The following is a 93,947-nucleotide window of genomic DNA, read 5'->3' on the forward strand; positions in this document are numbered from 1 at the left end:
AGAATATCTCTTTTAGGGGGCTAATTATGCGATTTGTTACTTTTTTTCTCGGTCTTGTTTTTGTTTTCTTTCTTGCCTACATTGCAAGTAATAATAAAAAGCATATTAAATTCAAACCCATTCTCATCATGCTTATTATACAGATAATTTTAACCTATTTACTATTAAATACCGCAATTGGTCTTGTGCTTGTAACTATGATTTCAAATTTATTTACAAAATTATTGGATTATGCTGCGTCTGGGGTAAATTTCGTATTTGGTGGTATTGCCAATAAAGGGGAAATGCCATTCTTCTTAAATGTACTCTTGCCAATTGTCTTCATTTCTGTCTTAATTGGTATTTTACAACATTTCAAGATATTACCATTTTGTATTCGTTGGATTGGGTTTTTCCTCAGTAAAATCAATGGACTTGGAAAACTGGAATCTTATAATGCTGTTGCTTCTGCCATTGTAGGCCAATCAGAAGTATTCATTACCGTAAAAAAACAGCTTGCGCAAATTCCAAAACATCGTCTCTATACACTATGCGCCTCCGCCATGTCGACCGTATCGATGTCAATCGTCGGTGCTTATATGACAATGATTGAGCCAAAATATGTAGTAACCGCTCTTGTCTTAAATTTATTCAGTGGTTTTATTATTGTACTTATTATTAATCCATATGAAGTGAAAGAAGAAGAAGACATTTTAGAAATTAAAGGCGAAAAACAGACCTTTTTTGAGATGCTTGGAGAATACATTCTAGATGGATTTCGCGTTGCTATTGTGGTCGGTGCCATGTTAATTGGATTTGTTGCCTTAATTAGCTGTATTAATGATTTATTCCATCTTATTTTTGGAATTACATTTCAACAGTTACTTGGTTATGTTTTCTCTCCTATCGCTTTCCTTATCGGTGTGCCAAGTAAAGAAATTGTCACAGCAGGAAGCATTATGGCTACAAAGCTTGTAACGAATGAATTCGTTGCCATGATGGATCTCAGCAAACTTGCAAATACCCTCTCTCCTCGTACAGTGGGCATTATTTCCGTTTTTCTTGTATCCTTTGCTAACTTCTCTTCTATCGGAATTATTTCCGGTGCCGTTAAAGGGTTAAATGAAGAACAAGGTAATGTCGTTGCTCGCTTCGGTTTAAAACTGTTATACGGTGCAACACTCGTCAGCATTTTATCTGCAATTATTGTAAGCATTATGCTATAAAGAGGTAACATTTAATCCTTTTCTTATTCAATCTTTTTGTATACAATACGAATAGATGTCTCATAAATAATCGAGACATCTATTTTTTATACATGTACAACAATATCTATTTAGCGTACAATATCTTTTATGTGTCTCATTTACACATTATAAAAGAATATACAAATTGAATGATTTAAAGGAGAACTAAATAATGAACTCAGATTTAGAAAATACTGATAGAACCTCCAAGAGGCGATTTAAGAAAAGACGCCTACTATGGTTTGTTCTCATTCCGCTACTCATTGTAACGATTGGTGGTGGAAGCTATTCTTTCCACATATACAGTAAAGCAAAATCAATTATAAATAATGCCTATTCTAAACTAGATAGAGGCGATAAATCCGATAAACGAGAAAAAGCCGTTAAGCCAATGACCGATAATGTTTCTGTCCTTATTATGGGGGTTGATGAAAGTGATCTTCGTGAAAAATCTTATGGTAAAGCAACGCGTACAGATGCATTGTTGCTTGCTACAATCAATAAAAATGATAAATCAGTAAAGCTTGTTAGCATACCACGTGACTCACGTGTGTATATTAAATCACGCGATAAACAAGATAAAATCACGCACGCTCACGTATTTGGAGGCGTAGATAGTACAATTGATACAGTTGAGAACTTTTTAAATGTTCCTGTTGACTACTATGTGAAATTTAACTTTAAATCCTTTATAAAAATTGTCGATTCTCTTGGTGGCATCACTGTAGACGTTCCTGTTGAATTTACAGAGCAAAATAGTAAAGATGAAGCAGGCGCAGTCCATCTTAAAAAGGGGCGTCAGCATCTAAATGGTGAAGAAGCACTTGCTTTAGCAAGGACTCGTCATATCGATAGCGATTATATGCGCGGTCAGCGTCAACAGCTTGTTTTAGAAGCAATTGCTCAAAAAGCACTATCTATAAATTCCATTAATAAAATTGGTGGTTTATTAGATGCTGTTGAACATGATTTAAAAACAAACTTAACATTTGATGACATGATGACAATTACTAAGAACACAATGGGATCCGATTTAAAGATGGATAAACTCCAAGTAAAAGGTAGCGATAAATATATCGGTGGCATCTACTACTACATTCCTGATGAAAAGAGTGTACAGGACATATCCAAAACATTAAAAGAACATCTCGGTGTTACGAATAAAACTGAACATAAAAAATTATAATAAAAAGGCTGCTAGGAATTTTCCAGCAGCCTTTTTATTATAATTTCCAACAAAATACTTCCATTTTCTTACGCAAATAATGACAAAAAGAGACAAATGTTACAGGATTGTAACGTTTTTTATAAAAACATTACACCCATAAGGAAAATAATAGTATACTAGTACATACATAATACTATTTTTATCATTCATACATAAAAAACGAATACATATAACCTTATATATTAACTTTTTGGGGGGAAGTAAATGAAGCTACGTAAATTACTTATTAGTTCTGCTGTCACTGGTGGAATATTACTATGTGCAGGTGGGATTGTTGGTTATCAATACGTTTCTAAATTAAATAAACAGCTCGATACAAATGTATTGCCACATACTACATTTGAAGGCACTTCTCTTGATGGTAAAAGTAAAAAAGATGTCCAAGAAATTATTCAAAAAAAAATTGATGAATCCAATAAAAAATCTCTTAACTATGCATTCCAGGGTAATACACAAACTTATACGTGGAAAGACCTAGGGATTGAATATAAAGAAAAAGACATTGTCGAAAAAATCTTTAAAGAGCAAAAAGGAAACATTATGGATCGCTATAAAATACGAAAACAAGCTGAAAACGGCGAGCTTAAACGTGAATATAAATTAACGCCATACCTGAATACAACAGCTTATGAAGCTTTTATGAAAGAAAAATACAACGAAACTTTAAAGGAACCTGTAAATGCTGAATTAAGTGTTACTGGAACAACAGTAAATATTAGTTCAAGTCAAAATGGCGAAAAAGTTGATAAAGAAAAATTAAAAGAACTAACAACACAAGCAATTACTACTGGTACACAAGACATTCAGCTCCCAATTGCCTCCATAAAGCCAGAACGCTCTACAGAAGATATTCAAAACATGGGAATTACAGAGGTTATTGCTGAATATTCTACTCCTATGACTGGTCGAAACGGCAGTCAATCCTTTAATGTAAACAAATCTGCGAATACTTTAAGTGGCGCAATTGTAGCGCCTGACGAAACATTTAGTTTTAACGGACGCGTTGGTATTACAGATGCAGCCCATGGTTATAAATCCGCTGCTGTTTTTTTACAAGGAAAAGTTGTACAAAGTGCTGGAGGTGGCGTTTGCCAAGTTAGTAGTACTCTATATGGGGCAGCATTACGCGCTGATTTAGGAGTTGTTGCTCGTAGTAACCATTCTATGCCTGTTCACTACTTACCACTTGGTCAAGATGCTGCTGTAGCAGATTATGGACCAGATTTAAAATTCAAAAATAATACCGGCAAGCATATTTATATTCAAGCATTTTCTAATGGCAGTAGCATAACTACACGTATTTTCGGTACACCTACTGGCAAGAACGTAGAAGTTTCATCAAAAGTAATTAGTAATACTGGAAATAAAATTACGGCTGTCACATATAAAAAAGTAACACAAAACGGTCAGGTCATCTCAAATGGCCAAATTTCAAAAAGTGTATACAAAAAGGCGTGATGCTTCACGCCTTTTTGTTTTGCAATAAATGTAAAAATGTCTCTATATGTTCTCTCGTCTCTTCTAATGACCATATACGATTTCCTTGTTTGGCTGCTAATAAACAACCATCTTCCCATGCTTCTGTCTGCTTTATATATAATAACTCGCTTTTTAACTTTTCAATTGTTTCCTGTTCCTCTTGCTCTAAAAAATCCGTCATTACATCTACTATTTCTTCTTCATACACACTTAACGTACAGTATGATTTTAGAAAATATTGGAGCGTTGGATACATGCTATTCCTCTCCTTTCCTATTTATCCCGCTATTTGCAGGTAACAATCCCCCTACTGATTAAAGTTTTACTTATCTGATGGATAAGAAGTAATAATCTTAAATCCTAATGATCCTGATTTATCTCTCGCTAAAACTGTAACTGTATTCATCAGCTTATCTTTTACACTCATATCTTTCTTTAATACTGTTTTCCCAACAGGAAATGAATGCTTCGTATTTAACACGAGACGATTTTCTTTGGAATTCTTTAACCACTTCTCAATTTCCTGCTCATGTTGCTTTAAACTATCTTTAACAGCTTTTGTTGCTGTTTCTTTATCGTAGTATGTACTTGCAGCCGATACTTTATCTGTACGTAATCGTTCCTTTAGCTGATCTTCTGTCTTCCCGACATGACGTTCTATCGTATGACCATTTTTCGGTGGTCCTTCCATTTCATCTAAAATATTATCATTAATTTTCTCTACTGATGCTGAATTATTCTCTTTCGGATCCGCTTTTTTCTGTTCTTTTCCTGCACAGCCACTTAAAATTAGAATCATTGCAAGTAACATGCTAAGGAAAATACTACTTAATTGTTTCATCATATCACCTCTTTCATGATTATTATCGGAACTTCATTAAAAGTCAATTTTGGATAGAAAAAAGCGTGTAGAATACTAAAATTCTACACGCTTCGTCTTATTTCTTTAATATAGAAGCCGTAAATCCTTACGACTAAAAGTTATATCCTATACAATATCGTAACCTTGCTCCTCAATAACATCTTTTAATTGTTCTACATTTACTTTCGCTTCATCATATTCAACTGCTACTGTACCCGCTTGTAATTCAACCTCTACATTCTTTACACCCGCTAATTCTTGTAGTGCATTTGTCACCGCCATTTTACAATGATTACATGTCATTCCTTGTACATTTAATGTTACAGTCATTTCTAATTCCTCCCAAATTATAATTATTTGACGGGAGTACAACTTATCATAAGCTGTACCCCTCATAAAAACCTATCCTCAACTTATATTTTAACACGCTTCAAACGAAGAGCATTTGTTACAACAGACACAGAACTAAATGCCATCGCTGCTCCAGCGACCCACGGCTCTAATAAACCAATTGCTGCGATCGGTATACCAATCGCATTATAGAATAATGCCCAAAATAAATTTTGACGAATGTTTTTCATTGTTTTTTGACTTAAATCAATTGCTTGTGGAATATGACCTAAATCCCCACCAACTAGGGTAACATCTGCTGCTTCAATTGCTACATCTGCACCTGTTCCAATCGCCATCCCTATATCCGCTTTCGCTAATGCTGGAGCATCATTAATACCATCACCAACCATTGCTACTCGCTTGCCTTTTTGCTTTAATTGTTCTACAATATTTGCTTTTTGCTCCGGCAATACTTCTGCATATACATGGCTGATGCCAACCTGTTTTGCAATTGCTTCAGCAGTTCGTTTATTGTCTCCTGTTACCATATAAACATCAATTCCAGCAGATTGCATCGTATGGATGGCTTCTTTTGAACTTTCTTTTATCGTATCTGCAACAGAAATCATTCCTGCAAATTGATTTGAAATTGCTACAAGCATAACAGTCTTTCCATCAGCTTCTTGCTTAGTCATCACTTCTTCATACTCAGCTATATTAACACCATGTTCACTCATTAATTTTCGTGTTCCAATAATAACTGATTTACCTTCTATCATGGCCCCAATCCCATGTCCAGGTACTGCACGAAATTCTTCTACAGGTAATAATGTAATTTCTTTTTGTTTTCCATATTCTACAATAGCGGATGCTAGTGGGTGTTCCGAAACATTTTCTGCAGAAGCAGCAAGTGTTAACATCTCATCTTGCAAGCTCATTACATCTGTCACTTCTGGTTTTCCTTTTGTAACAGTGCCTGTTTTATCTAATAAAACAGCGTTAATTTTATGCGTTGCTTCTAAATACTCTCCGCCTTTAAAAAGAATTCCTTTCTCTGCCCCTTTTCCAGTTCCAACCATAATAGAAGTTGGCGTTGCAAGACCAAGTGCACAAGGACAAGCGATTACTAATACCGCTATAGCAACTTCAAGAGATTGCGGTAAATTTTGCGGAGTAATTGCAAAATACCAAACGAAAAACGCGATTGCAGCAACTGCTACAACAATCGGAACAAATATTCCAGAAATTATATCTGCCATACGCTGAATTGGCGCTTTTGATCCTTGAGCTTCTTCTACAATTTTAATAATACTAGCCAGCGCTGTATCTTTTCCAATTTTTTCAGCACGCATTGTTAATGTACCATTTTTATTAATCGTTGCTCCAATTAAAGCATCTCCAGATTGCTTTTCAACTGGGATAGATTCACCTGTAATCATCGCCTCATCAACTGACGAAGTACCCGATAAAACAATACCATCTACAGGTATCTTTCCACCTGGTTTTACAACAATAGTATCACCAATAGCAACACTTTCGATTGGAATTAACATTTCACGTCCATCGCGAATGACTAATGCCTCTTTTGCTTGTAGACTCAGTAATTTTGAAATCGCTTCCGTTGTTCTTCCTTTCGCAACCGCTTCAAAATATTTCCCAACAAGAATTAGTGTGATGAGCACTGCACTCGTTTCAAAATAAAGCTGCGGTGAATATGATGGATTTTGTAGTGTTTTCAAACCTTCATATAAGCTATAAAAATACGCTGCTGATGTACCAAGTACAACAAGCACATCCATATTTGCGCTCTTGTTTCGTAATGAACGATATGCCCCAACATAAAACTGAGAACCTATATAGAATTGCACCGGTGTTGCAAATAGTAATTGTACCCATGGATTCATTAAAAAGTGCGGCATCGGTATTCCTGTCTCAAAGGGCATATGCGCCACCATTGTATAAAGAAGTGGCAATGATAACAACATAGAAAGGAACAGCTGTCTTCGTTTTCCTTTTAATTGTTCTTCTTTTTTATTAGGGCCAGATTCTTCTTGCAGTTTACCTTTATAGCCTAATTTCGTTATTTTTTCTAAAATGACTTCTATTGTAATAAGCCCATCTTTATATACGATTGTCGCAGTATTCATCGCCAGATTAACAGTAATACTTTCTATTCCTTCTATTTTACCTATTACTTTTTCAATCCGATTTGAACATGCAGCGCATGTCATTCCTTCAATATCTAAATTTATTTTTTTTGTTCGAACTTCATATCCTAATTTCTCAATACGATTTGTGATCGTCTCTATAGTTTGTTCATCTTCATCATATTGAACAGTCGCTTGTTCCATCGCTAAATTCACATTTGCTTCCACACCATCTAGTTTATTTAACACCTTTTCTATCCGCGCAGAACAAGCTGAACATGTCATTCCATCAATACCAACTGTTATTTGTTTTGTTTTACTCATACAGTTCATCTCCCTTCTATTTTGAGAACTGCTTGATGACTTGCATCAATTCTTGAATAGATGTATCTCCATTCCCTTCTTGAATCGCTTTCGCTACACAATGATTTGTATGACGCTCCAACAATGAAAAACCAACTTTATTTAATGCTGCTTGCACCGCAGAAATTTGAATAAGCACATCAACACAATAGCGATTCTCTTCAATCATCTTTTGTATACCACGGACCTGTCCTTCGATTCTTTTCAAACGTTTTACAACTTTCTCAATTTCTTCATCCGTTCGCGGAACCATTTTTTCTTGATTTGAGCAATGATCCATAAATATACCCCCTTCTATGTATACATTATACCTGTAAGGGGTATAAAATTACAAGTTTTTACTGCCAAAAATTTATATTTTTTATATAAATCCACTCTTGCCTATATTCCCTAAATATGGTGTAATGCTAAAAAAAGCTAAAGGACATAACTGCATGCAAGAAATGATTCGCGATTTACTTACAGAGCATTACACAACTGCAATTCCGCTGAGCATTCTATTTAATATCATCATTAGCTTAGCTGGTTTTATTCCAAGCATATTTTTAACCGCGATCAATATACAGCTTTTCGGCTTAACAGACGGAACGATCATATCGATTACAGGTGAAGCATTAGGTGCAATTGTTTCATTTTATTTCTATCGACTAGGTTTCCAAAAATTTGCTCACAATAAAATAAACAACTATCCAAAAGTAGAACGTCTTCTTTATGTACAAGGTAAAGAGGCATTTTTACTCGTTCTATCATTTCGACTTGTTCCATTTATTCCATCAAGCATCATTACCTTATTTGCGGCTTTAGGCAAAATGTCGTTATTCTCTTTCAGTATTGCAAGTACAATAGGAAAAATACCGGCAATGCTTATCGAAGTGTATTCTGCATATCATGTTATGAATGGAACAAGTGAAGCAAAGTGGATTATAACAATTGCTGGTTGTATTGGGGTATTGTATATATGGAAGAAGTGGAAGAAGAAATAAAAAAGGAGCAAATTGCTCCTTTTTTATTTCTTCTAAAGGGGATTGAAATCCTATTTCACACCAACTGCATCATAAGATTGCTTCACTGCTGTAACTTCAGCAGAGTTTGCGCCATATAAATCTGCCGCAGCTTGTACTAAGCCAGCACGAGCTTGACTAAATGTAGTAGATTCAGTGAAGTATTGTGTATTTGCACGATAATAGATTGCACCTACTTTATCCTTACCAATACCATTCACTGTTACGCCATAATGCGTGCCACCATTTGCTAATAAGTATGCTGCTTTGTTAATAATACCGCTGTTCGTATGAACACCACCATTATCACCTGAACCTGTGTAACGCTTAGAATAATGATCTGGGTCACCATATTTCGTTGGATCACTCATAGAGCGAAGAGCATCTCCCGATTGACCAGGTGTATAAATATCCTCTCCAACTTCCCAATCCGGATTACGATTATCATAGTACTCTACTAAAGTACCAAAAACATCAGAAATCGCTTCATTTAATGCACCTGACTCATTTTGATAAATAAGATTTGAACTATATTCTGTAACCGCATGTGTTAATTCATGCCCAATTACATCAATTCCACCTGATAATGAAGTAAATGTATAACCATCTCCATCTCCATATACCATTTGCGAGCCATTCCAAAATGCGTTGTTATAATTACTTCCATAGTGGACTGTAGATTTTAACGGCGCTCCTGCATCATTAATAGAATTCCGGTTAAACGTGTTTTTATAATAATCATATGTTTTACCTGCATAATAATGAGCATCTACTGCTGCTGCATCATAAGATGCGTTGAAAACATTATCTGTATCTACCCATAAAGTTCCTGGTAATGTAGAACGATTTTTCGCATCATATGTGAAAATTGTTGCTCCTCGCGTATTGTCTTGTAAGTAATAAGATGATCCAGATAACGTTGTATTAATAGATTTCGTATCTCCTAGTACACCCTTACCTGTTCCAACTTTATTTGTTCCTGTAACAGGTTTTACAACTGCTTTCGCATCTTGTTTTGCAACATCTTGCTTAACTGGTGATTTTTCCTCACCTGTTACATGATCAATTGTATTGTATTTATTTAACACTTTACCGCTATCTGCCTCAATGAAATAATAATAGTTACCTGGCTTCGGATCTAAGAAATTTAATTTCACAACATATGCATATGTTGTATCCTCACCATTTTGGTATACATATAAATCCGCTGATGGCTCTACCTCATATTTTGGCGTTACTCCTAAATCTTGCTGCGCAATTTCAATTGCTTTTTTACCTTCAATCTTATTTTTATTTTTTAATTTTTCCTTTTTATCTAAATCAGGTACAACTGTTCCAGATAAAACTTTCAATGAACCATCTTTACTAACATGGGCTAGTTGAGTAGACCCCCATACTGGTGTACCTTCGTACATTTGTTGCATACGTACCACTGTTGCATCAGTTACAGAATCTTTTTTCACTTGTTTCACTTTGAAAGAATCCTCTGCACTCTTTTCCCCTAACTTATACTCTCCTTTTGCTGCATTTAAATAATCAAATACAACAGATTCTGCTTTCTTTCCAGTTGCTCCAGTCAAATCTCCAGAGATAAACTCAGGTGACTGCACTGCCTCGTTATACTTTTTCGTAGAGAGTACATTCTTTGAATCTGCAAATGCAGAGCTTGTCCCTCCAAATGTTGTAACTGCCATTCCTGCCGCTAACACAAATGCTAAACTCTTCTTTTTCATATAACCTTCCCCCTAATAAAAAATTTTTTTGAAAAAGAGTAGTTTTATATTAGCATTAGGTTTCCACTATTGATATACTAAAAATTCAAAAAATTCATTTCTCAAGTTTTGTAGAATTTTGGAGAACAATTATTGAGAAAGGCCCTTTCCATTTTGGAAAGGGCCTTTCTTAATATTATTATATGTTTAAAATACACTCTTACATATTAACCGTAAATATCAGGATTAGAATAGTTGATTACCTCGTCTTGTATCGATCCTAACCCATAAATATCAGGATTAGAATAATTGACTCCCCATGCGACAACTGTTACTATACCAGCTGCTAATACACCATATACGAATTTCCTCAATTTAACTCCTCCTTCTTTTCTAAAACTTTTATGGCTTCCTTATAATATTTATTACTTTCTTCGTATTCATTTTGCTCTTCAAAATACATAGCTAATTCTAAATATGCATTTTTTAATTCTTTTACATTTCCTGCATTTTTAAAGAAAGGAATTGCTTCCGTTTCTAAAAACCTTTTAAATTCTACCGGCTTTTCAAAGTATTTATATTTAAACGCGCAAAATAAAAGTATCATTTTATGATATTTTTCATCACTTTGTGAACAAGATATGCCCTTTTCAATCCATTCTTTCGCTTCTTCATATTGTTTAAGATAAATACACTGTTTAGCAATCCCATACATTGTTTCAATATAATTCATATCTATTACATTCTGTAACTCAAAACTTTGTAGAAAATATAGTTTCGCTTTATTGTACTCTTTTTTATATTGATATAATTCTCCCATATTATTTAAAGTCATTGCTTTAATCATGTCTTTTTCTGCAAAGGAATCAACTTCTCGCAATATGCTTCCATAAATTTTTAAGGCTTCTTCATATTGTCCCTTTTCCGCATAACTTAACGCAATAATCGTTTGGCAATTTATCACATATCTAAATTTATATTCATTGCGAAATCCCTCCATAGCAATATTAGCAAAGTGCATAGCTAAATGTGGAATATCCAAATGACTATAGGCCAGCCCCAGATTATAATATATTCCCGTTTCATAATATCCTTGTTCTTTTGCCATAGATTCTGTTTCTAACAAGTACTCCAGTGCCTGTTTATATTTATACTGCAAAGAATATAACAAACCTTTACTATACGCATATAACATTTTTTGAAACGGAGAATACTTCTTATACATCTTTTTTAATTTCTCTAGTTCTTCTTCAAGCGCAGGAAGATCTCTTTTCATAATTAAATAACGCGTATAAAGAAGCTTATAGTAGTTTATGATTTCAAAGTCTAAAACATGCTTCATTTCAGCTTGCAGCTCATTATATATACGTTCTACCTGTTGCTTATCCAAATGAACCAATGCATTTAACCACTCATCTAATTTCTCTTTCACTTCCGCTTCCACATCTCGTAAATCCGACACAGCAATCTCTAACCTCGCGCAGAGCAGCTGCAAAATTTCCTCTGATGCTTCTATCTTTCCATTTTCGATCTTACTTAAATATGAGACGGAACAAATGCCCTGACATAATTCTTCTTGTGTCATTTTTTGCTGTAGTCGTTTATAAAAAACTTGTTTTCCAATTTTCTCTAATGTTTGTTGCATTGTCCTCCTCCATTCTCATTTACCCTCACTACTCTAATAATACATAAAAATCAGAAAAATATAAATTAATAAATGCAATTTTTCTAAAGAATTTCACAAAAAATGGTTTTATTTCCATTTTAATAATTAATTTTTATGTTAGAAAAGGCTTCTGAACTAGTTTTTCTCAATCAATAGCTATCAACTATCGGTATTGATCTTTCTAATATAGTAAACCAAAGAAAATCCTCTTCTTACTAAGATAATCTTCTTTGGCATAAACTAGTAAAAATTGTTATACTATAACAAAATTACGGAGGTGTTTTCGCAATGAATCATTATAAAGACGATAGTTACGCCTTACATACAGATTTATATCAAATTAACATGGCTTATACGTATTGGAAAGACGGGATTCATAATCGCCGCTCTGTTTTTGATTTATATTTCCGAAAGCTTCCATTTGAAAATGGTTATGCCATTTTTGCTGGTCTTGAAAAAATTATTGAATACATAGAGAATTTTCGTTTTACCGAAAGTGATATCACTTATTTAAAAGAACTACAATTTGAAGAAGAGTTTCTGCATTATTTACAAAATATGAAGTTTACTGGAACAATTCGCAGTATGCAAGAAGGAGAAGTCGTTTTTAATAACGAACCACTATTACGCGTTGACGCACCGCTTGGTGAAGCTCAAATTATTGAAACCGCCTTATTAAACATTGTGAATTACCAAACATTAATCGCTACAAAAGCAGCTCGCATGAAACATGCAGCGAACAATGATGAACTATTAGAATTTGGTACACGCCGCGCTCATGAATTTGATGCTGCCCTTTGGGGTACACGCGCAGCCTTTATCGGTGGATTTTCTTCTACTAGCAACGTCCGTGCTGGAAAACGCTTTGGTATTCCTGTCGCTGGCACACATGCTCATTCCTTTGTCCAAGCGTACCGTGATGAGTATGTTGCATTTAAAAAGTACGCTGAAACGCATCAAAAATGCGTTTTTCTCGTTGATACATATGATACGTTAAAATCCGGTGTACCAAATGCGATTCGCGTTGCTAAAGAATTCGGCGACCGTATTGATTTTTATGGTATTCGTCTTGATAGCGGCGATATGGCTTATTTATCAAAAGAAGCACGAAAACTACTTGATGCAGCTGGATTTACAAATACAAAAATTATCGCTTCTAGCGATTTGGATGAATATACAATTATGCACTTAAAATCCCAAGGAGCAAAAATTGATGTATGGGGCGTTGGCACAAAACTCATCACTTCCTTTGAACAACCTGCATTAGGGGCTGTTTATAAGTTAGTTGCGATTGAAGATGAAAATGGGACGCTAAACGATACAATCAAAATTTCTTCTAATCCTGAAAAGATTACAACACCAGGATTAAAACGTGTATATCGCATTATTAATCGCGTCAACGGACACTCCGAAGGGGATTATATTGCGCTAGAAGCTGAAGTACCACAGCAGGAAGAACGTTTAAAAATGTTTCATCCTGTCCATACGTACATCAGTAAATTTGTGACAAATTTCGAAGCAAAAGAACTACACCATAATATTTTTGTAAAAGGTAAACGCACATATAAACTGCCTGAAATACAAAATATCCAGCAGTATGCACATGATAGTTTAAATGTATTTTGGGAAGAATATAAACGGACTCTTAATCCTGAAGAATACCCAGTTGATTTAAGCCAAGAGTGCTGGGATCATAAAATGAATTATATTCAAACTGTACGAGAGCAAATTGCAAATCGTATTCAAAAATAAAAAGAGAAGCCTTCGCTTCTCTTTTTATCTTATAAGTCTTTCACTCTAAGCACACGCATCGCATTCAATACAGCAAGTAGTGTAACACCAACATCTGAGAAAACCGCTTCCCACATTGTTGCAATCCCAAATGCACCAAGTAATAGGACAAGTCCTTTTACACCAAGTGCAAAGATAATATTTTGCCATACAATATTGCGTGTACGTTTGGCAATTTTAACAGCTGTTGCGATTTTAGAAGGTTCGTCTGTCATGATTACAATATCCGCCGCTTCGATCGCTGCATCAGACCCTAAGCCACCCATTGCAATCCCAACATCAGCTCTTGCTAATACTGGTGTATCATTAATTCCATCACCAACGAATGCAATTTTTTCTTTCGCTTGTTTTGCCCCATCAATTTTTTCAATTTCTTCTACTTTTTGCTGTGGCAATAATTCAGCATGAACTTCATCTAAACCAAGTTCTTTACCAACCGCTTCTCCAACTAATTTTGCATCACCTGTTAACATGACTGTTTTCTTAATACCAAGTTCTTTTAATTTTTGAATCGCTTGTTTTGAATCCTCTTTCACTTCATCAGAAATAACGATATAACCTGCATATGCACCATCTACAGCAACGTGAACAAGAGTGCCTACTGTTTGAGGCTGTTCGAATGCAATATTTTCTTTTCTCATTAATTTTGCATTACCTGCAAAAATTTCTTTACCTTGCACTTTTACAACTGTACCGTGACCAGAAATTTCACTGTAGTCCTCAATTATATTTTCATCAATTGATTTTCCATATGAACTTCGAATAGATTGTGCGATTGGATGATTTGAATAAACTTCTGCAAACGCAGCATATTCAAGAAGTTCTTCTTTTGTAGTTGTGCCGTTTGGCTCCATCTTCGTTACCTTGAATACACCTTTTGTTAATGTTCCTGTTTTATCAAATACGATATGTTTCACATCATTCAGCGCTTCTAAATAGTTACTTCCTTTGATTAAAATACCGCTTTTAGATGCTCCACCAATACCACCAAAGAATCCAAGTGGAATAGATACCACTAATGCACATGGACAAGAAATAACAAGGAACACTAATGCACGATAAATCCAATCTGAGAATGTAGCACCTTCTAAAATAAGAGGAGGAATAAACGCTAATACTGCTGCTGTAATAACGACGACTGGAGTGTAGTAGCGCGCAAATTTTGTAATAAAGTTTTCTGTTGGCGCTTTTCGGCTACTTGCATTTTGTACTAAATCTAAGATTTTCGATACAGTTGATTCACCAAATTCTTTTGTTACCTCAATTGTTAACACACCATTTTGGTTCACAAAACCACTTAATACATCATTCCCAACTTCTACTTCACGAGGTACAGATTCACCTGTTAATGCTGAAGTATCTACCATTGATGTTCCTTCCACTACTTTCCCATCTAACGGTACTTTCTCACCTGGTTTAACAATGATATAGTCTCCAATTTTCACATCTTCCGGTGAAATTTGTTTTGTTTCGTTGCCAACTTTAACGTTTGCATAATCAGGACGAATATCCATTAATGAAGTAATTGATTTTCGAGAACGATTTACAGCAATGCTTTGGAATAATTCACCTACTTGGTAAAAGAGCATAACCGCAACAGCTTCTGGATACTCTTGAATCGCAAATGCTCCAAGTGTGGCAATCGCCATTAAAAAGTTTTCATCAAATACTTGGCCGCGTGTTATATTTCTCACAGCTCGCCAAACAATATCTCCACCAATTAGTAAATATGCGATAACGAAAAGTGGAATTGTCATCATTTGCGGTAATCCTGCAAGTACAGCAATTCCTGTTAAAACTCCACCAATCGCTAAGCGCCACAGCATTTTCTTCACATTTCCTTCGCCATGGTCGTGGCTATGCCCATGATCATGACCTATTTTTTCTTCACGAACAACTTTTACATCTGGCTCTAACTTATGAACAATATTTTTCATATCTTGTACTGTCGTTTCAAGCTCTTTTTTATTTGCAACTTCTATTTTTAATTTCTTCGATACAAAATCAACAGTCGCATTTGAAATTGTGGGCATCTCTTTTACCTTTGTTTCAATCTTCATTGCACAATTTGCACAATCTAGCCCTTCTAATACAAATACTTCTTTTGCAACTTTTGTTTTTTGTTCATCCTTTACTTGAATGTGCGGTTCTAATTTCGTAACAAGTTGTTTCGCTTCAGTAACAACGTTATTCTCTCGATTTTTCTCTGTTTCTAAAGTCATTGTCTTTGTTGCGAAGTTCACAGAACAAGAGGAGACACCCTCTAATCCCCCAACGCCTTTTTCAATTTTCATCGCACAGTTCGCACAATCTAATCCTTCTAACACAAGTTTCCGTTTCACTAGTGCTTCTGCCATCGTTCTCCCTCCTTGCGCTTTTCTTTTCTATTCTTCCTCATTTACATGTTCAAATGCTTGCTCAAAGATATGAATTACGTGATGGTCAGCTAATGAATAATAAACAACCTTTCCCTCTTTACGGTTTTTCACAAGTTTTGCTTGTTTTAATACACGAAGCTGATGTGAAATAGAGGATTGTGTCATACCGAGTAAATAAGCTAAGTCACATACACACATTTCCGCTTCAAATAGTGCGTGTAAAATACGTGTACGCGTACGATCACCTAATACTTTAAATAACTCTGCTACTTTGCTTAAACTTTCGTCATCTGGAATTGTTTGTTTTACTTGATCAACAACTTCTTCATGGATAATTGTTTGAGAACATGCTTCTTGGCATGCTTCTACTTTATTTTCAGCCATTATAGCTCACCTCTTTATTTGAACATATGAACAATCATTCATATATCTTATACTTTTATTATATGAGCGCCCATTCATATGTGTCAATACAATCCGCACTAAATTTTCCGAACATTTTATTCACATTTAAAAAACATATGACTTATTCTCCACATCCGTTATATTATTCATACAAAAAAGAGATATACGAAGGTTTTCACCCTTTCATATACCCCTTTTTAATTTATTCAGTTTTCACTGCATCAACAACGATTTTTAATTCATCTTTTACAACCATCGTATTCTCCTTCTCTGTACACAAAGAAAAAGCCTTGCGCGCTCCCTAGGCGCACAAGGCTTACAATTCATTATATCCCTTAATTAGCTTCTTCCAAGCTATCTTGCGAACTTCCATCTTCTTTTAGATGACTGTGTTTTTTCGAATAAACAAAGTATACAACTACTCCAATTGCTAACCAAGCACCGAAGTACATCCATGTTGTTAACGGTAAGTTTACCATTAAGAATAGACAACATACGATTGAAATGATCGGTAAAATCGGTACAAGTGGCACCATAAATCCGCGCTGTAATTTCGGATGTGTTTTACGAAGGATGATAACCGATACACCAACCATCGCAAATGTTAGTAACGCTCCAATATTCGCTAAATTTGACAATTCTTTTAAATCGATAAATCCAGCAATTAAAGCACTACCAATTCCTGTTAACCAAGTTGAAAACGTTGGTGCTTCTGTCTTCTTGTTAATTTTCGCAAAAGATTCTGGCAATAAACCGTCACGACTCATTGCAAAGAATACACGTGTTGTTGCGTAAATATAAGCAAAAATTACAGCCATAATACCAATTACGGCTCCGACAGCAATTACACCAGCCACTTTATCTTGTCCAACAACTTCTAATACATAAGCCATTGCTTCAGGTACATCTAATTCCTTATAGGAAACCATACCCGTCATCACAAGACAAACTGCAACATAAATGATTGTACAAATGATTAATGAGGCAATAATACCAATTGGTAAATCACGCTGTGGATTTTTCACTTCTTCTGCTGAAGTTGCTAATGCATCGAAACCTAAGAAAGCAAAGAATACAGCTGCTCCTCCAGCAAAGACTCCACTTAAGCCATATGGTGCAAATGGAATCCAGTTTTCTGGCTTCACATAGAATACACCGACCGCAAGGAATAGGACAACAATACCAATTTTGATTAATACCATTGCATTATTCACACGTTTACTCTCTTTCGTACCACGCGATAATAGCAATGTTAACACTAGTGTAATAATCACTGCTGGCAAGTTCACAATACCACCTTGTGATGGAATCGTTAACAGTGCCTTTGGAATTTCTAACCCAAATCCACTCACCAAGTTATGGAAATAACCTGTCCATCCACCAGCTACTGCTGCCGTTGTTACAACGTATACCGATAGTAACGTCCATCCCATTAAATGGGCTACAAACTCACCAATTGTTGCATAAGAATATGTGTATACACTACCTGAGACGGGAAGTGTCGAAGCAACTTCTGCGTAACATAATGCCGCAAATCCACAAACAATTGCTGCAATCATAAATGAGAAAATAACTGCTGGACCAGCATCTCTTGCTGCTACTAACCCAGTTAATACAAGAACTCCTGTACCGATTATCGCACCAATCCCTAGCATTGTTAGGTCGAATGCCCCTAAAGTTTTGGATAAAGTCTTACTTTTACTTTCCCCCAACAATTGCGTAACGGATTTCTTCTTAAATAGGTTGGCCACGATGTATGCCCCCTTTGACTAATAAGAGCTAAGAGGTCTTCTCTCTTAGCTCTTATCATGTTGTATAAAATATTGTTCGATTGTTTTTTGTATTATGCTTCAATTAGCAAGATACTGTTTCTGCTTCTAATAATTCTTTTGCACCTTTGTATTCTACACCATGAGCTTCTGCAACTGCTTCAAATGTTACATAGCCATCTAATGTGTTAATACCTTTTAATAATGCAGAATTGCCTAGGCAAGCTTGTTTGTAGCCTTTGTTTGCAATTTGAACTGCATATGGTACTGTTACGTTTGTTAATGCAAGAGTTGATGTACGTGGAACCGCACCAGGCATGTTTGCAACTGCATAATGAACAACGCCGTGTTTTTCATAAGTTGGGTTATCATGAGTTGTAATGCGGTCAGTTGTTTCGAAAATACCACCTTGGTCAATCGCGATATCTACTACAACAGAACCTGGTTCCATTGATTTAATCATTTCTTCTGTTACAAGTTTTGGCGCTTTTGCACCTGGAATTAATACTGCACCGATAACAAGATCAGATTCTTTTACAGCTTGTGCAATATTATAAGGATTAGACATTAAAGTTTTCACTTGGTTACCGAAAATGTCATCTAATTGACGAAGACGTTCTGCACTTAAGTCGATGATTGTTACATCCGCACCTAGTCCAACTGCAATTTTAGCAGCATTTGTACCAGCTTGTCCACCGCCGATAATTGTTACTTTACCACGTTTTACCCCTGGAACGCCTGCAAGTAAGATACCTTTTCCACCTTTGTTTTTCTCAAGGAATTGTGCACCAATTTGTGCAGACATACGACCAGCTACTTCACTCATAGGTGCAAGTAATGGTAAAGAACGATTGTCTAATTGTACTGTTTCATAAGCGATTGAAACAACTTTCTTTTCAATTAAAGCTTTTGTTAATTCTGGTTCTGGAGCTAAGTGTAAATATGTGAATAAGATTAAACCTTCACTAAAGTGTTTGTATTCGCTTTCAATTGGTTCCTTAACTTTCATTACCATGTCCATGTTCCAAGCTTCTTCAGCTGTATCAACAATTTTTGCTCCTGCTTCAACATACTCAGCATCTGTAAAGCCAGATCCTAAACCTGCACCCTTTTGAATAAATACTTCGTGGTTGTTACGAACTAAATGTACAACACCAGCTGGTGTCATTGCCACACGGTTTTCGTTGTTTTTAATTTCTGTTGGTACCCCAATACGCATAATGAAATGCCCCCTTATAATTAACAGAAAAAAGGAATTCTTTTTTCTTTTTATAATAATTAATAACTTATGTCCTTATTCTAGCATAACTTCAAAGTTATGAAAACGCTAACATACCAAATTAAAAAAGTTTATATATTTGGAATAGTGTAAATATAAAGAACTTTATTTTATAAGGGGTGGTTGTGTTTTTTTATTATCTATCATTCTATTTTTATTATAACCATGAAAACTACATATTAATCATTTATTATTTGACAATAATATAACAATGTGAAAAATTCACCCAAAACGCATACATATACACTTTCTATTCCCTATAATATTTTAGAACTATATTCTTTTTATATAAATCCATTTTGATTTGTAGGCATATAAATCGCTGCTATAAAGAACAAAAGGGAGCCTGCACTCGTTTTCTCTCTTTGTTTTAACTTGGCATAGGGCAGGAAAAGGATCTGACCTATGCATGGCCAGATGCTCTCACCCACCTAAAGATTAGATTTTATATCAGTTTTTTCAATTTGTACTTATATAGTTAAAAAACAGCCACCGATATTTAACCGGCAGCTGGATAACTTATAAATAACTTTGAAAATAAATCTTCCGTTGTCTCTGTAATCTTATCAAACATATCCGTTTCGCTTTCTTCTTGCTCTTTCATCATCTTAATCGTTTCTTGTGCATCCTCAGGATAGTCTGTAATAATCCCATCGACATTGAGCTTATAATATTTCTTTAAGCTTTCCATATCATTTACAGTCCATACATAAATTGGTTTGTCTAACTTTCGTGCTGCTTTTACTAAGCGTTTATTTAACATATATTCTTCTGCCACATAGAAATCGGCTTGAACATATTTTAAATTTGCCCTGCTTGCATATAATATATATCCTACCTTTATGTCTGGATTCGCACGCTTAAATTCTTTAATGAGCGGATAGTGTAATGTTTGAATTACACATTGCTTTTCAAAGTCATTGTCCTTAATCGTTTTTAATACTTTCTTTACAAACCCCTTTTCATTTCCGTGCAGTTTCACTTCTATATTAAGTTTTATCTTATTTTTCGCAAGCTTAATAATTTCATCAAGGGTACTAATTTTTCCCGTGAATCCATCTTGACTAAGAGTCAGTTTTTGAAGCTCATCCATCGTCAAATCTGATACTTGTACATTCGCATCAGCAAGACGCTTTAATTTTAAATCATGTATTACTGCCAATTCACCATCTTTTGTTTGCAACACATCAATTTCAGCATAATCTGCTTTTGCATCAATCGCACCTTGTACAGCCTCTTTCGTATTCTCTACTCCTTTGGAAACATATCCACGATGCGCCATAATAACTGGCTCTTTATATGAATTCGAAATAAACGTTACAATGAACGCAACCACCATACCAACTGTGAACACACCAACAATGTAAACACCTATAAATTTCAAACGATGCTTTTTAAAGAAACATTTATCTGCTTTTGTTTTGGAATAATCTAAGCCTTCTTCTAATAAAACATCTTCGACTGAAACCTTTTGTAAATAAAGTCTTGTCAATGCCATAATATAAAACGGAGTCACAATAAAACTAAATAAATATAATGTACTCGTCAAAAATACAGATAGAGTAGATTCTGCTAATAGGGCAAATGTCCCTTTTGGATTCGTAAATTCATACACACCCCATAAAAACAATAAGTACACACCCATAAATAAAATAAACACGATTCCTATTGATATAAAAAAGCCGACTAAAAAAAGCAACACTTTAAAGAAATTTTCTTTTACCAAATTTGCACTTTTACGTGCAGCCGTACGAAATGGTTTTTCTTCTAAAACAATAATAGGTAAAGTGAAAATCCACCGAAGATTCAAATATGCAACTACAGCGAAGAAAGTATAGTAACCTACTTGTCCCATTGTCGTTTTAAACAATTCCCCTGTAATAAAATTTGGAATTTGAATTTCTGGGATTAATGCAGATCTATACCCCATGCTTAAAAGCGGTAACAATACAACCGCATACAAAACAAATCCAGGTAAGCAATATGTAAACAGAGAAGGTAAGTACGTTACTGTTTTATACAAAATCGGACGCAATCTCACCTTTTGCCTTTTATGTGCAAAATACGAAATAATAATAAGCACCGCGAACTCCGTAAAAATAAGAAAAAGTGCCAATATCGATAAAATTAAAATAGCTGCGATACCATACGGTGTTTTCAAAAAAGCTAGCAATTCATCATTTGTCGCATTTGCATAGCCACCCCAGTATAATAATTTATTAAAAATCATACCGAATAGCGGTATAAATACAATAGCCGCTATTAACTTATAAACGAGCTGAAACACCAGTACATTCCAAAAAGCAAATTGTACTGTTTGAAAGGAATGTCTCATGACTCCTGCTATAGATAGTCTTTTACGGTGTAGCATAAATTCCTCCAACTTCTAAAACTATATTTGAAATGGATTCTATACTTCCAGTTCACATCCATCTTTTTTATAATAATATATTCTACTTAACATGAACACTCTTATACATCCCAAAAAGAGTGACGGGTACCTCCCCATCACTCTTTCTCATTTTTACCACGCTATTTACGGGCAGTAAAACCCCCACTGATTAAAATCCCATTATTTTTTCTCTAATCCTTGTCCAAATGCTTTTAAAAAGCTAAAGCCAAAGGTAATTGCCCTATTGATATCCGGGTCTTTTAATACTTTAAAGAAGTCCATAACCTTTGTTTTCTTGCCTTTTTTTAATTCGTCTGTCGCAAATTGTAATCCTGTAACTAAACTTGATGTCACCTGTTTTGTTACTTCTGGGTCGACAGAAGATAAAGCTTCTCCTGCCCCCATCATATTATTTAATGCATTTTTTACCGGCTCACGATTTAATTGTTCGACAGCAATTTTAGAAACATCTTCTTTTGCAGCAAGCAAACTGATTGCTGCATCTAATACGCCCGCTTGATGCAACTGTGCTAACAATTGCATCGTCTCTTCTACCGCTTCACGGTTTTCAGTTAATTGCATGAACAGCTCATCTGATAACTGTTGTTTCTTTTCTTCTTCTGTTATAACTTTCTTTTGAATCAATGTAATTTCTTTTGCCACATTCTTCGCCCCCTAGTTCTGATCCACAAGTGATACGTATTGTTTTCGCTGCCATTTCTGCTGAATTTCAACACCATTTTGCGGATGACGTTTTTTATCTCTTGGGTTCGAAGCAGGAAGCGGACGATTTCCTTTTTCACGTAATACGCGCATTTTCACCATCGTTTGTTTATACGCAGGTGTACAAGTATACAGGTCTGTCGCTGTTCCTGTTAAAATATTAATCGCTTCTTCATTTACTGTCGCATGCATCGGTAAATATAGTTCATTTCCAGTCACACGGTCTGTAATAAGTGCCTGCACTTTGATTTTCCCAAACGGTGATGCTAGCTCTACAAGGCCACCATCTTTCACATTCCGCTGGGCAGCAAGCTCTGGTGAAATCTCAACAAACACGTCAGACATTTTAGATAAAATTCCTACTGATTTATTTGTCATATTCCCTTCATGGAAATGTTCGAGCAAACGACCATTATTTAATAATAAATCGTAGTCTTCTGGCGCTTCAACTGGCGGAATCCATTCATCCAATGATAAACGTGCTTTTTTATCTGGGAAATTAAAGCCATCTACATATAATAGTGGTGTGTCGCTACCATCATGACTACCCCAACATAAACTATTCCATCCTTCTAAGCGGTCGTATGTAGCTTGGGAATAATACGGCGCGAGTGACGCAATTTCATCCATAATTTCACTTGGGCTTTCATAATTCCAATCGCCACCGAGGGCACGAGCTACTTTTTGTAAAATCCACCAGTCCGGTTTAGAATCACCAAGTGGTTTCATAGCTTCATATAAACGCTGAATACGACGCTCTGTATTCGTAAATGTTCCTTCTTTTTCTAGACTTGGTGCCGCTGGTAAAATAACATCAGCAAAACGAGCTGTTTTTGATAAGAACATGTCTTGAACTACAAGGAAATCAAGATTACTTAAAATGTGTTGCACATGATTCGCATTGGAATCGACTAACGCCATTTCTTCTCCCATTACATACATACCGCGTAGTTTTCCTTCTTCTGCTGCAGCAAGCATCGCAATGTTATTCAGTCCTGGCTCTTTCGGAATTGTAGTACCATATGCTTTTTCAAATTTCGCACGAAGTGTATCATCCGACACTGCTTGATAACCTGGAAGCCAGTTTGGTAATGTTGCCATATCACAAGCACCTTGTACATTATTATGCCCACGGAGTGGATATGCACCTGCACCAGAGCGACGATAGTTACCTGTTACAAGAAGTAAGTTTGAAATCGCTGCGGATGTTGTACTCCCTCCTGTATTTTGCGTAACACCCATACCCCAAAGTATACAAGTACCATCTGCTTCATATACCATACGAGCCATTTCTTTTAACGTATCTTTAGAAATACCTGTAATATTTTCTGTATAATCAAGTGTGTATTTTTCTAACATCTTGCTATATTCATCAAATTTTTTCACATTTTCGTCTAAGAATTTTTGATCATGCCAGCCTTGATCAATAATATATTTTGTTATACCCGCAAGCCAGACATAATCTGTTCCTTGACGTGGATGAATAAACATGTCAGCACGCTCTGCCATTTCATGTTTACGAAGATCTGCCACAATTAACTTTTGTTCCTGTAATTTGTGAGCACGTTTCACACGAGTAGCTAGTACAGGGTGTCCTTCCGTTGGATTCGCTCCCACAATAATGACAAGGCCAGCTGCCGCAATATCTTTCACTGTTCCTGCGTCTCCGCCTATACCAACAGTTTTTGTTAAACCATCGCTTGCTGGTGATTGACAGTAACGGGAACAGTTATCCACATTATTTGTTCCATATATTTGACGAGCTAACTTTTGCATTAAATAGTTTTCTTCATTTGTTACTTTTGAAGAAGAAATAAATCCAAATGCATCACTACCATGTTCCGATTTAATATGTTGCATATTGGACGCAACAACTTCTAACGCTTCTTCCCATGATGCCTCAACGAACATATCCCCTTGACGAATCAACGGTTTCGTAATGCGGTCTTCACTGTTTACAAAGTCCCAACCAAATTTCCCTTTCACACATGTAGAAATTCCGTTTACAGGTGCATCTGATACAGGTTGTATTTTTAAAATTTGACGATCTTTCGTCCATACTTCGAACGAACAACCTACGCCGCAAAATGTACAAACTGTTTTCGTTTTATTGATTTTCGTTTCACGCATTGCAGATTCAACTTCTGAAACTGCTAAAATACTACTATATCCAGGCTCTACATCCTTTACAAAATCAATCATTGGGTCTAACACATCCGGTTTTAGTCCGGTCATGAACCCAGCTTCTCCAAGCATTGATTTTTCCATTAATGCGTTACAAGGACAAACTGTTACACATTGTCCACAACTCACACAAGATGAATCGTTAATACTCACCCCATTATCCCAAATAACACGCGGACGATCTAAACTCCAATCAATCGATAATGTTTCGTTTACTTGTAAGTTCTGACATACTTCTACACATTGTCCACAAGCGATACATTGGTTTGGATCATAGCGGTAAAATGGATGAGTCATATCCACTTCTTTTGCACTCACTTTCGGTTCATATGGATATTTCTGCTCTTCAATCCCCATCATATGTACCGTATTATGAACTTTACAGTTACCGTTATTATTATCACATACTGTACAATACAATAAATGGTTCTCTAATATTCGATCCATCGCTTCTGTTTGTGCTTCTTTTGCACGCGCTGATTGTCTTTCGATATGCATACCATTTTCTAATTTCGTTGAACAAGCACGCATTAATTTTCCATCCACTTCTACAATACATGTATCACAAGTTTGAATTGGATCCACCTCTGGTACATGACAAATTTGTGGGTGCTCTAAATTACTTTCGTTAAATAATTGCAGTATCGTCTTTTCACCAGATGAAAGAAATTCCTTTCCATCTACGGTTACACGAACCGTTTGTTCTGCCATAGTTTCCCCTCTCCTTACAACTAACTGTACAATATAGTTTTGAATCCGTTTCCAAAACTGTGTTGTTATACATATTTTTTGAAACGCCCTGCTGAAATTCTATCTTAGAAGCCGATTCTTGATGCTATAAGGTGTGTCCTATGAAAGTCTATAAATGACACTATTCTACCACTCTATTATATCTTAGATATACAATAATAACCAAATAATCTTCTTATATTGTCGCGAACAGATGCTTTTGTTTTTTGATTGGTTTATGATTAAAAGTAAGAAAAATACATATGAAGGGGAAATACTATGGAGCCTGTTCAAGAAACATGTAAAATGGTACGTTATCAAACTGGAATATTCCTCGAACAAGAAGATGAAATTGTCACGGAATATCCTGTAACAATTAAATTAAACGGGGAAGAATATGTAACAGTTGTATGCACTCCAAATTATATTGAAGATATGGTAATAGGTTTTTTAATTTCTGAAGGAATTATTGCTTCCTATGAGAACATTGATGAGTTATGGATACAGAAAGACAAAGGGGTTGTCCATGTAAAAACATCACAAATCAATCCACTCTATCAAACGATATATAACAAACGATATGTCACTTCTTGTTGCGGCAAAAGTAGACAAGGATTTGTTTTTGTAAATGATGCAATAAAAGCAAAAACTTTAAATGATATACATGTAACAATTACTCCAGAAGAATGCTTTCATTTAATGAACACCTTACAGCAATCTTCCACTACATTTCGTCAAACAGGAGGAGTTCATAATACCGCCCTTTGCAATCGAAATACCATTCTCATATCAAGAATGGATATTGGGAGGCATAACGCATTAGATAAAATATATGGTCATTGTTTACGCAATCATATTCCTATTAAAGGAAAAATCATTGCATTTAGTGGCCGAATTTCATCTGAAATTTTGCTAAAAGTTTCTAAAATTGGTTGCGAAATTGTTCTTTCTAAATCAGCTCCGACAAAATTAGCACTACAGCTTGCTCATGATTTAGGAATTACGGTAGTTGGGTTTATTCGTAATGACTCCTGTAATATTTATACTCATCCAGGACGAGTTGAAGGCTATATCACAGAAACAAAATGATTCCTACTAAAGGAATCATTTTTTTAGTTATAAAAATGTAATATATTTAATTGTTGAATAGTTAATAAAGTTAATATATAATTTCATTACATAAAGTGAATCATAAAAAATAACTGAAGACACATGTCTTCCTCGCATATATCTACTTATTCTTTTACAAATTAAGAAAGAATACGTACAGAATATGTTTATCCCGCATTAACGGGCAGTAAGACCCCACTGATTAAAGTTTCACTTTATGAATACACAGTAGATGTTCTATCAATATAATCAGCAGACTCTTACGGATTACAATCCCCTGCTTTACATAATAAAGCCGAGGATCTATTTCCCTATAGAGTGAGATAAACTGAGGAGGTTACAGCTATGGAAATTCGTTTATTAACAAAAGAGGATGCAAAAATTTATTTAAAAGTTTGTATGGAAGGATTAACACAAAATCCAGAAGCCTTTAGTTCTTCTTATGAAGATGTACTAAAACATGAGGATCCTGTTGCTGCAATGGCAAAACGTTTATCTAACCCTGATAAGTATACCCTTGGTGTCTTTAAAGATAACGATTTGATCGGACTCGCGACTTTAGAAACAAAACCATTTATTAAACAAGAACATAAAGCAAAAATCGGCTCTGTTTACGTCTCTCCAAAAGCTCGTGGTCTTGGGGCTGGACGTGCATTAATAAAAGCTATTATTGAAAATGCTCATAAATTACATGTAGAACAACTCATGCTTGATGTTGTCGTTGGAAATGTAACTGCAAAAAAACTGTACGAGTCACTTGGCTTTCAAACATATGGTGTACAAGAACGTTCCTTAAAACACAATGGACAGTATTGGGATGAGGAACATATGGTTTTATTTTTAAATGACTAATCATACAGCATATAGAAATACAAATTGAAAAACCGACATAAAACCTGTCTTTTTAGGTGGAAGAGAGCATCCGCCCATGCATAGAAACGGTCAGATCCTCTTCCTGCCCCATGCCAAGTAACAACAAAGAGAGGAAACGAGAGCAAATCACCTTTTGTTCTTTATCCCGCTATTTGCGGGCAGTAAGACCCCCACCTCAAAATTCAGAAAGAGCAAAGAAGTTAGGTGGGAAATTAACTGCCCGTAAAAGCCCGATTGGTGAAGGCTAATAATCAGTGGGGGATGAAGAAACCCCACACTGATTAAAGTTTCGCTTTATAACAGCGACTTATATGTTGGAAAATCAAAATATATTTATATAACTTTTCACAAAAGTGCCTTTTCATATAAAGGTGCTTTTTTCTTACAACAATGTAATGTCCATGTCATCTTATTGAATGGTTCTATTCCTTCCTCTTCGCTATACTAAAAGTACGAAATCACAACAAGGAGAGATAAGAGATGAAAAAAATGATAGAAGTAATTGGAGCAATTATCGAAGTAATGGTAAATGGAAAATCCGTAGCAATGGAATTAAATCAATAATTAGAGGGGCAATGGATATGAAACAGCACAAACATCTTATCTTTTTAATTTGCGGTACAGTAATTGTAACATCAGGATTAGCAATTCTTCCTTGGTTTATTGTATAGCGCTTCTATCATTTTTCGATCCCTGATCCCTTCCCTAAAAAAACTCGTACATACAATACGTTTTTTCATCCCACACTTTTCACCTTCTATCCTCCAAGTTATGAGATAATATTGATTATAAAACAGAAAAAGCTCGTTGTTTCTCAAAACTGAAACAACGAGCTTTTTACAATCTATAGAATTCCAAAAAATTTATTTGCACATGTCACAATAATTAACATGGATACCGTAACGCACATAATAACCGCATTACGATCTTGCTTATCCTTTTGTAAACGTTCTTCTTTTCTCATTTGTACAATCCCCTTTATAACATCAAAAAAAGTGTGAGATAGGAGATTTTCCTTATCCGATGCGAGGTGAATACGAAATTTCTCACCATCTCACATACACAATAGAATGGAATTGTCATTTTATAAATAAAATGACATGACGTTATGTCGCAACATAGGGTATTTTGTGTCGCTACGCTTTCTATTATAAAAAAGAGTTGTGCAAAAGTAGTGCATTTTTTATGTCAATTGCCTTCATAGAAAAAATGAACTACTTTTCAATCACATAAACAGAGTTTTTTATTATTTTCATGTAAACTATACAAAGTAGAATGAGAATGTTTTGAGGTGCACAAGAACTATGATTAAAATTTTATTAGTAGACGATGAAGAACGCATGTTACGATTATTAGATTTATTTTTAAGCCCACGCGGTTATTTTTGTATGAAAGCCAATTCTGGTATAGAAGCTCTTGAACTAATTCAGCAAAAGAACTTCGATATCATTTTATTAGATGTCATGATGCCAAATATGGATGGATGGGATACATGTTATCAAATCCGCCAAATCTGCAATGTTCCAATTATAATGTTAACAGCTCGTAATCAAAGCTACGATATGGTAAAGGGACTCACAATGGGAGCTGATGACTATATTACAAAGCCGTTTGATGAACAGGTATTAGTTGCACGAATTGAAGCTGTACTGCGCCGAACCAAAAAGGACGGTTTTATCAGCTTCAATGGCATTGAATGGGATAAAACAAAACATACTGTTACTGTTTATAACGAGAAAATTTCACTTACACCTATCGAATTTTCATTACTAGGACTGTTTTTACAAAATACGAACCGAGCATATAGCCGTGATGATTTAATTGAAAAAATATGGGGATATCAAACGGATATTGAATACCGTACTGTCGACTCACATATCCGCAATATTCGTGATAAATTACGAAAAAAAGACTTTCCTGTTGAAAAATACTTAGAAACCATCTATAAAGTGGGATATAAGTGGAAAAGCGAATAATAGTAATAATAACCTCGGTCAGTGGTCAGATTCATCCCACTGACCGTAAATGCATGATAAAGGTATGGTGAAAACATGAGCAAACTTTCCCTGAAGGTTGGTACATACTTCTTAATATTAGCTTTATGTATCGAAACAATAGCCTTTGTATCTTTTCATACAAGTCTTGCCAAAATGCGCATCGACGAAGAAACAACTGCCCTTTTAGATAAAGGAAATCGCTATCGTGACCGTATTGAAAATCGCTATGGTCCACGCGCCTTTGAACGCGCTACTACAGCAGAATCTCACTCTAATTCAGATACAAAGTTAGTTATAACAGACAGCAATGGACAAATCTTGTCTGCTTCAGATTATGTAACGGAAGATATGAAGAAACAACTTGCTTGCAAAATAAAATCCATTTCAAGAAACGGAACAATGATTGAAAAAAACTGGAAAACATCGAAGTTTATCTCAACCGCAAGTCCAATTATTATTAATGGACAAGTTACGGGATATGTACATATGTTTTTAGATACATCCTTCTTAGAAAAAATGATTCTTCGTTTAACACGACAATTTATTATTATCGGTATATTGACCCTTCTTTTAACAACAATTTCTGTGTTTATCTTTTCTCGTGTCATTACTGATCCACTTATAAAAATGAAACGTGCAACAGAAAAAATGTTAAAGCTAAATAAACCAATTAAATTAGGGATTACACGTAATGATGAACTTGGTAGTTTAGCCAAAACCATTGAAGAATTATCAAGCGAATTAACCTACATGAAAAAAGAACGAAATGAATTTCTTGCAAGTGTTGCTCACGAACTTCTCACACCACTCACATATATGAAAGGTTATGCGAAAGTTGCTAAAAGAGATTCTTTATCTAAAGAGGAACGTGAAGAATATCTACAAATTATCGAAGATGAAACCGATAGTGTAACAGAACTCGTTCAAGATTTATTCGATCTTGTTCAGCTAGAACAACACCAATTCATTATAAAAAAACAGAAAGTTCGACTCTTTCCTTTTCTGGAACGAATGATTGAAAAAGCAAAAACTACGTTTGCTAAAAAACAAATAAAAATTAAATTCTACTGTGCAGTTAACCCCGTTGTCTGTATGGATGAACGTCGAATGGAACAAGTGATGCTAAATTTATTACATAACGCCTATCAGCATTCTTATGAACAATCAGTTATTACTGTACACGCATCGCAAAATGAGAATACTTTTTCTATAAGTGTGCAAGATGAAGGAGAAGGTATTCCGCAAGAAGACATCCCGCATATTTTTGATCGTTTTTATCGAGTTGATAAATCAAGAACTCGAGCGACAGGCGGTAAAGGAATTGGCCTAGCTGTTGCAAAAGAAATCGTTGAGTTACACAGCGGCTCCATTCAAGTAAAAAGTGAGTTAGGAATGGGAACAGAATTTATTATTAAATTACCAATCGAATAATATAATTGTTCGTCTATCACCAGTAGTATCTTTACTTTAAAACTGCTGGTGATATTATGTTAATAGCTAATATTTATTCGCAAATTATTAGTAAACCCATTAAAATACTAATAGTACGAGCTGACCTTTTGAAATTATTCTTATTTCAATATAAAATATAACTACATTTGTCAAAGATTTGGAGGGTGATATAATTGGATATCCATGTATTAACAAAAGACGAGGCAGAAATTTACTTAGAACTTCGCGTAGAAGGATTAAAACAAAACCCTGAGGCTTTCAGCTCTTCTTATGAAGATATTATTAATAAAGAATGTCCGATTGAATATAAGGCACAAAAGTTAGCACAAGATGAAAACTATACACTAGGTGCATTTAAAGACGGAAAATTAATCGGGGTTGCAACCCTGGAAACGAAACCATACGTAAAGCAAGAGCATAAAGCGAAAATTGGTTCCGTATATGTATCTCCAAAAGCACGCGGACTTGGAGCTGGAAAAGCACTTATTAAAGAATGTATTGAACTTGCCAAAACATTAGAAGTAGAACAAATTATGCTTGATGTTGTTGTCGGAAATGACGGTGCGAAAAAGCTTTACGAATCATTAGGCTTTAAAACATTTGGTGTACAAGAACGTTCTTTAAAATATAACGGCCAATATTGGGATGAAGAGCATATGGTTTTATTCTTAGATGAAGAAAAGTAATAAAAAAAATCCTCAAGTATATGAGGATTTTTTTATTAGCATTTTACATTGAAAACCACGCATTATATAACAATTGAATTGCCTCTTCAATCTCAGCCTCTGATAAAATAGCAAACCCGAGTAACACTGTGTTTCTTGAAGCAGTACCTTCTTTATAGTACATTGAAACTGGGTATACTTTTATACTATTTTCAGCTGCCCTCTTTATTAATTCTTCTTCTAACATTTCATTATGAACCTTTAATAAAATATGTAAGCCGGAATCTTCTCCTATCACTTCTACCTTATCAGAAAAGTACCTTTCTATCGCTGAGACAAGAGCATCTCTCTTTTTTCGATAAACAACTCGCATCTTATAAATATGTTTTTCCCAATGTCCTTCGTTTAAAAACCTTCTAATGATTTCTTGATCAATCCTTGAAACACTTTGTGTGTAAAATAAATATTGTGTTTGATACAACTCAATTAGCTGTTTTGGTAGCACCATGTAGCTCATCCGTAATGATGGAAGCAAGGCTTTTGAAAGTGTTCCCATATAAATTACATTTCCCTCTGTATCAAGCCCTTGCAATGCTGGAATCGGTTTTCCAGAGTAACGAAACTCACTATCATAATCATCTTCAATAATATAACGTCCACGCTTCCCTTGTGCCCATTGTAATAGTTGCAGTCTTCTTTTAATTGGCATAATCATTCCACACGGAAATTGATGGGATGGGGTAACGAACACAACATTCGCATTGCTACCTTCTAAATCTGAAAGACAAATCCCATCTTCATCAAGCAAGAGCATCTGAACATTTTCTTCCCCTTTCTCAAAGGCAACCAATTTCCGGTGATATCCTGGATTTTCAACTGCAAAATGACTTCCCTTTAGCAACTGAAACAACATTCTTATTAAAAATTGTGTTCCGGCTCCTATTACAATCTGACTTGCGGAACATCTCACACCTCTTGATTCATATAAATATTTTGCAATCTCTTCACGTAAACTCGATTCACCTTGGGGATGACCAAGAAATAGTAGGTCCTTATTTTCTAGTTGCCATACCTCGTTTGAAACCTTTCGATATACAGAGAATGGAAATGCATTTGCATCTACACCGGTTTGTGTAAAATCATATTTATATTTCTGCTCCCCGTGCAGTACCTCCTTAACGACTTCTCTTTTTTTCACTGTATGTATCATTTGTTCAATTTCACATACAAAATACCCCTTACGTGAAATCGATTCAATATACCCTTCTGCAAGAAGCTGCTCATATGCCGATTCCACTGTATTTTTACTCACTTCTAAATGCGTCGCTAACTTTCTTTTTGCTGGGAGCTTCGTCAAAGGCGGAATTTTTCCACTTCTTATTTCTGCTTGTATATACTCGTATAACTGTACATACAGTGGGATTTTTTTCTCCATATTCAAATTTGGTGTTAATTCTAACATAAAATCTGACCCCCTTATAAAATGCATTATTGGTACTTTTAACAGTACCAGGAGTTATATATAATTCCTTTTATCATGTAAATTTTAAAAAATCAATCCTAGAAAGGAGCATTATGATGAACAATAACAGACGACTCGGCCTCATTATGATTATTACAGGAGCTACTTTATGGGGATTATCAGGTCCGATGATTCAGTGGCTTTTTCAACATACTAAAGTATCATCTATCGACTTTTTAGTAATTCGTCTATTGCTTGCTGGGGTCTTTATTTTATGTTTCTTACTTACAAAAAAACAAAATATATTTCGTATTTGGCAACAGCCACACCATTTTATACAATTGATTATTTTTTCTATTCTCGGGATGCTTGGCGCACAGTATGCTTTTATCGAAACGGTGCATATTAGCAACGCTGTTACCGCTACGTTATTTCAATTTTTAGGGCCAATTCTCATTACTATTTATGTTGCGATACAATATAAAAAACTTCCTTCCACTATGCAGGTGTTAGCAATTGTTGCTGCCCTGACAGGAACATACTTTATCATTACAAATGGATCCGCCCAAAATATTGTTTTATCGAAAGAAGCTATTTTATTCGGCCTATTAACAGCAATTGGTTTTGCCTTTTACACGCTTCATCCAGCTTCCCTTATTAAACAATGGGGGACGACTCTTATTATTGGCTGGGGTATGCTAATCGGAGGTATTGCACTATTTATTTATAATCGCTCTTTTGAATGGAAACAACTTTCGCAAACCTTTACGTTGCAAACATTTTCTATGCTGATTTTAATTATTATAAGCGGAACACTTTCTTTTCTCCTTTACATTGGTAGTCTAAAATATTTATCAGCAACAGAAACCAGTATTTTATCTAGTATTGAGCCGCTTGTAGCAGCTATTGTTTCCATCACTTGGCTAAAAGAATCTTTCGGAGCATACCAACTACTAGGCGGTGTATGTATAGTCATCGCTGTTATTTTCTTAACAATGCCAGAAAAAGAAGCAGAGCCTACATTCACAACTGAACAAATATAGTACAAAATGTCAAAAGAGGTCATACTAAACTTATGGCCTCTTTTTATGAATTAAAAGGAATTGTCCGCTCTTCTAGCAAATACAATTACATTAACAATGGAAAATAGGAGTGTGGCAAAATGAAAAAAATTGGAACTGTGCTACTTTTCTCCTGTATCATCACTGGCTGTACCTCACTAGAGCAAGATTCCAAAGCACCGATAAACGAAATAACCGAAACTTCTAAACCTCAAAATAACGCGCCCACCTTTTTTCACCTTAGCGTCTTAAAGGATGTTAACTGGCAAGAAAGTCCTTCCTTTGTAGATGGGAAGATGCCGTTAAAAGGCATTGAAGGAAAGATTGCAATTGCAGATAGTGCTTTCATTGCCAATGAGAAAAATAAACAGATGTGGTTCTTCCTAGATCCACAAATGCCATCTGGAAAACTATCTATTATTGCTCTAAAACAAGGATCTACAACACCCACTCCCGTACTCTTTCAAGATGAAACTTCTGAACAAACTTGGACTGCTCCTACTCCCATTCATTCAAGTACAAAAGAATTACCTCTTCTTATGTCGCTGCCTTCCCCTGGATTATGGGTATTAAATGTATATATTGGTGAGAAATATTATGAGCAAATTGTTATTCTTGTAGAAAAAAGTGACAAAGCTTAATTTCTTCCTTACAGCAATGTAATTCTCATGTCACCTACTTCGATAGTTGTATCTACATCTCTCCCTTATACTAAAAGTAAGAAATGAAACAACAAACAAGGAGAGATGAGAGATGAAAAAAGTGATGGAAGTAGTTGCAGCAGTAGTAGAGGTTTTTGTAAATGGAAAACAAGTGGCAATGGAGTTAAACAAATAATGAAACGAGGAACATTCATTATGAATTGTATAATCACATAAAAAGAGATAAGGTTTCCTCATTGTTTTGATCCCTTATCTCCCTTTTAAATGCAGTGTCTTCTCAAAAAGATGACACTGTTTTTTTATTGCTCTATAGAATAACTTGGCACCTTTTTGACTTGTGCCACACCTGATTCAATTGCTGCCTTCGCTACTGCAGCTGCCACACTTGGGACAACTCTTTTGTCCAATGGATTGGGAATGACATAATTTTCATTTCGTTCTTCATCCGTAATGATGTTCGCGATTCCATATGCTGCAGCTAGTTTCATTTCTTCTGTAACATCTGTTGCACGTACATCTAATGCACCGCGGAATATCCCAGGAAATGCTAACACATTATTTACCTGGTTGGGAAAATCAGAACGTCCTGTTCCAACAACCGCCGCTCCAGCCTGCAGTGCATCTTCTGGGAATATTTCTGGAATTGGATTCGCCATTGCAAACACAATTGGTTTTTTATTCATTGTCTGCACAAGCTCTTTTGTTAATACATTAGGAGCAGATACACCAATAAAGATATCTGATTCACGGATTGCTTCTTGTAATGTTCCACGTACATGTTCACGATTTGTTTCTTTTGAAATCTCTAATTGTGCCGAATTCATCCATGATTCGCCCTCACAAACAATTCCTTCTAAACTTACTAATGTGATATGCTGTGCTCCAGCTTTTAATAATAATTTTCCAATCGCTATCCCTGCAGATCCGGCACCATTAATGACAATTTTCGCTTTATCCATCTGTTTGTTTACAACTTTTAAAGCATTAATCACTGCCGCTAAAACAACAATCGCTGTTCCATGTTGGTCATCATGAAATACCGGAATATTCGTTTCTTCCTTTAATCGCTTTTCAATTTCAAAACAACGTGGTGCCGCAATATCTTCTAAATTAATCCCAGCAAATGTAGGCTCTAAATTTTTCACAAGGGTAACGATTTCATCTACATCTTTCGTTCCTAGACACAATGGGAATGCATCCACATTCGCAAATTTTTTAAATAAAATAGATTTTCCTTCCATAACAGGCATAGCCGCTTTCGGTCCAATATCACCTAATCCAAGTACTGCTGTTCCATCCGAAACAACGGCAACCATATTACCACGTGCTGTGTAGTCATACGCTGTTTCTTCATCCGCTGCAATCGCTTTACAAGACTCAGCTACTCCCGGTGTATATGTTAAACTTAAATCATCTGCTGAATTAACTTCCACCTTACTAGTAATTTCAATTTTTCCAACCAATTCTTTATGGAGCAGTAATGAACGCTCCTTAATTTGACTTTCTAACATATAAATAAACTCCTCCTAATTTGACAAGCTAGCTACGTCTTTACATAGCTAGCTTGTATAATGATAAATTATGAAAACATTTTTAATAAAATTGTTGCTGTTACAACCATAGCAGCGCCGCCCAAACGCGTTGAAATTTGTGCAAAAGGCATTAATTCCATACGATTTGAAGCTGATAAAATCGCAACGTCACCAGTTCCACCTAATCCGCTATGACATCCTGTTACAATCGCAGACTCAACTGGGTACATTTTCATTACTTTTCCTACAAGGTAACCCGATGCTATCATTGTGAGTACCACTGACGCACACACAACAACGTATCCAACTGAAAGAACAGCTGCTACATCTTTTAACGGAATGTATAACAGGCCTAATCCAACCATTAATGGCCACGTTAAGTTTTTTGAAATAAATTTGTATAAATGATATGCTCCTTGTTCCATTTTTGCTGGCATTAATTTAAAGTACTTCACAATTGCTGCAGAAAAAATCATAATGATTGCCCCTGGAATACCAATAAATTTAGAAGCAAATCCTCCAAAGATAAAGAATGTACATGCAATTAATAAACCTGCTCCCATTAATGAGAAATCAATTGGTTTTTCTGTATTTTGTTCTTTTAATAATTCTGCTTGATTATCGGTTTTTACTAATACGCCATTACCACTAAGCTCTGGTTTTTTCTCACCTAGACGTTTCATATATCCTGCACTTACAATCGCAAACATATTTCCAATAATAGCTGCAGGAATGAGCTGTGATACAAATGTCGCAGAAGATTCATTTAAAATATCACTGTAGGCTAAGGAAAGAGGTAAAATCCCTTCTCCTATACCACCACTCACGATTGGTACAATAATAAAGAAGAATGTCTGTTTCATTTCAAATCCAAATAATGATCCAACTAACAATCCAACTACCACTGAAGCAAGTGTACCTACAACTAAAGGAATAAACATTCGAATAAATCCTTGTACTAACACTTTACGATTCATTCCTAAAATACTTCCTACTACTAAACAAGAAATATACAGGTATAAAAAATTCGATTTTTTCATTAACATAGTAGCAGCTTCCATTGAAGCTGGATTCATCCAATTAAAAAACACAAGTAATGATGGAATAAATAGTGAGAGAATTGCTGGTCCACCAATATTTTTTAAAATCGGGATTCGCATCCCAATATCACCTAAGAAAATTCCCATGATCATAATGACTGCAAATCCACCAATCATATCAGCAGGTAATTTGTTATATACAGATGCTCCATAAATAATAGCTGCTAATACGATATATAACGGTAAAGGTATAACACCAATTTTAATATTCATGATTTTTGAAACAAAAGATTTTTGTTCTGTTTCTGCTGCTTCCACGAATGATACCGCTTCCACGTTTTTTTGAATCCCCATATAGGCACCCCCTTATATTCTTGCTTATAATATTAAAACGCTTTCAATAGTAAAAATAGTTTTTGTAAGTTTTGTAACTAGTTTTGTAATTAAAAAAAGTATAAGCGGCTTACATAAGCCGCTTATACATACAAATGTATTTTGTTCTCATCGATGCATCGTAATTTACTTACTGGTCTCCCCACATGTTGATACACCATTTCATTTTCTAAAACTCCAATTTCAGTTAAAAACATTACATACTTTCGAATAGAAACCCTTGAAATCCCAACTAATTGAGCCATTTCATCTGTTGTAAATGCTTGTCCATGAAGTGATTCTATTTGCTTCCAAATCAACTGTAATGTTTGCTTTGTTAGCCCTTTTGGCAGTTCTTTATTTGCATGAATTTCTACTTTTTCTTTTTGTAAAATCAACGTATCTAATTCAGATTGGCTAATATTTTGTTGTTCTTTCATAAACATAAATTTCTCGCGATATGCCGTTAGTGCTTCCTTAAACCGTTCAAATGTAAATGGTTTAATTAAATAATCAACAACGCCATATTGCAGCGCCTTTTTTATACTCCCCATATCATGCACAGCTGAAATCATAATAACATCAATTTCTTTTTCTTGATTCCGAATATGCATTAACAAGTCAAACCCTGTATCACCAGGCATAAAAATATCAAGCAATATGAAATCTATAGAGGATTCCTTTAATAGCTCTACTGCTTCTTTCACAGAATTGGCTATATAAACAAGTTCAAACCCTCCTACTTGCTCTAAATAATGCTTATTTAACATCGCTACCATTGGATCATCTTCTACAATCAAAACTTTGATCATGCCCCTATCTCATCCCTACTTTTGTATGGTATTTCAATGGTTATGGTCGTTCCCTTCCCTAACAATGACTCAACCTGTATGTTCCCATTTATTCGCTTTAAACTATCCTTTACAAGATACAAGCCATATCCTCGATTCTCTCCTTTTGTGGAATACCCTTTAACAAATACTTTGTCGATTTCTTCTTGCTGAATTCCAACTCCTGTATCTTTAACTGTAATAATCAACTTATCCTGATATTGAATAGAAATATCTACTCGCTTATATTCACAATTCATCACAGCATCTAATGCATTGTCGATTAAATTTCCTACAATTGTAATGAGTTCATGAATAATACTTTCGTCATACGGTTCTGGTAAGTAAGAATTTTCGCTTACAATAAGTTGTATATTCTTTTCTCTTGCGTAACTAAGTTTACCAAGCATAAACCCTGCAAATACAGGGTTTTTTATTTTCCGCATCACACCACCAATTTCATATTGATGCTCCGAGACCATGTTACTAATGTAAGTCTCTAATTGTTCATAATGCTTCATATGTGTAAGCCCTAATACAACATGCATCTTATTCATAAACTCATGAGACTGTGCCCTGAGTGCTTCTGCATAAAGTCGAATATCCGTTAATTGTTCTACTAATTGCCTAATCTCTGTTTTATCACGAAATGTTGCAATCGCACCAACAATTTCTCCTTTAACATATAAAGGAACTCGGTTTGTAACAATGGTAATTCCATAAAGATTTTGTTCCTCATGCAATTGTGCTTCCCCAGTTTGCAACACTTCTTTTATACATGAGTTAGGCATATACTTCTCAACATCTTTGCCAATAAAATCTTCTTCGAGACCACTTTTCTTAAATAACCGTTTCGCTTCGTTATTAATTAAAGTAACTCTCGCATCTTTATCAACAGCAATAATACCCTCTTTAACAGATTGTAACATCGTATTCCGTTCTTCTAAAATTTTTGCGATTTCGCTAGGTTCGAGACCAAATAGAATTTTCTTAATATGTCTAGCTAATAAAATAGCACCTATAATTCCAACTAAGATTCCCACACCGATACCAATATAAATAATGTGCCTACTCTCTTTTACTCTCTCACGCACATTATCAGCTGAAATTCCGACAGCTACAACTCCCATTTGTTCTCTCGTTTCAGAAAAGATTGGTACAAACACTCGCATAGAGATTCCCAATGTTCCTTCTCCCATCGATACATGTTCTTTCCCTTTCAAAGCTATCCCTTCATCTCCTCCTACAAAATGATGACCGATTTTCTGAGGATTGGGGTGAGATTTTCGAATGCCATTCATATCCATGACTACGATAAATTGAACACCTGTATTTTTTAACAAGTGATTTGTATACGTTTGAATTTCAGATATATCTTTTCTTCCTGCTAAAGCATCAATTACAAGTTGTGAATTTGCTACAATACGCGCGATTGTTTTTGCTTTTTCAGCTTGACTCTCTTCCGTCGTGCGTTCGACATTATGACTAATTAATATATCTGTTACAAGTAAAGAAAGCACAATAACTGTACAAACCAGTAATGTAATCGTTTTCCATAAACTTAACAATTTTTTTCTTTTTCTCATCCCTTTATTGTCTCCCTTATTTCTACTTTACTACACGCGAAATCTATCTTACTTATTCTTTTTTATGAATACAACAATTTCACAAAATAAGGACATCTACCTTAATTCATTCTCTCACAAAATTTTCTATCCATTTTTTATTCTTACAACTATGTAATTTCTATGTCATCTCCTTCGATAGTTGTATCTTCTTCTCTCCCTTATACTAAAAATAAGAAATGAAACAACAAACGAGGAGAGATGAGAGATGAAAAAAGTGATGGAAGTAGTTATAGCAGTAGTAGAAGTTTTTGTAAATGGAAAACAAGTAGCAATGGAGTTAAACAAATGATGAAACGAGGTAAATTCATTACAAATCGTATAAGACAATAAGAGGAGATAAGGTTTCATCGTTGTTTTGATCCCTTATCTCCTCTTATTTTATTACTTAACATATAAATGTAATTTCATTATCAATTTTTTTCTTAATTCCATTCCTAGTTCATTTTGAATTTTGGACATAACTAATAGCTTGACTCCCCATCTGTACCCATGCCTGTTCAAAGCTTTCGCGTGGAACACTTACACTTGCAGTATCACTAAGCGGATCATGAATATAAACTGATTCCTGATCATAACCAATAAGAAGAATACAATGTTCATTGTACGTAATCGAGACGTTACCTGAATCTGTCTCCCATGTATCAAATTCATCTTCACCTAAAGGAGCATATGTTGCATTTGTAATCATAACAACTGGCGCACCTTCTTTTACAGTTTTATAAATTTCATTTATATTTTCACCTGTCAAATCAACAGCTCGATTCGGTAAGTATTTGTTTGCTAACTGAAAAAGTGGCTTATGATACACCCCATATCCTGACTCAGAAAAGGTATAAATATTGCCTACAAACCCTTCATTTGGATTACCACGTACACCGTCATTCGAGAAAGCAACTTTCGGTATTTCATCTGCCAGCGTCATCTTATCTACAGAAACACCTGCATACTGTAACAACATAGCTAGGCTTGTCACTTCACAGCCTCTGTCTAACTCTGGTAACTGCTGGATAAAAGGTACATTTTGTAGTAATACTTTTTCTTCATCCGTATTCACAAGTGTCTTTTTCTTTTGGGCTTGCGTAACCGGAGTGATAAGTTGATCCTTATCACTTTTCTCTTGAACAAATTGGTTTGAGACGATACTCTTTACTTTCTGTACATGTTTAGTAACAGGAATTATATCGCTCCTTTTCATATATACACTACAGATAAATATTCCTAATACAATTACACATATATACATCTTCCAATTTCGCATCATTCTTCTATCTTCACGCCCTTTTTAATTCGTTAAATACGAATAAAATGCATCTGCATCTGTTTGAACCATAGGTAAAAAGACAAGTTCTTTTCCTTTTTCAGGATGTCCTTTCTGTATTTTTTCTGTTAACTCTTGAATCGTTGTATTTGTTCTATCTATACCGATCTCGTCTGCAATTTGTATTACTTTCTGCTCATTTATTTCTCTTAGTACTTCGTAAATATCTTTACCATATAAATCAATATGAAGTTTTTTTGCTTCGGCCTGAATTTTCCCCTCATATACTTCTTGCGCCAACTCTTCTATCTCTTTCCCTTTTTGAGAAATACCTAGCTTTTTCGCTTCTTCCTTTACTTTCGTTCCATAAATCTCATTTGCAATTTCTTCTATTTCTTTTCCTTCCGTTGAAACCCCAAGTTTATCTGCTTCATCATTAATCTTGATTGTATTAATTTGATTGATTAAATCCACAATAGATGCATTATCTATTGTTATTCCTAGATTCGCTGCTTCTTGTTTTACTTTTGCCTCATAGATTTCTTCTGAAAGAGTTCCGGCATCTTTTCCCTCAGTAGAAATCCCTAGCTGCTTCGCTTCTTGACCAACTTCTGTTTCATGAATCTCCTTTTCTAACGTAAGCTGCTCTTTTCCATCCGTTTCAATCCCTAATTTTTGTGCTTTCTCTTCTGTATGGGCCGCATGCATTTCTCCGTTATTCAGTTGTTCTTTACTGCGCTGAGCAAAGTTTGTTTTTCCTTGTGACGTTGTAGAAGTAGACGCACCTCCCATTACGCTTAAGCTCATCATTCCAATAACAAATAATGACACTATCTTTTTCTTTTCCAAATTTCATCTCCCCTTTACGTTTTTTACACTGTAATTTTCCTCACATTATCGTAAAAGATATGTTCAATTCAGTTCCTATTAAAATCATCCATGAATATAACGATCTAGATATCCTTAAAAAGAATGAATATGATTACTTTTTTCTCTCTTTTGTCCTTCTGATTCTGTGTACACTCTATTATGAAAAACATTTCTTAACTTTCCCTAAAAAAAAAGACGACCTTGTAAAAACAAGATCGCCTTTAATTTCTTTATACTCTTTGATTTTTGGGTAAAATCACTTCAAAACAAGTGCCTTCACTAATTTTACTCTCGACTTTTATTTTCCCATAATGTTTTTCTACAATCCAGCTAGCAATTGAAAGACCTAATCCAGCACCTTCTGATTTCGTTCTTGCTTTATCTCCTTGATAAAAACGATCAAATAACCTCGGAACCTCTTCTTCCCTTATTCCAATTCCATTGTCTTTTACCTGAATCATAATTGAACTACTTGTTTGCATGCATATTACTTGAATTGTTCCACCAACATCAGTATATTTCATCGCATTGTCTAACAAGATTACAATCATTTGATGAATTCGTTCTCTATCACCAATAAAAGATACTTTAGATTCGATTTCTAGTGTCATCTTTTTCTCTTGATATGCAGCAATTTCTGTATAAGGATCTACTACTTCCGTTAATAATTCATCTAATGCAAATTCCTTTTTATCCATTTCAATTTGATTCGAATCGGAACGAGCTAATAATAATAAATTAGCAACGAGCTTCGATAACCTTCTGCACTCCTTTGAAATTGTAGAAATATCAATTGCTTTTTCTTCTATCGTAGCGGAAGGAGATTGAAATAGTACATCTGTTTTAGATTGAATGACCGCTAGGGGTGTTCTTAATTCATGGGATGCATCAGAAACAAACTGTTGCTGCTTTTCCCATGAATTATGAATTGGTACAAGAGCTCTTCCAGCTAAGAAAAAACCCATCCCTATTGCGCATAAACTCCCTATACTACACCCCACTATAAGAATTAACAATAACGTATGCAACATATCTCTTTCTGCAGTTGTATCGCGTACAAATTGAACCGTCATTTGTCCAAGTTCAGTATTACGCTGAAAAGCCAATGCTCTAAAACTCTTCCCTTTTATTTGAATATCCTGAAACTCCTCCAATTTTTCTGGAAAAAACGCTAAAGTATTTTCTTCAAAAGCAGGATCAACAAATTTAGGGTTCTTATCTATTAGGGCTACTTTTTTCCCACGCCATAACAGTACAGTAATCCTTGGATCTCCAATACGAATATCCCTAACGGACCCTTTTGGATTAGACTGAGAATTTTTCTTCTCTTTTGCTTTAAACATTTCTAGCGAATTATCTACTCCACTATAAATGCGATTATATGTATAGCCATAGATAATACTCCCTAGAGCTCCAATTAATATAATAAACACTAATGAATTTAAAATTGTAAGGCGAATGCGTGTTTTTTGAAACATACTTCCCCTCTTCATTGTTCTTTTAACATATAGCCAATCCCGCGAACGGTTTGAATATCTTTTTGATAACTAAATGGCTCTAATTTTTTTCGCAAATGATGAACATACACTTCAACAATCGCTACCGTTGTATCTGAATCAAATCCCCAAACACGATCAAAGATTTGTTCACGCATTAAAATCTTTCCACTATTTTGAATGAGATATTCTAAAAGTTCATATTGCTTTAATGTTAATTTAATTGCTTCTCCATCAACTTGAATATCCTTTTCCTTTCCAAACAACTCGATTCCACGGTAGCTAATGGTTTGCTTTGTTGTTAAATTACCACTTCTTCGTAATAAAGCTCGAATTCTTGCTTGCAGCTCCGGAGCTTGAAATGGCTTTATTAAATAATCATCTCCTCCGAAATCTAATCCTTTCACACGGTCCTCTAAAGAATCTTTAGCAGTCAAAAATAGGACAGGTGTTTCAATTTTTTCATTCCGTATTTTTTGAATTACCTCAAAACCATCTATCGCCGGTAACATCACATCCAAAAGTATTACATCATAAATATTTTGTAATGCCAAAAACAGGCCATCTTCTCCATTCATTGCTGTATCAACTTCGAACTCATCACATAAAATTTGTGTAATTGATTCTAATAAGGGTGCATTATCTTCTACAACTAATAAGCGCATATCACTTTCTCACCTTTCATCTAACATAAAAAACCTTTATATCCACTAATCAAGTGAGACTGCCTTTCCCAATCAGGCTTTTATAGGCAGAATAAATAATTACTATTACCATTATCATAATAACAAAAGAGAGCAGTTCAACATACTTATCTCTACTTCCAAACAGTTTCTAGTCTTGTATCCGAACAATTCAATTTGCTTCGCTATCTCTAAATCCTGCGTAATTAAAATAATTATATATCATTGCCTATGTAAGCTTGTCATAACATAAAATGAAACTTTAATCAGTGGAGGAGTTCTTCATCTCCCACTGATTATTATCCCTCACCTAACTTCTTTGCTTTCGCCGAATTTTGAGGTGGGGGTATTACTGCCCACCAATAGCGGGATAAATAATTTTCTCACTCATTTTATCATCTAATATTCTGCATATAGAATTTATTATGAAATCTATTTCTTAACTTTCCCTTAAAAAAAGAAGTTTCAAAAACGGAAAATTTATATCTTACACCACTGTAATCCTCACGTCACCTAATTCGATAGTTACGAGACTTGCTGCCCACTATACTTAAAGTAAGAAATAAGGCAACAAATAAAAGAATGGCGTATCTTTTTACAGATACGCCATTCTTTTATTTTTGACTTGTACGATTCGAAATACTAATTGCCCGATCTGTTGTTTTTGCTGCTTCATCTAATGCTTCTTTACTACTTTTCCCGTCATACATTGCTTCTAGCGCTTTTACAACCGCATCGCGAGATTCAGGGAATACACTAATAAGTGCCCCTTGTGTTGCAACGGATGGTTTTGTTGCTTGTAACTGTTCTACTGTTACTTTTAACTGTGGATATTTTTCATATTGTTGTTTTACTAAAGGTTCATTATATGCGTCTGGGTTAATAGAGAAATAACCCGTTTCTGTATGCCATTTTGCTTGCACATCTGGTTTTGTTAAATATTTCATAAAGTCCCAAGCACCTTGTTGTGTTTCTTCTGCAACCATATTCGTCATCCATAATGATGCCCCGCCAATAACAACACCGTTTTGTTTTACATCCTCTGGATATGGAATATACGCTACACCTACATTGAATTTAGAGGAATCAATTACATCCCTAACACCAGCTGAAGAATCTAAATACATTGCAACTTGTCCAGATTGGAAAGCAGCACGAACATCATCCCAACTTGCTCCATACTTTCCTAATGTACCAGCTTTATTCAGTTCATCTAATAAACCAAATACTTTTTGTCCTTCTTTTCCATTAAATACAGCTTTTGTCGCCGCACCTTTACGTCCATTTTCTTTATCAACATATAAACCACCTTGTGTTGCCAATAGCTCTTCAAAGAACCATCCGTAATTTAGCATTGAAAAACCGTACTGTTTTACGCTTTCGCCTTCTTTAACAGTTAATTTTTTTGCTGCTTCTTTTAATTCAGCGTAAGTTTTCGGCGCTTTTTCTGGATCGAGTCCCGCTTTTGTAAAGGCATCTTTATTATAAATTAATACTGGTGTAGATGAATTAAATGGCATTGAATACATTTTCCCATCAATTGAATAATAGTTCGTAATCGCTTTTTCTAATTTCGATGTATCATATTTATCTTTTTTAATCCAGCTATCAATCGGTGTAATCTTTTTACTATCAATCATATATTTCGTTGTAATTTCACTAGATTGAACGAGAGCTGGTGATTCTTTTGAAGCTTTTATATTTTTAAACTTCGTTAAAGATTCTTCATAGGAACCTTGAAATTCAGCTTTTACCTCATATTTATTTTGTGACTTATTATAGTCTGCAACAATTCCATCTAACACACCTTGCGTTTTTCCACCCATTGCATGCCAAAAGCGAATGACTGTTTTTTCCCCATTCTTTTCTACGGGAGCTACTTTTTCCTTTGCTTCAGATTTCCCCTCTGTTTTACTACTTGAACAAGCTGCAGCTGATAAAGCCATCGTTGCTGCCATTATAATAGCAGCACCTTTTTTCCAAAATCTCATCTCAATCCCACCTTTTCATATATATGTTTATTTAATTGCACCTTTTGTTAAACCTTGTTGTAACTGCTTCTGACCTAAAAACAATAAAATTAAAGTTGGAATAACAATAACTGTAACTCCTGCCATCACACTGCCCCAATCTGTCGCAACTTCCTGAGATTGAAGTTGTTTCACCCCAATTTGTACGGTTCTAATTTTCTCATCATTCGTAACCAAGAGCGGCCATAAATACATATTCCATGTTGTTAAAAAGCTATATACACCGAGCGTAATAAAACTTGTTTTACAATACGGAATGACGACGCGGAATAAAAACTTCACATGGCCAATCCCCTCGATAAAGGCAGCTTCTTTTAACTCATTTGGAAGCGTCATAAAATGCTGACGTAATAAGAAGATACCAAAGGCAGTTGCAAAGAACGGAACCGTCATTCCAGTAAACGTATTGATCCATCCAAATTGTTGTACTGTTAAAAAATTTGGTACCATCGTTGCTTCCCATGGGATAAGCATCGTTGAAATAAACAGAAAGAAAATGAAATTTCGTCCTTTAAAGTTTAAAAATACAAATGCGTAAGCGGCTAAACTTGATACAACAAGCTGACCAATCATTACCACTGTTGAAACTATAAAACTATTGTATAAATAAGAAAGCAGCGGTACTTTCTGAAAGATATGTACAAAATTATCAAATGTAAATTGTGTCGGGAACACCCTTCTCATTTGAAGATCTTCTGACGTCATAAACCCTAACAAAAATGCGTATAGAACTGGAAAAAAGACCATCGCTGCGCTAATAATGAGCAGCGTATATAAAAGAATATGTTGTTTCCATCTTTTAGCAATCATTTGTAATGCACCTTTCTCTCTGCAAACTTAAATTGAAGTAATGTGGCAATGAAAATGAAAATAAACAATACCATTGCCTGCGCACTCGCTGTACCAAATTGATGATTCGCAAAAGCTTCTTTATAAATAGAGTACACAATTAAGTTTGTTGCATCGTTCGGTCCACCGTGCGTTAAAATATCGATTTGTCCAAAGCTTTGAAATGCACTAATTAAAGTAACTGTTATAATAAAAAACAATGTAGGAGATAGCATTGGTAATGTAACACGTCGAAGTTTATGTAAATAGCTAGCACCATCAATAGATGCACTCTCGTATAGAGTCGTATCAATATTTTGCAAACCACCTAATATAACTAAAAACGCAAAACCTGTATTTACCCACACCGTTGTAACCGATACAGAAAATAATGCCCAGTTCGGACTTGTTAACCAGGCAATTGCAGGAAGATTCATCGAACCGAGTATATTATTGAATAAACCGACACTCGGATGGAATAAAAATAACCAAATTACTGCGCTCGCTGCTACTGAAATTCCCATTGTTGAAGAGAATAAAACTCGAAACAACCCTATTCCTTTTATTTTTTCGTTTGCAATTAATGCAAGAAACAGCGCAAACAAAATACTAGTTGGAACTGTATATAATACAAAGAGTAAAGTAGATTTTATGCTTTTATAAAAAGTTGGATCAGACAATAAATATTGATAGTTTTCAAATCCTACGAAAAGGTTTGCCTCACCATGAACATCTGTTAAATAAAAACTATAATAGATGGTACGAAATAATGGATAGAACAAAAAAATTGCAAATAGTATGATGGAAGGTGCTAAAAATAACAAGCCTGTTCGCAAATCTTTCGTACGGCTCCATAACGCTTTTTTTCTTGAAACTTCTGTTTGAGCAGGTAAATTTTCTACCTCAATCATTATTTCGCCACCGCCTTCAACTCTTCTTCGGCAATGAATCGAATCCTTTCGTTTGTATCGTTATGAAAGAAACATAGTTTCTGTACTGGAAATTGCAATTTGACTTTATCACCTTTTTTCAAAATAAGTTGTCCAATTACTTTTGCACTCCATGTTTTTTCATTTACTACAAAATTTAAAATTGTTTCATTTCCTAATACTTCTACAGATTGCAGTGTAACTTCTTGGCCATCTTCAGCTAATACGATGTGTTCCGGACGAATTCCTAGGCGCACCTTTTGTTCTGAAAACTGCTGTAATTGTCCCGAAGACAGTGGAATTTGTAATCCATCAACATGTAATCCCCCTATGCCTTTATCTACGATTCCATCACCAATATTCATGGATGGTGAACCAATAAAGCCAGCAACAAATTCATTTGCAGGATAGTTATATATATCAAGCGGTGTGCCTATCTGTTGTATACTCCCTTTGTTTAACACCATAATGCGATCCCCCATTGTCATTGCCTCAATTTGATCATGGGTCACATAAACCATCGTAATACCTAATCGCTGCTGGATTTCTCGAATTTCAATGCGCATTTGTGCACGCAACTTTGCATCCAAGTTAGAAAGCGGTTCATCCATTAAACAAATTGGCGCTTGACTTACGATCGCTCGCGCCAGCGCAACACGTTGCCTTTGCCCACCCGATAATCGACCTGGTTTCGACTTTGTATACTCCGTAAGCCCCACCATTTCTACTGCCTCTACCAATCGTTTTTGTCGTTCTTCTTTTGGAACTTTTCGTATTTTCAATCCAAATAAAATATTTTCTTCTACCGTCAAGTGTGGATATAAAGCATAATTTTGAAATACCATTGATAGATTTCGATTTTTCGGTTCTAAATCATTCGCAACATTTTCGTTAATAAGTAACGCCCCAGAAGTAATTTCTTCTAAACCTGCAATCATTCGCAATAATGTACTTTTCCCACACCCAGAAGGACCAACTAGAACAAAAAATTCACCTTTTTGAATCTGCACTGAAACATTTTCCACTGCTATTTCCTTTGAATTTTTATAAACTTTTGACACATCTCTTAATTCAATCATCAGTTTGCACTCCTTTTTTGCTCTTGTAACCATACTTCACAATAGCTTATTAAAATCTGCTTTAACTGCAATCTCCGCCTCTTCTTTCGTTTGAATGATTCCTCCTACAATAGTAGGAAAAAACAACTTCTCTACTAGTTGCTTAATAAAGGAAAGGTTTCTTAAATATTGATTTCCCTCAGTTTTTTACGGGTTGTCAATACGCATATAGGCAAATTAAAAACACCAACCTACATAGAACAACCTTCTTCTCATTTATCCCCTATAAACTAGAGTAAATGTAAGAATATACATAGATTGTTATATGTAAGCGGGTGTTCTCAAATGTTCTCTACCCTAGTTACGTTGTTACCTTTACTATATTACTTATTTATTAAGTTAGTTTTGATGATTTGTTAACAAGATGTTAATCACATGTTAATATTTTTATTTTTTTTTTTACAATATCCACCACATCAATTATCTCCTTTATTCTTCAACATAGATAAAGTGAAACTTCCATCAGTGGGGTTCTCTTCATCCCCCACTGATGATTAACCCTCACGAATCGGGCTTTTACGGGCAGTTGTTCCCCACCTATCTTCCTCGTTTCTCTCTGAATCTTGAGGTGGGGGTCTTACTGCCCGCAAATAGCGGGATAAATTTAGTGATGTCTTTTCTTACAACGACACAAATTAAATAAAAATAATTTATAAAAATACTAAATTCCACAAAAAAAGAGATAAGATTTCCTCTTATCTCTTCTTCCATAACCTACATTATTCTGTAGGTTGTTCTATTGTTTCATTTGCTCCTGCTAATCTTAATATATTTGCAATTTCTTTAAATCCTCGATTCTCCGCATGCTCTAGCGGAGTAATTCCTTCTCGATCCGGCATATTTACATCTACCCCATGATCAATGAGTAACTGAACAATTTGTTTATGATTTTCACTACCATTTCCAAGAACAATTGCTTCTAGTAATGCCGTCCAACCAAGGTCATTTCTATAATTCACATCGATATCTGTGCGACCTACTAGCTCTTTTACAACTTCCACATGTCCTCTTTCAGCCGCCGGAATGAGCGCTGTTCCACCATGACGATTCGTTTCTCTAATATTCGTGCCTGCATCAATTGTTAATTTTACAATATCAACATACCCCTCTTTGCTCGCATAAAGGAATGGATTTTCTTTATTTTCATCTAGCAATTCAATATCTGCACCTGCATCAATCAATGCTTTTACTGTCTCAACATGATTATGATACGTCGCTGCCATTACAGGTGTTTCACCCTTATCCCCTGATACATTTATGTTAGCTCCATCTTTTATTAATTTCATAGCTGTTTCTGTATCACCAAGTGTTGCAGAAAGTAATAATTGCTTATCCATTAAATTCATACTCTCTTTCTCTTTGTTCTCTTCTTTCTCTTTATGCGTCTTCTCTTGTTTTTTTTCATTTTTCACTTGAACCGGTTTAGATTCAGCCTCTTCTTGCTTTTCACAAGCTACTATCATAATGAAAAGCCCTAATAACATAAATAATAAAAACTTTTGTTTCCTCACAACTACAGCTCCTATGAAAGATAATGTTTTTCTAACCATCCCTTCATCACATGCAACAACTCTTCTTCAATAGATTTATCCATAAGCCCCTTATATTCCTTCATTAATCGAATCATTGTATGCCTATGTTCATAATTTCTTAAAATATGGTTCATGTTCGGAATGATATGCCACTCTGCTTCACCATTAACATATGAAGCAATCAGTTTAGCATGCTCAGGTGGTACTTGTATATCACTGTCTCCCGTAATTGCTAAAACAGGACATGATACTTGTTCTAAATATGTAACTACATTATATTGTAACTGTTCTCGCACCCATTTTGCATTCACTTTCGCACCTTTTATTCGAATAGTAGGATCCTCTGAATTGTTTACTCTATTCATAAATACTTCATTTTGCTTTCTTATACGCTGTGGAAGCTTCAGCATTTTAGATAACCAACCAATGGATCCTGATGCTGTTTCTAACTCGTTAACAACTTTGTCTATTTGTCTTTCTAAGAGCGATTTAGATGGTTCTGCTGCACCAGCAAGTAATACTAATCCCGCAACTGATTCTCTTATGGAGACAGCTGGTGCAAGTAAAGCTCCTTCACTATGCCCAGCAATAATAACACGCTTTGGATCTATTTGCGGATGATCCTTTAAAAATCTAATCCATAAAACAGCATCATCAATAAAGTCTGTCATCCCTGTTTTATAATAATCTCCCTTACTTTTATGAGTACCACGTTTATCATAACGAAGCACTGCAAATCCTAAAGAGGTAAAATAATCAGCTAATTCTTTATATAAGTCTAACTGTAAACAAATTGTATTTCCATCACGATTTCCTTTTCCAGTACCACCAATTAATAAAATAGCTGGATACGATTCAGAATAATATGTAGGGAGTGTTAATGTTCCTTGAAGTGTATACGCGCATTCAATCGTCACAGACAGTTCTTTCCCCATGGTTATTCTCTCCTCACTGTTTTTCAGGAATAATATATCGTTAAAATCGTTCTTCTCTCCTAATATATCCTATGCCTATATTATAAAAAAAGATGTGTAGCAATTTCTACACACCTTCTATCATTCACAACCAGTAATCACTAAATCATCTTCTAATTTAAGTAACAATGTATCCACATTGATTTCCTGACCAACTTCTATATTTACAGATCGTATATGACCACTAATTCCTACTGCTACTTTCTCCAGTGTTCCGTCATTTTTTCGAATCGTCATTAATTTTTCCCATTCATATACATAAGATGATTCATCAACAAAAATCTCTTCTACTCTTCCATTATATGAACTATAAATCTCTTCAATCATCGATTTCATTCAAAATCTACTCCCTACTTCACGCTTCTCTATTTTCTCATCTATTCTATCACTCCTGTAATAAACACATTATATTTTTAAAAATTCAAAATAAAATCCGTGAACAAAATGAACAAAATGATGATTATGCGTTTAATAACGTTATTTCGCTATTTATTTACCATCCATATTCTATCCTTTATGATAAACAAAAAAGTTTTTTCTGAATTTTCAGCATCAATTGAAAGCGCAATCATTTTTATAGGGGGAGATTACATGTTAGCCGTACTCGGGTTTGCGATGGTTTTTGTCTTTATGTTTTTAATTATGACCAAGCGTATGTCAGCATTAGTTGCATTAATATTAATTCCTATTATATTTGCATTAATTGGGGGATTTTATGCAAATGTAGGACCAATGATGCTAGACGGGATTAAGAAATTAGCACCGACTGGTATTATGCTTATGTTTGCCATTTTATATTTCGGAATTATGATTGACAGTGGATTATTTGATCCAATCATTAGTAAAATCTTAAAAATTGTAAACGGTAATCCATTAAAAATTGTTGTTGGTACAGCGATTCTTACTATTATCGTTTCATTGGATGGCGATGGCACAACAACATATATGATTACAGTTTCTGCAATGTATCCACTATATAAACGTCTTGGAATGAATCCACTTATATTAGCTGGAGTTGTTATGCTAGGAGCCGGGATTACAAACCTTACGCCTTGGGGTGGCCCAACAGCTAGGGTTATGAGTGCACTTGGTCTCGATGCTTCACAGCTATTTACACCGCTTATTCCAGCAATGATCGGCGGAGCAATATGGGTTATTTTTGTTGCTTACTTCCTTGGAAAAAAAGAGAGAAAGCGTTTAGGAATTGTTGATATACAATATATACAAAAAGAAAAGGCACTGATGGATGAACAAGCAGCAACTACAGAAGCTTCTAGCTATAAACGTCCCAAACTATTATGGATTAACTTTTTATTAACAGCAGCTCTTCTCGTCTGTCTTATCATGGAGATTATGCCACTTCCTGTCTTATTTACAGTCGCTTTTGCTATTGCAGTTATGATTAATTACCCAAGTCTAGAAGAACAAAAAGAACGTATTGCTTCTCATGCGGGAAACGTATTAGCCGTTGTTTCTTTAGTATTTGCCGCTGGAATTTTCACAGGAATTTTATCAGGGACAAAAATGGTAGATGCGATGGCTCAAAGCCTAGTTGCCCTTATTCCTGATGCGCTCGGACCACAACTTCCTATTATCACAGCTATTATAAGTATGCCTTTTACATTCTTTATGTCCAATGATGCTTTTTATTTTGGTGTATTGCCAATTCTCACAAAAGCAGCTGCAGCTTATGGAATTAGTGCCGCTGAAATGGGGCGTGCCTCTCTACTTGGACAACCTGTTCACTTATTAAGTCCACTCGTTCCATCCACTTATCTATTAGTTGGCATGGCAAAGGTTGATTTTGGTGAACATCAACGCTTTACTTTACTTTGGGCAGTTGGAACAACAATGGTAATGTTAATCGTTGGTATTATTACTGGAGTCATTCCCATATAATTCGTAACGAAACTTCTTTGAAAGGAGTTTCGTTTTTTCAGTCATTACAAATAAGAAAGAAGGCTACAATATGATATTATCCAATCTTCTATTACTGATATTCGCAAGCCTGGGTGGTTATATACTTTCTTTAACTGGTTTATCAATTGGTTGGTTACTTGGTTCCCTAAGTATTACAGGTTTCCTCGCTTACTCTGAACCAGTCTGGATGCAAAGATTAGAGAAACAACCTCAACAGAAAAAAGTTCTTCTTTCATTTCAACATATTGGGCAATGTATTATCGGTATTGAGTTAGGACAAAAATTAACAACTGATATTCTTGTTACGTTTCAACAGCACTGGCTAATCATTATTACTATGATTGTTAGCTCCATTGCTCTTGCTTTATGTTCTGGCCTGATTTTATGGCGTTTTACTAAAGTAGATTTATTTACAAGTCTATTTAGCGCCACTCCTGGTGGATTATCTGTTATGCCCACACTCGCCTCAGAAATAGGTGCTAATACTGCAGCAGTTAGTATTGTTCAAACAATTCGTGTCTTTTTGGTGCTTGGTACAATTCCGCTTCTTTCCGTCAATTGGATCCCTCATAATCCAATTGTACCTCACCTAAAAAATTATTCTACTGGCTCTCCGTTTTGGACAATCTTTTTAATCTTTATCGCTTGGATTGGTTATCGAATCGGAAAACTTTTAAAATTCCCTTCTCCTTGGCTTGTTGGAAGCATGATAAGTGTTGCACTCCTACAGACTCTATCTGCACACTATTTTAGCAATAGTCCAACAGCCTGGTGGCCACACTGGATTATGATTTTAGCTCAAATTTTCATTGCAACTAGTATTGGATGTCGTTTTAAAAGGGAAATGTTTATTGGTGTAAAACAAACGATTACAATAGGATTATTTAGTTCTATTGGTCTAATCGGAGTCTCTATATTGTGTGCATTCTTTGTTTCTTCCATCACAAATATTCCACTAGTTGCTTCTATATTAGCTCTTGCACCTGGCGGAATTGCAGAAATGGCAACAACCGCCATCATTTTACAAACAGATGCTACATTTGTAGTCACAGTTCAAGTAATACGCATGCTTACAATTCTTGGATTTCTACCCATTTTCTTTAAATTCCTTTATAGATATTTGCACCACAAAAAATCTAATGTTCATAAAACAGGATAACAGCCCTATCTAATAAAAAAAGTAGAGACTATACAAACCTCTACTTTTTTCTATCTCATAATTATGAAGAAACTAGAAAATATCTTCGCTCTGGTCGTCCCACATTCCCATATATAAGTTCCGCATAAATCCTCTTTTCAGAAATCAAATATTCTAAATAACGCCTTGCTGTTGATCGACTTATCCCTGCTTCTAAACTCAACATTTCTGCTGTAATTCCTTCATGACCTACTTTAGAAACATATTTTTTTATTTTTGATAATGTTAAAGGGTCAATACCTTTTGGAGCATGTCTGCTTTGATTATTTTCCAATCGTTCCTTAAACCATAAACTTTCAATTTCCTCTGATGATAACTGTCGCCTTTGCTGTAATTGCTGTATTTTCTCTCGGTAGTTTTCTAAACTCTTTTTAAATCGATCAAACATAAGCGGCTTTACAATATAATCCGTTACCCCACCTCGCAATGCATGACGAACAATTTCGACTTCTGATGCCGCTGTAATCATAATGATATCCGTATCATGTAAGTTACGACGAATATATGTCACAAGTTCCGTCCCCTGCATATCAGGTAAATAAACATCTAATAAAACAAGCTGCGGCGAGACAAGATCTAACCACTCTTTCGCTTGTTCTCCTGTTGTTGCAGTTCCAATTACCTTAAATCCCCCTACTTTTTCAGTAAAACGACGATGAATCTCTGCAATGCGAATATCGTCTTCTACAATTAGTACTTCAATCCCCTCGTTCATTACAATTCGCCTCTTTCCTTTGGCAATGCAACTATAAACAATACACCACCTATATCCCCTTTTTCTAGCGCGATACTCCCATTTAAATCTTCAACTAGCTCTTTTACCTTCGCTAACCCATAACCGCGTTTTTCTCCTTCTTTTGTCGAAAATCCTTTGTCAAATATATATGTAATTACCTCATCATCAATCCCACGTCCCGAATCTTCAACTTCAATAACAATCTCCTCTCCAATATCTGTTACAAACATTCTCACTTGTTTTTCATACTCCTGATTATATTCAACTGCTTCAAATGCATTGGTAATTAAATTCCCTAAAATTGAAACAACGTGATTACTATCAATATGAGAACCTAATTTTTTCAAACTACTCTCGCGATCTAAAATAAAATCAATTTTCAATTCTCTAGCTCGATTATAGAATCCAATTAAAATTCCACCTAGCCACGGATTTTGTATACGTTTTAAAATAAACTGAACAAAGTCTTGATATACAGCAGTCTCTTTATGAATAAGCTCTAATGCTTCATCATATGACTCTAATTGAATAAGACCTGAAAGCGTATACAATAAATTGTTATACTCATGTGTCTGTGCCCGAAGTGCCTCTGTATAACGTTTAGCTTGAGATAGTTCTTCTGTTAACTGATCCATCTCTGATTTTAAACGAAAACTAGAAACGACTCCTATTACTACATTGTTCACCTTAATAGGTAATCGATTTACAATAACAGCTCGTCCCTTTATATCTAAATAGCGATCAAATTGTTCTTCTCCAGTTCGAAGCACTTCCAGTATTGAGGAGTTCGGAATAATTTTCAAAATAGAATCCCCAAGGATAGTCTGATGTTTTTTAAGAGAAAGAATTTCATACGCCGCCTGATTGACTAAACGAATGCAACCTTCTTTATCTATCACCATAATTCCTTCTCGTACAGATTGAATGACAGCACTATGTTCCTCATATAGAGAGGAGATTTCTTCTGGTTCAAAGCCAAACATTAATTTTTTTATACTACGTGCTAAATATATAGAACCAAATATCCCAATTACTAATCCAGCGATAGCAATCCAAAACACTCTCTTACCGTATGCTTCTGCCACTTCATGAATATCATCCATAGAAAAGCCAACAGATACAACACCAATAATCCGATCAGTCTGATCACGAATTGGCACTTTTCCGCGTAAGGAAGGACCTAATGTCCCAGTCGCTTTAGAAATATATGATTTTCCATCCGTTAAAACCCCTTCGTTATCCCCACCAACCATTTCTTTTCCAATTTCCTCACGCAAAGGATGTGCATAACGAATTCCATCTTTATTTCCCACTACGATAAAATCAGCATCTGTTTCTACCCGTATTTTCTCAACAATTGGTTGAATAATAGCAGATGGGTTTTCCTTCTGAAATGCTTCTTGAATTTCCGGTATAGCAGCGACTGTTTTTGCAACGTGTAATGCCCTTTTACCAATCTGCTCTTCTATTGTTTTAGATACGATATAATAAAAAAGAAAACTCGTCAAAATAATAACAAAGAAAATGAGTGTACCAATCGTCAATGTAATTCTTGGCTGTAATTTTAATTTTTTAAACTTCAAAATCATTCCCCTAACTTTCATTACACATTACTTTGTGAAGCATAGATGCAAAAAAAATTTCCCCTCATGTAAAATTCATCGCTCATTTATATAAAATACATACTTCCAGCAGCTTATAATATGTTAGGAAATCTATTTAAAAGAAGTTGTACAAAGTCTACATACTCTCTTTCCTCATCACTACTATGCTCCTTATTCATCCAATAATCCCCATCTACTAAGTCGAACATTTCAATCGCAGTTATCTCCTGACAATTATTATGTTGTAGTACTATTTTCATCAGCTGTAAATCATCATTCCAATTAAAATGTAATACAAAAGCATGTAACAATTCGGGCGTATTTAATTGAGTAAAATAATCATTTACTTCAGCGGTCTCTCCATACAGACAACCATCAATGATTTCTTGTTCACTTTCTGTTAATTTCAGCCGAATTGCTCCTTTTGTTTCCAATAATAAATCTGCTATTTCAGGAGTGTGCCTCGCTAAAAACCAAGGAGTTCTTTTTATCCCAGCTGGATGATTAAGTTCTACGCCCTTTTCTAATAAACATTTCACAGCTTGTTTATTCTTAAACTTAATCGCTTTAGTAAGCACTGATTCGTGTAAGCGATCTTTTATGTCTGTCTTCGCCCCACCAGCTAGTAACCTTTCAAATATTTCGATAGGAGTCTTTTTTACAATTGCGTAATGCAACGGTGTTCTTCCAAACTGATCTTGTTCATTTATATTAGCTCCCGGAATGGCCTCTATGAATTGATCAAGATTTTTGTTTTTAATTGCTTCAAACAATATGTTCAATACATTCACCACTTTCGAACTATGATATTTTTACAGAAAACACCAACAATTAAAGTACTACTTCCCTATAAGACAGGCTATCTTAAATAAAGCATTACATTATTGATTTCAATACATTCTCAAAAGGAATTCACCTATTGTCTTTTTTAAATGATGTATCCATTATAACTAAATATACTAAATTTTGTTTATTATTTAAAAACCGTTAAGTAAAATAAACATATATGTCTATACGAAAGTAGGGTAAAAAATGGAGTCAAAGGAGCTTTTATTAAACGAAATTGCAATGATTGAAAAATGGGAGAAGGAACAGGAGGATCTTTGGTTCTTTGAAAAATGGGGGAAAATTCCATTTGTTATTCTTGATAAGCTCACGCCCAAGTTTATTCATAAAAAAATTAATCTTTTACTAGATGAGCTTATTCAATATCTCAATTCTGGAAGTAAATATTTAATTCACCCACAAACAACAATAGAAAAATTTGAAAACGCAGCTTCCTTAACAGATGTTCAAAAATTCCCTTTAAGTGAGATGGATTCAATCGTTGATAAAATCATTGAAAATAGAAAATCCGTCGCAACTGCCCAAGGAGCGACAACTGGATTTGGTGGTATTTTCACCCTAGCAATTGATATTCCAGCTATTTTAAGTATGTCACTAAATGTTTTACAAGAGATTTCCATTTGCTACGGCTATAATCCTGAAGATATGCAAGAGAGGTTATTTATCGTAAAATGTTTACAATTTTCTTCATCTGATATTGTAGGAAAACAAACAATTCTTCAGGAGTTAAAACATTTTGATTCTCGCGCCAATCATGATGACAGTATGTCTCAAATTAAATCATGGCGAGAAGTGTTTACTGTGTATCGTGACAATTATGGTTGGAAAAAACTTTTTCAAATGATCCCTGTTGCTGGAATGATTTTTGGAGCTTATTTAAATCGAAAAACAATTGAAGAAATTGCTGAAGTAGGTAAGATGCTTTATAAGAAAAGAAGAGTGTTAGATAGATTAGAGGAGATGAAATATACTTCTAAATAGTATGTAAAAGGCCCCTACTGTGAGGGGCCTTCTTTCATTAATTTTCACTTTTCCCTTTCTCTTCCACCACCTGCACAACAGGCTTCTCACTCACCGCTTGCTGCACAGCACCTTTCCCAGCAAATCCTTCCAATAACTCTTTCAAATCAATGCCAGAAGAGGCTTTCAATGTTTCTTGCATCGTTGCCATTAGATCAGTCGCATAACCTGCAACTTTTCCAGCGCCGCTGTTTTTTCCACTGCCGCCTGTATCCACAACAGTAATTTTATCAATGTTGCTAAGTGGGCTTGCAAGTTCTTTTGCGTAACTTGGAAGCATTTTAAGAACCATATCCATAATTGCCGCCTGACCATATAATTCGAATGCTTCAGCAATTTTTTGCTTCGCTTCTGCTTCCGCCAAACCTTTTAATCGAATAACATCCGCTTCCGCTGTACCTTGAGCCTTTTCAACTTCCGCTTTTGCCTGACCTTGTGCTTTTTCAATTTCAGCTTTCGCTAAACCCTCAACACGTACTTCTTCCGCACGTGCTCTTGCTTCCGCTTCAATTTTATATTGTTCTGCATCTGCTTTTTTAATTTGTTTTACTTTTTCCGCTTCCGCTGATTGTTCAACTGCATAACGATCTGCATCTGCTTTTTTCTTTACTTCTGCATCGTATTGTTTTTCACGACGTGCAATTTCTTTTTCTTCTAATTCAATTTGCTTTTCACGCTCAATGATTTTTACGCGCATTTGTTCTTCTGTAACACCTTGCTGCGCTTTTGCTTGTTGTAATTCATAAGAAAGGTCAGCATCTGCACGAGCTTGCTCTTGCTCTCTCTTATATGCTTGCACTTTTAATTCTTTATGCTTTTCAGCCTCTGCAATTTGTGCATCACGTTGATATTCAGCTTCTTTTGCCTCTTTTTCCGCACGTGCTTTTTCAATACGTGCTTCTTTTTCACGCTCTGCATTCGCAATTGTTGCATCACGTTTAACCGTTGCGATTTGTGGTTGACCTAAAGCATCTAAATAACCATTTTTGTCCATAATTTCTTTAATCGTAAAGGATACAATACGAAGACCCATTTTCTTTAAATCTGTCGAAGCAACTTCATGTACCTTTTGTGCAAATTGTTCTCTATTACTGTAAGCATCTTCTACAGTCATTGAAGATAAAATAGCGCGTAAATGGCCTTCTAATACTTCCTTCGCTTCTACTTTTAACTCTTCGGTTTCTTTTCCTAAATATTGTTCAGCTGCTGTAGATACTTCTTCAATTGTTGAACCTACTTTAATAATAGAAACACCGTTTACCGTAACTGGCACCCCTTGTTTCGTATACGTATCACGTGTTCCAACTTCTAATTTATAGTTTAATAAACTAAGAGGTTCTGCTCGTTGCATAATCGGTACTACAAAAGTACCGCCGCCACGAATAATTTTAATTTTCTTTCCATCATCTGTTGTAACAACATTCTTTCCGCCGCCAAGCCAGTTCCCGGTAACAATCAATGCTTCATCCGGGCCAACTGTACGGTATTTTGTAATAAACACCAAAATAAGTAAAAGTAAAATTGCGAGTAATACACCACCGATAATTAACGGAATCATTTAAATTCCTCCTTATAATTTTGGTTTTTTTAAAGAATAAGCGATGTTTTGTACAAGCAAAACACCATCTTGAACTCCCTCAATAATGACTTGTGTTCCCTGTAAAATATCTTTTTTCCCAATTGCCTTAGCTGGTATCGCATTGCTTCCAAATTTCGAAGAAACTAATACCTCTCCAAAGCCCTCTTTCGGGATGGTAATAATCACTTCTCCCCTACAGCCAACAAATTCATCCATACGTTGCACTGTATTTTGTTCCGACTCTGCAATTGGTTTTAAAATTAATATCTTCATTAGAAAAACCACAATAAAAGATATGCCGAAAGAAAGACTAAAAATAACAATACTATTTAAAGAAAATAAATACTCTCCTATATAACTAAAACCACAAAGCATTGCAAAGAAACTGAGCAGTAACGTTACAATGGATGTAGATCCACCTCCGAAGCTAAATATGGATTCAAATATATCTCCAAAAAAGATATAAATAACAGTCAGTACGGTAGCAATAATAAATCCATATAAATAAATTGTCTCAAGTGGATAACCCAACAATGTCATGCCTTATCCCCCTTTCATCATTGCCTCTCTCTTTGTTATATGTATGCATCACCTCTTTTAAGAATTATATTTCGTAATTTTCAGTTATTTATTCTTTAAAGAAATACCTGTACGGACAGGCTACTTAAAAAAGAACAGGAGGAGCCTATAGTGACAGGCTCCTCCTAGAAAATAACCGATATATTGTATATCTATATAATAGATTATTTTACATAAAAAGTAAAGTTTTATATACATTGGAAACAACTTTATTTTACTAATAATGAATATGCCCCATTTTCATTATTAAATTTATATACATATAAATAATACTTTCCTGGTTTTGCTTGGTATTTCCCTTTAATGACGCTTCCGTCAGCTTGACCGTAAGCAACATAATTTTGCATATCTGATTCATGATGCAGCACCCATGTCATCCCAATTTGCTGTTTGTTTATAACAGAAATATCTACCTCTTTTGGAGATTTAACCTCGAACATGTAAACATCCGTTTGATTAGGAGTATTCAGATTTCCATTTACAAGCGTATTAAAAGGAATTACCTTTGCCTCTTCAGAGCCTGCACCTGTTTGCATATCCTGTTTTACGGTGACCATCGTTTGTCCTTTACTTTCTTTTCCTCTATTATCTTTCACTGTTAGCTCCGCTGTATACGTTCCCTCTTTCCCATATACATGAATAGGATTTGCTTCTGTACTTGTTGTACCATCCCCAAAATTCCAAAGATAAGAAATAATTTTTGCACCTACACTTTCTGTACCATCGCTATGAAACTGAATTTTTTCATTTACTTTCCCATTGTAAGGTCCATTCATATTTACTTTAGTAGTTTGGTTTTCTTCTTCATCCGTTGCAACACCGTGGAGAACAATATCATATTCAAACTGATTGGCTGCATTCACACGATAGTTAACAAAATATGCTGTAACTGTTTTATAACCACTCCATCCTTTTTGCGATAGCTGTTCCAATACTTGATTCATTTGCTTGCTCATCGTTTTCCAATCTTCGGATTCACCTTTTGATGCACCACCTATGTATGTGCCTTCTACTGTAAATGTGTTAAAGAATTGAGACTTATGTTTTGTAATATTTACATTTTTCAAATTCGCAACATCTGCAATTTCTGTCTTCACTTCAGCTAACGGCTTTGGTGCGTGTTTTACTAAATAATCATCCGATACTTGTGGTACATCATATTTGTCTTGATTATCAATCAATTGCTGCATATATGTTTGATATTCTTTATTTAATTGTGTGTCCTTACTCAAAGCTTCACGATATGTATCATAATTTTTCACATCATTCGCACGTATTAAATCTTGAACCTTATCAAATGTTTCAAATCGATAATTATATAAATAAGACTGCAGTGCAAAGGAATAGTTATAAAAATCCCATGAGCCATACTTTGCAAACAATGTTTGCTCTGCTGTATAACGACTCGCCGGATCAGATGATAAACCACTGATGATACTCTTACGTGGAACAACATTATTTGTACGTGTAGATCCCGCAAAAAATTCCGCATTACCTTCTTGGAACCAAGTTAATCTTTCATTTTGATACATATCTCCTCTTCCAAATAAACCAGGAACCTCGTATCTTCCTTGTAAATAATGTGTAAATTCATGACGGAACAACTCTTCTAAACTATAAATGCTTTGTTCCGGGGTGCGCTCATATGTAAAGAAAGTTCCCTTCTCTTCGATATATATTCCACCATTGTTTGTTTCATATCCATATAACTGTCTATTTAACTGATATTCATCCGGATTATTATAAATTACTACTGTCAATACATCATCAGCGTTCCCTGATTCTAACGCTTTATCATTTCCAATTACACGATGATATTGCGCTTTTACTTCCTTGGCAGCCCAATATAATCTCTTAATCTTCTCCTCTGTTACTTTGTCTCCTGTTTTAAATACGATAGACCCATCATCAAATTTGTATGTTTTCGGTAAATACTGCTGTTTGCCTTCTTCACGTATTTTCTCTAAATCTACTGTATTCCCACTAGAGTCTTTTCCACCATAATTTGTTGTAATTTGCTCTACCGCTGTAAAATAAGCTTCACTTAGGCGAGGATACATCCCCATTGCTTGTGTAATGACTTCTAATCCTTTTTTTGGATTGCTATGAAATTTCCCTAAACGTCCTACATAATAAATACCATTATTAATTAGCCAACTATTTTCAGTTGTCACATTCCGTATGAGAGCGATTCTACTAACCTCATTTATAAAGTTATCAATCTTTCCATACCACATTGTTGCATTAGGCTCTTTACGCGTATCATACAAGTAAGACTGTATGTCATAATCAATTCCTTGTATGATATCATATATGGCTTGTCCTTTCGTACGATCACCTACATACGTAGATAGGTGATCATTATACTGTTTTAAAATATTTGTCGCATACTGCACTGTTTCAGCATCACTAGAAGCATTGCTAATTAATTTCCCATACGCAGCTACCACTTTATCTTGCTCAGCTGTACCTAATTTAAAGTTTGGGTTTTTCGCAATTGCTTTTAATGCTGGTAAGCATTTATCATGGAAACTTCTCTCATCTAAGTAACTTAATTCATTATTATAAAATCCCAAATAAAAAGCAGAACGTAATACCTCAACAAATGTGTCAATTCCCTTTGCATCCTCTTTCGTAAAAGCACTTCCTCGTCGTCCTAACTCATCAATGATAACTTTCATGCGCTCTTTATTTTGATAAAAAGCTTTTGTATCTTGATTGAATTGGAATAAATCTGTAATTTGATTCCAACGAATATTTGCTAGCGTATCAATTAATTCACTATCGCTCATTCTATTAAGCTCTGCCATAGAATAACTTTGCTGGAATTGTCTAACTTCAGCCCGCTCCGCAATCGGCGCTGGTCGCTGTGAAAAATCTCCTACTTTTAAACGCTTTTCAAATGATAATGTTTCATCCGCCTTTGTAGAATGTACAATTTCATCTTTTAAAGTTTCTATACCGACAGGTTTCATTTGTAATACATTGTAAGGTGTTTTTTCTTCTGCTGATACTTCAGCTTGCCATCCACTTAATGATAATGCCATTGTACTAATCCCTAGCATTATTTGATTAAACTTTATGTTCTTTTTCATAATAAGTCCTCCCTAGTTGTATATCCGCAACATGAAAATAACATATTATCTTAATAAAATAATACAAAATGCAATATTTCATATTATTTCTGTATACATTTCGAACGTTTTATGAATAATCATACTAACGTACCCCTTCTATAAAAAGTAATTTTTTGCATTTAAACCAATAATTGTTATGCTTAATATAACTGTTAACCTAATTAATTAAAGGTGGAATTCTATGATAAAAAAAGAAAACAGTGTATTTTATATCTCCATCTTGCTTACAACCTTATTTATTATATGAGGTGTGCCTCCAGCGAATTGGATACAAGGCTATGATTTACAAAGTGTTACCTCTTCTTTAAATTCATTTATCCTCAATAAGTTTGGGTAGATTTACTCTCTACTTATGACCACAATGATTGTTTTAGCTGCTTATTTAGCATTTTCAAAGTATAGATCAATTCGACTTGGTAAAGATGATGAGAAACTAAAATATAGCTACCTTTCTTGGCTCGCCATGTTGTTTGGAACAGGAATGGGAATTGGTCTTCTCTTTTAGGGGATTGCTGAACCAATTTCATATTTCGGGGCACCGCTTACCGGTGAACCTGGAACTGAACAAAGCGCAAAACTCGCTATGCAATATTCATTTTTTCACTGGGGTCTCTTCTCTTGGTCACTTTATGTGATGGTTGCTTTAACAATTGCATACTTTACGTTCAGAAAACGACAAGGTAGTACAATCGGTGCTATAGTTACTCCATTATTTAATCGATCGAAAAATTCTCTTATTGGAAAAACAGTAGATATTTTAGCTATGTTGGCAACCGTCTTCGGAATTGTGCCATCCGTAGGAATCGATGCACAACAAGATACATATTTAAAAGAAGAATTTGGTTCACAAGTAAAACCTGAATTCGTTATTACATAAGGTGGAAAAGTAAACTAACAAAGGCAAGCTCATGAAATATGAATTTCATGAGCTTGCCTTTGTTACTATCAATATAAAAAAAGGGGTTACGCCATTTTCTCACCTGATTCTTCTCTAAAAAAGCTCTTCATTGCGTGGAATACATCAACTTTCTGTTTTAAAATATAGTACCTGAAGTTCTCATCTTTAATATTTTTATAGGCTGACATAAGCGTACTGTGGCGATTATACTGATTTACTTCCCCATACCCAAACATATTACATAGCTTCATCAATTCTTGAACAAGCTTCACACACCGAGCGTTATCTGATGTTAAGTTATCCCCATCTGAAAAATGAAATGGATAAATATTATAGCGTTCTGGTGAATACTTTCCATCTATAAGCTCAAGTGCTTTTCTATAAACAGAAGAACATATTGTTCCGCCACTTTCTCCTTTTGAGAAAAATTCTTCTTCTGTCACGACCTTCGCTTCTGTATGATGAGCAATAAATTCTATATCTACCGTTTCATACTTTGTACGTAAGAATCTTGTCATCCAAAAGAAGAAGCTACGCGCCATATACTTCTCCCAAAGCCCCATAGATCCGCTCGTATCCATCATTGCTAATACAACCGCTTTTGAATCTGGCTTCAACACTTCATTCCATGTTCGGAATTTCAAATCTTCTTGACGAATCGGATGAAAAGCTGGTTTTCCACTCATGGCATTTCGTTTATAAGCTGATATCATCGTCCGTTTTTTATCAATATTTCCCCATAATCCTGTTTTTCTAATGTCGTTAAATTCAATATGTTCAATACGATTTTCGTCCATTTCTTTCCGCTTTAAGTTAGGTAGCTCTAGCTCTTTAAAAAACGCTTGCTCTAATTCTAAAATAGATACTTCTGCTTCATAATAATCTTCCCCAGCTGCATCTCCTGCACCTTTCCCTTTTCCTGGTCCTTTTTGTTTTTGACCACTTGATCCATCTCTTGCAACCACATCGCCAACTTTACTACCACCAGTTCCTTGCCCAACATGTTTATTCTTATCATAGTTATATCTAATTTTATATTCGTCTAAAGAACGAATTGGTATTTTTACAACGTCCCTACCATTAGACATAACGATACTTTCCTCTGTCACAAGGTCTGGTAAGTTATTCTTAATTGCCTCTTGCACCTTTTCCTGATGGCGTTGTTGATCGTCATGTCCTTTGCGATGGAGGGACCAGTTTTCCTGTGAAATTGTATAATTAGGTTGATTTTCTTCGCCCATCCTTTTCCCTCCTTACTTTAATTTCCCTTATTTTCTCTAATAAACAGTAATATAAGAATTTAAGGTTATGATGTAGCCATAAAAGTAGTTAAAAAGTATCTGTTCATTAGAACTTACTTTTTCCATAACCAAAAGGCATCCATAGCTTTTTTACGTATTGCTCCGAACATCCTTAACAAAAACTTTGATATCCATTTTAAATTAAAATTTCTTTAGCTGATAAGAAAGAAACACAATTCATTGTTGCACACTTTTTCACTCTGCAACATATTGTATTGTGTTGGCTTTTTTCTGTATGAATGGTTGGTTACTCTATCATATGCGTATTGTAAAAATAATTGACAATAAATTCATGAAATTGCACCTTAATTTATTATGTTTGGACAAGTCCATATATGAAATGAAACATTTACTATATAAATACAGATTGAAAAAACGACATAAACCCTAACTTTCAGCTGAGAGAGAGCATCCGACCGAGTGTAGTAGCGATCAGTGCCATTTTTTGCTCCATGCCAGGTTAAAACAAAGAGAGAAAACAAGTGGATATCTCCTTTTGTTTTCATAGCCGTGACTTATATGCCGGAAAATCAAAATAGATATATATGGTAAAGTTCCATTACTTCAATTGGATAGATATAAAAACGCTGCCTCTGGTTTCATAAGAGACAGCGTTTTATTATCAAACTATCGATTCAGCAAGCTACCCACATAGCGCAACAATTCATTTGCCGATGAAGAATTGTAGCCATGTTCATCGATTAAGCGTGCAACAACATCATTAATTTTCTTCAACTGATTTTCATCTGGTGTTTTCGTAGATGTTGTAATTTTTACAACATCTTTCAAATCAGCAAATAATTTTTTCTGGATTGCTTCGCGAAGGCGCTCATGTGAATTGTAATCAAAACGTTTTCCTTTACGAGCATAAGCAGAAATACGTATTAAAATTTCTTCTCGGAATGCTTTCTTCGCATTTTCTGAAATGCCAATTTGTTCTTCAATGGAACGCATTAGCTTTTCATCTGGACTCATTTCTTCACCTGTTAATGGATCACGTAATTTTGATTTATTGCAATATGCCTCAACGTTATCTAAGTAATTATCCATAAGCGTCTTAGCTGATTCTTCATACGAATACACGAACGCTTTTTGTACTTCTTTCTTGGCAATTTCATCGTACTCTTTCCGTGCTAATGAAATGAAATTCATATAGCGCTCCCGGTCCTCATTACTAATGGATGGATGTTGATCTAACCCATCTTTTAACGAACGTAACACATCAAGCGCATTAATCGATGGTACTTCTTTTCTAATAATAGTAGAAGAAATGCGGTTAATAACATAACGTGGATCAATTCCACTCATACCTTCATCTTGATATTCACGCTGTAATTCTTCTACATCAATTGAATTATAACCTTCGACCATTTCTCCATCATATAAACGCATCTTTTTAATTAAATCAATATCTGGGCGCTTTGGATCTTTCAAGCGTGTTAAAATCGTAAACATTGCTGCGACGCGAAGTGTGTGCGGCGCAATGTGTACATTTGAAACATCGCTTTCACGAATCATCTTTTCATAAATATGTTCTTCTTCACTAACTCGTAAATTATATGGAACCGGCATCACAATAATCCTTGAATGTAACGCTTCATTTTTCTTGTTGGAGATAAAGGAGCGATACTCTGTTTCATTCGTATGGGCTACAATTAATTCATCTGCTGAAATAAGTGCAAATCTCCCAGCTTTGAAATTCCCCTCTTGTGTAAGAGATAATAGATGCCATAAAAATTTCTCATCACATTTTAACATCTCTTGAAACTCCATCATGCCACGGTTTGCTTTATTTAACTCTCCATCAAAACGATATGCACGTGGATCGGACTCTGAACCATATTCTGCAATTGTAGAAAAATCAATACTTCCTGTTAAATCCGCAATATCCTGTGATTTTGGATCAGAAGGACTAAATGTACCAATTCCTGTTCGGCGATCTTCCGAGAAGAAAATCCGTTCTACAATTACATCTTCAATTCTTCCCCCGTATTCTTTTTCTAAACGCATCACATTTAATGGTGACAAGTTCCCTTCAATTCTTACACCATATTCATCGTAAAAGTCATCACGTAAATGATGTGGTATGAGATGAAGAGGATCTTCATGCATCGGGCAACCTTTTATCGCAAAAATAGCTCCGCGATCTGTACGCGAGTATGTTTCTAATCCTCGTTTTAACATAGTGACTAATGTTGATTTCCCACCACTAACTGGCCCCATTAATAGTAAAATCCGTTTTCTAACATCTAAACGTTTCGCAGACGGATGAAAATATTCTTCCACAAGACGCTCTAACGCATCTTCTAATCCAAATAGCTGATTACTAAAAAAGTTATATTTTTTTCTGCCTTCTACTTCTTCAATACCAGCATCTTTAATCATATTGTAAATGCGAGAGTGTGCTGTTTGAGCCACCCATGGTCTTTCTTTAACAAGCTCCAAATATTCCGCAAACGTACCTTCCCATTGTAAACGTTCTTCTGCCTCTCGATGCTGTTCAATTTTCTTTAGAATATCCATTATAGCTCCTCCCCCATCTCCTTGTTCAATCGGATTATTATAAAAGGTATGCGAGGATGTCCTTAAACATTCTTTAAATCAAAATGAAATCTCCTACAAACATTATAAATTTCATCCCAAAGTTAAAAGAAAATTCGGTATAATGAATTTATCGGGAAATTCCTTCTCATTCTTACAGATATATCTTCTTTACTTCCACAGAATCTACATAAACTTAAGATCCAAATTCTCTTAAATAAAATATGAAAAAGGAGGATTCACATGAAATTATTATTAATTTTAGGTGTCTCACTTACGTTTCTTACTGCAATTTTCACTTCAGGTTATAACGATAAACCAGGTACAAATAAAAAGTGATGGGCCTAGGCCCATCACTTTTTGTTCTCTATTACATACAACTTTTAATATACAATTTCTAAATCTAAACCTGGATAATTTTGTTGACGGAATGCTTCATAAATTAAAATCGCTGCTGTATTAGATAAATTTAACGAACGCACTTTGTCAGTCATTGGAATACGTAAACAATGATCGAAGTTTTCTTCGATTACGTTTGCTGGTAATCCGTTTGTTTCTCTACCAAATACAAAGTAATAATTTTTCTCTGGCTTACTATAATCAAACGCTGTATGTGCTTTTTCACCATACTTTGTTAAATAGAAAAATTCACCGTCACTATTTTTTTCATAAAACTCTTCAATCGAATCATAATACGTAATTTTTACGTGCTGCCAATAATCTAGGCCGGCACGTTTTAACATTTTATCATCCGTTGAAAATCCAAGCGGTCGAATTAAATGTAATTCTGTCCCAGTAGCTGCACAAGTACGTGCAATATTTCCTGTATTTGCTGGAATTTCTGGTTGATATAAAACAACATGTACTCCCACGCGATATTCACCTCAATCTTTTGTCTACTACGTATTATACCACTTGAGTGAAAAATCTCTACCCATTAATAATATGAAAAAATTTATATTTCATTTGTGGCGTATATTTACTGGAATCTTCATAATTCCAATACCGCCTGCGGCTATTAGCAGAATGTGCATTTACAAGCGGCATACCGTCTGCATCTTTAGCTACAACTATTGTTGTATGATTCCATCTACCATCATCTTCAAAATCATAAACAATTACATCACCGAGTAGAAGGTCTTCCGGACTTTCTACCGCTTTAGCACGTAGTCCTGTTGTAGCCCCTGATAAATACCAATAAAATGAATGAGCAACTGCCCAGCTCCAGCTCCACTGATTCTCCCTTTGCCACCATCCTTTACGAATGTTAGGATACCCAGTCATTGGCGTTTCACCAGCATGCAGACACTGCGAAATAAAATTCGTACAATTATCAGGAAAATTACGATACGCTGGATTCCGATCATCCCACCAAAGCTCCGCGTATTTGACAGCTTCTAAGCGATTATATTGATACGAACCATACTTTCCTTTCGTTATCTCACGCTCTAACGTTTCACCTTGGACTCTTTCTACTTGTGTTTCAATATCTTTATCTTCTACAATACGCCCATCTTTTAAATAAACACGTCGTTCTAATTGTTCTTCTTCCATGTAAAATAATTCATGGTGATGAACTAAATATTTCAAATGAACTTGATAATCTACTTCTTGATATTGCCTACTATTCCATTGTCTTATAAAAGATACGTCTGCTGTTGCCTTCACAATTTCAGCATTACGGTTTTGAAACAAGTTTCTTTTTCGCTGTAGTACTTGTAATAAATCCATAGGAATCTCATCGACACTTACACGTTTATTTGTAATATAAGCTAACAATTGTTGTATCTGCTTTTCAAGCTTTTGTTTTACCAACATTTCCTCTCCCTCCCATATTACGATATGAAAAAAGGAGACATTATCTACTGTTTTTTCTCAGCTAACATTTCAAGACCTCGATTCATTTCATGGAGAACTTCCTCATCCTTCTCACGTTCCATCGCCTTTTCAATTGCTTCCCCTACACCTTCACCACCGATTTTTCCTAGAGCCCATGCTGCTGTACCACGAATTACAGGTCTTGGATCATCTTTCATAACACCAATTAAATCAGGAATTGCTGTGGCTTCTTTAAAATGAGCAAGGGCCAAAATTGCATTTCGTTGCAATGGTTTTTTCCCGCGCCATGATCCAGACATAATTCCATATTTTTCTTTGAAATCTCGATTACTTATCGTTAATAATGGAGTTAATAATGGTTTAACAAGCTCTGGATCCGGCTCCATTTCTGGATGATTATGAAAATCCTTCCCTCTGTTCTTTGGACAAACTGTTTGGCACGTATCACAGCCGTAAATACGATTTCCAATTTTATCTCGATATTCTTCTGGGAGAAACCCTTTTGTTTGCGTTAAAAAAGCAATACATTTTTTTGAATCTAATTGTCCACCTTGTACTAGTGCACCAGTTGGGCAAATATCAATACACTTTGTACAGCTTCCGCACTGATCTTCTATTGGTTGATCCGGCGGAAATGGTACATTCGTAATCATTTCACCTAAATACACATAAGAGCCAAATTCTGGCGTAATAATGGAACAGTTTTTACCGCTCCATCCAATACCAGCACGCTCCGAAACAGCACGATCACTCAGCTCTCCCGTATCCACCATTGATTTCACTTCTATATCAGGAAGCTTCTCAATTAAATACGCCTCTAATTTTTGCAGGCGATCCCGTAAAACAAGATGATAATCTTGCCCCCAAGAAGCACGACAGAAAATGCCACGTCTTTCTCCTCGTTTACTTAACGGTGCATTTTTCAACTTTGATGGGTACGCTAAGGCAATTGCAATAATTGATTTTGCTCCCGGCAATAGTAACTGCGGATTTGTTCTTTTTTCAATATCCGGCTCTTCAAAGCCAGACTGATAATTTAACTGTTGCTGCTGAATTAAACGCTGTTTTAATTCTTCAAATGGCGAGGCACTCGCAAAACCTATTTTATCTATTCCAATTGTTTTACTATACGCTATTACATCTTGTTTTAATTGCTCAAAATCCATGCTTTGCCTCCTTCTACGATGAATACATATCCTCATCAAACAAGTAATCACCTAATGATGGTTAGCAATTCACTTCGTAATCATAATCCTTAATTCTATTTTCGTATAAAATCTTCATTTCCAAACATTAAAAAACGCAATGCCTCGTTTATCATAGAAACGAAACACTGCGTTGATCACAATTTATTATGAGAATATAAAATGAAATTTGGAGCGGGTGAAGAGAATCGAACTCTCGACCAGAGCTTGGAAGGCTCTTGTTTTACCACTAAACTACACCCGCAAATATGAAAACAACATAAGATATTGAAATAACTTATGTAAAATAGTATAGCATGTAACAAAAGCCCAAGCAAGAAATTTATCGAAAAAAGTCGAAAAAGTGATGAGTATACTCATCACTTTTTCAATTCTTTATCAATTTCCTTTTTTATACTATCATAATCTGGATTCGCAAGATTTCCGTTTACATATACTGAAGGAGCACCTTGTACTTTCAGTTTTTGTGCACGGTCTGAATCTTTACGTACTTTATCTTGAATTTCTTTGCTATGTAAATCTTTTTTAAATTGATCTACATTAACTTTTGGAAGCTTTTCCTTCACTATATTAAGAAGCAGTTCTTCTGTAATCCATTCTTCAGTATCTTTCTTCTGACTTTGATAAATTTCATCGTAGAATGTCCAGAAGGATTCTGGATCCTGTTTATAAATCGCTTCGCCAGCCGCTGCACCTAAATCGGAATCTTTTCCAATAAACGGGAAATTAATGAAATAAAACTGTACTTTCCCTTTATTAATATACTCTTCCTTTAAACGAGGTAATACTGTAGCATCCCAAGTTCGACAAGCTGGGCATTTAAAATCTCCAAATTCTACAACCTTAACAGGAGCATCTTCTTTACCTAAAGATTGCTGCGTGGAATAAGCAAACATCTCATTCCCTTTATCTTTTTTGTCATTTATGATACTGTATGCAATTGTCCCGATTACAATTAATACTGCGATAGAAAAAACAATACCAAGAGCCATGATTTTATTTGATGATTTCATATACATTCCTCTTTAAATTCATATTCTGTATACATTGTTGTACACATTACACATGATATCAATACTTTTATACATCATGCAATGAACACGCTCACATAATTTCCAAAAAAACGACAAATGTGTCAATATTGTGTCTCTTCTTTGGCTATTCTATTCAAAAAAGCGAAGTTCCCTCTATGGAACTTCGCTTTTAGCTTACCGCTTTTTCACGCGCTATTTTTTGCAACGAATGCTGAGTTGGAATATCATGACGAATTACTAATTTTTCACTAATTGCTTGCACATATTCATCATGGCTAATATACCCTTCTTTTTCCATTAATTTCAAAACAACATTTCGTCTCTCTACTGCCTTATCATAGTTCTGGGCAGGAGAATAATAAGTAGGAGCTTTCACAATAGCAGCCATCATTGCACTTTCACTTAATGTTAATTGATTTACCTTTTTACCAAAGTATAGCTGGGATGCTTTTTCAATCCCCCATGCACCTTCTCCATAATAAATATTGCTCACATATAATTTTAAAATCTCATTTTTAGTAAATGTACGCTCAATTTTTTTTGTATAAAAAATCTCTTTCCATTTACGAGAAAATGTACGTTCATTAGATAAAAAAGCATTTTTGGAAAGCTGCTGTGTAATTGTACTTCCCCCCTGTACAACACCACCAGCTTTTATATTTTCAATAGAAGCTCGAACAATTGCTATATAGTCTAAACCATTATGATGATAAAACCTTTTATCTTCTGTCGCAATAAACGCGTGAGCCAAAGGTTCTGGTACCTCTAATTTAGCGGGTACATGTAGCTTGCTAATATCACTTTGCTCAATCATTACATTTCCAATCAATAATAATGTACAACTAAGTAGTAATAATAAAATAATGGCTTTATAAAGAAACTTTGTAATTGGATTGAATGAAACCTTTTGATGATAGTTAACCCTAGACAGTACTCGTTCTTTCATCGTGCACACCTCTTTTCCTTACAGCATATATAATCCTTACATTAAGAATACTGTTTCCTAATGCAATCTCCAATTGATTTCTCTTACACTTACCTTACAATGTTGTAAGCTATAAAATACATATTCTAGCAGAAAAAATGATAAGATTCTATTTAGCCTTTTTCTATTATATCACCTGACTATTTTTCAGTTTCAGTCATTTTTTATCTAATATTTCATCTATAGCATTTCCTAAAAAATTAATGTAACAATTCAATTTTAATTAGAACAATATAGATATATTACCAAACAAGCGTTCTTGTAATCAATATATATTTACCATGTATACTTTTTATCCTACTATCTTATTTAGTTTCACCGATTAAAGATCATACTAGACATTTTTACTTACACAATATAAGTAAAAAGAGGAAGTTATTTGATGATATCTCAAATAACTTCCTCTTTAAATAAAGTGAAACTTTAATCAGTGGGGGGGCTTTTTCATCCCCCACTGATTATCAGCCCGCACCAATCGGGCTTTTACGGGCAGTAATACTCCCACCTAACTTCTTTGCTTTCGTCGAATTTTGAGGTGGGAGTATTACTGCCCTAGAATAGCGGGATAAAAAATGAAGTATTCTATAATCTTCCTATCAAATCATAAGGATCTACTTTCCATGTTTCATATGGAATAAAATTATTTGCATTTATGGCATCAAGTGTTCTCGACTTCATATGTGGGCGTGTTATATATTCATCAATATTATTTTCATTCAAAGCAATAAATTTTGCTTCTTTTATTTCTTCTGGCTGGATTCTTATTTCTCCGCTAACATACTCTACCTTAAAGACCACCGATAAAATATGCTTTGACGCATTATAGTAAAGACCTGTAATTCCAACTGGTTCTACTAAGAGACCCGTTTCTTCAAGTACTTCTCTACAAACGGCTTGATCAAGAGCCTCTCCCTCCTCTACTTGTCCTCCAGGCATTTCCCATGTATCAGCTCTCCACTGTACCTTTACTAAAAGAATTTCGTTATTTGCATTTGTTATGTAAGCAGAAACAGCAACAATGTGCTTAGGTGTTGTATACTCCATTTTATAACCTCCAAAGAACATTCGTTTAATTTTAAATACAATATATATTAATATTCATTACTCATTACAAGAATCCTTTTTTATAACCTAAGTTCACATATAGTACATGTACACTCCTACACGATTTCATTTACTCAAATATTTATTGTATGTATAATAAAATGGAATATTCTGGAAAATAAATAAAATATAATTTAAAGAGTGAACAAAAAGATAGGAGGCGTTTTATGACTCGTTGTACGAATTGTAAAACAAAATGGAAAGCAAACGATGTATGGTCGCTTCTCATGCAAAACGATGGGAAGGATTGTCCATATTGTTACGGAAGACAATATCTTTCAGATGATACGTTTGAATTTGGTGCTCATGCTTTACCTTTTTTATTTCTTTTTCCGTTCTTTGTTGAATTAAGCGATACAAGTCCTTTATTAAAGTTTAGAAAGAAATAATACAGGTGTATGTTGTTTTTTGATTTGAATATGGAATAAAAAATGCCTCCTCATTATGAATTTTTCAATTCATCTATGAGAAGACATTTATCATCTTAATTATTACAGTTTTTATTCTAGCCCAGCGAAATGATTAGACTAGAACTATTGATATCATTAGGTTTATAATGATTATTCTCCTAAGTCCACATTGTGATAAACTTGTTGAACATCTTCTAAATCTTCTAATGCATCAATCATTTTTTCAAATTGTACTTGTGCATCTTCTGAAAGTGTTACATCACTTTGCGCAAGCATTGTTAGTTCAGCAACTGTGAATTCAGTAATACCAGCATCCTTAAGCGCTGCTTGTACCGCATGGAACTGATCAGGCTCAGCATAAACGATAACAGCCTCTTCTTCTTCCAAGATATCACGTGCATCTACATCTGCTTCCATCAAAATTTCAAGTACTTCATCTGCTGTTTTTCCTTCAAGCCCAATAACAGCTGTCGCATCAAACATATATGCTACAGATCCATTTACACCCATGTTACCACTGTTTTTACTAAATGCTGCACGTACATCTGCTGCAGTACGGTTTACGTTATTTGTAAGTGTATCTACAATTACCATAGATCCGTTTGGTCCAAACCCTTCATAACGAAGCTCGTCATAATTTTCTTCTGAACCACCTTTTGCTTTTTCAATTGCACGGTCAATAATTGTTTTTGGTACACTGTACGTTTTCGCACGCTCAAGTACAACTTTTAAAGCTTGGTTTGATTCTGGATCTGGCTCACCTTGTTTTGCAGCTACATAAATTTCACGTCCAAATTTAGCGTATACGCGGCTTGTATTTGCATCTTTTGATGCTTTTTTTTCTTTAATATTATTCCATTTACGACCCATTAAGTTCCACTCTCTTTCACGTTTAAATCTACATAAAAAATATTAATATGAAATATAATGTTTATTCAACACTTTTTCAAAATAAATACAAAAAGTTCATAATCAATTTCATTATGAACATAATGAAAACTCATGCATTTTTTACTTCACATCGTATATTATACCTCAATTTTATTCTTCATTACGAATTTAACACTTCATCAAGTTATTATTTAATTGAAGTAAACAAACAATTATTTGATAATCTATTTTGGCTCTGGGAGATCTCCAGACTCTGTTAATGCAGCAGCAACTTTATCTCCAAAAGTATTTAACACAAAAGTGGTTTCTTCTAAAGAGTCCATCGTTCCTGTAGCAGTATCAATATTACGATTCATCAATCCTTGAAAAGAGTTATGCTCTTCTACAATTTCACTGAAATCTTTCTTTATCCACTTCTCAGTAATTTCCAATAATTGTTGCTTATGAGCGAAATTGCTTTGACTTAAAATATCTTTTACTCTTTCTGCATTCTTTGTAGACATCGGGGTCGCTCCCCAATTTTTATTAGGTATAACTTTTTGATGTGCCATACTATGCATTGCGGAAACCACTTCTTCCTCAGTTGAATGTTTTGTGATATGTAGCTGAGCATTTGAGCCTTCAATTTCTGCAATATTTGTTTCCAAATCATCACTTGATTCTGCAAAAACTTCTCTCTCTCCTCCTACTGGTATCTCAGCCAATTTCAACAATCCATATAATAGTCCACCTGAAAGAAATACTCCACAAATAATAACACCTAACCATCCTTTTCGTTTCATTTCCTTCCCCCATCACATCAAAATTAAACACTTATATAAAATATTCTTTTATCCTATTATACAACAAAAAAGACTCTAACAGAAATGTTAGAGTCTTTTTAAAGCGCTATTTGATACCGATGGTCGGGGTCGAACCGACACTCCCGAAGGAACACGATTTTGAGTCGACTCGGTAGACAAGTAAAATATATAGTGTCTTCTATTTACGATTATACCGTACGTACTGAGCCGTTACTCACAACGGACACCTCAATTACCTCGTACGATTTGCTTTCGTTATTACTATTCATTATAAAATCTCGAATTCCTTCCGTCAAATCCACTTTTATTATTTTTGTCGAGTTTCTTCCTATTATATATAACGTATTTAAGATACAAAAAATATTAATGAATTATTTCGCTATTAATCGACCTATTCCCCGTAAAACTATTTCTAATCGTCTCAAAATGCGAATCTCGGCGTAAATAGGTACAAAAAAAGGGCGAACCCTCCACGTAGGAGAATCCGCCGTCATAATTAAATCCCTTTTCCTAAATCCGCTAATGTCTGTTCGATATCTTTCTGTGAAACTTTCGGCTTATCGCTTGTAGTAGTAATCTCTTTCTTCTCGACTAGCTTACCGCTCAACTTATAGAATAACTCTAACGCTTTAATTGACGGAGTCTTATTAGCCGTAAAGTCTCCGCGAATCAGCGCCAATAGTTGACCATTAGCTAAATCGATATTATCACGTAATAATTGATCGGCTAACGCCTCCTTATATCGAATAAAGTTAACGTCATTACTCCACGTCCATAATGTAGTACGTGAAATTCCGAGTTCTTCCGCAATCTCTTCGAGGGTCTTTCGTTCCCTACCTTCGAAAGAGTTTTCGACTAATTTAACCGCTGCGTGCGCTTGTTCGTCCGTTATCTCCTGGCGTAAGTCTCTTAGATCCATCGTATTTCCTCCTTATATTAAGTGTTTAATTTCTTCGTAATGTTTTAAGTAACGTTGTACTTCCGATTGTAAGAACGATTCATCACTACATAATTTCTCCAAGCGCTCTTCATCGATGGCGGGTAAAGGCTTTTCGCCAAATTCATGTAAACCACAATTTCGTAATTCCAATGTTTTAAACGCAGAGTAAATTTTCCGGCTAGCTTTTTCGTAGCTGATTTCGTTCGCATCGATAAGCTTAAACACTTCTAAAAATTCCCGAAGACAACCGCCAGTCATGTCATCTTTAGGGTCAATCGCTTCACTCAACAATAGAATGTAATCGCCATATTTCTGTTGAATCGTTTTGTATTCTGTCGGTTGTAACGTTTGCGTCTTTACTATTAAAGCGCCGTACCCTTTAAAGTAATCAAATAGATGCTCGACTTTATCCGCTAATACTTTTGATATTTCCCTATCTACGAAATGATCGGGCCTTTCCGGTGGCAATCCCTTTGCAATACGTTCTTGTCTGTGTGCCTCGTTTCTCGCTCGTAGTTCTTCGATTTCTTTCTCTAACTTGTCGTAATCAATTACTGGTGCTTCTTGTACCATACAATCACCTCTCGTCTTAAACTAAAATGCTTTTAATCTCTCTTTCTTACTTGTTAACAAATCGTCAATATGGTCCGCCGTAGCCCTTGCGACTACACGACTGTCTAAATTCAACACGCTCTCAACAATTATCGGTCTATCAGAAGACTGTACTGAGCCACTGTTCGAACGTTCTCTTAACGGATAAGCCGAAGGTGACACTGCTCTCACAACATTTGCATTGGTCACACCTGTGTCCACCGCTAACATCTCCGGCTTCATCCATTCTGTCATCTCTGCCGCCGTCCTCATTAGAGAACTTTTCATCGAATCGATACCGTTCATCCAACCCTTAGCCATATTCACACCAATCATGTCACGCATCCACCTAGACGGCGAATGAATCGAAAATAGTCCGGTAAGTTTGTCCTTGATTCCGTTACCGATTTCCGATACCTTATCCCATATAGCCGAAGCCATCGATGTAATACCTTTCAATAAGCCTTCCATGATGTTCTTACCGATGCTCATTAGGTTGATACCTTTTAGGAAACTAATAATACCGTTCCATGAATTAGAGATAGCCGAACTAATACTGGATGAGACCTCGGATACAATATTTTTCATAGTTTGAAAGGCAACTTGTACAACTGATTTCGCTGAATTTACCACCGTAGAGATAATCGATTTAATCGCATTCCAAACTGCTGAAATCACGCTTTTGATAGCTGACATAACGCTTGAAGTACCACTCTTAATAGCGTTCCAAGCACCGGAAACGATTGACTTCACGGCATTCATTACGAAAGTAATGATCGTTCTAATCGTAGTGAATCCATTGGATACGAGGGTCGATACACTTGAAATTGACCCTTGGAAAATTGATTTAATAAAAGACCATCCGCCAGTTACAATCCCCTTCAAACCAGAGAATAATAACTTTCCTAAACTTAATAATCTACCGACTAGCATTAAGTTGAAAAAGTTCCAAATAAACTGAATGGAGCCAGTAAATATTGATTTTGTTCCTTCCCACATTTTTCCGAAATCCCCGGAGAATAAGCCGCTGAATACTTGGATTACACCTTGTATAACCTTTAAAGCACCTTCTATAACGCCCTTGATATTATCCCAAACGCCTTGGACTATCACCACTAATACCGGCCATATAGCTTGGAATATCGCCATAATCACCGTTAACGCCGTATTAATTACCGCTTGAATAGTAGTCCAAACGTTTTGTGCTGCCGTTAGAATCGAAGTTTGGTTCTCGTTCCAAAAGGCGACTATTTCCGTCCAAATTGACATAATGAAAGAACTTACCGCGGTCAGAACGGTGCTGATTACTTCTTGAATCGCCGTCCAAGCGGTCATAACACTATTTCGGAACTGCTCGTTTTGTTGCCAAATTGCTACTAAGACCGCGCCCAATCCTGCGATAGCGGCTATTACAATCCCTATCGGACCGGTTATCGCTGTAAATACCGCAGATAATGCGCCCATACCTCCGACTGCACCGAAAAGGGAAGCGCCTAATCCACCAATAACACTGATGAATGTACCGATCGCAGACATCGCAATACCTGCGACAGTGCCGAAGATAGTAAATGCGGTTGCAACTGCGGCAACTGTAGCGATTACTGTTTGCATTGACGTAGGCAAATCCGAGAACCAGTTAGCTAATCCGGCTACTTTATCCGATACCGCTGTGATTGCCGGTGCTAAAGCATCCGTAAAGCCACGACCTGCGGCATCTAATGCGGATTCCATTTTCGTCATAGCACCCGCCCATCCTTCAAGCATCGCGTCAGCCGCTTTCTTACTAGCACCACCGGAGTTTTCGAGCGCTTTGGTCATCTTATTGATTTCATCAGGGCCTGCTTCCATTAACGATAACATTCCCGAAACGGCTTCCATCCCGAATATAGTAGCTATAGTTGAAGATTTCTGAGCGTCTGTATATCCGGACATGCCCTTTTGCATATCTCCTATAATCTCAGATAGCGACTTCATCTTACCGTTAGAATCAACCGTAGTTACACCTAATTTTTTTAACGCATCTGCTGCAGCTTTCGGCGGGCTAACTAAACGAATTAAAGCGTTTTTCAGTGCTGTACCTGCCGTTTGTCCTGAAGCACCCGCATCAACCATGATACCTACAGATGCCGCTAATTCTTCCATCGAAATACCTACCGCGTTAGCCGGTCCAGCCGCCTCTTTAAATGCGTAACTCATGTCTGACATGCCTGCCGCTGATTGATTCGCCGCTTGTGCAAGTACGTCGGCTACATGTCCACTTTTTGACGCTTCCATGCCGAACGCGTTTAAAGCTGACGTAATCGTATCAGCGACTAAACCTAAATCCTCACCGGATGCTGCGGCTGCGCTTAACACGCCAGGTAACGCGGCTGTAGATTGAGCGGCATCGAAACCTTTCGCACCCATCTCGGCATAAGCAGCGGCTACTTGACTAGTAGAGTATACGGAAGTTTTAGCCATGTCTAAAATATCGGATTTCACTTGGTTATAAGATCCACCTGTAAGTACGGCTGCTCTCCTTGTTTGCTCTTCGAACTGCCTACTGTCAGAGATCATTTTTCCGAGCGCTAGTCCGGAAACGGCTGCGGCTGGTGCGAAAGCATTTTGCATCGTCCTCCCAGCGTTACTTACTCCGTTACCAAAACGTTGCACGTGAGCGCTCGCTTGTTGTAACCCTTGTTGGAAAGGCGCTACGTTGGGCGTTGGTATATCGATTCGCATACTACTCATCGTTTGACGGAAGTTGTTAGCTACTTGGGTAGCCTGCCTAAATCCACTCGTAAAATTTCCTATTTGAGCGGCTAGGTCAACCGTAATTCTTTCTTCCATCTACTTTACCCCGCGTTTTTTAGACGCTTCGTACTTTAGTATTAGGCCTTCTTTTTCGATGAAACGACGGAGTCCTTCAATCTCAGTAAGTTGACTATTAATTAAAGCATAAGCGACATTTATCTTCGTAACCTCTTCACTCATTAGCACCAACAACCGACTCATTATTGCTCTTGCTTCATCTAAATCTTTTGCCGCCACTAACTCCTCTGTGATTTTGTGCATCTTCTCTAAATTTTGTAATGTATTCATTTGAACACTCCTTATTTTTAAATAAATAAAAAAGAAGCCGCTAAAATAGCGACCTCTCGTGTTTCATTTGGTGTTACCGTTTAACAGTAGCTAGGAGGCCCGGCATCGCACCAAATGTTAATCTTTTATTTTGTACCTTCTGCGTAAACATACATATCAGGTCTATTAATGTAATCCGCGAAATTATGACGATAGAACTCTCTTACGCTATCTACTACGATTGAATTGAATAAGCTAGCGCCAAACATTACGTTGGCTTTGTCGATAATCTGTCTTGCTTCATTTTGCTCATCCGTAATAAAGTCAGTTTCTAGCTTGAGGTAAATTTTAAGTAGTTCTGCCTTTACTGTTGCTCCTCCGGATTCACCGGCGCATTGAATTAATTCTGCAAACTGATTACGTAAATGATTTGCAAAATATGCCTCATCAATACTACCTACAAATTGATTGATTAGTTCTAATGCTCTAGTTGAATTAGGAGAAAGCATAGTACGTATTTTCAAATCAGATAATCCTTGTTCAAATAACTTAACTTTAGTATCTGAAGGTTTTGTGTTAGACTCTTTATCTGCATTTTCTAGTAAGAAGCGTTCTGCACTTACTCTAGCTTTAGTGACTGCTGTTTGAAAATCGTTTTTTGCCTGCTTAGCAAACTCCATGAGCTTCTTACCGTGCTCCTTTTGTAATTGCTCGGACTTTTGCGCTCGTCCAATTTCCGATAATGTGAGATCTCTTTTTACCTCTTCTAATTCCTCTTGTAACGCTTTCTGTAATTCAAGATATTGACTAGTTACTCCCTCTTGGATTGTGCGTGCTTTTTCAATATGTTCTCTCATTAGTATCTCCCCTATTCTTTAATTTCTCTTAAACTTCTTACGCTAGATTTACCCTCTTTAACTCTTTCATACATCTTTCGTCCAATATCCAACGGGCTTACTGATGGCGGTGTGTATCGAAGTCCGTTACCAGGATTCGGGTCTGCGCCTTGCTTCCTTTCTTCAATGCGTAACCGTACCATTAGGTCTTTTAATGAGGCTTCAATTTCTTCCTTCGTCTCACCGTTTAATTGCGGGATTGCATTCTCTACGTCGGTCCCTGTAAAACCTTTATTACGTAGGGCCTCACGCTTACGCATTTCGACTAATTCCTCGTGCGATTCCCTATATCGTTCTAGTTGTGCGGCCAGTTGCTCCTTCTCCATATCGTTCATATTCCATCACGCCTTTTCTATAATTTTCATCATACGGTAGGACGCCCCTACGCTTGATTTATTTTCGTTTAACACGTCTAATTGCTGTAATCGACGTTCATTTTCTCGAATAGTTGGAACGTTACTCGCTTTCTCATACAGTTCACTTAATTTCTTTTCAATACTAGCTTCGTAATATGAGTAATGCTTATGTGATTTAACTTTATCTGCAATACCACTAAACACCTGTAAGATAGCTAGTTTCCCCGCTTCATCTACTTGATCAGCTTTAAGTAACAGACTTTGCAATGTTGTTACCGGATTGCCAAATTGTAATTGTGTCATTGCAACATCTAAATATGCCGTATCTTCTGACGCTTGTAACGTATACATTTTATCTGCGACTTCGCGCTGCAATGCTTGGATTTCAATCTCGTACTTCTCTTTCATCTCAGCAACTTGTTTATCTAATTCTTTTCGCAACTCTTGTAATTCGTGTGTACGTAGGCTGGGCGCGTCATCATATTTCGGATGTGCTTTTAATTCCTCTCTCTGTTTCTTATAGACATCGACCGCATAGTCAATTGACTGCTCGATTACGTCCAAACTTGGGAAATCAACTTTACACGCTGCCGGTGTTTTTCCCTCTTCATCAGATACCGTTAACCTATTAAATATTTCCGAATCTACATTGTAGACGCGGCCTTCCTCATAGCGATCTTGTCCTACCGCTAAAGTTCGATCCATATATACTTTGTGTGTCTGCTTTGGGATATTTATAGTCATTCCGCTTCCTCCTCTTCTTCCTCATTCCATTTGGTTTCCTCAGGTGCTACTACCGTAAAAGTTCCATCCAAGTAATAAACAATAGTCTCCTTTTCTTCTAAAAGTTGATTTCCCATGTAGATGTTGCTTAATTCCCTATGCACTTCAGTTTTAATATCGATTACCCCCTCGATGCATTGCGAACTGCGTTTTTTATATCACCGACGAACGCTTGTCGTCCCTCGAATACAGTTTTACGAATGAAACCTTTCTTCGTCCTATGTTCAAACTCTTGCCTTTGCGCGTATGGTACGTTTGTCCCATAGCTCCAATTAAGTTTCGATAACTGTTTCGGACTTGATTGAATACTGTTCGAAAGTAATCCCGAATCGACAGGCGCACGGTTTGCTGCGGTATTCGCTTGTAACCGAGCATGTTTTTCGACTACTGGCGCAATCGCCCTTTCATACTTGCCAGGGTCTAGTCGCCTAATTAAAGAGTCAAGACCTCTCGTATTTACTCTAATCTGCATTTTTCGCTCGAGCCTCTTCGCTACCCGCGGAAAGTTTCTGTAACAATTGGTCAGCCCAGCTAGTACCGCCATGTACTTTTTTCTGTCGGAATAATTCACGTTTAGACCTCAAAGAGCGGTTTTTCTTTCTCGCCATTTCTATCACTCCTATATCGAAAGTTCTCTATATTGCTTAAGTTTTTCTAACATTGCTGCATCTATATTAAAAGCACGAAACGCACGCATCTTAACGCCATCACTCAACGGAACTAAACCGATTTCAATGTTAGCAATAGTACTTCGATGTAGATTCAATTTGTTAGCGAACTCATGTTGCGTCAAACCAAAATACGTACGTAAATCCCTGAGCATTTTATTATCCATCACGACTCCTCCCTTTTCGTCTTGTAATATCGTTATCCAACTAAAAATGTCGCTTAATAGCCAGAAAAAAGAGACTATCAAAACGACAGTCTCGGAAATTAAACATTCGTATTAAATTAGAAGATAAAGAGAAAAACAATACTTAATAATTAAAACCTCGCGACTTCGTTTCGCTACGCTTCACTCGTCGCCATCCTCATAATTAATTTATCGATAATGTATATATCAGCGATAATAATGATAGATGCAACGACTTTGGAGCGAAGCGGAAAAGGCGATTGCCAGGTCTTATTATTTAGCGATAAGTTAGCGTAATAAAAAAAACGACAGTTAAACGAATAACCGTCGTTGAAATATCGCTTAAGTATTAGCGCTGGATACTCAAGCCCACTGCCCCTTCACTATTAGTCCGTTTTCTAACGAATACAGAGGGGATTACGCAAAACTTTTTATTTTTTTTATAAATTTCTTTTTGGCGGTAAATCTTTTTCTGCTTTAATCGGTAGTATCTGTCCTTCAAACGTAAAACCCGAGTTATCTTTTCTCTGTCCTTCGATTATATTGACTGTAAACACAGAATCACCACCGGAATCTACCATTTCCTCATTTCGAATCTCCCTCGCCACTTCTGATAGTGGTCGACGTTTGTATTTTCCTTCTTCTCCATTCATATATTGAAGCGGACAATTCCCCTTACTACGTTTACGATATATTACATGCGTTTTTCTTGTGCCACAAACAATATCTTGTGGATCGTTGCTAATTTCCGATTTATTGTGAATAAGTGTCTCTAGTGATTCTAGGGTTGGTTCAAATAACTTTTCGTGTTTATATATACTTATTATTTTGTGATAATCGTGGGTAGAAACCCCGAAACGCTCACGGTTGTAACATGCTCTTGCTCGTCTATTGTTTACTTCTCTTTCACAACTCGTTACTCTACCTTTCTTAACGATGGACATTCTTGAGCAATATGTTTTCTTACCTCCAGGCATAGCATCGTAAAATACCTTCCCACAAATGATACATTCTTTAATCTTGTTTGGTTTAATATTCGAAGCAATATGACGTATTTCTGTCGCTCCGTATGTTTCCTGTAATACCGAATCGGGAATATTCGAGGATGCTAATTCAATTAGATGTAACCACTCCTTACGGTGAAAACGACGTAAATTTTTTACATTCTCCTGCAATTCACTGGCTCGATATTGGAAATCATCGTCAAAATAAGCTTGTAAAACGTTTATAATTTGATCTCCGAAAAACGTTAAAAATAACTGATTCGCCTCTTTTTTCTCTAAAAATCTAGTATCTCTTTCCTCATTTCGTACAACAATGCCTTTTTCTTCTGCGGTAACAATTTCGTACATACACATTTACCTCCGATTAATTTAATCGGGCGTGTCGAATCGCCCTAGGCATCGACTTTTCGACTAGTAATGTGTACATATATGGTTTTCGAAGATACGTTAGGCACTATATATTGTAAAACGTTTCAAAACAGGACACAAGATATATGTATAAATTCTTTCTTTTTTTAATAAAGCAAAAAAGCCCGTGTTGCCTATTCCACGTGCTTCGTATCCGTTCTATATAAATAACCCTCTGTACATCATCCAAAATGTGCTATGAAAATTAACTTATTGGGGGTCCTAGTTGCCGCTAGAAACCCGCCTGTCCCTCTAATAACATTTCGATAAACTCAACCGCCAGCATTCCTTCAATGTCGCCTTTTATATTTTCGCAGTAAATCTCAAGTGCTTTGTACCGATCAGAATCGTACACATTTATCTCCGATTTTCCTAATTCACGAGTTGGTATTTGACGGAAAGTAACAACATTGCCGTTAATTTCGTAGTAGATTGACTCCGTCAATAAATACGCTGTGTATTTCGTTTGCTTTAAACCGTCTATATCTCTGTATTCAAAATTTACCGTTATTTCTCGTCCCATTTCCGTTCCCCCCTATTAATTAAATTACGTAAGCGATGAACATGTCGACGGCGTACAACATACCGCCTACTCCAAAGACTCCCCAATACCAAATACGATCAGATAACGTTTCTAAGCCGAAGTAATCGTTTAGTTTTGCGAACATAGTACGTTTCCTTAGTGAGCTTCCTTTTTAATCGATGCAAGTGCTAGTAAGAAATCCAACGCGGTTATGTTTCCGATTTGAGTAATATCCACTAACGTTTCATCTAAATCGCCTTGTAAATCTAACGCTGTCTCGCCGATAATAATTTCGTCATTATTACCGTAAGTGAATTCCTCAATCAAAATTCCATCTTCATATACCGTTAGTACGTGTTTATCCGTGATTTTAAAAGCCTTCTCAGCAAACGTTACTTTCGAGCCATCTCCATTTTCCACCGTGATATTTACATTTACCTCTTTAATATTTTGTAGATTCATTTTCTTATTTCCCCTCTCTTAATTACGTTTACCGTAACTGATGTCTATATCATAAATTACGTTTACCGTAACTGTCAACCCTAAAATTACATTTTACGTAATTCTTCTTAGGATATATAATATAGACAAGGGGTGATACATAGTGGCAAAAAGAATCGAAGTTAAGTTGCGTGACATATTAAAGTCTCGAGGAATGGATCAGAAAGATTTAATCGATGATAAAAACGGATTGTCTACCCGTACTATAAGTGAACTAGCAAGCGGAAAAATGAAGCGATATCCAAAAGAAGCGTTAGAGAAGATCGCAGATAAATTAAATATTACCGATATGAATGAATTACTACTAATTGTAGAAGATGAGGAGGACGTCAGATAAGGCGTTCTTTTTTTGTGGAAATCGTGTCACGTGGCACATTTTAGGTATTATTTTGACAACATAGCTTCCAATAGGTATTAATTTGGTCACACGATAAGAGATATGCGGCGTGGTACAAATCCCCTACAAGGCTGACATAACTAGCATGTACGATAGGTAAACACACAAGCGAGACAAGATCACTTTCCATCTATTGTATTATGCGTAATTTATACGTAAAGGAGTGTGATTATTCGTGAACTTAAATAACGGAGGAAAGTGTAATCATTCCGCGATTTCTTGTCCTGTTCCTGGTTCGGCTTCCGTTCCTTTTCCTGGTTCAGCGCCATCACCGACTATCGTTACAACTCCTCAATTGTTTTTTACGCCATTGCCGCCAAACCCGCCTCCTATACCTCTTCCAGAAAATACAAGCAATATCACGATTATGGAGTTTTTAGTTCCTGCCCGAGTAGTAGCAGAAAGACCAAGAGTCCAACTAGATGCAACAATCGGTACAGAAATTCTTGCATTTCCAGGAGACGATGCTTTTTTTAGTGTCAATGACATTACGTATCAGTTATTCCGTGATAATACATTGCTAACAGATACACTTGTATCCGGAAACTATCGAATCGCTGGGGAAGAGGACCTTTATACATTTAACTCCACGTTTACGTGGGTAGATACACTACTTCCAACCGACCCAGTGTTACCAGGAGACCCCATATTACCACCAGACCCCATACGCTATCGAGTTGTGGCAAATGTAGGCGATTATTTTCACGTAACAAGAGCTCAGGTTAGAAATCGTGGGTTTCTTGGTGTACTTCACCCGCCTGACCCTATACTTCCTGCTCTTCCTACCAACCCTGTTTAACGTAAATTACAGACGCTATGTAATAAATAAAACCGACTCCGTTAAAGTTTACAGAGCCGGTTTCTTTTTCGTGGGTTAACGCACATATTACTTCACGTTCACATACGAATCACTAGCCGTAATGTAATACGTATTCCCTTTCGAATTGTGTACGCGGTATTGCGGTGAGCCATTTACGTCAACCTTAGCATCGATATCTTAAGCTTTAAAGCTGTTTTTCTTAGAGAATTATCAGCGAAATTGAATACGCATATCTTACGTAATACAAATACATAGGAAAGGAATAGAACGTGGAAAACTTAACGAATATACTGGCGATTTCAAGCCCCGTGTTAAAATTTTTTTGTCTGGACTCTCCATACAGAAGGCAAAACTTTTTTATTTTTCTTAGGCCCCCGGCTTAAAATTTCGAATCGGAATCGCCCGCTTTTTATGCAGTATTTTATTCATAGTTAGTTTACATAATTATTGTTATACGAAGTAATAATCGAGGTTACAATAACGAATAAACGCCGTCATATCAACGTTTGTACTCCTTCCGATTACTGCATACTATTTATATCGTTTATGCATTGATAGTAAACGTTGATGTTATGCGGTTTATACATCGCTTGCATAACGAGATAATGCATACGATATACATATGTGAAGGGTGAGGTTCAGAGGGTAGGCGTGCGTCACGAGCGTTCGGCTGGTAAAACGGGTAATATGTAACGTAGTGTATAACGGTGAGAGTACGCTTATTTGTTAAGTTATGTTAAGTATGTGTGTACGTGCACTCGCTTGTAACGACGTCGAGTCGTTTGTGGTGACGTCACCACGTTTGTATATCATGCCTTTGTATCTGTCCGAATAAGGTCACACCGTACTGGAGTACGCTCTCCGTTTCGATGGTAACAAAATGTAACGAATAACAAGGGGTTAGGTACGCGATGCACCGGTGCATGTTTCCCCTATCGATTGACATGCCGACATGTCATTAGCGTTTGCAAAATTCGCAAGATCATAACGCTTGTCCAAACAAGGTCACATTATATCTCTGGTAATATACACCAGTAATTTGATATAATCGATATGCATCAAAATACTTTAACGATGTGAACGGAATCCTTACTTGAGAGCGCTGTTTATCGGCGTTCTTTTTTATTGATTCTTCCACGTTTTCGACTTCGTTACGCGGTGACAATTCCGGTAGGACAAGCGCACTGACTCCCGGAGTGACAACCGACTTTATAACGTAAACATTATGACCGTTTCCTCCTCTTATTTACCGATAGTACTCTCGTTATTCTACGTTAACTCTCGTCCTCCTCCCCCTAACTCCTGAACAACTTTCCTCCTCAGATTTATCAACGTATTGTCTTGTTATTTACGCTTAGAATCGAAATTACCTTCGCCTTTACTCTTCGTTATTAATACGCTACGGGGCAAGCCCTTGCTAACGCCTCCCGCTATGGGCTACGTCCCCCACCGTTTAATTAACCGCCTCCCCTATCTGCCTTGTTCACTCCGCTTAGTTAGCGGTAGTCACTTCCGTCCTCCACCTCTCGTAGCCAGTGGCGTATCCTTCGTATATTTTTTCGTTTTTGCCCTTGACCTTAAGGTTTTTCGGGCTTACGGTTTTTATCATGCCGAAGCGAAGTTAGGAAAACGGCTGGCAGGCGGACTTGTCCCCTACGGCGCCTTACTAAAAAAGTAGTAGGGCGCGTAAGAGGGACAAGCGCCTACGGTTAAGTTGCACGGTTAATGCCATGCCTTGCTTCGTCAGTGTTCCGTATGTATAGACCCTATTCACTTGGCGACTTTCATCGCGCACGTCCTTCGCCTAAGACTTGTCCACTACACAAAGCCACCCCTGTGCGACAAGTTGAACGTGTTCCCTAGCACCGTAATGCTAATGGCTACCACCCGAACCTTTTAGGCGCATAAGCCAAGGTAAGTTCTCACCTTCCCGTAACGTACGAATAGGAATACGTTACGGGGCGCTATCCTTGTGAAAGCATACTCGGTACTTTCCGCACGACCGATAGCAAGCCAAGCCGCTTAAGTAAAGCGGGAAACAGTTTTTAGCGTGGTTTACAGGCAATTCCACGTTCGGAAATTACCGTAACCCACGTTTCTTATCGCTTAAAAAAGGCAGCACTTAAGAAGCCTTGCATTCCTCGAATTTTTTCGATAAAATGAAGGTAATGAATATACGGCTTGTCCGTTATTTAGTTTTAATGTGAATTGTTTTGAGTCTCCAGTTGGCGCTGGGGACTTTTTTCTTTGTTTTTAAAGCTCTTTTAACACTTTTAAAGGCGAAAACTTCCTATGACTCTCTCGTACATCCTTTCCGAACAAATTAACGTATACTTTTACGATTTCCATGCTTGTATGTCCAAGTATGGTCTGTAATTCGAATATATTAGCGCCTTGCTGAACGCTTAATTTAGCAAATGTATGTCGAAAAGTATGAGGACTACATCTTACGTCTTTTATCCTCGCCATATCCCCGTATTTAGCGATTCTCTCTTGTATACCTCGCTTAGCAAACGGTGTTTGATCGATAGATATAAACAACGCATCCGTTTCAACATAGCCACGAATAGCAATATATCTCTTTAACTGCTCTTTCATTCGTGATTGAATCGGTACTTGCCGTTCTTTATAGCTTTTAGCGTTACGTATTATGATTAAGCTATCTTCCCAACGAACATCAGCTAACGTTAAACCTGTTAACTCATTTATACGAATACCGGTCTCTAATAGTAGCATCATGATTGTATAGTCACGTACGCCTGTAAACGTCTTTAAGTCCGGCTGCTTAAATAGTTTATTTAACTGCTCCTTCGTAAAAGTATTAACGACTCGCCTGCGGTCTTTAAGTAACGAGATGTTTTTCATTGGATTTATCGGTATGTGCTTATGCTTATGAAGGAAGTTAAAAAACGCTCGTAAGGCTCTTAGACGCGTATTAATCGATACTACTTTAAGGCCTTTATCATTACGCATGTATAGAATAACGTTTTCTTTAATGTGTTCCTCCGTAACGTTATACGGTTTTATATTCATACTGTCGATACCTTGCTCACGTAAATGATTTAGAAAGGCGAATAATTCCTTACGGTAAAATCCAATCGTATGAGGTCGTAAATTACGCAATTCACAATCCTTCGTGAAAATACTTAACGCATCCTCAAACGTTTCTACATACGACTTCTTACTTTTGTGAACAACTGATAATTCACGATCATTTAACACGTTCTTGCGTCTTACCACAACGAACACCTCCACGCTTAACGTAAACGATTTGCTCGCACGATTAGAGGTAATTTAGTCGTCTAATAATCCAACGCCCATAAACGCAAAAAAAGCGCTCCTTACCGAAGTAAGAAACGCTTAGTATATACGATATAATCAATCCGAAGACAAATAAAAAAGACGATTACTCGTCTTTTTGATACCGATGGTCGGGGTCGAACCGACACTCCCGAAGGAACACGATTTTGAGTCGTGCGCGTCTGCCAATTCCGCCACATCGGCATAATAAGAAAGGCGGCAACCGGATTCGAACCGGTGGTAAAGGTTTTGCAGACCTCTGCCTTACCACTTGGCTATGCCGCCATATTAAATTTGGAGCGGAAGACGGGATTCGAACCCGCGACCCCAACCTTGGCAAGGTTGTATTCTACCACTGAACTACTTCCGCAAAAATGGCTGGGCTAGCTGGATTCGAACCAGCGCATGACGGAGTCAAAGTCCGTTGCCTTACCGCTTGGCTATAGCCCATCGAATTACTAATACATTATATGTTTACAATACTTATTTTATTACCATTAATATTTAAATAAGACATTACATATCTTATCATAGTTGAATTAATTTGTAAATATTTTTAAAAAATGGGGCGACTGATGGGAATCGAACCCACGAATGCCGGAGCCACAATCCGGTGCGTTAACCACTTCGCCACAATCGCCATATTGTGTTTTTGGCAGGGGCAGTAGGAATCGAACCCACACTGGAGGTTTTGGAGACCTCAGTTCTACCTTTAAACTATGCCCCTATGTAAATGGTGGAGGGGGGCAGATTCGAACTGCCGAACCCGAAGGAGCGGATTTACAGTCCGCCGCGTTTAGCCACTTCGCTACCCCTCCGAAACTTACATGGTGCCGGCTAGAGGACTTGAACCCCCAACCTACTGATTACAAGTCAGTTGCTCTACCAATTGAGCTAAGCCGGCGTATTTAGTTGAAAATGGTGGCTCGGGACGGAATCGAACCGCCGACACGAGGATTTTCAGTCCTCTGCTCTACCGACTGAGCTACCGAGCCAGAAATAAATGGCGGTCCCGACCGGGGTCGAACCGGCGATCTCCTGCGTGACAGGCAGGCATGTTAACCACTACACCACGGGACCATTTGGTTGCGGGGACAGGATTTGAACCTGCGACCTTCGGGTTATGAGCCCGACGAGCTACCAGACTGCTCCACCCCGCGACGATACTACTTATATATTATATATGGTGGAGGATGACGGGATCGAACCGCCGACCCCCTGCTTGTAAGGCAGGTGCTCTCCCAGCTGAGCTAATCCTCCAAAGTGGTGACCCGTACGGGATTCGAACCCGTGTTACCGCCGTGAAAGGGCGGTGTCTTAACCACTTGACCAACGGGCCAAAAATATCATGGCGGAGAGCAAGGGATTCGAACCCTTGATACGCTTGTGACGTATACACGATTTCCAATCGTGCTCCTTCGGCCAACTCGGACAGCTCTCCAATCATGGCTCCGCAGGTAGGAATCGAACCTACGACCGATCGGTTAACAGCCGATAGCTCTACCGCTGAGCTACTGCGGAATAACACTAGCCTGGCAACGTCCTACTCTCACAGGGGCAATGCCCCAACTACCATCGGCGCTAGAGAGCTTAACTTCCGTGTTCGGTATGGGAACGGGTGTGACCTCTCTGCCATCATTACCAGACTATATTCACTTGAGACAAACATTATTATACTTGATTGATTAAAAAAGTCAACAAGTTTTTTATGTTCTCTCAAAACTAGATAACATTTGCTACATATTATATGGTTAAGTCCTCGATCTATTAGTATTCGTCAGCTCCACATGTCACCATGCTTCCACCTCGAACCTAT

79 protein-coding genes, 16 tRNA genes, 1 rRNA gene and 4 pseudogenes are annotated in these 93,947 nt (G+C 36.1%); 19 read left to right on the forward strand and 81 right to left on the reverse strand.

What is annotated here, in order from left to right:
* Positions 1 to 26 precede the first annotated feature (26 nt).
* The 3 genes from J4P91_RS09635 to J4P91_RS09645 all read left to right on the forward strand — a co-directional run bounded on the left by J4P91_RS09635 (position 27) and on the right by J4P91_RS09645 (position 3,912).
* Positions 27 to 1,205, forward strand: coding sequence for a NupC/NupG family nucleoside CNT transporter (locus J4P91_RS09635; protein WP_017149917.1), 1,179 nt, complete (start codon positions 27 to 29; stop codon positions 1,203 to 1,205).
* A gap of 193 nt (positions 1,206 to 1,398) precedes the next feature.
* On the forward strand, positions 1,399 to 2,412 hold the full coding sequence (locus J4P91_RS09640; protein WP_207993884.1) for an LCP family glycopolymer transferase: 1,014 nt from the start codon (positions 1,399 to 1,401) through the stop codon (positions 2,410 to 2,412).
* Between the two features lie 246 nt (positions 2,413 to 2,658).
* On the forward strand, positions 2,659 to 3,912 hold the full coding sequence (locus tag J4P91_RS09645) for a VanW family protein (RefSeq protein WP_207993886.1): 1,254 nt from the start codon (positions 2,659 to 2,661) through the stop codon (positions 3,910 to 3,912).
* A gap of 4 nt (positions 3,913 to 3,916) precedes the next feature.
* Here the strand turns inward: J4P91_RS09645 and J4P91_RS09650 are convergent, their stop codons facing one another.
* The 5 genes from J4P91_RS09650 to J4P91_RS09670 form a co-directional block, all read right to left on the reverse strand.
* Positions 3,917 to 4,189 carry a hypothetical protein gene (locus J4P91_RS09650; protein WP_207993887.1) on the reverse strand — a complete coding sequence of 91 codons (273 nt, stop codon included), beginning with the start codon at positions 4,187 to 4,189 and terminating at the stop codon, positions 3,917 to 3,919.
* Between the two features lie 66 nt (positions 4,190 to 4,255).
* Complete coding sequence (locus tag J4P91_RS09655) at positions 4,256 to 4,774, reverse strand: RNase A-like domain-containing lipoprotein (RefSeq protein WP_207993888.1); 519 nt, start codon at positions 4,772 to 4,774, stop codon at positions 4,256 to 4,258.
* A gap of 147 nt (positions 4,775 to 4,921) precedes the next feature.
* Positions 4,922 to 5,125, reverse strand: a complete 204-nt coding sequence (gene copZ, locus J4P91_RS09660; protein WP_017149912.1) for a copper chaperone CopZ — start codon at positions 5,123 to 5,125, stop codon at positions 4,922 to 4,924.
* 83 nt (positions 5,126 to 5,208) lie between these two features.
* Entirely contained in the window at positions 5,209 to 7,599 is a 2,391-nt protein-coding gene (locus J4P91_RS09665) for a heavy metal translocating P-type ATPase (protein ID WP_207993889.1), read from the reverse strand.
* A gap of 16 nt (positions 7,600 to 7,615) precedes the next feature.
* A complete protein-coding gene (locus J4P91_RS09670; RefSeq protein ID WP_207993892.1) occupies positions 7,616 to 7,918 on the reverse strand; it encodes a metal-sensing transcriptional repressor in 303 nt (100 codons plus the stop codon).
* A gap of 154 nt (positions 7,919 to 8,072) precedes the next feature.
* Between J4P91_RS09670 and J4P91_RS09675 the strand changes: the two genes are divergently transcribed.
* Positions 8,073 to 8,621: a TVP38/TMEM64 family protein gene (locus J4P91_RS09675; protein ID WP_207993893.1), complete on the forward strand. Its 549-nt coding sequence runs from the start codon at positions 8,073 to 8,075 to the stop codon at positions 8,619 to 8,621.
* 50 nt (positions 8,622 to 8,671) lie between these two features.
* Here J4P91_RS09675 and J4P91_RS09680 read toward each other — a convergent pair whose 3' ends face one another.
* The 3 genes from J4P91_RS09680 to J4P91_RS09690 all read right to left on the reverse strand — a co-directional run bounded on the left by J4P91_RS09680 (position 8,672) and on the right by J4P91_RS09690 (position 11,996).
* Entirely contained in the window at positions 8,672 to 10,372 is a 1,701-nt protein-coding gene (locus J4P91_RS09680; RefSeq protein WP_207993894.1) for a M4 family metallopeptidase, read from the reverse strand.
* 206 nt (positions 10,373 to 10,578) lie between these two features.
* Positions 10,579 to 10,725, reverse strand: coding sequence for a hypothetical protein (locus tag J4P91_RS09685; RefSeq protein ID WP_207993895.1), 147 nt, complete (start codon positions 10,723 to 10,725; stop codon positions 10,579 to 10,581).
* Positions 10,722 to 11,996 (reverse strand): helix-turn-helix transcriptional regulator, encoded by a 1,275-nt coding sequence (locus tag J4P91_RS09690; RefSeq protein WP_207993896.1) that lies wholly within the window; start codon positions 11,994 to 11,996, stop codon positions 10,722 to 10,724. The genes J4P91_RS09685 and J4P91_RS09690 overlap by 4 nt, the downstream gene beginning before the upstream one ends.
* A gap of 309 nt (positions 11,997 to 12,305) precedes the next feature.
* Here J4P91_RS09690 and J4P91_RS09695 point away from each other — a divergent pair, with 309 nt between their 5' ends.
* Positions 12,306 to 13,769 carry a nicotinate phosphoribosyltransferase gene (locus J4P91_RS09695; protein ID WP_207993897.1) on the forward strand — a complete coding sequence of 488 codons (1,464 nt, stop codon included), beginning with the start codon at positions 12,306 to 12,308 and terminating at the stop codon, positions 13,767 to 13,769.
* A 29-nt stretch (positions 13,770 to 13,798) separates the two neighbouring features.
* Here J4P91_RS09695 and J4P91_RS09700 read toward each other — a convergent pair whose 3' ends face one another.
* From J4P91_RS09700 to fdhF, 7 genes are all read right to left on the reverse strand, one after another.
* On the reverse strand, positions 13,799 to 16,165 hold the full coding sequence (locus tag J4P91_RS09700; RefSeq protein ID WP_207993898.1) for a heavy metal translocating P-type ATPase: 2,367 nt from the start codon (positions 16,163 to 16,165) through the stop codon (positions 13,799 to 13,801).
* Positions 16,166 to 16,192: 27 nt separating this feature from the next.
* Entirely contained in the window at positions 16,193 to 16,570 is a 378-nt protein-coding gene (locus tag J4P91_RS09705; protein WP_017149903.1) for an ArsR/SmtB family transcription factor, read from the reverse strand.
* Positions 16,571 to 16,926: 356 nt separating this feature from the next.
* Positions 16,927 to 18,342 (reverse strand): amino acid permease, encoded by a 1,416-nt coding sequence (locus tag J4P91_RS09710; protein WP_207993899.1) that lies wholly within the window; start codon positions 18,340 to 18,342, stop codon positions 16,927 to 16,929.
* Between the two features lie 103 nt (positions 18,343 to 18,445).
* Positions 18,446 to 19,579 (reverse strand): alanine dehydrogenase, encoded by a 1,134-nt coding sequence (gene ald / locus J4P91_RS09715; protein WP_207993900.1) that lies wholly within the window; start codon positions 19,577 to 19,579, stop codon positions 18,446 to 18,448.
* Positions 19,580 to 20,138: 559 nt separating this feature from the next.
* Positions 20,139 to 22,010, reverse strand: a complete 1,872-nt coding sequence (locus J4P91_RS09720; protein WP_207993902.1) for a glycerophosphoryl diester phosphodiesterase membrane domain-containing protein — start codon at positions 22,008 to 22,010, stop codon at positions 20,139 to 20,141.
* Between the two features lie 201 nt (positions 22,011 to 22,211).
* The gene (locus tag J4P91_RS09725) at positions 22,212 to 22,694 is read right to left on the reverse strand and encodes a helical membrane plugin domain-containing protein (protein WP_207993904.1); all 483 of its coding nucleotides are present in this window, start codon (positions 22,692 to 22,694) and stop codon (positions 22,212 to 22,214) included.
* Positions 22,695 to 22,706: 12 nt separating this feature from the next.
* A complete protein-coding gene (gene fdhF, locus J4P91_RS09730; protein ID WP_207993906.1) occupies positions 22,707 to 25,649 on the reverse strand; it encodes a formate dehydrogenase subunit alpha in 2,943 nt (980 codons plus the stop codon).
* Positions 25,650 to 25,946: 297 nt separating this feature from the next.
* Between fdhF and fdhD the strand changes: the two genes are divergently transcribed.
* The 5 genes from fdhD to J4P91_RS09755 all read left to right on the forward strand — a co-directional run bounded on the left by fdhD (position 25,947) and on the right by J4P91_RS09755 (position 31,785).
* A complete protein-coding gene (gene fdhD, locus J4P91_RS09735; RefSeq protein WP_207993908.1) occupies positions 25,947 to 26,756 on the forward strand; it encodes a formate dehydrogenase accessory sulfurtransferase FdhD in 810 nt (269 codons plus the stop codon).
* A 366-nt stretch (positions 26,757 to 27,122) separates the two neighbouring features.
* Positions 27,123 to 27,629, forward strand: a complete 507-nt coding sequence (locus J4P91_RS09740) for a GNAT family N-acetyltransferase (RefSeq protein ID WP_207993910.1) — start codon at positions 27,123 to 27,125, stop codon at positions 27,627 to 27,629.
* 1,325 nt (positions 27,630 to 28,954) lie between these two features.
* On the forward strand, positions 28,955 to 29,626 hold the full coding sequence (locus J4P91_RS09745) for a response regulator transcription factor (RefSeq protein WP_207993913.1): 672 nt from the start codon (positions 28,955 to 28,957) through the stop codon (positions 29,624 to 29,626).
* 75 nt (positions 29,627 to 29,701) lie between these two features.
* On the forward strand, positions 29,702 to 31,078 hold the full coding sequence (locus tag J4P91_RS09750; protein ID WP_207993915.1) for a sensor histidine kinase: 1,377 nt from the start codon (positions 29,702 to 29,704) through the stop codon (positions 31,076 to 31,078).
* Positions 31,079 to 31,272: 194 nt separating this feature from the next.
* Positions 31,273 to 31,785: a GNAT family N-acetyltransferase gene (locus tag J4P91_RS09755; protein WP_207993916.1), complete on the forward strand. Its 513-nt coding sequence runs from the start codon at positions 31,273 to 31,275 to the stop codon at positions 31,783 to 31,785.
* Between the two features lie 43 nt (positions 31,786 to 31,828).
* Here the strand turns inward: J4P91_RS09755 and pdxR are convergent, their stop codons facing one another.
* Positions 31,829 to 33,226 carry a MocR-like pyridoxine biosynthesis transcription factor PdxR gene (pdxR, locus tag J4P91_RS09760; RefSeq protein ID WP_207993918.1) on the reverse strand — a complete coding sequence of 466 codons (1,398 nt, stop codon included), beginning with the start codon at positions 33,224 to 33,226 and terminating at the stop codon, positions 31,829 to 31,831.
* Positions 33,227 to 33,342: 116 nt separating this feature from the next.
* Here pdxR and J4P91_RS09765 point away from each other — a divergent pair, with 116 nt between their 5' ends.
* The gene (locus tag J4P91_RS09765) at positions 33,343 to 34,269 is read left to right on the forward strand and encodes a DMT family transporter (protein ID WP_207993919.1); all 927 of its coding nucleotides are present in this window, start codon (positions 33,343 to 33,345) and stop codon (positions 34,267 to 34,269) included.
* Positions 34,270 to 34,388: 119 nt separating this feature from the next.
* Entirely contained in the window at positions 34,389 to 34,928 is a 540-nt protein-coding gene (locus J4P91_RS09770) for a DUF4871 domain-containing protein (protein ID WP_207993920.1), read from the forward strand.
* 320 nt (positions 34,929 to 35,248) lie between these two features.
* Here the strand turns inward: J4P91_RS09770 and J4P91_RS09775 are convergent, their stop codons facing one another.
* The 16 genes and pseudogenes from J4P91_RS09775 to J4P91_RS09845 all read right to left on the reverse strand — a co-directional run bounded on the left by J4P91_RS09775 (position 35,249) and on the right by J4P91_RS09845 (position 52,405).
* Complete coding sequence (locus J4P91_RS09775; protein WP_207993921.1) at positions 35,249 to 36,460, reverse strand: NAD(P)-dependent malic enzyme; 1,212 nt, start codon at positions 36,458 to 36,460, stop codon at positions 35,249 to 35,251.
* Positions 36,461 to 36,528: 68 nt separating this feature from the next.
* Positions 36,529 to 37,875, reverse strand: a complete 1,347-nt coding sequence (locus J4P91_RS09780) for a 2-hydroxycarboxylate transporter family protein (protein WP_207993922.1) — start codon at positions 37,873 to 37,875, stop codon at positions 36,529 to 36,531.
* A gap of 122 nt (positions 37,876 to 37,997) precedes the next feature.
* Positions 37,998 to 38,705: a response regulator gene (locus J4P91_RS09785; protein ID WP_207993923.1), complete on the reverse strand. Its 708-nt coding sequence runs from the start codon at positions 38,703 to 38,705 to the stop codon at positions 37,998 to 38,000.
* On the reverse strand, positions 38,702 to 40,309 hold the full coding sequence (locus J4P91_RS09790) for a sensor histidine kinase (RefSeq protein ID WP_207993924.1): 1,608 nt from the start codon (positions 40,307 to 40,309) through the stop codon (positions 38,702 to 38,704). The genes J4P91_RS09785 and J4P91_RS09790 overlap by 4 nt, the downstream gene beginning before the upstream one ends.
* Positions 40,310 to 40,790: 481 nt before the next feature.
* On the reverse strand, positions 40,791 to 41,528 hold the full coding sequence (locus J4P91_RS09795) for a C39 family peptidase (protein WP_374192030.1): 738 nt from the start codon (positions 41,526 to 41,528) through the stop codon (positions 40,791 to 40,793).
* A 105-nt stretch (positions 41,529 to 41,633) separates the two neighbouring features.
* Complete coding sequence (locus tag J4P91_RS09800; RefSeq protein WP_207993987.1) at positions 41,634 to 42,419, reverse strand: transporter; 786 nt, start codon at positions 42,417 to 42,419, stop codon at positions 41,634 to 41,636.
* A gap of 290 nt (positions 42,420 to 42,709) precedes the next feature.
* A complete protein-coding gene (locus tag J4P91_RS09805) occupies positions 42,710 to 43,972 on the reverse strand; it encodes a sensor histidine kinase (RefSeq protein WP_207993927.1) in 1,263 nt (420 codons plus the stop codon).
* On the reverse strand, positions 43,969 to 44,640 hold the full coding sequence (locus J4P91_RS09810) for a response regulator transcription factor (protein WP_207993929.1): 672 nt from the start codon (positions 44,638 to 44,640) through the stop codon (positions 43,969 to 43,971). Before J4P91_RS09810 ends, J4P91_RS09805 begins: the two co-directional genes overlap by 4 nt.
* A 632-nt stretch (positions 44,641 to 45,272) precedes the next feature.
* Positions 45,273 to 46,649 carry an ABC transporter substrate-binding protein gene (locus tag J4P91_RS09815; protein WP_207993931.1) on the reverse strand — a complete coding sequence of 459 codons (1,377 nt, stop codon included), beginning with the start codon at positions 46,647 to 46,649 and terminating at the stop codon, positions 45,273 to 45,275.
* 27 nt (positions 46,650 to 46,676) lie between these two features.
* On the reverse strand, positions 46,677 to 47,498 hold the full coding sequence (locus tag J4P91_RS09820; RefSeq protein ID WP_207993933.1) for a carbohydrate ABC transporter permease: 822 nt from the start codon (positions 47,496 to 47,498) through the stop codon (positions 46,677 to 46,679).
* Positions 47,495 to 48,427 (reverse strand): carbohydrate ABC transporter permease, encoded by a 933-nt coding sequence (locus J4P91_RS09825; RefSeq protein ID WP_207993935.1) that lies wholly within the window; start codon positions 48,425 to 48,427, stop codon positions 47,495 to 47,497. Before J4P91_RS09825 ends, J4P91_RS09820 begins: the two co-directional genes overlap by 4 nt.
* Positions 48,427 to 49,524 carry an ABC transporter ATP-binding protein gene (locus J4P91_RS09830; protein ID WP_207993936.1) on the reverse strand — a complete coding sequence of 366 codons (1,098 nt, stop codon included), beginning with the start codon at positions 49,522 to 49,524 and terminating at the stop codon, positions 48,427 to 48,429. Before J4P91_RS09830 ends, J4P91_RS09825 begins: the two co-directional genes overlap by 1 nt.
* Positions 49,524 to 49,677 (reverse strand): annotated as a pseudogene (locus J4P91_RS28820) (glycerol-3-phosphate responsive antiterminator); the annotation flags it as partial. The gene J4P91_RS09830 and the pseudogene J4P91_RS28820, both read right to left, overlap by 1 nt.
* A 605-nt stretch (positions 49,678 to 50,282) precedes the next feature.
* Positions 50,283 to 51,113 carry an ankyrin repeat domain-containing protein gene (locus J4P91_RS09835; protein WP_207993937.1) on the reverse strand — a complete coding sequence of 277 codons (831 nt, stop codon included), beginning with the start codon at positions 51,111 to 51,113 and terminating at the stop codon, positions 50,283 to 50,285.
* Positions 51,086 to 52,030, reverse strand: a complete 945-nt coding sequence (locus J4P91_RS09840) for an alpha/beta hydrolase family protein (RefSeq protein ID WP_207993938.1) — start codon at positions 52,028 to 52,030, stop codon at positions 51,086 to 51,088. The genes J4P91_RS09835 and J4P91_RS09840 overlap by 28 nt, the downstream gene beginning before the upstream one ends.
* Positions 52,031 to 52,150: 120 nt before the next feature.
* The gene (locus J4P91_RS09845; RefSeq protein ID WP_017149869.1) at positions 52,151 to 52,405 is read right to left on the reverse strand and encodes a hypothetical protein; all 255 of its coding nucleotides are present in this window, start codon (positions 52,403 to 52,405) and stop codon (positions 52,151 to 52,153) included.
* Positions 52,406 to 52,585: 180 nt separating this feature from the next.
* On the opposite strand from J4P91_RS09845, the gene J4P91_RS09850 reads away from it, so the two are divergent.
* Both J4P91_RS09850 and J4P91_RS09855 read left to right on the forward strand, forming a co-directional pair.
* A complete protein-coding gene (locus J4P91_RS09850; RefSeq protein WP_207993988.1) occupies positions 52,586 to 53,968 on the forward strand; it encodes a CitMHS family transporter in 1,383 nt (460 codons plus the stop codon).
* Between the two features lie 70 nt (positions 53,969 to 54,038).
* The gene (locus tag J4P91_RS09855) at positions 54,039 to 55,148 is read left to right on the forward strand and encodes an AbrB family transcriptional regulator (RefSeq protein WP_207993939.1); all 1,110 of its coding nucleotides are present in this window, start codon (positions 54,039 to 54,041) and stop codon (positions 55,146 to 55,148) included.
* A gap of 61 nt (positions 55,149 to 55,209) precedes the next feature.
* Here the strand turns inward: J4P91_RS09855 and J4P91_RS09860 are convergent, their stop codons facing one another.
* The 3 genes from J4P91_RS09860 to J4P91_RS09870 form a co-directional block, all read right to left on the reverse strand.
* Positions 55,210 to 55,902 (reverse strand): response regulator, encoded by a 693-nt coding sequence (locus J4P91_RS09860; protein WP_207993940.1) that lies wholly within the window; start codon positions 55,900 to 55,902, stop codon positions 55,210 to 55,212.
* The gene (locus J4P91_RS09865; protein ID WP_207993942.1) at positions 55,902 to 57,512 is read right to left on the reverse strand and encodes an ATP-binding protein; all 1,611 of its coding nucleotides are present in this window, start codon (positions 57,510 to 57,512) and stop codon (positions 55,902 to 55,904) included. Before J4P91_RS09865 ends, J4P91_RS09860 begins: the two co-directional genes overlap by 1 nt.
* 107 nt (positions 57,513 to 57,619) lie before the next feature.
* On the reverse strand, positions 57,620 to 58,309 hold the full coding sequence (locus J4P91_RS09870; RefSeq protein ID WP_207993944.1) for a DUF4274 domain-containing protein: 690 nt from the start codon (positions 58,307 to 58,309) through the stop codon (positions 57,620 to 57,622).
* A 250-nt stretch (positions 58,310 to 58,559) separates the two neighbouring features.
* Between J4P91_RS09870 and J4P91_RS09875 the strand changes: the two genes are divergently transcribed.
* Positions 58,560 to 59,354, forward strand: a complete 795-nt coding sequence (locus J4P91_RS09875; RefSeq protein WP_207993946.1) for an EcsC family protein — start codon at positions 58,560 to 58,562, stop codon at positions 59,352 to 59,354.
* 37 nt (positions 59,355 to 59,391) lie between these two features.
* Here J4P91_RS09875 and J4P91_RS09880 read toward each other — a convergent pair whose 3' ends face one another.
* The 3 genes from J4P91_RS09880 to colA form a co-directional block, all read right to left on the reverse strand.
* On the reverse strand, positions 59,392 to 60,951 hold the full coding sequence (locus tag J4P91_RS09880) for a flotillin lipid rafts scaffold protein FloT (protein WP_207993947.1): 1,560 nt from the start codon (positions 60,949 to 60,951) through the stop codon (positions 59,392 to 59,394).
* A 12-nt stretch (positions 60,952 to 60,963) separates the two neighbouring features.
* A complete protein-coding gene (locus J4P91_RS09885; protein WP_207993949.1) occupies positions 60,964 to 61,512 on the reverse strand; it encodes an NfeD family protein in 549 nt (182 codons plus the stop codon).
* Between the two features lie 248 nt (positions 61,513 to 61,760).
* The gene (gene colA / locus J4P91_RS09890) at positions 61,761 to 64,646 is read right to left on the reverse strand and encodes a collagenase ColA (protein WP_207993950.1); all 2,886 of its coding nucleotides are present in this window, start codon (positions 64,644 to 64,646) and stop codon (positions 61,761 to 61,763) included.
* Positions 64,647 to 64,869: 223 nt separating this feature from the next.
* Here colA and opuD point away from each other — a divergent pair.
* Positions 64,870 to 65,505 (forward strand): annotated as a pseudogene (gene opuD / locus J4P91_RS09895) (glycine betaine transporter OpuD); the annotation flags it as partial.
* A 146-nt stretch (positions 65,506 to 65,651) separates the two neighbouring features.
* On the opposite strand, the gene yhbH reads toward opuD, so the two are convergent.
* The 9 genes from yhbH to J4P91_RS09940 form a co-directional block, all read right to left on the reverse strand.
* On the reverse strand, positions 65,652 to 66,827 hold the full coding sequence (gene yhbH, locus J4P91_RS09900) for a sporulation protein YhbH (RefSeq protein WP_207993951.1): 1,176 nt from the start codon (positions 66,825 to 66,827) through the stop codon (positions 65,652 to 65,654).
* Positions 66,828 to 67,514: 687 nt separating this feature from the next.
* Positions 67,515 to 69,410: a PrkA family serine protein kinase gene (locus tag J4P91_RS09905; protein ID WP_017149856.1), complete on the reverse strand. Its 1,896-nt coding sequence runs from the start codon at positions 69,408 to 69,410 to the stop codon at positions 67,515 to 67,517.
* A 401-nt stretch (positions 69,411 to 69,811) separates the two neighbouring features.
* Positions 69,812 to 70,300 (reverse strand): tRNA (uridine(34)/cytosine(34)/5-carboxymethylaminomethyluridine(34)-2'-O)-methyltransferase TrmL, encoded by a 489-nt coding sequence (gene trmL, locus J4P91_RS09910; RefSeq protein ID WP_017149855.1) that lies wholly within the window; start codon positions 70,298 to 70,300, stop codon positions 69,812 to 69,814.
* Positions 70,301 to 70,358: 58 nt separating this feature from the next.
* Positions 70,359 to 71,246, reverse strand: coding sequence for an amidase domain-containing protein (locus J4P91_RS09915; RefSeq protein ID WP_207993952.1), 888 nt, complete (start codon positions 71,244 to 71,246; stop codon positions 70,359 to 70,361).
* A 44-nt stretch (positions 71,247 to 71,290) separates the two neighbouring features.
* Positions 71,291 to 72,433, reverse strand: coding sequence for a tRNA epoxyqueuosine(34) reductase QueG (gene queG / locus J4P91_RS09920; RefSeq protein WP_207993954.1), 1,143 nt, complete (start codon positions 72,431 to 72,433; stop codon positions 71,291 to 71,293).
* A gap of 209 nt (positions 72,434 to 72,642) precedes the next feature.
* Positions 72,643 to 72,716 (reverse strand) — tRNA-Gly (locus tag J4P91_RS09925).
* A 115-nt stretch (positions 72,717 to 72,831) separates the two neighbouring features.
* Positions 72,832 to 73,485 (reverse strand): DsbA family protein, encoded by a 654-nt coding sequence (locus tag J4P91_RS09930; RefSeq protein WP_207993956.1) that lies wholly within the window; start codon positions 73,483 to 73,485, stop codon positions 72,832 to 72,834.
* Positions 73,486 to 73,675: 190 nt separating this feature from the next.
* On the reverse strand, positions 73,676 to 74,452 hold the full coding sequence (locus J4P91_RS09935) for a transglycosylase domain-containing protein (RefSeq protein ID WP_207993958.1): 777 nt from the start codon (positions 74,450 to 74,452) through the stop codon (positions 73,676 to 73,678).
* Between the two features lie 621 nt (positions 74,453 to 75,073).
* Entirely contained in the window at positions 75,074 to 75,535 is a 462-nt protein-coding gene (locus J4P91_RS09940; protein ID WP_207993959.1) for an NUDIX hydrolase, read from the reverse strand.
* Between the two features lie 227 nt (positions 75,536 to 75,762).
* Here J4P91_RS09940 and J4P91_RS09945 point away from each other — a divergent pair, with 227 nt between their 5' ends.
* Entirely contained in the window at positions 75,763 to 75,984 is a 222-nt protein-coding gene (locus J4P91_RS09945) for a hypothetical protein (RefSeq protein ID WP_207993960.1), read from the forward strand.
* Between the two features lie 171 nt (positions 75,985 to 76,155).
* Here J4P91_RS09945 and J4P91_RS09950 read toward each other — a convergent pair whose 3' ends face one another.
* The 16 genes and pseudogenes from J4P91_RS09950 to J4P91_RS10025 all read right to left on the reverse strand — a co-directional run bounded on the left by J4P91_RS09950 (position 76,156) and on the right by J4P91_RS10025 (position 87,575).
* The gene (locus J4P91_RS09950; RefSeq protein ID WP_098335739.1) at positions 76,156 to 76,875 is read right to left on the reverse strand and encodes a YebC/PmpR family DNA-binding transcriptional regulator; all 720 of its coding nucleotides are present in this window, start codon (positions 76,873 to 76,875) and stop codon (positions 76,156 to 76,158) included.
* Positions 76,876 to 77,120: 245 nt separating this feature from the next.
* Entirely contained in the window at positions 77,121 to 77,678 is a 558-nt protein-coding gene (locus J4P91_RS09955) for a DUF6241 domain-containing protein (RefSeq protein ID WP_207993961.1), read from the reverse strand.
* 517 nt (positions 77,679 to 78,195) lie between these two features.
* On the reverse strand, positions 78,196 to 78,618 hold the full coding sequence (locus tag J4P91_RS09960) for a phBC6A51 family helix-turn-helix protein (protein ID WP_207993962.1): 423 nt from the start codon (positions 78,616 to 78,618) through the stop codon (positions 78,196 to 78,198).
* 12 nt (positions 78,619 to 78,630) lie between these two features.
* On the reverse strand, positions 78,631 to 79,212 hold the full coding sequence (locus J4P91_RS09965) for a hypothetical protein (RefSeq protein WP_207993964.1): 582 nt from the start codon (positions 79,210 to 79,212) through the stop codon (positions 78,631 to 78,633).
* Positions 79,213 to 80,505: 1,293 nt separating this feature from the next.
* Positions 80,506 to 82,059 (reverse strand): annotated as a pseudogene (locus J4P91_RS29910) (phage tail tape measure protein); the annotation flags it as partial.
* Entirely contained in the window at positions 82,060 to 82,311 is a 252-nt protein-coding gene (locus J4P91_RS09975; RefSeq protein ID WP_207993966.1) for a hypothetical protein, read from the reverse strand.
* Between the two features lie 125 nt (positions 82,312 to 82,436).
* Positions 82,437 to 83,147 (reverse strand): hypothetical protein, encoded by a 711-nt coding sequence (locus J4P91_RS09980; RefSeq protein ID WP_207993967.1) that lies wholly within the window; start codon positions 83,145 to 83,147, stop codon positions 82,437 to 82,439.
* Positions 83,148 to 83,158: 11 nt separating this feature from the next.
* Positions 83,159 to 83,521, reverse strand: a complete 363-nt coding sequence (locus J4P91_RS09985) for a hypothetical protein (protein ID WP_207993968.1) — start codon at positions 83,519 to 83,521, stop codon at positions 83,159 to 83,161.
* 6 nt (positions 83,522 to 83,527) lie between these two features.
* On the reverse strand, positions 83,528 to 84,286 hold the full coding sequence (locus J4P91_RS09990) for a hypothetical protein (RefSeq protein WP_207993969.1): 759 nt from the start codon (positions 84,284 to 84,286) through the stop codon (positions 83,528 to 83,530).
* Between the two features lie 160 nt (positions 84,287 to 84,446).
* Positions 84,447 to 84,797, reverse strand: a complete 351-nt coding sequence (locus J4P91_RS09995) for an HK97 gp10 family phage protein (protein WP_207993971.1) — start codon at positions 84,795 to 84,797, stop codon at positions 84,447 to 84,449.
* On the reverse strand, positions 84,787 to 84,933 hold the full coding sequence (locus tag J4P91_RS10000) for a hypothetical protein (protein WP_207993973.1): 147 nt from the start codon (positions 84,931 to 84,933) through the stop codon (positions 84,787 to 84,789). Before J4P91_RS10000 ends, J4P91_RS09995 begins: the two co-directional genes overlap by 11 nt.
* 11 nt (positions 84,934 to 84,944) lie before the next feature.
* A complete protein-coding gene (locus J4P91_RS10005) occupies positions 84,945 to 85,160 on the reverse strand; it encodes a helix-turn-helix domain-containing protein (protein WP_207993975.1) in 216 nt (71 codons plus the stop codon).
* 458 nt (positions 85,161 to 85,618) lie between these two features.
* Entirely contained in the window at positions 85,619 to 86,530 is a 912-nt protein-coding gene (locus J4P91_RS10010) for a hypothetical protein (protein ID WP_207993977.1), read from the reverse strand.
* Positions 86,531 to 86,822: 292 nt separating this feature from the next.
* Positions 86,823 to 87,113, reverse strand: coding sequence for a hypothetical protein (locus J4P91_RS10015; protein ID WP_207993979.1), 291 nt, complete (start codon positions 87,111 to 87,113; stop codon positions 86,823 to 86,825).
* A 19-nt stretch (positions 87,114 to 87,132) separates the two neighbouring features.
* A complete protein-coding gene (locus J4P91_RS10020) occupies positions 87,133 to 87,258 on the reverse strand; it encodes a DUF3961 domain-containing protein (protein WP_207993980.1) in 126 nt (41 codons plus the stop codon).
* Positions 87,259 to 87,269: 11 nt separating this feature from the next.
* Positions 87,270 to 87,575 (reverse strand): hypothetical protein, encoded by a 306-nt coding sequence (locus J4P91_RS10025; protein ID WP_207993981.1) that lies wholly within the window; start codon positions 87,573 to 87,575, stop codon positions 87,270 to 87,272.
* A gap of 142 nt (positions 87,576 to 87,717) precedes the next feature.
* Here J4P91_RS10025 and J4P91_RS10030 point away from each other — a divergent pair, with 142 nt between their 5' ends.
* Together J4P91_RS10030 and J4P91_RS10035 are read left to right on the forward strand one after the other, a co-directional pair.
* Positions 87,718 to 87,951, forward strand: a complete 234-nt coding sequence (locus J4P91_RS10030) for a helix-turn-helix domain-containing protein (protein WP_207993982.1) — start codon at positions 87,718 to 87,720, stop codon at positions 87,949 to 87,951.
* A gap of 235 nt (positions 87,952 to 88,186) precedes the next feature.
* Complete coding sequence (locus J4P91_RS10035; protein WP_207993983.1) at positions 88,187 to 88,810, forward strand: hypothetical protein; 624 nt, start codon at positions 88,187 to 88,189, stop codon at positions 88,808 to 88,810.
* Between the two features lie 87 nt (positions 88,811 to 88,897).
* Here the strand turns inward: J4P91_RS10035 and J4P91_RS28825 are convergent.
* The 18 genes and pseudogenes from J4P91_RS28825 to rrf form a co-directional block, all read right to left on the reverse strand.
* Positions 88,898 to 89,005 (reverse strand): annotated as a pseudogene (locus J4P91_RS28825) (N-acetylmuramoyl-L-alanine amidase); the annotation flags it as partial.
* Between the two features lie 2,079 nt (positions 89,006 to 91,084).
* Positions 91,085 to 92,071 (reverse strand): tyrosine-type recombinase/integrase, encoded by a 987-nt coding sequence (locus J4P91_RS10040; RefSeq protein ID WP_207993984.1) that lies wholly within the window; start codon positions 92,069 to 92,071, stop codon positions 91,085 to 91,087.
* A gap of 182 nt (positions 92,072 to 92,253) precedes the next feature.
* Positions 92,254 to 92,335 (reverse strand) — tRNA-Leu (locus J4P91_RS10045).
* A gap of 10 nt (positions 92,336 to 92,345) precedes the next feature.
* Positions 92,346 to 92,416 (reverse strand) — tRNA-Cys (locus J4P91_RS10050).
* A 10-nt stretch (positions 92,417 to 92,426) separates the two neighbouring features.
* Positions 92,427 to 92,501 (reverse strand) — tRNA-Gly (locus tag J4P91_RS10055).
* A 5-nt stretch (positions 92,502 to 92,506) separates the two neighbouring features.
* Positions 92,507 to 92,581: transfer RNA gene (locus J4P91_RS10060), tRNA-Gln, on the reverse strand.
* Between the two features lie 114 nt (positions 92,582 to 92,695).
* Positions 92,696 to 92,771: transfer RNA gene (locus J4P91_RS10065), tRNA-His, on the reverse strand.
* A 13-nt stretch (positions 92,772 to 92,784) separates the two neighbouring features.
* Positions 92,785 to 92,858: transfer RNA gene (locus J4P91_RS10070), tRNA-Trp, on the reverse strand.
* A gap of 7 nt (positions 92,859 to 92,865) precedes the next feature.
* Positions 92,866 to 92,949 (reverse strand) — tRNA-Tyr (locus J4P91_RS10075).
* 10 nt (positions 92,950 to 92,959) lie between these two features.
* A tRNA-Thr gene (locus tag J4P91_RS10080) sits at positions 92,960 to 93,035 on the reverse strand.
* A 15-nt stretch (positions 93,036 to 93,050) separates the two neighbouring features.
* Positions 93,051 to 93,126: transfer RNA gene (locus tag J4P91_RS10085), tRNA-Phe, on the reverse strand.
* 9 nt (positions 93,127 to 93,135) lie between these two features.
* Positions 93,136 to 93,211 (reverse strand) — tRNA-Asp (locus tag J4P91_RS10090).
* 3 nt (positions 93,212 to 93,214) lie between these two features.
* A tRNA-Met gene (locus J4P91_RS10095) sits at positions 93,215 to 93,291 on the reverse strand.
* A gap of 24 nt (positions 93,292 to 93,315) precedes the next feature.
* A tRNA-Val gene (locus J4P91_RS10100) sits at positions 93,316 to 93,391 on the reverse strand.
* A gap of 4 nt (positions 93,392 to 93,395) precedes the next feature.
* Positions 93,396 to 93,470: transfer RNA gene (locus J4P91_RS10105), tRNA-Glu, on the reverse strand.
* A gap of 10 nt (positions 93,471 to 93,480) precedes the next feature.
* Positions 93,481 to 93,572 (reverse strand) — tRNA-Ser (locus J4P91_RS10110).
* A gap of 5 nt (positions 93,573 to 93,577) precedes the next feature.
* A tRNA-Asn gene (locus J4P91_RS10115) sits at positions 93,578 to 93,652 on the reverse strand.
* Positions 93,653 to 93,661: 9 nt separating this feature from the next.
* A 5S ribosomal RNA gene (rrf, locus tag J4P91_RS10120) occupies positions 93,662 to 93,777 on the reverse strand.
* Between the last annotated feature and the right edge of the window lie 170 nt (positions 93,778 to 93,947).

The organism is Bacillus sp. XF8, from assembly GCF_017498755.1.
In the GTDB taxonomy this organism is placed as follows: Bacteria; Bacillota; Bacilli; order Bacillales; family Bacillaceae_G; genus Bacillus_A; species Bacillus_A bingmayongensis.

Coding starts and splice junctions, on each gene's coding strand:
- J4P91_RS09985 (WP_207993968.1), bottom strand. CDS start 83,521: ATGAACGATATGGAGAAGGAGCAACTGGCCGCACAACTAGAACGATAT.
- J4P91_RS09995 (WP_207993971.1), bottom strand. CDS start 84,797: ATGCAGATTAGAGTAAATACGAGAGGTCTTGACTCTTTAATTAGGCGA.
- J4P91_RS09805 (WP_207993927.1), bottom strand. CDS start 43,972: ATGAAGAGGGGAAGTATGTTTCAAAAAACACGCATTCGCCTTACAATT.
- J4P91_RS09950 (WP_098335739.1), bottom strand. CDS start 76,875: ATGGGTCGTAAATGGAATAATATTAAAGAAAAAAAAGCATCAAAAGAT.
- J4P91_RS10000 (WP_207993973.1), bottom strand. CDS start 84,933: ATGGCGAGAAAGAAAAACCGCTCTTTGAGGTCTAAACGTGAATTATTC.
- J4P91_RS09770 (WP_207993920.1), top strand. CDS start 34,389: ATGAAAAAAATTGGAACTGTGCTACTTTTCTCCTGTATCATCACTGGC.
- J4P91_RS09875 (WP_207993946.1), top strand. CDS start 58,560: ATGGAGTCAAAGGAGCTTTTATTAAACGAAATTGCAATGATTGAAAAA.
- J4P91_RS09825 (WP_207993935.1), bottom strand. CDS start 48,427: ATGATTGAGGTAGAAAATTTACCTGCTCAAACAGAAGTTTCAAGAAAA.
- J4P91_RS09885 (WP_207993949.1), bottom strand. CDS start 61,512: ATGACATTGTTGGGTTATCCACTTGAGACAATTTATTTATATGGATTT.
- J4P91_RS09675 (WP_207993893.1), top strand. CDS start 8,073: ATGCAAGAAATGATTCGCGATTTACTTACAGAGCATTACACAACTGCA.
- J4P91_RS09785 (WP_207993923.1), bottom strand. CDS start 38,705: ATGATCAAAGTTTTGATTGTAGAAGATGATCCAATGGTAGCGATGTTA.
- J4P91_RS09700 (WP_207993898.1), bottom strand. CDS start 16,165: ATGGCAGAAGCACTAGTGAAACGGAAACTTGTGTTAGAAGGATTAGAT.
- J4P91_RS10015 (WP_207993979.1), bottom strand. CDS start 87,113: ATGGGACGAGAAATAACGGTAAATTTTGAATACAGAGATATAGACGGT.
- J4P91_RS09820 (WP_207993933.1), bottom strand. CDS start 47,498: ATGATTGCTAAAAGATGGAAACAACATATTCTTTTATATACGCTGCTC.
- yhbH (WP_207993951.1), bottom strand. CDS start 66,827: ATGGGCGAAGAAAATCAACCTAATTATACAATTTCACAGGAAAACTGG.
- J4P91_RS09965 (WP_207993964.1), bottom strand. CDS start 79,212: ATGGTACAAGAAGCACCAGTAATTGATTACGACAAGTTAGAGAAAGAA.
- J4P91_RS09810 (WP_207993929.1), bottom strand. CDS start 44,640: ATGCGCTTATTAGTTGTAGAAGATAATGCACCCTTATTAGAATCAATT.
- J4P91_RS09860 (WP_207993940.1), bottom strand. CDS start 55,902: ATGAACGAGGGGATTGAAGTACTAATTGTAGAAGACGATATTCGCATT.
- J4P91_RS09990 (WP_207993969.1), bottom strand. CDS start 84,286: ATGACTATAAATATCCCAAAGCAGACACACAAAGTATATATGGATCGA.
- J4P91_RS09955 (WP_207993961.1), bottom strand. CDS start 77,678: ATGAAACGAAAAGGATGGTTAGGTGTTATTATTTGTGGAGTATTTCTT.
- colA (WP_207993950.1), bottom strand. CDS start 64,646: ATGAAAAAGAACATAAAGTTTAATCAAATAATGCTAGGGATTAGTACA.
- J4P91_RS09905 (WP_017149856.1), bottom strand. CDS start 69,410: ATGGATATTCTAAAGAAAATTGAACAGCATCGAGAGGCAGAAGAACGT.
- J4P91_RS09855 (WP_207993939.1), top strand. CDS start 54,039: ATGATATTATCCAATCTTCTATTACTGATATTCGCAAGCCTGGGTGGT.
- J4P91_RS09640 (WP_207993884.1), top strand. CDS start 1,399: ATGAACTCAGATTTAGAAAATACTGATAGAACCTCCAAGAGGCGATTT.
- J4P91_RS09850 (WP_207993988.1), top strand. CDS start 52,586: ATGATAAACAAAAAAGTTTTTTCTGAATTTTCAGCATCAATTGAAAGC.
- J4P91_RS09865 (WP_207993942.1), bottom strand. CDS start 57,512: ATGATTTTGAAGTTTAAAAAATTAAAATTACAGCCAAGAATTACATTG.
- J4P91_RS09845 (WP_017149869.1), bottom strand. CDS start 52,405: ATGAAATCGATGATTGAAGAGATTTATAGTTCATATAATGGAAGAGTA.
- J4P91_RS09935 (WP_207993958.1), bottom strand. CDS start 74,452: ATGAAAGAACGAGTACTGTCTAGGGTTAACTATCATCAAAAGGTTTCA.
- J4P91_RS09840 (WP_207993938.1), bottom strand. CDS start 52,030: ATGGGGAAAGAACTGTCTGTGACGATTGAATGCGCGTATACACTTCAA.
- J4P91_RS09980 (WP_207993967.1), bottom strand. CDS start 83,147: ATGAGAGAACATATTGAAAAAGCACGCACAATCCAAGAGGGAGTAACT.
- J4P91_RS09680 (WP_207993894.1), bottom strand. CDS start 10,372: ATGAAAAAGAAGAGTTTAGCATTTGTGTTAGCGGCAGGAATGGCAGTT.
- J4P91_RS09765 (WP_207993919.1), top strand. CDS start 33,343: ATGAACAATAACAGACGACTCGGCCTCATTATGATTATTACAGGAGCT.
- J4P91_RS09740 (WP_207993910.1), top strand. CDS start 27,123: ATGGAAATTCGTTTATTAACAAAAGAGGATGCAAAAATTTATTTAAAA.
- J4P91_RS09720 (WP_207993902.1), bottom strand. CDS start 22,010: ATGCTACACCGTAAAAGACTATCTATAGCAGGAGTCATGAGACATTCC.
- queG (WP_207993954.1), bottom strand. CDS start 72,433: ATGGATTTTGAGCAATTAAAACAAGATGTAATAGCGTATAGTAAAACA.
- J4P91_RS10025 (WP_207993981.1), bottom strand. CDS start 87,575: ATGAATCTACAAAATATTAAAGAGGTAAATGTAAATATCACGGTGGAA.
- J4P91_RS09745 (WP_207993913.1), top strand. CDS start 28,955: ATGATTAAAATTTTATTAGTAGACGATGAAGAACGCATGTTACGATTA.
- J4P91_RS09690 (WP_207993896.1), bottom strand. CDS start 11,996: ATGCAACAAACATTAGAGAAAATTGGAAAACAAGTTTTTTATAAACGA.
- J4P91_RS09695 (WP_207993897.1), top strand. CDS start 12,306: ATGAATCATTATAAAGACGATAGTTACGCCTTACATACAGATTTATAT.
- J4P91_RS09830 (WP_207993936.1), bottom strand. CDS start 49,524: ATGATTGAATTAAGAGATGTGTCAAAAGTTTATAAAAATTCAAAGGAA.
- J4P91_RS09880 (WP_207993947.1), bottom strand. CDS start 60,951: ATGATTCCGTTAATTATCGGTGGTGTATTACTCGCAATTTTACTTTTA.
- J4P91_RS09815 (WP_207993931.1), bottom strand. CDS start 46,649: ATGAGATTTTGGAAAAAAGGTGCTGCTATTATAATGGCAGCAACGATG.
- J4P91_RS10010 (WP_207993977.1), bottom strand. CDS start 86,530: ATGTACGAAATTGTTACCGCAGAAGAAAAAGGCATTGTTGTACGAAAT.
- pdxR (WP_207993918.1), bottom strand. CDS start 33,226: ATGTTAGAATTAACACCAAATTTGAATATGGAGAAAAAAATCCCACTG.
- J4P91_RS09790 (WP_207993924.1), bottom strand. CDS start 40,309: ATGAGAAAAAGAAAAAAATTGTTAAGTTTATGGAAAACGATTACATTA.
- J4P91_RS09945 (WP_207993960.1), top strand. CDS start 75,763: ATGACTCGTTGTACGAATTGTAAAACAAAATGGAAAGCAAACGATGTA.
- J4P91_RS09655 (WP_207993888.1), bottom strand. CDS start 4,774: ATGAAACAATTAAGTAGTATTTTCCTTAGCATGTTACTTGCAATGATT.
- J4P91_RS09635 (WP_017149917.1), top strand. CDS start 27: ATGCGATTTGTTACTTTTTTTCTCGGTCTTGTTTTTGTTTTCTTTCTT.
- J4P91_RS09775 (WP_207993921.1), bottom strand. CDS start 36,460: ATGTTAGAAAGTCAAATTAAGGAGCGTTCATTACTGCTCCATAAAGAA.
- J4P91_RS09780 (WP_207993922.1), bottom strand. CDS start 37,875: ATGGGGATTCAAAAAAACGTGGAAGCGGTATCATTCGTGGAAGCAGCA.
- J4P91_RS09915 (WP_207993952.1), bottom strand. CDS start 71,246: ATGTTGGTAAAACAAAAGCTTGAAAAGCAGATACAACAATTGTTAGCT.
- J4P91_RS09940 (WP_207993959.1), bottom strand. CDS start 75,535: ATGGAGTATACAACACCTAAGCACATTGTTGCTGTTTCTGCTTACATA.
- J4P91_RS09750 (WP_207993915.1), top strand. CDS start 29,702: ATGAGCAAACTTTCCCTGAAGGTTGGTACATACTTCTTAATATTAGCT.
- fdhF (WP_207993906.1), bottom strand. CDS start 25,649: ATGGCAGAACAAACGGTTCGTGTAACCGTAGATGGAAAGGAATTTCTT.
- J4P91_RS09960 (WP_207993962.1), bottom strand. CDS start 78,618: ATGGATCTAAGAGACTTACGCCAGGAGATAACGGACGAACAAGCGCAC.
- J4P91_RS09645 (WP_207993886.1), top strand. CDS start 2,659: ATGAAGCTACGTAAATTACTTATTAGTTCTGCTGTCACTGGTGGAATA.
- J4P91_RS09650 (WP_207993887.1), bottom strand. CDS start 4,189: ATGTATCCAACGCTCCAATATTTTCTAAAATCATACTGTACGTTAAGT.
- J4P91_RS09930 (WP_207993956.1), bottom strand. CDS start 73,485: ATGAAATCATCAAATAAAATCATGGCTCTTGGTATTGTTTTTTCTATC.
- J4P91_RS09835 (WP_207993937.1), bottom strand. CDS start 51,113: ATGGTTAGAAAAACATTATCTTTCATAGGAGCTGTAGTTGTGAGGAAA.
- J4P91_RS09975 (WP_207993966.1), bottom strand. CDS start 82,311: ATGAATACATTACAAAATTTAGAGAAGATGCACAAAATCACAGAGGAG.
- J4P91_RS09665 (WP_207993889.1), bottom strand. CDS start 7,599: ATGAGTAAAACAAAACAAATAACAGTTGGTATTGATGGAATGACATGT.
- ald (WP_207993900.1), bottom strand. CDS start 19,579: ATGCGTATTGGGGTACCAACAGAAATTAAAAACAACGAAAACCGTGTG.
- J4P91_RS10005 (WP_207993975.1), bottom strand. CDS start 85,160: ATGGATAATAAAATGCTCAGGGATTTACGTACGTATTTTGGTTTGACG.
- J4P91_RS10020 (WP_207993980.1), bottom strand. CDS start 87,258: ATGTTCGCAAAACTAAACGATTACTTCGGCTTAGAAACGTTATCTGAT.
- J4P91_RS09705 (WP_017149903.1), bottom strand. CDS start 16,570: ATGGCTGAAAATAAAGTAGAAGCATGCCAAGAAGCATGTTCTCAAACA.
- J4P91_RS09800 (WP_207993987.1), bottom strand. CDS start 42,419: ATGATGAGCTTAAGCGTAATGGGAGGTGCGTCTACTTCTACAACGTCA.
- J4P91_RS09670 (WP_207993892.1), bottom strand. CDS start 7,918: ATGGATCATTGCTCAAATCAAGAAAAAATGGTTCCGCGAACGGATGAA.
- fdhD (WP_207993908.1), top strand. CDS start 25,947: ATGGAGCCTGTTCAAGAAACATGTAAAATGGTACGTTATCAAACTGGA.
- copZ (WP_017149912.1), bottom strand. CDS start 5,125: ATGACTGTAACATTAAATGTACAAGGAATGACATGTAATCATTGTAAA.